This window comes from Yersinia massiliensis (genome assembly GCF_003048255.1).
GTDB lineage: Bacteria > Pseudomonadota > Gammaproteobacteria > Enterobacterales > Enterobacteriaceae > Yersinia > Yersinia massiliensis_A.
In genome coordinates this window covers 1,384,115-1,499,457 of the sequence record NZ_CP028487.1, presented here as the reverse complement: position 1 = coordinate 1,499,457, position 115,343 = coordinate 1,384,115, and the positions used below count along the sequence as shown (strand labels likewise).

Sequence of the window (115,343 nt, the reverse complement as noted above, 5' to 3'; positions counted from 1 at the left end):
CTCAATGCCTTGCTCGTCGGTACTGCTCCAGGCAATCTTCAGCGTGTTCAGTGGATTAACCCCCCACAAAACAACGACCTTTGAATGTTCCAGAATCATCGGGTAAGTGGTCTGTTGTTCATAAACTTCAACAGAACCCACCACGTGCGGCATAATCACTTGTGCAGCACCGGTCGAGTAATCGCCCAGATGACCTGAATATCCTCCCGCTAAGCTCATATAACGTTGAAGTAACGTTTGAGCCTTATGTAATACACCACTGGAGCGCCAACCATAGGAGCCAGCAAAGACCGATGCGGGGCCATTTTCTTGACGAATACGCATATGCTGCTCATGAATTAGCTTCATGGCATCATCCCAGGAAATTTTGACAAACTCGTCGCTGCCGCGTTTACCATCGGGTTTACCTGGTGCAGCAAGGAAGCTTTTGCGTACCATTGGGTATTTAATCTTGGCGTTGGTATTTATCTGATCAGGTGCGGTAGTCTGTAAGCTATTAGGTATTGTTTTTGCTAACGCGCCCTTCGATGAAACAACTTTGCCGTCTTTTACTTCAACATACATCGCGCCCCAGCGCCCTGCGGTCAGAATAGTCCCTGCGGGTGCGTCGGCCCATGCTGGCAGCGGAATGGCAGAAGAGATCACCATCGCCCCAGCTGTAACACCCGCACCTTTAATAAAACCTCTACGTGAAAGATCCATATGCCATCCTCGTTAGACTAGTGACTGTTGATGTCCTTGGCGTTGTACTGAAAATATTTGGTTAAAATGTCCAGATCTTGCGGAGTGATATCGGTTCTTGCCCCCATGCCTTTTGCTACTGCAGGCCAGGCATTAACGGTGTAATGTTTGGAGGATATTTTGGCGTGGCAGCCGGAACAGTAAACGTTATCCAGATTTTCTGCATAACCCCATAATGGCTGGCGATCCGATAAAACAGGTTCCGTAATGGTGACGGTGAGCGTGACCGGCCGCCATTGGTTGTCGTACTCGTCCTTAGTGAATTCACCATTAATTTTTAACGCTTTTTCACCTTGCTCGGTTAACGAAGCCAGAATCAGGCGCTGACCTTTTTCTATATAAATAACTTGTTCAGCGCCTTTCATCTGAACCCCACTCAACACAATTTCTCGCTGAGTGCCGTCAGTGTTGAGCACCTGTAGTGCAGTCGCCGGATAAGCCGTACCAAAATCCCCCAACTTAACGGGCTGAACCGGATAAACTTCTTTCGCTTCGGCTGATGTTTGTTTTGCCAAAGCCATTAACTCGTCAAGCGCCTTGTCATCCATTTTGATTTCAGGCGGGAAATGAGCGATGCCTTTATGGCAATCAATGCACGTCTGCTGTTCTTTTATGGCCAGATTATGCATTTTTTGTGCATCGGCACTTTGTGCTGCGAGATCCATCGCATCAAACTGATGACAGGAACGACAAGTGGCAGAATCATTTTCTTTGAGCTGCTGCCAAACGGTTTGGGCCATAGCCAGACGTTGTTCTTCGAATTTTTCAGGGGTGTCGATACTTCCGGTAATAAACTGGTGATAGACATCTTTGCCGGCTTTTATTTTTGCAATAATAAAATCGAGTGGTGCCTTAGGTATGTGGCAATCTGAACACTCAGCCCGGATACCTTTTTGATTTTTAAAATGTATTGAAGCTTGATACTCATCATAAGGTGCTTGCATGGTATGGCAAGAAAGGCAAAAACTGGTTTCAGACGTTTTATGCAATACATAGCTTCCACCACTGAAACCAATTATTCCTAATACAATTCCAATAAAAATCAATATGAAAATTTTAGTTTTTTTTATTGCCATGATTTTATAACCCTGTCATCAAAAAAAAATCAAATAAATACCAAAAATAGTAAAAACCATAGAAATAACTTTTGATAATATAGATTAATTATTATTAATACTTGAATAAGTCGGCAATGTCACAAAAATGAAAAATACAATATTTCAATATCAGAATGAAATGCAAAAAATAAAAATGAAAAACCTATCGATATAAATTTAATTATATAACGAAATATTAATAAAATTTAATATTTTAATAAAAATAATCATCAAACAATCAACAATAAGACATTGAAAATAAAAGAATAAAGTAATTATTGAATGACACTAAAAAATTGAATATTGAAAATACACTGAGGGATTATAAGATTGAATGTTTGATGAAAAATTCAATGCCTCCATTATTTTATGATTCTACACATCAATCTCATTCTTATATCAAAGTTAGAATAATCACCTAACTTTGATATTTATCAATAAATCTAGATTTTATTCATTGTCAATCTGAAGCACTGAACTATCGCATTAACAAAAGTTGCTATTAATGGACAAGTTCAGGTAACCAAGAAATAGATAGCCCACGATACGCTCAATGCAATAGCGAGCTATAACCCTTTATTTTGGACAACCCAAACGGCGGCTTCAACTCGTGACTTTAATTTCATTTTCTTTAGCAGATGTTTGACGTGAACCTTAACAGTACTGTCTGTAATCAATAACTTCTTAGCGATCAATTTGTTCGATAATCCTTTACCGATAAGTTTGAGAACATCGTGCTCACGCGAGGTGAGTGTATTGATATCGCGCTCAGCACCAGTGCTATTTTCACGTAAATGGCTTGCCAGTATCGACATCAAAGCATCACTGATAACCATCTGCCCAGCAGCAGCGTCATACAATGCCACTAATAAATCCTCAGGATCCATATCCTTTAATAAATAACCATCAGCGCCATGCTTTAGCGCACTAATGACATCATCTTGATGATTCGAAACAGTAAACACCACTATTCGGCCAGAGAGAGGCTGTTGGCGTAATTTATCCAACGTTTCCAGACCATTCATATGGGGCATATTTAAATCCAGCATAATGAGGTCTGGATCAAGATTGGTTGCCAGCACAATCCCGTCTGCTCCATTACAGGCTTCACCTACAACGGATAACCCCGGTGCCATGCTGATTAATTGCTTAATACCGTTTCTTAGCATCGGATGATCATCAATCAGCAGAATGGTCGCGGCGTCTTGTTCACTCATCAAAAACTCCTGTGGCTGAAGGAGGAAATACCCTTAATGGGATGACTGAGAGATATTCTTCATCATCCAGTGCTATAACCCCATAACCAATAGGGAGTACCCCTTAATAGCTTGCGGGTAAAATATTGCGTTGAGATAAAAAGCGAGCACTGGCAACTAAATGAAAACAGAGCATATTTTTCAGGAAATAGCACTACCCACAAATGATGTATGGTTATTGTTAACCAAAAGTTAACCTCACCTCCTCTTGATGTAAATCAACTTTGAAATGGCCTTTGGTGTCTAGGGTGACGCATGACTTCCTTTTGCGGTCCCCCTGATCGAGGTATTTATGTCGCACTCTTCGACCCCATTAGCCCATTCATCATCTTCAGACATTCCGGAAAAAATACCCGGAGGGCGGTCAATACAGCAATGGTATCCAGAAGACCCACGATTCTGGCAACAAGTCGGCCATCGTGTTGCTCGTAGAAATTTATGGATCTCAGTCCCAGCATTATTACTCAGCTTCTGTGTCTGGATGCTATTCAGTGCGGTAGCAGTGAATCTGAATAAAGTCGGTTTTAACTTTTCTACCGACCAGCTCTTTATGCTGACAGCGTTACCCTCGGTATCAGGTGCTCTGCTACGTATTCCTTACGCCTTTGTCATCCCAGTATTTGGCGGTCGCCGCTGGACCGCGTTCAGCACCCTGTTCCTCGTGGTTCCCTGCCTCTGGTTAGGTATCGCGGTACAGGACAGCACGACGTCTTACGGAACATTTATATTGATCTCATTGCTCTGCGGTTTTGCTGGAGCAAATTTTGCCTCCAGCATGGCCAATATCAGTTTCTTCTTTCCGAAAGTAAAACAAGGCGGAGCGCTGGGCATCAATGGGGGATTGGGCAATCTTGGCGTCAGTGTCATGCAGTTGCTCGCCCCTATTGCGATTTCAGTTGGGGTCTTCAGTACCTTTATGGGGAGTGGTTATCCGCAAGCCGATGGTAGCCAGCTGTGGTTGCAAAATGCCGCCTATATCTGGATCCCATTTTTGCTGATTTTCAGCGTAATGGCATGGTTTGGGATGAATGACCTCTCTGCCTCGAAAGCTTCGATTACCCAACAGTTACCGGTTTTGAAACGTGGGCATCTATGGATTTTGGCAGTGTTATATCTGGCGACATTTGGGTCATTTATTGGTTTCTCTGCCGGTTTTGCCATGTTAGCAAAAACACAATTCCCTGATGTCATCATTCTGCATTACGCCTTCTTCGGCCCATTACTGGGAGCGCTAGCTCGCCCGATAGGCGGTGCCCTGTCAGATCGTTTTGGCGGTATTCGCGTCACTTTGGTCAATTTTGTTCTGATGGCCCTATTTGCATCCTTACTCTTCCTTACTCTACCGAGCGCGGCCTCTCGCGGTTCGTTTTTTGCCTTCTTTAGCCTCTTTATGATGCTGTTCTTAACGGCGGGGTTAGGCAGTGGATCGACGTTTCAAATGATAGCGGTGATCTTCCGCAAACTGACTGTCGATCGAGTTATCAAGGCCGGTGGCAGTGACGAGCAGGCGCAGCACGATGCTGTCCGAGAGTCAGCTGCGGCTTTGGGCTTTATCTCTGCCATTGGTGCCATCGGCGGTTTCTTTATTCCGAAATCATTCGGTACTTCATTGGCATTAACAGGCTCACCGGCCGGTGCAATGAAACTCTTCGTCATTTTTTATGTGGTCTGCGTGCTGATCACCTGGTTTGTCTATGGACGGAAACTCAATAAGGGGATGGCGACAAAAAAGCAACGTTAATCAGCGTAATACCAACAGTAAGCAACCGTATTGAGCAATGTTAGTCCTCTTATAAAAATGAACAGGGCCGTTATGTCCCTCAATCAGGAGATATCCGGATGAGTAAATTTCTTGACCGATTTCGGTATTTTAAGCAACTTGCCGAGCCGTTCGCGCAGGGTCACGGCCAAACACTGGACACCAATCGTGATTGGGAAGACGGCTATCGTAGCCGCTGGCAGCATGACAAAATCGTACGTTCGACTCATGGCGTCAATTGCACCGGCTCATGTAGCTGGAAAATTTATGTCAAGAATGGTTTAGTCACTTGGGAGACCCAGCAAACCGATTACCCTCGTACCCGCCCCGATTTGCCGAATCATGAACCTCGAGGTTGCCCTCGGGGCGCCAGTTATTCTTGGTATTTATACAGTGCCAATCGGTTGAAATACCCGATGATGCGTAAAAACCTCTTGCAACTGTGGCGAGCAGCTAAAGTGCTACATAGCGACCCAGTAGAGGCATGGGCTTCGATTGTCGGTGACCGCGAACAAGCAAAGAGCTACAAACAAGCCCGTGGTCGCGGAGGTTTTGTCCGCTCCAGTTGGCAAGAAGTGAATGAATTGATTGCGGCGGCTAACGTCTTCACCGCCAAACACTATGGGCCAGACCGGATTATCGGCTTTTCACCCATTCCGGCGATGTCAATGGTTTCCTATGCAGCAGGTTCACGTTATCTCTCGCTAATCGGTGGCGTTTGTCTCAGCTTCTACGACTGGTATTGTGATTTGCCACCAGCATCGCCCATGACATGGGGCGAGCAAACCGATGTTCCAGAATCGGCCGATTGGTACAATTCCTCTTATATCATTGCATGGGGATCAAACGTCCCGCAGACTCGAACGCCTGATGCCCACTTCTTTACGGAAGTCCGTTACAAAGGCACCAAGACGGTGGCAGTGACGCCGGATTATGCCGAAGTCGCAAAACTGTGTGACCAATGGCTGAATCCGAAACAAGGCACTGACAGCGCCATGGCAATGGCGATGGGGCATGTGATCCTCAATGAGTTCCATCTACAACGACAAAGCAGCTATTTTGCTGAATACATCCGGCAATACACCGATATGCCAATGCTGGTGCTACTTGAACCTCGTGATGCGGGTTATTACGCCGCAGGACGTTTGCTGCGTGCTGCCGATTTGGTCGATAGCCTCGGCGAAGCCAATAACCCTGAATGGAAAACCATTGCTATCGACGGCAACAGCGGGCAATTGGTCGCGCCGCAAGGTTCTATCGGTTATCGCTGGGGGGAGAAAGGCAAATGGAATCTTGAGCAGCGCGACGGTAAAACACAGCAGGAAGTCTCACTACAACTGAGTTTACTGGGGCAGCACGATGATATCGCCAGTGTCGGTTTCCCCTATTTTGGCGGAGAAATAAGTGAAAACTTCCAAAGTGTTGCCTTGGAAGAAGTACTGCAACATAAGCTGCCGGTAAAACGGCTGCAATTAGCCGATGGTAGTGAAGCTCTGGTCACTAGTGTTTATGACCTGATGATGGCTAATTATGGCCTCGATCGTGGTTTGCACGATGAAAATACCGCCGATAATTATGACGATATCAAAGCCCATACCCCTGCTTGGGCTGAGAAGATTACTGGGGTCGGGCGTCAGGATATCATTCGTATTGCCCGTGAGTTTGCTGATAACGCCGAGAAGACACGCGGACGTTCAATGATCATTGTGGGTGCCGGTATCAACCATTGGTATCACATGGATATGACCTACCGTGCACTGATTAACATGCTGATATTCTGCGGTTGTGTTGGGCAAAGCGGAGGGGGCTGGGCGCACTATGTCGGGCAGGAGAAATTGCGTCCACAGACGGGCTGGCTACCCTTAGCATTTGGCCTTGATTGGCAACGCCCACCGCGCTATATGAATGGGACGTCATTTTTCTATAATCACTCCAGCCAGTGGCGTTATGAGACCGTCAGCACCACCCAACTGCTCTCCCCGCTGGCAGATAGCGCTCGTTTTAGCCCAAGCCTGATTGATCTCAATGTTCGCGCCGAGCGGATGGGTTGGCTACCCTCAGCCCCACAACTGAACTGTAACCCGCTGACCATTGCCACCCGCGCGCAACAAGCGGGTCAAACGCCAGTTGAATATACCGTCGAGAGTCTTAAAAACGGCTCATTGCGATTTGCCGCCGAACAGCCTGATGACCCACAAAATTTCCCAAGAAATCTTTTTGTCTGGCGGTCAAACCTGTTGGGTTCTTCCGGTAAAGGGCATGAGTACATGCTCAAATACCTACTGGGCACAGAGAATGGTATTCAGGGTAAAGACCTTGGCTTACAAGGGGGAGTAAAACCAGAAGAGGTGGAATGGCAGGATAATGGCGCTGAAGGTAAGTTGGATTTGGTGGTGACATTAGATTTCCGGATGTCCAGCACTTGCCTCTACTCAGATATCATTTTGCCTACCGCGACTTGGTATGAAAAAGACGACATGAATACCTCCGATATGCATCCGTTTATTCATCCGTTATCAGCAGCCGTGGACCCCGCATGGGAATCTAAAAGTGACTGGGATATCTACAAAGGGATTGCCGAAACTTTCTCACGGGTTTGTGTCGGACATTTAGGTCAGGAAACCGATGTGGTCACCTTACCTATTCAACATGATTCGGCAGCTGAACTGGCGCAACCTTATGGCGTTAAAGACTGGAAAAAAGGGGAATGCGAGCTCATCCCAGGAAAAACCGCACCTCACATTATGGTCGTCGAACGTCACTATCCGGAAACTTATGCTCGTTTTACTGCACTGGGGCCCTTGCTGGAAAAATTGGGCAATGGTGGCAAAGGAATCAGTTGGAATACTCAAACTGAAGTCGATTTCCTCAAACAACTGAATCATTCCCATACTGATGGCCCTACAGCCGGACGACCAAGAATAGACACGGCAATTGATGCCGCAGAAGTGATTTTATCACTGGCGCCAGAGACTAACGGGCAAGTCGCAGTCAAAGCCTGGCAAGCATTAGAACAACTGACGGGCCGTGAACATGCACATCTGGCCTTAAACAAAGAAGATGAAAAAATTCGTTTTCGTGATATCCAAGCTCAACCGCGCAAAATCATCTCCAGCCCAACTTGGTCCGGCCTGGAAGATGAACATGTTTCTTATAACGCCTGCTACACCAACGTTCATGAGTTGATCCCTTGGCGCACCCTTTCCGGCCGTCAGCAGCTTTATCAAGATCATGAATGGATGCGTGCCTTTGGCGAGAGTCTACTGTGTTATCGCCCACCGATTGATACCCGTGCGGCGCAACCTTTGCTGAATAAGAAACCAAACGGCAATCCTGAGAAAGCCCTTAACTTCTTGACGCCCCATCAGAAATGGGGAATTCACTCTACTTACAGTGACAACTTATTGATGCTGACCCTGTCGAGGGGCGGTCCCATCGTCTGGTTGAGTGAAGATGATGCTAAAGCGTTGATGATAGAAGATAACGACTGGATCGAGGCCTTTAACAGCAATGGGGCATTAACTGCTCGTGCAGTGGTCAGCCAGCGCATTCCATCCGGTATGACCATGATGTATCACGCACAAGAACGCATCATTAACATCCCAGGCTCTGAAATTACCGGCCAGCGCGGCGGTATCCATAATTCTGTCACCCGCATCAGCCCTAAACCAACCCATATGATTGGAGGGTATGCGCAATTAGCCTACGGCTTTAACTACTACGGCACGGTAGGTTCTAATCGTGACGAGTTCGTGGTGGTGCGAAAGATGAATAATGTCGATTGGCTGGATGATGAGCAGCAGGAAGTGAGCAAAACTGGGGGCAAACTATGAAAATCCGTTCACAAGTCGGTATGGTCCTGAATCTGGATAAGTGCATTGGCTGCCATACCTGCTCAGTCACCTGCAAAAATGTCTGGACCAGTCGTGAAGGTATGGAATATGCCTGGTTTAACAACGTCGAGAGTAAACCCGGTTTGGGTTATCCGCATGATTGGGAGAATCAGGACAAATGGAAAGGCGGCTGGATCCGTAAGATTAATGGCAAATTGTCACCGCGCATGGGAGGCAGGATCGGCGTCTTATCCAAGATCTTTGCCAACCCAGATGTACCGGCATTGGATGACTATTACGAACCTTTTGATTTTGATTACCAACACTTGCATAACGCGCCAGCCGGAAAACATCAGCCGGTTGCTCGTCCGCGGTCGCTCATTACCGGCCAACGGATGGAAAAAATAGAGAATGGCCCAAACTGGGAAGAAATCCTCGGTGGTGAGTTTTCAAAACGATCCAAAGACCAGAATTTCGCCCACATACAGAAGGAAATGTACGGGCAGTTTGAACATACGTTCATGATGTATTTGCCGCGTCTATGCGAGCACTGCCTCAATCCGGCCTGCGTGGCAACCTGCCCGAGTGGCGCGATTTATAAGCGGGCTGAAGATGGTATTGTTTTGATTGATCAGGATAAATGCCGAGGTTGGCGTATGTGTCTGACCGGCTGTCCTTATAAAAAAATCTATTTCAATTGGAAAAGCGGTAAATCTGAAAAATGTATTTTCTGTTATCCACGAATTGAATCCGGTGAACCCACGGTCTGTTCTGAAACCTGCGTTGGACGCATTCGTTATCTGGGCGTGTTGCTGTATGACGCCGATGCGATTGAACAGGCAGCATCAGCGGCAGATGAGAAAAACCTCTATCAACGACAACTGGATATCTTCCTCGACCCCCATGACCCAGCGGTCATTGCGCAAGCGGAAAAAGACGGTATCCCATCCAGTGTGATTGATGCAGCGCAGCGTTCACCCGTGTACAAAATGGCCGTGGAATGGAAATTGGCACTCCCTCTGCATCCTGAATATCGGACCCTACCAATGGTGTGGTATGTCCCGCCATTGTCACCGATTCAATCAGCGGCAGATTCAGGTGCAATGCCTCACAACGGCGTTCTACCCGATGTCGAAAGTCTGCGTATTCCAGTGCAGTATTTGGCCAATTTATTGACTGCGGGTGATACCCAGCCGGTATTAATGGCGCTCAAGCGAATGTTAGCCATGCGGCACTATAAGCGAGCAGAAACAGTTGACGGGAAGATTGATCTTAGTGCACTAGAGGCGGTTGGGCTGACAGAGGCGCAGGCGCGGGAAATGTACCGCTATTTGGCCATTGCCAATTATGAGGACCGCTTTGTTATCCCCTCCAGTCACCGCGAAATTGCCCGTGATGCCTTCCCAGAAAGTAAAGGTTGTGGTTTCAGTTTTGGTGATGGTTGCCATGGCAGTGACAGCCGCTTCAATTTATTTAATAGCCGCCGAATTGATGCCATTGATGTGACTAAGAAGACAGATCAAGGGGGCCAGTTATGATGAGTTTGCGGATCATTTCCCGCTTGCTGGAGTACCCAGATGCTGATCTGTGGCAACACTCGCATGAACTAATTGAAGCACTGACCCAGGCCGATGAACTCACTGCTGAACAGCGCGAAACACTCACGGAATTTGTCAGTACATTATGTCGTCGCGAACTGCTTGATTGCCAGGCTGCCTATTGCGGCCTGTTCGATCGTGGCCGCGCGACCTCACTTTTATTGTTTGAACATGTACATGGTGAATCACGAGATCGTGGTCAAGCCATGGTAGACCTCATGGCACAGTATCAGCGCGCAGGGTTGATACTCGACTGCAAAGAGTTACCGGATTTCCTACCACTTTACCTTGAGTATCTGGTTAGCCAGTCCGTGGCTGAGGCCACATTAGGTTTACAGGATATTGCGCCAATTCTGGCGCTCTTGGGTGCACGTCTTCACCAGCGTGATAGTGAATATGCTCAGTTGTTTGATCTGCTATTAGCCCTGTCAGGCAGTGATATTCGTAGTGAAAATCTTGACGAGAAAGTGGCGGGAGAAACCCGCGACGACACACCAAAGGCGCTGGATGCCGTATGGGAAGAGGAGCAAGTGAAATTTCTCGGCAGCGAGGGTTGCTCCTCAGCTCAACATGGGAGCCGCCAAAAGCACGTTTCCGATGCCGTACTGCCACAATATCTCAATATTCAGTCCGCATCTGAGGCTAAAAAAGTGGTTCAGTCCAATGCAGCAGCAGACGTTAAAGGAGTCAGGCTATGAATTTCCTGAATAAATTCTTTTTTGAGATTTATCCTTATCTGGCACTGACCATTTTCTTATTAGGAAGTTGGTTGCGCTACGATTATGGCCAATATAGCTGGCGCGCAGGCTCCAGCCAGATGTTGGATAAAAAAGGGGTCCGTCTGGCATCAAATTTATTCCACATTGGTATTTTGGGCATCTTCTTTGGTCATGTACTGGGGATGCTGACACCACATTGGATGTATGAATCCTTTCTACCCATAGAAACAAAACAAAAAATGGCAATGATCGCTGGCGGTGCTTGTGGTGTCATGATGCTAATGGGTGGCGCCATGCTGCTACACAGGAGGCTAACCAACCCACGAATCAGGGCAACCAGTACCACTGTGGATATCTTGATCTTGGTTCTGCTGGTGGTACAAGTCAGTTTAGGATTACTCAGTATTCCGTTTTCAGCTCAGCATATGGACGGTAGCGAGATGATGAAATTGGTAGGTTGGGCGCAATCAATTGCGACGTTCCGCACTGGTGCATCGGCCTATCTGACGGATGTTGCACTGATTTTCAAATTACATATTGTGTTGGGGCTAACGCTGTTTGTACTGTTCCCCTTCTCACGACTGGTGCATATTTGGAGTGTCCCAATCGAGTACCTGACTCGCCGATATCAGTTAGTGCGTAACCGTCATTAGTCATAATAGAAATCGGTCCGTAGGCATCGTCATTTACCTACGGACTGAAACCCAAGGTACCGCCACAAATCGAAAAATCAATAAGCAATAAGAAACAAGCAATGACATAAGATAATTATTATCTTTCTGCAAGAATATACTTAAAGGCGTAGGCACTTTCCGCATCGGATATGTCCAATTTATTGGAAGGTTGAGCAAGGATAATAATATCTACAGAGTACTACGAATTAAATTTTCGCCCACCGCATGTATATAAGTTACCCACCATCCCTCAATGAATTTTTATGCATAAAGCATATTCTACCAGTCAATACCCCCGAAATTTAACGCTTAAGAAAAGCTTTAACACCCTAAGAATTAAAAGGAAATTCAAATAAAATCAACACCTTTAATTTCATTGCTACTATACTGAATAACCGTAGGCAATAATAATATGAAATAAGGATACCCAGATGAGCGCTATCATTGTTGATGACCATCCGTTAGCTAGGATTGCTATCCGAAACTTACTGGAAAATGAAGGGATTGCCGTATCACTTGAAGCGTCTGATGGTGCTGAAGCGCTAGCGTTGATTGAAAGTCATCAACCAGAGATTGTTATCTTAGATGTTGATATCCCGACACTCACTGGTATCGAAGTTGTTGAAACACTAAGAAAAAAACAATATAACGGTATTATTATCGTTGTTTCAGCTAAAAATAATATCTTCTATGGCAAACGTAGTGCTGATGCAGGGGCAAATGCCTTCGTGAGTAAAAAAGAAGGTATGGCAAATATTACTGCTGCGATAAATGCGGCCCAGAATGGATATAGCTATTTCCCCTTTTCATTAAGTGGATTTGTCGGCAGCCTCAACTCTGAAGAAGAAAAGCTGCAATCGCTCTCATCGCAAGAAATCAAAGTTATGCGGCATATTTTAAATAGTATGGATACCGCACAGATTGCCTCTGAGATGAACATCAGCAGTAAAACAGTGAGTACTTATAAAAGTCGTTTAATGGAAAAACTGGAGTGTAGGTCATTAATGGAATTATTTTCATTTGCCAGTCGCAATAAGATTGGTTAATCATCATGTCACAAAAATTTATCAGTATTTTCTTCTCGCTCATGATGCTGATGCCCTTGGCTCATGCAGCCCCCGTCGCGCCTATCGCGTTGGAGCTGGCGGGTCACTCTGAAGCAGACCTCCCGACAATAAAACTCAGCAATGATGAGCTACTTTGGTTAGCGAAAAAAAGTAAGCTGACCGTGGCTGTCTATCCTCCCGAATTCCCCCCGCTGGCATTTAATAGTCTGACTGGGCGCTATCGGGGGATGAATGCAGATTATTTGGCGCTCTTACAAAGTTCCCTTAATACTGACATTGAAGTGAAGCGCTACCCTGACCAACAGCAAGCCTTGGCAGCGATAAAAGCGCGTAGCGTAGATCTTATCCTCACCAAACAGACCGACCATATTGCTATTAATAGCCCTTTTATTGTCTCTGAACCGATAGTCCGCTCTTATCCCATGCTGGTGACACGGCAAGATGAAACAATGCAGCCGCTGCATACAAATAAACGTGTCAACATTGCTATTACAGGGGGATTTCCGTCAGAAGAATTTATCAAGCAATCATTTCCTCATGCCAATATTGTTACTTTTGACAGTGAATACAGGGCGTTGGAATCGGTAGTTGAGCGGCAAAGCGACTATTTTATTGGCAACAATCTCACCGGCAATATCGTCATGGCGAGGGATTTTCCCTATACGCTTAGTGTGGTCAAATTCTGGGAAAAACCGCAGATCAGTAACCGCTTCATCGCGTTAGAAAGCGATAAGCTGCTAATTGATATAATCAATACATTCCTCAGTGTAGAAAGAGATCAAATTCATAATCATGAGACTCAATTTTGGGTTGATGGTGTTAGCCTCTCACATCTTGCTAAACCACTCCCCCTGACGCCAAAAGAAAAACTCTGGCTACAAAAAAATCCTAAGCTGCGTGTACTCATTAATCCTTACTATGCCCCTTTTACGATGGTGGATGAAAACTCGGAAATCCGAGGGCTTATTGGCGATATTCTTAATCTTATTCAACTAAAAACAGGCCTGGAATTCGAGCCCATTATCGTCAATTCTAACAGTGAAATGGCGAATATTATGCGCAAAGGTGATTGGGATATATTGCCGACGACAACCTACAGTTTAGAGCGTGAATATTATCTTTCTTTCACCCATCCTTTTATTGCGACGCCATTTGTTGCCGTAGTCAGAGATAAGCCTGATGGCATTACCAAACTATCTGCGGGTATGAAAGTCGCCATACCTGAATATCATACCCTGTATGAGCAGCTTAAAAATCGATATCCCAACATTCAATGGGTCAATGTCGATAATAGTAGTGTGGCACTCAACATGGTAAAAGATGGGCGTGTAGATGCTTCTATCTATAATCTACTTTCTGCTCGGTATATGATTGACCATTATTATCCCGGAGAATTAAAATATTTCCGTATTGCTGATGATACACCCGCATTAATAAGTTTTGCATTCCCTCGAGGGAATACAGAGTTACAACATATTCTTAATAAATCGCTCGACGATATTCCGCAAAAGGAAATATCACGACTGGCTGCCAAATGGGCGAAAATGCCCAATATTAAAATTGACACTTGGAATTTATATAACAAGCAATTTTACTTGGTCATCGCACTAGCTGCACTGTTGATTTTCAGTAGCTTGCTGTGGGGACTTTATCTTTCACGCGAAATTCGCATGAGAAAAAAAACACAAGCAGCACTCGAAACTCAACTCAGTTTTCGCCAAACACTCTCTAATTCGATTCCTATGCCGGTTTATATCATATCGCTGGAAGGTGAGTTGCAGAGCTATAATAGTGCGTTTACAGATTTCTTTTCACCGGAGCTGCGTGAGGAGATCCGCCCATCGTTATTTGATAGCCGCCACCCACTCGCTAATATCTTCTCCGTCATCCACCATGATATTGAAAAAGGCCTGATACCGGAATCTGTCCTTGCTCATCACTTGGTGCTCAATAACGGCCAAGAAGAGCGGCATATTGTGCATTGGCTGACCCTGTGCCTTATGCCCGCAAATGTTCCTGCAACCATTATTTGTGGCTGGCAAGATATCACCGAATCGAAGCAGTTAATGAAAGCGCTTCAGATAGAAAAAGACAAAGCGATACATGCCAATCAGGCAAAAAGCACTTTCTTAGCGAGCATGAGCCATGAAATTCGAACTCCGATTAGCACTATCATGGGCTTCTTAGAGCTGCTATCTACCCATAAACAATCTCCTGACGAAGATCAAGAATCGATTCAATTAGCCTATGCCACTGCGCAGCACTTACTAGGATTAATCGGCGATGTTTTGGACATGGAGAAAATTGAATCCGGCAATTTTGAGCTAGCGCCTGAATGGGTAGATGTTGAAGCGTTGATAACCAGTACGCTAAGAACCTTTGAAGGGCTGGCTAAACAAAAAAGTCTCCAGCTCATTTTTGTTAATCGATTAGTGAAAGGGGAATATCTGTGGCTTGACCCGCAAGCCCTGCGGCAGATATTAAGTAATTTTCTCAGCAATGCCATTAAATTTACTCAACAAGGCAGCATTGAAGTCTGTGTCGAAACACATGCCAAGAGTAAGACGCAAACTCAATTAATATTGACCGTGTCGGATACTGGCCTTGGTATAAGCCAACAAGATCAGCAAAAGTTGTTTGAACCCTTTAGCCAAACGCAAGTAGGCAAACAACAAATGGGGTCTGGTCTCGGTTTGGCAATATGTCGCGAACTGGTCTCGCGCATGGGCGGTGAAATTAAGATGCTCAGTGAATTGGGTCAGGGAACGACCTTAACGGCTACGTTTACGCCGGAGGTTTCGCGTGACGCGGTTATCGCAATACAGACGTCAAAATACGCAACTGAGCTCCCTAAAAATCTTAATATTCTCGTGACTGATGATCATCCTAACAATCGCCTGCTGTTAAGACGCCAGTTAGATAAGTTGGGATATCATATCGACGAAGCTATAGATGGGGTTCAGGCATTAGAATTAATTAAGCGAAATAGCTATGACCTGCTGATTACAGATATCAATATGCCGAATATGGACGGCATTACTCTCACCCGTCATATTCGAGGCTTCAATCAAGATATTGTTATTTGGGGATTAACTGCGAATGCGCAAGCAGAGGAGAAAGAGCGCTGCCTCGCCATTGGGATGAATTTATGTCTCTTTAAGCCGGTGAGTTTGCAACAGTTAGAATCTTCATTACGCTTGATCGATATACGCCAGCCAAGATCTCGATTAGGGGAGCTTATCGATCTCGAATTACTCAAGACACTAACACTGGGTGATGACAAATTAATGCAGCAAATGTTGACGACTTCTCAAGTGGAAAATGGCAAAGATCTGACATCAGCTAAAGAAGCTGCTCGTATAGGAGATTGGGCTGCACTGCAAAATCATTTGCATCGTATTAATGGCTCAGCACAAATTTTAGGGGCTGCTGCCTTACTTGCACTTTGTGAGCAGTTGGAAAGCCATGAACCAACTCAGGTCCCAGACCCTATTATCGAAGAAGGATTGCAACAATTGACGAAGCAACTAACTGAACTTAACGATGAGATAGACTTGATGTATCAGGCATAAATAGGCCGATTCGGATAAACAGTAAATATGTTGAATATTGAGATATAGGAAAAGTTGCATATGAATAAGAACCGGATATCAAAAATTCTGTTTGGTGTCATGGCCTTTGTTGGCACCATTACATTGATTCCTGCAGCACAAGCTTGTACCAGAGCTGTGTATCTAGGGCCGGAAGATTTAGTGATAACAGCAAGGTCGATGGATTGGAAAGAAGACCTGCATTCCGATCTGTGGATATTCCCACGAGGAATGGAACGTACAGGTAATGCTGGGCCAAACTCAGTAGTCTGGACATCAAAATATGGCAGTGTGATCACCGCAGCCTACAATATTGCCAGCACTGACGGTATGAATGAAAAAGGTTTAGTGGTGAACATGTTGTGGTTAGCTGAATCTCAATATCCAACGCCAACCCCAGATAAGCCTAACCTTTCACTGGCTGCATGGGGGCAATATGTTCTCGATAATTTTGCCACTGTCGATGAAGCCGTTAAGACATTAAAAAATGAACCTATTACGGTATTAACCAGTAAAGTACCTGGTCAAGAAAGGCTGGGGACCATTCATCTCACGCTTTCCGATCCCAGCGGAGATAGTGCTGTATTTGAATACATTGATGGAAAACTGACGATTCATCACAGCCGAGAGTACCAAGTTGTCACGAACTCGCCGACCTATGACAAACAATTAGCCATTGATTCATATTGGCAAAGAATTGGTGGCACTAACATGCTACCGGGCACCAATAGCTCCAGTGATCGTTTTGTTCGAGCACAGTTTTATATTAATGCGATTCCAAAATACACGGATAAGCAATTGGCTACTGCAAGTGTGCTGAGTGTTATTCGTTCTGTTTCCGTTCCTTATGGTATCAGTACGCCTGATGAGCCAAATATTTCTTCCACCCGCTGGAGAACACTCTCGGATCAGAAGAATAAGATTTACTATTTTGAATCCACTCTGATGCCAAATACATTTTGGGTCGACTTTAACAAGGTTGATTTTTCAAAATCTGCTGAAGTTAAAAAACTGAAGATTAGTACACCTCAAGCAATTCAGTATACCGGTGATGTTTCTGCACATTTTCAACCTGCGAAACCCTTCGTATTTGAACCTGTGACACCTTCAGTATAACGGATTTGAAGGGAGTTACTTTCCCTTCAAATTTTAATCTATCAATCATAAGTCTATTTTAACGCTAACGCATTGAATGTATCTCTACCATCACTAAATCTGTTAATCCCGTGACCAGCAATTGCAATGAAAGCGTCACCAAAATAATACCTGAAATACGCGCCAGCGTATCCATTGCCCCCGTAGAAAGCCGACCCTGTAATGGACCTGAGACTAAAAAGGTCAACGCAATTGTCGGCGCCATCATTAATATCACGGCTGACAGCGTCATCATGCCTTCTAACGTACTATTGTGCGCTGCGGATGATATCCCGACGGCAATCGTCCCTCCTCCCATCGATAACGGAAATAACAACGGCACCACAGCCAGATCACGAAATCGTTTAGGATTATCACTATCTAATGCGTGATTACTTTGCTCTACTTTGGTTCCACGCATCATCAATGGCCAACCTTGAAACAATAAAGCAGCCCCGCCAGTGACGGTTAAAGCGTGCGGGCTTAACCCTAATGCCATCAGCATGTAATTACCCAGCCAAATAACAAAGAGCATGATCACGACATATTCAAACGCCACACGCCAAGCTAATCGCTTTAGAATCGTGTTGGGGACACCATCTAAAATAATTGCCGCGGTAGCCATCGTGGCTGGAGGGCTAAACATTGACAAAAAAGTGATATACAACAATAAAAACTGAAGCAGCCACTGTTCCATGTTTTTTCCTATTATGACTTGCGGACTAACCGTGAATATAACGACACGCTTTAACTATATTAAATATATGAGAATATTCAGCGATTAAGCAATGTTTAAGTCACGACAGCGAGAATAATACGCTAGCGGTAAGGCGATCATAATCATTGTGGTTACCAATGCAATTGTTAAAATCAATTATTGATAATGATTATCGTTTACTTTTTGTTTAAATTCAATAGCGCATTATTGGATTGGACATTGCATTTATGACTTCGAAGGATCGACGATGAAAGTAATCAACCTCACCATACTTTTAATATTTGATAGGTTATGCCTATCTCCACAGGTAGAGAATGTAGACGATACCTCTACGCATCCTTGGGTAAATGAGTCGGTCACTGTTAATCAATCTTCTATTTCCTGAAATGCACAGCAATATTCAATCTGTATTATTCAAATTTAACCAAGGTTTTTTTTTATGAAAAAGCACTCATTAGCAATTTTTGCCACATTGGTATTATCTGGCTGCGCGACAAAATGGGAGCCATTAAATAATCCGACACTAACGCTTCAAGAAGCTAAGAAACTTTGTCATGAAAAAGCACAGGCTCAATACCCCGTCAGAAATGAGGTCGCGACAAGAAGTGTTCAACAACCGACCTATATAAAATGTAATAAAAAAGACGATGGATGCTCTAGCAGTGGTTACAAATCAGATAAAGTCTTAGGTTTTGAGAGCTACGCCATGGATGTAAATGAAGACAGTAGAAATAGTATGTTTTTAGCTTGCATGGAAACTAACGGGTGGAAAAAACCAAATTGGTTAGATGCGTATCTCTGAAATATCCACAATGATATTCACCATCCCATTTAAGCGATAGAAAACCTCATCACTAATTTAGGTAACATATTGATATGTTACCCACTTAGTTAAATAAGCGAACTGACAAACTCTCTTCTTGTATGGAAACAAAGCTCAATGATAAGAAAGTCAATATTTGTCACGGCATTGATACTCTCTGGTTGTACACCCAAACCAACACCTCCTGAAAATTTTAAGTCACTCAATAATCAACAACTATGCCAAGCTCTTGGATATAACTCAGACAAAGCAGTTGCGACACTCAGTATATTGAATGAAATATCATCTAGAGGAGAGTCAATCGATATGGATCAGTGTCATGCACTTGAAATGGCAACCAGAGAACATCCGGTAGATTTTCTTAAAACAGAACCGTGGGATGATTTTTCTCGTCAGGTAAACAAGAGAATCATGGAGGATATTCAAAAAATGCATCGAGAAGGAAGACTCTAAGCATCGTTTTCAAATCAAATGCATTGGATTACTTGAAGTAGCATGTGAATCAATATTGGCTATATCTAAGACAATATCATCGTAAATTAATTATCATCAACAAGACCATCAACAAATATAGCCAGACAAACTCGCCTGGCTATATTGTATGACGACACTAGTGATAAATGAGAGTTAATGTACTTTTTTACCATCCACCACGATATGATGCGGTGAACGCGCTCTTGGATGAATAAAGAAATGCCCTTTCGGCGCAGTATCGGCTGTAATGGGGACTAGCGTGACATTATTTGTTTTTCCTTTCTTATCATGTAGCGCATAAATAATGAAAGGAATCGCTAATACAACCAAGAAACTGACAGCCAGCAAACCAGCATAAATATCATTAGCCTCTTTACCTGGCAAGCCAGACGGCGGGAAGAACGACACGACAAACGCAGTGATTGACGTGATTAAGCCAATCGTTGCCACGGTTATCTTAACGGCATTTCCCCCTGGGATATTAAAGGTACGTTTGTTTTCTGGCTGTTTCCTAATCAACGTAATATAGCCGAGGAACAGCAAGAAATAACTGCACAGATAAATCACGACGGTCAGGGCTAGCGCAATCAAGAAGGACATGTTATTACCGCCCCCCGTATTCGTCAGCACAATCAGCGCAATAGACGTAATCACTAACTGAGAAATAACCAAGGTAACGGGCACACCGTTCTTGTTCATTTTGGCAAAACGAGCAGGCAAAATGCCTTGCTGCGCGGTGACTAACATTCCGCGAGAAGGCCCAACTATCCAAGCCGCAATTTCAGCCAGCACACCTAGCAATAGCAGTGCGGCAATAACACGAATAGCCCACTCAAATCCCGGACCAAAATGATTAATCAGTACGGTAAAGCTCTGCATCACCCCCGCAGAAAGATTTATCTGTTCGTGGGGAATCACCGCTGCAATAGAAAGCCCGCCAACTGAACTTAAGCAAATCGCAGCAAACATAAGCAGTAACATGGCAAGCGGATAATCGCGGCCAGGATTTTTCATTTCATTGACATGGGTTGCGGATGCCTCAACACCCATATAACTCAAGATGAAAGCAACAAATACCACTAACGTTCCCATACTGGTAAAGTCAGGGAAAAATGTTGCTGCACTGATTTCAATGGCAACGGGCGCACCTGCATGCAAATAGAAAATGACTAAAATAACTAATATGGCCGCGGGCAAAAGTATGCCGGCAAAGAAACCAATTTTCGCAATACGTGCGGTATTTTTAGTACCACCAAATTGGGTGAAAGCCAGTGCCCATAAAATAATCAGCGCGGCGATTGTTTTGACAACCGGCTCCTCATTCAACGCTGGCCATTTGAGGATATAAGAAAGTGCACCTAGTACAAAATAGAGCATGGGAATAAAACCAATGGCGATTTGCAAATAACCAAAGGAAATGGCTGCAAATCCCCAACGTTCCCCTAATGTCTTAGAAACCCAAGTAAATACCCCGCCTTCTTGCCAACCTTCAACTGTCGCCATTTCAGCGGCGCATAAACCAACGGGAATAAACCAAAGCAATCCACCTAAAAGTAAGAAGAAAATAAGCGCAAAACCGGAAGTTGCAAAAGTTGGATATTCATAAACCGCCATCACCATGGATGCCGTTATCGCAAAAAAGCCTAATAACGATAACTGTTTTGGCGTGGCGCTCGTTTGTATACTCGCCATAATCACTCTCCTGAAGAAAGATAAGCCGATACTCATTGAATATTGCATGAGTATTACGGGGCAGTATTTATTGCCACCCCGTAAATTAAGTTATCGAATCGTTTTATCCGTGGTTAAAACCACTCGCTTCTTCTTCAGTCAGAGGTTTCGTGACTGGGTGGTTTTTGAAATAGTCTAGCGCTCTTTTAATATCATCAATCAACAAGCTACCGAGGTCGTAGCTCACCCCATGACGCACCAGAATACGCTGGATAACCAAATCTTCTCGGTTCGCCGGCATGGAATAGGCTGGGACCTGCCAACCGCGAGAGCGTAACTTATCGGCCAAGTCATAGAGGTTATATCCACCTAACGCCGCATTATCTTTCAGCTTCCATGCCAATGCTGGGATCCCTTTACTGCTGTCACCATCAAACAGCATTTCAAATGGCCCGATATTACTAATTTCCTCAGCCAAATACTGGGCAGTGGCATAGCAAGCATTATGGATTTTTGCGTACCCTTCACGGCCCAGACGTAAGAAATTGTAGTACTGCGCAATGATCTGACCACCGGGACGCGAGAAGTTCAGCGCAAAGGTTGGCATGTTGCCGCCAAGGTAATTGACGTTGAAAATGAGATCTTCAGGTAAATCAGAGGCTTCACGCCATACAACCCAGCCAGCCCCGAGTGGCGCTAAACCAAATTTATGGCCGGAAGTATTGATAGATTTGACTCTCGGCAAACGGAAATCCCACTCCAGTTCTGGCGCACAGAATGGCGCAAGGAAGCCGCCGCTCGCGCCGTCAATATGCATAGGGATATCCAAGCCGGTATCTTTTTGTAGCTTATCAAGTGCATCACAAACTGCTTTTACCGGCTCGTACTGGCAAGTAAAGGTGACGCCGAGTGTCGGCACCACACCGATGGTGTTTTCATCAACACGCTTGAGCACCTCTTCTGGGCTCATGATCAAACGGTCACCTTCTAACGGAATTTCACGCAATTCAACATCAAAGTAACGGGCAAATTTATGCCAACAAATCTGAACTGGCCCACAAATCATATTCGGTTTATCGGTCGGTAGCCCTTTTGCAGTACGCTTATTTCGCCATTGCCATTTTAATGCTAGCCCTCCTAACATCGCGGCTTCAGAGGAGCCAATAGTGGAGCAACCCAAGGTCGTTTCTGGTGTTGGGGAGTTCCACAGATTAGCCAGCATTCGCACGCATCGTGCTTCAATTTCTGCTGTTTGCGGATATTCATCTTTATCGATCATGTTCTTATCGATAGACAAATCCATTAATTCACGAATTTCGTCGTCGACCCATGTTTGGCAAAAAGTGGCCAAGTTTTGACGAGAATTACCGTCTAACATGAGTTCATCACGAATAGCGCTAAACACATTACGCGCATTACGTTCTTTCGCTGGAAAAGTAGATTTAGGCATCGATTTTGCTAAATCAATAGAAGCGTACACATCATCGTTTTCATTGTAGTTAGTAAATACGTTATTTTTATCCATAACCTCACCCTTAAGGAGAATGTATTAAATATTAAAGTATTGACTGATACGATCCGAAAAATAATAATCTTTTCAGAACGATGTGGCAGGATTTCATTTTTAGCCTACACAATCATTGATGACTATTTATGCTAGCTAAAGAGTCATGTTCAACAATATTAAATGTATTACAAAAAACTCAGAATGCCAGAATTCTTACTCATTTTGAGGTATTTTAATTTAACCAACTGTTTTTAATCATTTATTTTATTGAATTTTATTATCCTTAACACGGATTAATTCTATTGGTGAAAATGTCATTTGTTACGTAATAGTAAAAGTTTGCAAATAAGTAAATTAATAAAAAATTCACCGAAAACGCTAAAAACAAATGATTTACAATCGTCAGCATCAGAAAAATCATCATATTTGTTATGTTTTTTATTGATACCAAGTACAGGGAATATGTTAGTGTGCTTCTCTATCCAATATTTTTTATCGTTTATCAATAATCAGAAGAAACCATGGATAATTCACTACAAAAAGTTGCTGCACAATTACGTTGCCCAGATGGGGAGGACGGAAAAGCATTAGGCCATATCATGAACATGCGTAATCTCCCTGTGATCATGAGCGGTATTAATCAGCTTTGTCTGAGTGAGGGTGATCGCCTGCTTGAGTTGGGATATGGCAATGGCGGGTTGTTAGGTTATATTCTTTCTTTGGCCAATAACCTCCACTATACCGGTCTGGAATTTTCACCATTAATGCATCAAGAAGCTTTGGCCTTCAATCACCCGTATATTCAAGCGGGCTGGGCAGATTACCGTTTGTATGATGGCGTCACTCTTCCGCTAGCCGATGCCAGTGTCGATAAAGTGTTAACCGTCAATACGATATATTTTTGGCAGCAACCCGATGCATTACTCAAAGAGATCTGCCGAGTATTGACCGTTGGTGGGCTTTTCTGTGTGACGTTTTGCGATAAAGCCTTCATGGCGAAACTGCCTTTTGTCGAGCATGGGTTTCAATTGTATAGCGAGTCAGAGGTGCGAGCCTTAATGGCGAATTCACCGTTAAAACTGCACACGCAAGAGCATAAAAAAGATAAAAGTATCAGTAAAACAGGCGAGATCGTTGACCGTGAGTTCATCAGTTTGGTATTCGAACGAACAGCTTAATCAGACACATCCCTAGATTTAGGCTAATTCCACACCAAAAGAGACGATTAGCCATCAAACTTAAATATTGTAATTTATTGAAAAATAAAAACATTAAGTAAAAACTCAATATATCATTCAAAGCAAAATCATCAGCTACGGCAAGCTTTATACCCTAGTTCGCTTTCCAATAACCTGATAAAAAGTGTAAAATAGGCCCCCATCAAAGCACCAATCAATTTTTTATCACTTTTTTATATTTATTGAATTTAATTTCAAGGGGTTATAGAGATGAGTTTACCAAACTGTCCAAAGTGCAATTCTGAGTTTACATGGCAGGACGGGGAAAAACTAAATTGCCCAGAGTGCGGAAATGAGTGGTCAGAAAACAATGCTTCATCCGCTGATGAAGAGGGTCTGGTAGTACGTGATGCCAACGGTAACCTGCTAGCTGACGGCGACTCAGTCACTGTAGTGAAAGATCTGAAAGTAAAAGGCAGCTCTTCAACGCTGAAAATTGGCACTAAAGTGAAAAGCATTCGCTTGGTTGAAGGTGACCACAATATCGATTGTAAAATTGATGGTTTTGGTCCGATGAAGCTCAAATCTGAGTTTGTTAAAAAGAGCTAATGGCCTAAGTCTGCCTCTTGCCCCCTGTAGAGTGACAATATTCTCTGTAGCTTAGGAGATTCACTTGCATTGGGGGCCGTTCGTTTCCCTAGCCTTCCCCCATTAATTTCCCCTTATACCCAATTCAGTACTGTTGATAGACACAAGCACGCCACTCCTCCCCCATCCATTTTTTGACTGTACGATCGTCAGCATCGATAATTTAGATATATCTTTTTTGATTTCCCCTCTTGCAAACTTCGATATATCGATCTAGATTAGATATATCGAAATTGTTTCGATATATCTAAAGGAGATAAATTATGTTTGGATTTTCAAAACGTGGTCACGGCCACTGTGGCGAACATCGGGAAGAACACCACCGCGGCGGTGAAAGAATGCATCGTGCTGGTCGTCACCCAATGGCCGGTAAAGGCCCAGAAGCAGGCAGAGGTGGGCGGCATGGTCGTGGTGAGAAGATGCAACGCCTGTTTGAGCACGGTGACTTACGTGTTGTCTTATTGGCATTGCTTGATAAAAAACCTAGCCACGGTTATGAGCTCATTAAGGCAATCGAAGAGGCTTCTTCAGGGCTGTACGTGCCAAGCCCAGGCGTTATCTACCCGACGCTGACACTGCTTGAAGAGCAAGATTTTGTCACCCCTGTTGCCACCGGTAATGGCCGTAAGAGCTACCAAATTACTGATGCTGGTAAGGTTGAGTTACAACAAAATCAAGCCATGGTTGATGTCATCTTTTCTCGACTGGCGCAGGTCAATCGCCGTCCTGAAGGGAATCTGGCGGAAGGCATTTCTGATGTGATGCACCGTTTACGTCATATTTTGCGTAGTAACATGGTGCGCTCAGACGTGACACCAGAGCAGGTAGTCCGCATTAATGCCGCGTTAATGACCGCAGTAGAAGCCATTGAGAAAGAGTTAACACCACGATCGGCAGATACCACGACGGATGAACAGGAGAAAAACTGATGCCCGGCTATCGTTATCGAATCACCATTGAGCCTATGACTGACCGTAAAGGTGAGCCGATTGATAAAGCCCCTGTCACATTTGAAGCCGAGAATCATGATGAGATCCTCGGCATCATCGAGCGGTTACAGGCGCGCGAAGATCTGGATTTTGGCAAAGATAAAACAGCGGCCTTCGCTTTAGGGCTGAAGTTATTCTCAGAAACCATGATGGAGAACCGCAAACATCCCTTATTCGCGCCGCTTCGTACTGCGTTTACTGAATTTATGATGCTGTTGAAAAAAGGGCCATCTCACGATCGTCACGAGCCCTAAAATCGAAAAGGCCACTGTTATGCGTGATGAGGTGGGAATATCACTTATCGAGGATATTCCCAGCATTTTTAACTCAAATCAGCACCGTTACTGGCAATGACTTTTTTATACCAATAGAAGGATTTCTTTTTCTTACGGGCTAAAGAACCCTTCCCTTGGTCATCACGATCAACATAGATAAAGCCGTAACGTTTGCTCATTTCGCCGGTCGAGGCAGAAACCAAATCGATGCAGCCCCATGAGGTGTATCCCATCACGGGGATACCATCGTCAATCGCCTCGCCCATGGCCTTAATATGCTCGCGCAAATAGCTGATGCGATAATCGTCTTCAATTTCACCCTGCTGGTTAATCTCATCTTTTGCACCCAAACCATTTTCAACCAGAAACAGTGGTTTCTGATAGCGGTCATACATCATGTTCATGGTGATGCGTAACCCCAATGGATCAATGCCCCACCCCCACTCACTGGCCTCGATATGCGGGTTTTTCAGGGATTTAACGATATTCGCTGCGCTGCTGTTATGTTCGTTCATCTCAGCTGATGCACAACGGGAGGCGTAATAGCTGAAGGAAACGAAATCTACCGTGTCTTTCAGAATATCGTCATCACCTGCTTCTGTGATGATTGAAATGCCCTTCTCTCTGAACAGGCGTTTGGTGTAGGCCGGATAAGCACCGCGCGCTTGCACATCAATGAAAAACAGATTCTCTCGGTCCTTTTCCAATGCCGCCCAGACATCTTCCGGTTTGCAGGTCCGCGGGTAGAAATTCCCCCCTGCAAGCATGCATCCGACCTGATTATTCGCATTGACCTCATGGGCAATCTTGGTTGCCAGTGCGCTGGCAAGCAGTTCGTGGTGAGCGGCCTGATATTTGACCTGTTCCTGATTTTCATTAGGTTCAAAGACTAATCCAGCACCTGAGAACGGGCTATGAAGCAGGATATTAATTTCGTTAAAGGTCAGCCAATACTTCACTAACCCATCAAAGGCTTCAAAACAGGTCCGCGCGTAGCGGGTGAAAAACGCCACCATTTTGCGGTTACGCCACGAACCGTATTCCGTCACGAGGTGCATCGGCACATCAAAATGGCACAGCGTCACTAACGGCTCAATATTGTGCTTTTTGCATTCGCTAAACAGGTCACGGTAAAAGGCTATTCCCTCCGCGTTTGGCGTCATCTCATCGCCATTCGGGTAGATCCGGCTCCATGCAATGGAGGTACGGAATACGGTGAATCCCATTTCAGCCATCAATGCGATATCGTCTTTGTAGCGATGATAAAAATCTATCGCCTGATGGCTCGGGTAAAACTCATCGTCTCTTAAGGTAAAACGCTTTTCCTGCCCCAATTTCACCGCTAAACGGTGTGGTCCATGGGGGATCATGTCAACCGTCGTCAGACCTTTACCACCTTCGAAACAAGCACCTTCGGCCTGGTTTGCAGCTAATGCGCCACCCCATAAAAAACCGTCGGGAAATGTTGATACAGCCATGAAACACCTCGTTTTTCAGTTAATCTTTACTGCGCTCTGCGCCGCAACGGCATCGGTCGGATGGGCGATATCACCTTCATTATCCTCGACCGGAATATCCTCAAAACCCAGTAGCAGTGTGGTGACGAATGAAATCACAATTGCCAGCACCATGACGCCAAACACCCATACGATACTCATTGGATTCGCAGGGTCGAAGAACTGGACACTGGTAAACAGCCCAGGTGAGGCCATGGAATGACTGGCTAGCCCACCAATACCCGCTACCGCACCACAAATAAACCCACTGATTAGGCTGGCGATTAATGGGCGTTTGAGTCGTAACGCGACGCCATAAAGTGCGGGTTCAGAAATACCGGCCACGATTGCCGATGCCGCCGCAGCCAGTGCTGTCTGGCGCAATTCTGGGTTTTTGGTTCGCCATGCAACAGCCAATGAAGAGCCGCCGAGCGAAAGGTTCGCACCAATTTCCGATGGCATGACCATGCCCTCTTTGCCCGTTTCGGCAATGGTTTGAATGATGGTCGGGGTGAATACACGGTGCATGCCCGTCATCACCAGCAATGGCCAGAGTGCGCCCATAATCGCCACAGAGAGCCAGCCCAGATAATCATGTACGCTGTACACCAGAGATGAAATGCCACTACCAATCCAGATCCCCAGCGGTCCGATGAAAATGATCGCGATAGGCGCAGAAATCAGCACAATCAGCATGGGCTTGAGGAAGTTTTTCGTTACCGCAGGGGTGATGCGATCAACCCAACGTTCGATATACGAGAGCAACCAAGTCATGCACAATGCAGGGATCACGGTATAAGTGTATTTCACCGCTGTGACCGAAACACCCATAAATTCAACATGCTGGCCTTGGGCGGCTTTCGCCATCAAATCAATAAAGGCGGGATGGACCAACACACCCGCAATGGCGATAGCCAGCGACATATTGGTTTTGAATTTGATGGCAGCAGAGGCCGCCACCATCACTGGCAGGAAGAAGAAAGCACCGTCACCAATCACATTAAGAATAATCAGTGTCGATGAGCCTTTCTCAAAGATACCGGTCATATCCAGTATCATTGCCAGCAATTTCACCATCGAACCGCCAATGATGGCCGGGATCAGCGGTGACATGGTGCCAATCAGTGCATCTAAAATGCCAGCCCCGATACGTCTTAAGGTAATTTTGTTTTTCTGTGGCTGAGCATTTTCAGGCAATGTACCTTCTGGTAAGAGTTTCAGCACTTCTGCATAGGCATACGCTACATTATTGCCAATGATGACCTGACATTGGTTTTCATTTCGTACCACGCCCAGCACACCACTGATCGATTTTAACTTTGCCAGATCAACCGCACTGTCATCATTGAGCACGAAACGTAAGCGTGTCATACAGTGAGTCACTGCCCCGACATTGTTGGCTCCGCCAATAGCCTCGACAATTTGCTGAGATACTGCGGCATAATTCTTTGACATGAGTAACAACTCCCCGTAACGACGCACGCTGAGCTAAGCGAACTATTTGCGGTCAAAGGGTCACTGCCCTTACCAGCATAATGGTACAATTAGCCATTGTATTCATATAGTTATGATTAAAACATTTACCGAGCAACCATCTAACTGTATTCTTTTTAGACAAATAGGTAACCGGTTCCACATGAGAATCGTTAATTGTTGATTGAATTTCAATAGCTATAGAAACAGTATTTCAATTTTGTGATGGTGATCGGCATGAATGTGGCAATTGCCCCCATTCAGCGGGCAACTTCTTATTCGCAGTAGCATGTCCGCAGCCATGAGCCATAGTCACGTATCCGTAGTCACGTGTAGAATGAACGTCAATATTTATAAGCCAGGAAGAATCTATGTCGACGATGCAGGAAGTGGCAAAAAAAGCCGGTGTCTCAAAAGCCACTGTTTCTCGGGTTCTATCAGGCAAAGGCTATGTCAGCGAAGCGACCAAAGAACAGGTCTATAAAGCGATTGAAGAAGCGGGATATCGGCCAAATTTATTGGCGCGAAATTTGGCGACAAACAAATCTGAATGTATCGGTTTCGTGGTCACCAATACACTTTACAATGGGAATTACTTTAGTGAAATTCTCTCCCAAGCCGCGAAAAAATTAGAAAATAATGGCCGGCAGTTAGTGTTAGTCGACGGAAAACACAGCGCCGAAGAAGAACGAGAGGCTATTCAATTCCTGCTAGATCTGCGTTGTGATGCCATTATTATCTATCCTCGATTTTTGACTGTCGATGATATGGATTTGATCATCGATAAATACAAACAGCCAATTATGGTGGTCAACCGAAAATTAAGAAAAAATGGTAGCCACTGTATTTTCAGCGATCATGCAGGTGCGAGTTACAACGCCACACAATATCTTATCGAACGCGGGCACCGTGATATCGCTTTTATTACCGGTTCGCTGGACTCCCCGACTGCGATTGAGCGCCTTTCCGGCTATAAGAGTGCGCTAACCGCCAGCTCTCTACCGATACAAGATACGCTGATTGTGCAGGGAAAATGGACGCCAGCATGTGGCTTCGCGGCCGTAGAGTCATTACTCACAGGTCAAGTACCGTTTAGCGCCATTATTGCTAGCAATGATGATATGGCCATTGGTGCGATGAAAAAATTAAATGAAGCAAAGATTAAAATACCGGATGAAATATCTATCATTGGATTCGATAATATTCCATTGGGGCCATTTCTTAGCCCGTCGTTATCCAGTATTAAAGACCCCGTCAGCAGCATGATCAATGAAGTCATCAACCGGTTAATATCAATGCTGGACGGGGGCTACTTATCAAACGACAATCTTTTTCAGTCTGATCTGATTGTCAGAGACTCCGTTTGTTATGGCCCTTTCTGGAGCCACAATTCATTGAGTCAAAAGCGTTAGCAAGAATTATTTAACCTGTACGCCTTCGACAGACAATATCAGCTCGACCTCTTGTGAGGCTGGGCCTAAATCGGTGGTGATATTAAAGTCTTTCAACTTAATATTACCATTCGCTTCAAAACCAGCGCGGTATCCGCCCCATGGATCACTGCCTTGACCTGTCAATTTGCTTTCCAGTGTCACAGGCTTAGTGACGCCATTTAAGGTCAGATTCCCGACCACGGTATATCCTTCGCCGTTCTTCTTCACTTCAGTAGACTCAAATGTCGCCTGTGGGAATTTACTGACGTTCAGGAATTCCTTGCTGCGCAGGTGTTTATCACGCTCTGCATGATTGGTATCAACGCTATTGGTGTTGATCACCACATTCACTTTATCGGCAGCCGGATTTTTCTCATCAAAGGTAAACGTTCCGTCGAAATCATTAAAGCTACCGTATAACCAGCTATAGCCTAAATGTTTAATCCGAAACTCGATAAAGGCATGTTGCCCTTCTTTATCGATTTTATAATCGGCGGCTACGGCGCTGCCGGCAGTCAACATCAGTGCGCCTACAGTCAGGCCCAATAGGGTCTTATTAAACATAGTTAATTCTCCATAATACAGTTGGTTAATCGGTGCTACGTCCCAGCATCCGTTTAAGGGTAATATCACCATCAATAAAGTGGTGCTTGATTGCAGCCAACCCATGCAATAGTGAAAGTACGACTACAGCCCAAGCCAGATAAAGGTGCACAGTTCCGGCGGTATCTGCCTGTTCAGGTAAGCCCGTTAATGTCGCAGGCACAGAAAACCAACCAAATACATTGATAGGTTGCCCATCAGCCGTCGAGATTAAATAACCGCTGAACATAATACAAAATAGAATAATATATAAAGCCAAATGAGCGAATATCGCGCTGGCACGTGTAAAACGACTATAGCTTGATAAGGGTTTCGGTGGCGGTGAAATAAAACGCCAAATAACCCGAAATAGCATTACAGCAAATAATAAGCACCCAATACTTTTATGTATTTCGGGTGCTTGATGATACCAGCCATCATAGTAGCCCAGCGTCACCATCCATAATCCTAAAGCAAACAATGCATAAACGGTTAATGCTACCAGCCAGTGGATGCCAATAGTGATGCGCCCAAACTGTTCCTTGGTATTTTTCCAAAGCATAATGAGTCCCTTATTGCTCAATTCACCGAACAATAGTCAAACATTATGAAACATAAAATCAACACTTATTTGATATAAGATATATTTCCATGCTGGCTTTCAGTTATTTTGCGCGAGTCGATCATCACTCGGTCAGTTTAATTGGCCGACTTTACTTAACTTGACACAGCTCAAACAAATATAGAGAAATAAAAATGACGCTATATTAGTCAATGCCTCATCGCCAGCATAAATTCAATTAAGATAATGTCTATTTGTTATGCATAAATCGTGTCATTCACGCATCGTAATAATGCTAAGTAATAGGGGGGAATACGGTGAAGTCGTCGACATAAATCCCCCAAGCTGATAGTGATATCGGCTTGGGGGAAATCGGGTCTGAATTACTGAAGAGACTGCTGTAACATCCAGTTCAATACTTGCGCAGATAGCTTATCACTCGCCAAACCAAACGCTTCAACCACCTCATTCATATCTGTGCCTTTTATTGGCTGACGGATTTCAAAATGACGAGTGGCGATAATTCTACGGTCCGAAATTCGTACCAGTCGAGCATCGAAACTGATCAGAACTTCACTGCGATCCGTCAGGTATACGCCCTGAAATGCAGAGAGATCGCCGCTTAACTCAATATCGGCTTGTAGACTATCGTCGTCACTACTGACAGCCCGAATACGACCATCCGCACGGAATTCCTGAATCAAGCGGTTACGCAGTAAAATCGGCGCAGGATCACTCCAGCGAGAGTTTTGGTAGACCGCAATTTCCTGCCCTTGCGGTTGCACGGCAATACGCGAACTGTTCAAGAATTGACTGGTCATCGGTTGAGACACTCGCAATGACCAATCCACCGTTTGCGCACGCGGCGTATTGGTTGCCGGCGGCACTGGCAATAGATAGACCTGTGAAATCGGCGCGGTAGGAAGGATAGTACAAGCAGATAGCAACATCGCCAGCATGGAGAGCATCAGTAACCCAGTGCGGCGTCCTGCGTTGCGCATTACCTTAAGAGATATCATCGAGGCGTAAACTCCTGTGTTCTTTCACGGCCACGCAGCAAGGCTGCTGGGTTTTCTTCCAAACGGGAAACGGCGGCGCGCAATGTGGCTAATGTTCTGCGCAGCTCATCCACCGCTGGCCCCAGTTCATTCATCCCTTGCATGCCGTTATTGAGCGAGGTTTTATTTTCGCTGACCAATTTATTGAGGATCGTGCTGGTATTTTGCAATGACGCCATGGTCTTAGCTGCATCGCCGAGCAGTTGTTTCCCCTGCCCCTCCATCAATCCATTAGCATTACGCAGTAAGCGATTGGTCTGTGCTAACGTATCATTGGCCTGTTTACTGGCCTGCGCCAACTGCTGCAACATGGTGCGGATATCTGAACGCTGATCCGCCACGGTCTGGGTGACCAACGCAAGATTATCCAGCGTTTTGATCAGTCGTTGTTGGTTATCCGGTTCCAAAAGCTGATTCAAACGCACCAAGACTTCATTGGCGTTACTCATGAAACTCTCACCATTAGCTAATAGCTGGCTCATCGGTGATGGGGTGGCCACAATAATCGGGATCTCACCATCTTCCCCTTCGAGCAACGGGCTTGATTGGTTGCCACTGCTGAACTGAATATTTGAAGTGCCCGTGATCCCGGCTACCGTCAAGCGCGCTTGAGTATCTTGGCGGATTGGCGTTGACGCCGATACGCGTACCCGCGCCCAAACTTTATTGGGGTTATCTCTGTCTAAACGTAGTTGTGTCACTTCACCGACACGAATGCCACTGTATTGCACTGTACTGCCTTGAGACAGGCCACTGACCGGTTCATTGAAGACGATATCGTACAGATTGAATTGGCGGTTTGAGCCAGCGTTGGTCAGCCATAGGCAAAATAACAGCGCGGCAGTGACCACAATGAGAGTGAACAAACCAATGACAACATGGTGCGCACGGGTTTCCATATTACAACCTCTCTCCACTATTCGTTGCTGCCTGATACGCAGCTCGGCCACGCGGGCCATGAAAATACGCCTGAATCCAGTCATCAGGGTATGCCGCGACGTTATCTAAAGTATCCACTACCAGCACTTTCTTCTGCGAAAGCACCGCCACTCGATCACAAAGTGTATAGAGTGTATCCAGATCGTGAGTCACTAAGAACACCGTCAAATTTAAAGCATCACGCAATGTCCGAATCAAACTGTCAAATGCTGCCGCCCCAATGGGGTCAAGGCCCGCCGTCGGCTCATCAAGAAACAAAATATCGGGATCCAATGCCAGCGCACGGGCTAAGGCGACGCGTTTAACCATGCCGCCCGAAAGTGATGCTGGATATTTACTGCCCGCACCTGGCGGCAAGCCTGCTAATGCCAGTTTAACTTGCGCCAAACGTTCTGCTTCATCCCGTGGCAATCCCGCATTTTCAATTAATGGCAGCGCCACGTTTTCAGTCACTGTGAGCGAGCTGAACAGCGCACCGCGTTGAAATAGAACACCAAATCGGCGTTCAACCATCGAGCGGGCCTGCCCCGACAGCGCCATTAAGTCCTGACCAAAAACATGGATCTGCCCACCCGTGGGGCGGCGCAATCCAACAATGCTGCGTAACAGGACGGATTTTCCTGTTCCTGATCCCCCCACTACGCCAAGGATCTCGCCACGCTGAACATCGAGATTCAGGTCTTGGTGAACCGTCTGTTTGCCAAAGCTGTTGACCAAACCGCGGATTTGAATAATTGCTTCTTGCGACATTTGGCTCACCATCCCATTTCCATGAAAAATAGCGCCGCGACGGCATCAAGCAAAATAACGACAAAGATAGAATGCACGACACTCGTGGTGGTATGAACCCCCACAGACTCGGCGCTACCGGTGACTTTAAAGCCTTCCAAACAACCAATAATAGCGATGAGGAAAGCGAAAACCGGCGCTTTACTGATCCCCACCAGAAAATGCTGCAATCCATTACTGCTTTGCATAATCGATAAAAACATCGTCGGCGAAATGTTTAGCGCTAAAGCACACACCACCATGCCGCCGAAAATACCGCAGATCATGCCGATAAAGGTGAGCATCGGGAGTGAAATTAATAGCGCCAAGACTCTGGGCAACACCAGCAACTCGACCGGATTCAGCCCCAGCGTTTGGATGGCATCAATCTCTTCATTCGCTTTCATCAGCCCGATTTCAGCCGTAAAGGCGCTGGCTGTCCGTCCTGCCATCAAAATGGCGGTGAGCAAAACCGCAAACTCACGCAAGAAAGAAAACACCACCAGATCAACTGTAAAGATACCCGCACCGAAGGTGGTTAACACGGTTGCACCGAGGAAAGCGATGACGGCCCCAACCAAAAAGGTCAGCAGCATAATGATGGGGACGGCATTCAAGCCAATTTGTTGAATATTGGCGATAAGCGACGTCATTCGCCAACGAGAGGGACGAAACATCGTGCTGAATAAAGCTTCGAGTGTTAGACCGACAAAGCCCAGTAATGACTTGAAGTCTTGCCATAAATTGTCCATCGAACGGCCAATGTTGGACAATAACTCCAGCCAAAATGGTGAGGGCTTTTTGGGCGGTTCTACCGCTAAATCAGGTAAAACACGGCTCACCGTTTCCAGCAAGACTCGGCGCTCTTCAGGCAATGTAGGGGCGAGTTCACGCAGTTGATTAACGCGTTCCTCGCCCAGTAATAAGGCCAGTAAAGTCGCCCCAGCCGTGTCCATCGCACCCAATTGGCTAAGATCAAAGACCACCGTCGCCGGGAGATTGGCGCGTAATTGCGTGACTTCAGGCTCAAGGGTGCGGTAATGCGCTAATACCCAATCCCCCTTTGCGGCAACTCGGGCAGGTTGAGCCGAGCTATCGATATCGAGTTGTGCTGTAAACTGCCGCTCGGTCATAGAGAAAGCCTTACTCTTTATTAAGATACGGTGATGATATCGTCAATATACCAAAAACCAATTCATAGCCTTAAATAGATATATCACACACTTTAGTAAGAGTAATGACTAATCAGAGTATTGCCAGACAGATTATTAGGCGACAATTTAAGTCTTCATCCGCCGAGATATCACATTAGGCGTTCGCCCATTGTGGCGATTGTTTCCTCGGCATCGTGAACCAGACAACGGCGGCCAATAGGATCAGCAACGCACTGGCGGTGCCTAATACCAAACTATGTGACGCCGAGAACGCAAGTTTGGCGCTCACCAGTAGCTGTTCATGCCCCCCCAGACGATTAACCACTTGGATAGTTTCGCTAATGGATGCACTCGCCTGCCTCACTAGATCCGCAGGTAAATCGGCCGGTAGCACAATAGAGGCGGTATAAGCGCGCGAGAGCATCAAGCCAAATATGGCAACGCCTAATCCAGCCCCCAGCTCATAAGCCATTCCCTCAACGGCACCCGCAGCCCCTGCTTTTTCAGGCGGTGCTGCGCTCATGATGGCCGCCGTCGAGGCTAATAAAGAGGCTTCGATGCTGAACCCGAGCAATATCATCCATCCCCACGCCAGATAGGCTTGAGTGGCAAAATCGGTCCATGCCAGCCCCAGAAAACTCAGCGAACTCAGTGCAATACCTGCGCTGGCGACGGCGCGCAGCCCCAGTTTAGCCACCAGCCAACCAGAAAGCGGCCCACTTACGCCACTGGCAATCATGAGCGGTAGTAAGAACATGCCAGCATCAAGTGGGCTTTTGCCCAAGACAAACTGCAATTCTTGCGTCAGAAGCAGCTCAAAACCGACCAATGTGATCATGGCGGTCATCGCCATTACCATCCCCACCGCAATCACCCGCTGGCTGATCAACCGAAAATCGATCATCGGGGTTGGGGTTGAGAGCTGATGGCGCACAAATGCATATAGCATGATCCCACCGAACAACGCTGTCAGGGAGGTCACCACCATATCGCCACCACCACGCAGCCCCGTTTTCGCCGCATAGACCAGCATTAAAATAGCGGTAATCAAGACTAATGCGGGAGCCAGTTTCCATGTTTGCTCTTTGCGAACAGGTTGGCTGGGGATCACCACCAGCGTGGCAATAACCACAATGATAATTATGGGAATATTAATCAGAAATACCGAGCCCCAATAGAAGTACTCCATCAAGACGCCGCCCACCAGCGGCCCCATCGCGGCCCCCATGGTACCAATCGCGACCCATATCCCAAGTGCCATCGCACGTTCCCGCTCATCAGTAAAGATATGGCGCACAGCGGATAAAGTGGCAGGCAAGATCATCGCGGCACCGATAGCCAGAAAGGCACGAGCAACAATAAGCGCGGCAACCGAAGGTGCCAGCGCTGCCGCCAAAGAAGCCAATCCAAACAGAACCGAGCCGATTAAGGCCAGTCGCTTAAAGCCTATGCGATCCCCCAACGCCCCCATTGGGAGTAATAAACACGCCATGACCAGTGAGTAGATATCAATGATCCACAGCAATTCGCTGCCCGTTGCGGACAGGGCAATGCCTAACCGAGGCGCAGCGACATGTAACACGGTTGCATCAATCGATACAGGTAAATACATCAAGATAATAACGTAGAAAACGATCCACTTTTTAGACATAAAAACGCTCAAATAGGGCAATAAAATAATGTTGAACACACGTTCAAGATGCGAATAATAGCGGAAAGTTGAACTAACGTCCAATTCATCACATAATGGCGTGCACATTGATGTTCCAAATGATTGATGTTCCAACTGACTGATGTGCCAACTAATTGATGTTTCAGATTAAGGAATTCTTTTGGCCTATTTGAACCGCGAAGAACGCCACGACACTATTTTGCAGGCTGCGATGCGTGTTGCCATTTCCGAGGGGATGGCCGCCACCACCGTGCGCCGTGTTGCCAGTGAAGCAGGTGTCGCTGTTGGGCAAGTCCATCACCACTTCTCGTCCGTTTCACGTCTACGCGCGGATGCTTTTTTGTGCCTAGTGAAACAATCGCTCGCCGCGTTTATGGTCAGTAGCCAAGAGTTACCCGCCACTGAACGGGTGCTAAAGGTACTGGGTTATCCGCAAGATGAAGTGGGACAAAGAGAAACTCGGTTGTGGAATGAAGTCTCGATTTTGGCTGAGCGAGACGAATTGATTAAAGCTGCCTATGCCGTCTCGATGTCTGATTGGCATCAGGCCACACTGGATGCTATCCATGCCGGAGTGGCCAGTGGCGCCTTTCGCACTGAGGTGAATGCCAGTGATATCGCTTGGCGTTTGATCGGGCTGATTTGCGGTTTAGATGGCCTGATCCAATTTACGGAACTCGGCTTTTCCGAAGCAGAAATTATGCGCCACCTATCGGCCATCATGACAACCGAATTGCTCAAATAAGCTAATTAACCTTTGGTTTCAGCCGGTTTAACACACTGGCGGTTTTTGCCGTCAATAATTGGCTATAATCGCTATTTAATGATTATTATCCCCAGTCGAAGGGGATTATTGAGAAGATAAAATGACTCAACAATCTACTGTCGCCGATGTTATCTATTACAACGGCACAATTTATACGGCTGATACGGATAACACAGTTTGCAGCGCCATCGCGATAGGCCAAGGCTATATTCTGGCTACTGGTGGTGAGGAAATTAAGCAAAAATTCAGCGGCCCTGATACCCAACTTATCGATTTGGCTGGCAAATTTATGATGCCGGGTCTGATTGATAGCCATATGCACCCTTTCTGGGGTGGGAAACAACTGATCGGTTGTAACCTCAATTATGCCGCGCTGAGTGTTGAGCAAACACTGGATATTATCCAGAAGCACCTCGATAGTGACCCGTTTAAAGGCGAGAATGACTGGCTGACCGTACGTGCTTGGCAGCGGCAAGCAATGACGCCAGTAGGCGCGGATATGAGCCGCGCGGCATTGGATTCGCTCGACACTCGCCGCCCTGTCGCGCTGTTCTCAAATGACTGCCATACCTTAGCGGCCAATAGTCGTGCTCTTGCCCTGCTGGGTATCGATGAAAATACCCCTGTGCCACCCGATGGTAAAATTGCCCGCGATACCCACGGGAAGTTAACCGGTATTTTGGAAGATGCACCGGCCATGCGTGCCTTTGATAGCATCCCATCCGCGACACCAGAGAAGAACGTGCAAATTGCCGCCCATGTGCAGCAAGTACTCAACGCTCAGGGTGTCACTACCGTGATGGATACTCGTGTTTTTGCCGAGCAATTGCTGGCTTTCCGTCGGTTACATGAACGCGATGAATTGACCTTACGTGTGCTCGGCGCAAAAGAAGTGACCCCTGATAGCCTGCAAGGGCCAGAAGATGCCGCGCGCGTGGTGCAAGAAGTGGTGGACTTTGGTCGTGAATGGGGCAGCCAAACATGGACTCCGGCACCGGGTTTTGCCGTCGATCACCTAAAACTCTTTATTGATGGCGTATTACAGCCCCCGACCATGACAGCGGCTTTATTGGAGCCCTATCGTGCAAACCGAGGTACCGCGCAGCAACCGGACTGGCAAGATACCGATCACTATGGCGATCTCTACTTTACCGCGCCGGTGGTCAATGCCGTGATTCTAGAGTGTGCACGTGCCGGTCTGCATCCCCATACCCATACCGTGGGCGATGGCGCTATCGAGATGGTGCTCGATGCCGTGGAGCAGATGCGCGCGGCATTGCCGGGCAAAGATATCCGCCCAGGATTGGCGCACAACGAGTTGGTCGCCGCCCATCAATATGACCGTTTCGCCAAGCTTGGTGCAACGGCAGTGCTTTCATTCCAGTGGGGTGGCTTGCCGGGTGTGTTGATTGATGAAGAGCGCGAGATGCTGGGCGAAGAGCGTTTTCAACATATGGAGCCTGCTGCGCGTTTTCTGGATGCCGGTGCGCGTCTCGCTTATGGCAGTGACTGGCCGATTGACCGCTTAGATGAGTGGTACAACCTGCAAGTGGGTATGACCCGCCGTGCGTGGGATCTTGAGGGTAATCCAGCCGGTCCACGGTTAGATAATGATCGGGATTTGACGCTGATTGAAACGTTACGCTCCGCCACGATTGACGCTGCCTATATGATTGCCAAGGAGCACTATATTGGCTCACTGGAAGCGGGCAAGTTCGCTGATATCATTATTTTGAAGCAGAACTTGTTTGAACAGTCGCCGCAGACAATTTATCAAACTGAAATTGAGTGCACGATCATCGGCGGTAAATCCGTCTATCCACTGCGGACTTAATATGCAATAAAGGTCGCTACTTTGACTCACCTGAATCACGGGTTCACGCCAGTGATTCAGGTAAATCGTCGCGGTAAACATCACCCTCATTTAACCCGCATCGCGATGGGCTTTTAAAGCAGCCCCCCTTGTGTCAGAATCCGCTTCTTTATGTTTTATAGCTGCATAAAAATGCAGCATAACGGTGCTCGTTTACACCAGGAGATGATACGGTAATGCCACAAAATATTCAGTTGCGCAGAGTGCTTAAAACCCCCGCGCTGGTCGCTTTCGGCCTTGCCTACATGGTGCCATTAGGCGTATTTACCACCTACGGACAGGTGACCGTATTAAGTCAGGGCCATCTGCCCATTGCCTATCTGGTGACTGTTGCCACCATTTTGTTTACTGCCCTCAGTTATTGCCGGATGACGAGCGCCATGCCGCTATCAGGTTCCGCCTACTCTTATGTCCAGCGCAGTTTTGGCGGGAAAACCGGTTTTCTGGTGGGTTGGGCACAAATTCTGGATTATCTGTTCCTGCCGATCCTGAACTATTTAGTTTTAGGCATTTTCTTGCATGAGGCATTCCCAGCGATCCCTGCCCCTATATTCATTATTGCGTCTATCGTCAGTGTCAGCCTGCTGAATATTCTCGGTGTACGGCTACTCACTTCAGTGAATTTCTCGCTGATCGCCGCGCAGATGATCTTTATCGTATTATTTATTGCCCTGTCCTTCAGTCAGGCCGATTTAAGCCCCGCCGCGTTGATGAAGCCGCTACTGGTGAACGCCGGTGATCTTTCAGGGTTGTTATCCGGCGCAGCAGTGCTCTGTTTAGCCTTCCTTGGCTTTGATGCCATTGCCACCATGGCAGAAGAGGCGCACGACGCGAAACGCACGCTACCGCGCGCTATTTTGTTTACCGTGATTAGCGCGGGTGCCATCTTTATTGCCGTCTCTTATGCCGCGCATTTGGCCTATCCAGATTGGCAGTCACTGATCCCCTATCAGGACACGGCGAGTTTGATTATCTCAGAGCACGTCGGCGGTAAGTGGATGTATAACTTCTTTATGGCGACTTACCTGACGGGTGTGTATGCCTCGGCCATGACCGCACAGACCAGCGTGTCGCGGATCTTCTATGCCATGGGCCGTGAAGGTGTGCTGCCACGTCGAGTGTTCTTCCATTTGCATCGTAAGTTCCACACGCCATGGCGGGCCATTTTGTTCGTCGCCACTATTTCATTATTAGCCTTGTTCCTTGATCTGAACTTAGTGGTATCGATGATTAGCTTTGGCGCGCTAGGTGCATTTACCTTCGTTAATTTGAGCGTGATAAAGCATTTTCTGATCAATGAGAAGCGCCGTGGCGCATCTGCCCTGTTTAAATACGGGCTATTACCGCTGATGGGATTTGTGATGTCAGTTTGGTTGTGGCTGCATTTGGAACAGCGCGCATTAGAGGTGGGCTTGTTATGGCTGCTAGCAGGCTTTATTTATCTGTTGTGGTTAACTCGCGGTTGGCGTAATTCCCCACCGTCAGTGAATCCGGATGATATTTCACATCTACTGTAATGCATTGAAATAATAGTAAAAGGGGCCACGGATAAACCGTATCGGTACGGATAAAGTGGCCATTGCGGAGAGAACTGGCAGATCGTAAAGACGCCGTAAATACCTCCCTGTAGGCTCGAGCCGCGCCATCCTTGGCGCGGACGCTTTACTCTTCTGCCAGCCCTCACCGTTTCCGATCGAGTCGTCACAATTCATCAACAGTCTGAGGTCCACTAATGTGGCCCTCAATTATCGTCAATAACCTCTGCGCGCCCTGCCGACCGCTTCCCCCAGTTGCCATACTGCCATCGCATAGTGAGTACTGTGGTTGTAACGGGTAATGGTGTAGAAATTCGGTAAACCGTACCAATACTGATAGCCCGTGCCGACATCAAGGCGCAATAAGCTGGCTTCCTGATAATCACCCAGTGGAGTCGTCGGGCTTAGCCCTGCCGCTGATAAAGTCGAGACTGGGAACTTGGTTTTAAAGCCATTATCAAGAGAAGGTGCTTGGCCGTTCGCAAGAATGGCAACAGGGGCCCCTTTCGTCCAACCATGTGCTTTGAAGTAATTGGCAACGCTGCCAATCGCATCCTCTGGGTCCCATAAGTTGATATGCCCATTACCGTTAAAATCAACCGCATAGCTTTTAAATGATGATGGCATAAATTGGCCATAACCCATCGCACCTGCGTATGAGCCTTTCAAGCTGAGTGGGTCATTACCCTCAGCCCGCGCCATCAATAAGAAGGTTTCTAGCTCACCGGTGAAGTATTCAGCCCGACGCGGATAAGCAAAAGAGAGTGTCGCCAAGGCATCAATAATGCGCGTCTTACCCATCACTCGGCCCCAACGCGTTTCAACGCCGATGATACCGACGATAATCTCAGGCGGTACGCCGTAAATCTCGTAAGCACGCTGAAGCGCCTCTTCATATTGATTCCAGAAGATCACCCCCTTTTGCACATTATCAGGGGTAATAAATTGGTTACGATAGCGGTTCCAAGCCCCATTTGGCCCAGAAGGACGGCCTGATGTCGGTGCTTGCTTATCCATCAAACGGATAACCCAGTCCAGTTTTTGCGTTTGAGCCAATACATCATGCAATTGTTCACGTTCAAAACCGTGCTCACGCACCATTTTGTCAACAAAACGCGCGGTGTCTGGGTTATAAGCGAAATCACCGTTTTGCAGATGCCCTTGATGTTCCGGTTCAAGTAAAAAGCCGCTCTGAAGCAAAGCTCCCGTAGGTTCAGCCGCTACAGGTGCCGCAGGCTTGCTACTACAGGCCGAGAGCAAAGCAAATAAGGGGAGAAGAACAACCAAGTAGCGCATTGAATACCCATGAAACATGCAAAAAAGTGATAGCTATGTTAAGCCATTGTTTGATCCGAACAAACAGGAAAATGTAGAGATAGTGCTTTAGCAAAAGGGGATAAGCACTTATGCACACATCGCTTGGTATTTAGTAGGGCGTTGGATCAGAATAAACCGGCTCGAGGCGCTTAGCCCGCAGGTTTCGTCCCATGTCGCAACTGCCGGTATTCGAGTATGGTCAACACAATCACCACCACATCCAAGAGCGTTATCAGAATCAACATCGGTGAGTGGGTGAAAGTATAACGATAGAGTTGATAAGCAATAAATAAGCTAAAAATAACAATGGCCATAGGATAATAGCCTAACTTTTTGCGCCACAGCCCGACAATGATCCACAATTTAATCGCACCGTGAGCGACCAAATAAAAAGCCGCAAAATGCAAACTGCTGATGGAAAGACTCTGTGCAGCATGCAGCAAATAATTCGCCACGACATCACCACGGTCTTCGATAAATTCAACCTGCGTAATGCGATGTAACAGATGAAGCAAAAATTGCGGAGTAATAAAGTAGGTTAAAATCCCAGCGATAATTTCCATCACGGCCAAAATGGCTTTTAACAACAGGCTAACTTCAAAAACCGCGTGGATATTCTGTTCTCCGAAGAGATTTTTTCGATCAAAACGATGAGTGACTTTCGCCATCGCGCTAATTCCTTGCGTAGTCAAACCTAAACAATCGCAACCCAAGATAGAATAATAGCCGAATCCTGCACTCGCCTCTACGAAGCGATATTTTAATCCGGCAAGTTAAAACATTCTCGGCGAACACGCTCAATATGGATGGTCAAAAACATCAACTCTTCTTTACTGAGATCCTGCTGATAATACATTTTAATATGCCGCTGAATTTTAACGGCGCAGCGATAAGCCTCAACATAATTCTCTTTTATTGAATCATGTAACGACTCATCATCACTAGTGACGCCATTACGGCCCAACATACGTTGGGAGAAAAACTTCAAATGAGTGACAAAACGGTGGTAACTCAAGCCATCTTCGTCGTATTCCAACTTAAATTGGTACTTAACGATGTGCAGAATTTCCTGCATGACTTTCGTCACTTGCATCACTTCAGGCATATCGCCATTCAGTTGAGCATTGACTAAATGTAGCGCGATAAATCCCGCTTCATCTTCACGTAATTGAACGCCGAGCCGTTGCTGAATGATTTGCAAGGCTTCACGGCCTAAGGAGAACTCTTTGGGATAGAGCCTACGAATCTCCCACAGCAATCCATTGGCGATATCTAAACCTTGCTGATGGCGCTGAATAGCGTAAAAACAGTGGTCAGTTAGTGAGATATAGATATTGTCATGTAACTTACCCAGCTTTGCTGTCGCCATAGTGATAATACAATCGCAGGTGATCATCACTTCTAATGGAATGGAGCTCAGCAACTCACTGAGCCGCGATACCCATTCATTGTCCTTCAGGGCGAACACTTTCTCGATCAGCGCATTGTCCAACGGCTCGCCAAGGCGTTTTTGGAAGCCAAGACCGCGCCCCATAATCACCTGTTCTTGCCCGTACTGATCGAGCACAATAACCACATTATTATTTAGTATTTTCGTGATGCGCATTTCTTAGCCCTGAAAACAAAAAAACCTGACTTAGTAGCATTCATCAAGCCACTCAATCAGGTTTTGCCCGCCATTGACGGTGACAATCCAACTCTAGCTAAATTACCATGTTACTCCCCGACAACAAGCCGCTAATAATGAAAAACGTGATGGGGATCTATCCATTATTTGGAGAATAAGGAATCTCGATACCCTTTAAGTCAACCAGTGAGGCAATAAACCCAACAAACGATAAAATAAACTGTCCGAAACTGCACAGTAAATACAAGAATAGTCTCATCCTATTCTCCAGGCACGCAGCAGGAAATTAAGACTTTTCTTGAGAAAGATAAAATAAATTAAATTTAAAACACCCATTAGCTTAAATGAAATATTCCAGTTTCATTTGAGAGTGATTCTTTATTACAGCTAGCTCATTTTTTAATTGTATTAATAATATGTATAGAGAACCGTTAATATCTCTATAAAAATTATTAATAACTCTCGCTACGCTCACATTACTTTCCTTGGAAATATCGTTACCTCGCCTTAATTGATTTACATCATATGAAAGTAACAATTTATTTCATAAGGTGGAGGATAACCGCTTTATTCTGATTTTTTTATTTTCGCCAGATAATGTCTTTAGCAAAGGTAATGTCGATGAATAACAATAAAAAACCACCCCAGGGTTCACTGAGTCGCCGTGAATTTATTCAAACATCTGCCGCAGTGACCGGTGCTGCGGCTATTGCGGGTTCAATCACTCTTCCTTTCGCTGCTCAGGCTACATCAGCCCAAACACCAGCAACAAGCGAAGAAACCATTAAATACAGCGCTTGTTTGGTCAACTGTGGTAGTCGTTGCCCACTGAAAGTTCACGTTAAGAATGGCGAAATTATTAAAATTGCTAATGAAGCTATTTATGACGATTCGACTTTTGGCGAGCATCAGATTCGCCCGTGTCTACGTGGCCGATCTGTTCGCTGGAAAACATATCACCCCGATCGGGTGAAATACCCCATGCTACGTGTTGGTAAGCGCGGTGAAGGTAAATTTAAACGTATTAGTTGGGATGAAGCGACCACCATCGTGGCGGACAACCTGAAAAAGACCATCGCACAATACGGTAACGAAGCCATTTATTATCAATACGGTTCCGGTTCGACCGGCGCTAATTTACAAGGCCGTAATGCCTGTAAAAGAATGCTGAGCTTACTGGGTGGTTTTCTCGATCAACACGGTACTTATTCTACCGCTCAAATAAATACCGTGATGCCTTATATTTATGGTAATGCTGATGAAACCTTGCTGGATGAAATTAAAAACTCAGATTTAGTGGTGATGTTTGGTCATAATCTGGCAGAAACACGTATGTCAGGCGGTGGTCAATATATTGAGACGATCCATGCTCTAGGAAAAAGCAAAGCCAAGGTCATTATTATTGATCCCCGAATGACCGACAGTGTCACCACCTTAAATGCAGAATGGATACCGATATTCCCTGGCACAGATGCCGCACTCGTCGCGGCATTAGGGTATGTCCTAATCAAGGAAAATCTCACCGATGAGGATTTCCTGCAAGAATATTGTGTCGGCTGGGATGCCACAACCCTACCCGATTCAGCCCCTGCCAATGGCTCGTATAAGGATTATATTTTAGGCAATGGCAATGACGGAGTAGAGAAAACCCCGCAATGGGCGAGCGAAATAACCGGTATCGACCCAGTGCGTATTACTCAATTGGCCCGAGAATTAGGCAATGCCCGCGCGGCTTGGATTTCGCAAGGTTGGGGCATTCAACGCAGCGCCAATGGTGAGCAAGCCGCTCGCTCAATTATGATGTTACCGCTCATGACGGGGAATATTGGACGAGCAGGAACCAATACTGGCGCATGGGGTGGAAACGTAAAATACCCTGTTCCGGGATTCAGTATTCCTAACCCAGTGAAAACAGCCATTCCTTGCTTTATGTGGACGGATGCTATTTTCCGTGGCACCGAGATGACCGCGCAAAATGCCCATGTGAAGAATAAAGACAAACTTGATACTAATATTAAGTTTATGTGGAATTACGCCAGTAACGTTATTGGAAATCAGCATTCTGATCTGAATAAAACCCACAACATTTTACAAGATGAATCGCTGTGCGAGTTTATTTTGGTGTGGGAAAACCACATGACTAACTCTGCCAAATATGCAGATTTACTCTTACCTGATGTCACCTCGGTGGAATCCAACGATCTGATTGATAACTCCTACGCCAGTGGCGCTTATCACTACGTCACGCGGCTGCAAAATGCTATCGATCCGCTGTGGGAATGTCGCCCGTCGTATGATGTTCTCGCTGAAATCGCCACGAAGCTCGGGATTGGCGATGCCTTTACTGAAGGCCATACGCAGCAAGAATGGATTGAAATCAGCTATAACAAGATGCGTGATAAGAATCCCGCATTGCCGCCTTTTGAGCAAACCGATGACCAAGGCATTATCGACCGTATTTATGCTGATAGTAGCGAATATATTGCCTTAAAAGCCTTCCGTGATGACCCACTCAATCACCCACTCAAAACACCGTCCGGCAAAATTGAGATCTACTCCGAAGCACTGGCCACGCTGGAAAAAGAGTGGCAACTGGCACCGGGTGATCGCATTACCGCTGTCGCAGAATATTGCCCGACGTTTGAAGGCGTCAGTGATATCGAAACCATGAAAACCTACCCGTTACAGATGACCGGTTTCCATATCAAAGGCCATACCCATTCTTCTTATTACAATGTCGCGATGTTGCGCGAAGCCGTTCCTCATCAGTTCTGGATGAACCCCATTGATGCGCAGGCTCGGGGCATTCAGCAAGGTGACATGGTTGAGATTTTCAATGACCGTGGCCGTATTCGCATTGCTGTCAAAATCACCGAAAGGGTCTTACCGGGCGTGATCACCGTGCCACAAGGGGCATGGCGTAATCTCAATAAAGAGGGCGTCGACGTCGGCGGGTGTATCAATACCTTAACCACGCTGCGACCTTCTCCGCTAGCGAAAGGTAACCCGCAACATACCAATCTCGTTGAAGTAAAACGTGCATAAGGATCTGAAAAATGAAGCAATATGGTTTTTTTGTCGATTCAACCAAGTGCACGGGCTGTAAAACCTGCCAGATCAGCTGCAAGGATGAAAAGAATCTGGATCTTGGGCCAAAGCTGCGCCGCGTGTATGAATATGGTGGTGGAAGTTGGACCCAGCAAGGCAATCTCTGGGTACAAAATGTGTTCAATTACTATTTATCGATTGCCTGCAATCACTGCTCATCCCCCACTTGCGTGACAGGCTGCCCAACCGGTGCCATGCATAAACGTGAGGAAGACGGTTTGGTGGTGGTTAATCAAGACCTCTGCGTCGGCTGCCGCTATTGTGAAATGCGCTGTCCGTATGGCGCACCACAATTTGATGCCACGAAAAAACTGATGACCAAATGTGATGGCTGCTATCAGCGGGTTGCTGAAGGGCATAAACCCGTTTGCGTCGAATCTTGCCCACAACGTGCGCTCGATTTCGATGACATCACCCTATTAAGAGATAAGTACGGTGAAACCAATGCCATTGCGCCGTTACCGCACGCACATCTGACACAGCCTAATTTGGTCATTAGAAGTCATCGTGATGCCAAACCATCCGGCGACACATCAGGCCGCATCCAAAATCCGGCGGAGGTATAAAATGCATGAATTACCCTTAGTATTTTTCACGGTGCTGGGGCAAACCGCCGTCGGGTTGTTTGCATTGGCGCTAGTGAGCCACAAACTCGGCATGACGACGGCATTACAGCTTAAACACGCCAATATTATTGGACTGATATTGATGATAGCGGGCCTGATCGTCGGCACATTACACGTCGGGCAACCGCTGCGCGCCGCCACCATGTTGATGGGGGTAGGCCGCTCGCCAATGAGTAACGAAATTCTGCTCAGTGGCCTGTTTGTTGCCATGGCCTGTGGCACCGTATTTTTCTCGGTTATCGTCAAAAATACCGTACTGGCGGGCCTGTTCAATGTGGCTACGGTGATATTTGGGCTCGCCTTTGCTTGGTCAATTACCGAGGTTTACCAACTGACAACCGTGCCTAATTGGGATACGTCCTATACTTCGCTGCAATTGTGGATGACGGTGCTGGTCGGCGGCGGTGCGTTTGCCATGGTGGCGGGTGCTCGCCAGTTAGGTGCGACAGCCCTGCTCATCGGTGCGATTGTCACATTGGTGAATAAGCCCGGTTATCTCAGTTTCCTCGGGCAAAGTGCCGTGGACCTCAGTAGTCAGCAAGCCTGGCTTTGGGGAGCCCAAATTTTGCTACTGACATTGGGTATTTTTGTGGCTTCCGCTGCACTGCTAAAAGATAGGATCCCACGCGCTACTCTGGCGGTCAGTGCTTCAGTGTTGGTTATTGGCGAACTGGCTGGGCGTATTGCTTTTTATAATCTTTGGCAAGTGCCAATGTAACCTAATTTTTTGATTTTATTCGCTTATAGTTCAACCTTGGATGGGCCACCTGCGGCTCATCCAATTTAAGCTAATAGAGCCTAAAGAGAGATCATTTTGACGTTATTAGTGACAACGCTGCCACGTATTTTAGGCGCACTTTTTTACTCTCCTCCGCAATCCGAAACCGCGCGGCAGCTTTGGCCGTTATTGCCACAAATCACCGAGTATTTTCCTTGGCCGGATCGGGTTGAAATTGCACAATATTGCCAGCAACTGCACGATATTAACCCCGAAGCACTGGAATATGATTTTTCGATTCTGTTTGAAGGACAAGGCGAGATGCCGGCCCCGCCTTGGGGATCGGTTTATTTAGACAAAGAAAATTGCTTGATGGGGGCCAGTACCCTGCGATATCGCGAGTTTTTAACTGGATTAGGATTGGTAAGCCAAAGCGCTATCCGTGAGCCGGAAGATCAGTTTGGCTTGATGCTCTTGGCTTGGGTGTATTTGCTGGAACAAGATTCAACAAAACAACATCCATCGAAACAATACTCAGCGAAACAACATTCATCGAAACAACCACCGAGCGAAGCCGCGACTGTGCTGCTCACCGAGCATTTACTGCCGTGGGCTTATCGCTACCTTGAGTTTGTCAAAAATGCCCAGACCGAACATCAGGTCTATCCGATATTGGCTGTTATCTGTGAGAGTTACCTGAAAACCCTGCAAACCGAATTGAACTTACAGCCTCAGTCTTACCCAGTATTTCGCTGAACATAGTTTCGGTGAACATAGTTTCGATGAATGTAGTTTCAATGAACATGGTTTCGCTAAACATAAAATAGCGGCAATAGAGAACAATGATAAAAGACGAGCGCTACTATAAAGCTTACATGGAAAGCCGCACTATCAGCCGACGAGGGTTGTTCCGTGGGTTGTTAAAAGGCGCTCAGCCTCTTGACGCTTACTCATCAACGCTCCCCGCGACGACAGCTATTCGGCCACCTGGCGCCGTGGCAGAAAATCTTTTCCTACAGCGTTGTACCGGCTGTCACGCATGTGCCGATGCCTGTGGCGAAAGCCTGATCGTGATGGTGAACCAACGGCCAGAGTTAGATTTTTCCACACAATATTGTGGCCGCTGTCATGCCTGCAACACGGCCTGCCAAACGGGTGCATTATCCCACTCCTCATACGCTATCGCAGCACGACCCGTGGTGAAAAACACCTGCCAAAACAGTTATCTCTATTGTGACAGCTGTGCTGATTATTGTGAGCGACAAGCCTTACAGTGGCAAACTCAACAGCCACCAAGACTCATTGATGACCTTTGTGATGGTTGTGGCGAATGCACCTTTAGATGCCCTGCCGTGGCGCTAGAGATGCAGCTAATTGAACAAAAATGAAGGATTGATTTGGGCGAAGGATTGATTTAGGAGAAGGATTGAAATAAATGCCCCCTACTCGTTTAGGGGGCAAATGTACTCAAGAGGCTTAGTGAGCTTCTTTACCGTATTGTGGTGAACGCGGACCATACAAAATACCGTTAGGTGTTCCCGCAGTCAGCATACGAGCGCTCGTAACACCGGCAATATCGTGGCTACGATCGGTCAGGGTATTGCTTATTTGGGTTACCGCGGCTTGAACCAGCATACCAATGATGCCACCCGATGAATTATCACCCTCGTTGCTCGATGCCGTCGCACTGCCGCTCCACAGCAATTGACCATTTCTCAAATCGACCAATTTAGCATTCGCTGTTACGCGAGTATCACTGGTGATGATTTGATAAGAAGTGCCATATTGCACCACGGTAATGTAGAGCACCGCATCTGCACCAAAGATTTTATGCAATTTAGCTGGACTAGCCGCACTGATGTCACCTGCGTTTGTCATGCCATTTTGCTTAAATGTCTCTTCAACCACGGCGACCGGCAACACGTAATAACCCGCTTCAGATAATGGAAGTGTGACCTGAGATAACATGCCATGGCTAGCAGCCACTTCGGGTGATTGGTTTTGCGGCAACAGTACCAAAATACTTTTGGGTTTGCTTTGCTTAAAGGCTGAATAGTCATGCTGTACTGGCTTAGCACACCCCGTCAGTAGCAATGCCATCATGACCGCGCATATTGCGAAAATCGATTTCATTTAAATGCCCCTTTATCCTTGCTCATCAAGAAATCCATAAATGGCGCAGACTCTGGGAATGCTGCCTTCTCGGTATTGAACTCAGCCATGGCTAAATCGGTATGCCCAGTGTTGCCATACAGCATGCCTAAATGGGCATGCAGACCCGGCGGGACCGGCATATTTTTCGCGCGAGATTTTTCAATATTTTCTTTTAAAGCCGTAATTTGCTCTTCAGGGCTGCTATCTGATTTATAGTAATCATAAATCGTTGCTTGGTAGTTATCCCAGTTGTAAATAGGTTTTGGTGCTGTGGCGCAGCCTGCCAATACAGCAGTTGCCAGTAGCAAAGATATTTTTTGCACTAATTTCATATTGCGGTATCCATACTCGTGATTAGGAATTTAAAGGCATTTAACCTTTACTTCGTTGGCTGCCATGCACCTGATTCAATGCCGGCCACCAAATTGTTGACGGCTTCGCGGATAGCTAAATCCAACACTTTGCCGTTCAAGGTAGAGTCGTAACTTGCTGTCCCACCAAAACCAATCACTTCGCGGTTGGACAATTCATACTCGCCTGCACCCTGTGAAGAGAACACCACTTCAGAAGTCTTCACATTGACGATATTCAAGTTCACTTTGGCATAAGCTACTTGAGACTTACCCCGACCCAGAATGCCAAATAGCTGACGATCACCCGTCTCTTTGCGGCCAAATTCGGTCACATCGCCGGTCACGACATAGGTAGCGCCTTTCAATTGCTGGTTTTGCCCTGCGATAGCCGCTTCTGTTTTCAGCTCTTCCATGTTGGTGCGCTCTAATACGTTAAAGCGACCAGTTTGTTGCAAGTGCGTCACCAAAATGGTTTTTGACTGGTTCCCTAAGCGGTCTACGCCATCGGAGAATATCCCGCTCATGTAGCTAGAACGATTGTCGAATTTACCGACCGAAATAGGGCTACGTGGGCCGTTATATTGCGTGCCATAGGAAGCCACCTTTGCGACGTCTAATGACCTTGAGGACTCAGTGGCACATCCACTTAATAAAAAAACGGTTATTAAGGTGGAAGCCATCATTATTTTCTTCATCATAAAAGCAATATTCTCAATAAAAGATTGAACACCATAACTGGACGAAATAAATAGTGATAATTTAACTTAAGTTAATATGATTACCATTTTAAAACATAGGGGGATAACAATAACCAATGGTTACCATTAACAAATACACGTAATTTTTGTCTTTGATTTAAAAGGGTTATAGCGGAGGGGATATTAACAGATGTCAAAATGAATTTGAAATGAGAAATCCGAACTATTTATTGAAATTTAACTTAAGATTAAAAAATAATTATTGCGTGATAGGTTTTGAGTGATATCAGTTACAGGTTAATGTGATGTTGAATATTCGTTGATGCAATGAGTTTCCGTAAAGATGAATACCGATATCATTAAAAGCATCCCCCAAATGTCAGGTTGCTATCCAACATTTGGGGGCAGTTCAACATAATAGAGAGGGTTATTTATGTTTTCTCAGTACTTAATTAGCGTTTTGCGCCTTTTTCTACATAGCTCATGTCACCGATCTTACCCACAGTGAATTCACCGTTCTTATAAGTAATCATCGTCACGCTGGCATTAGAGAGTGGTGCCGTAATAGGTGTTGCACTCATGTCCGATATCATGGCTAGAATAGCCGCGCCATGTGAAACCAACAGCACGTTACCCCCACCTTGAGCGGCCGCTTCCTCAGCAATAGTTTTTAACTCCGACTGCATACGCGCTTTGACGGTATCAAAGGTTTCGGCCTCACCACTGCTATCGACTAACGCCACACCACTAAACATTTTGCTAAACGGCAGTTTCCCATTGGCGAAATCACCAAATAGCGCTTTTTCGGATTCATAACCTAACTTGGTGGCAATGGCTCCCCACATATTGGCATCAAGATCACCTTCGTAAATACCGAAACAGAATTCACGCAGTTTTTCACTTTCAACCACATCCATTGGCTGCCCTTTTGCCGTCAATATGATACGTGCAGTCTGACGCGCTCGCCCAAGGTCGCTGGCATATGCCTTTTTGAATTCAACCTCTTTTAGCCCTTTGCCAAGTTGTTCTGCTACCGTCACGCCAGCGGCCGTTAATGGGGTATCAGCCCAGCCCTGAACCCGATGAACCGTATTGAACATGGTTTTTCCATGGCGGGTGACGTAAATGGTGACCGTATTATCATCCACTGTTTTGGCTTGAATGGTGAGAGGGCTAAAAATAAGCGAAGATAACAACGCGATTAATAATGAAAACTTTTTCATGATGATTTCCTAAAGAGTTTTAGTTTGTGTCATTTTTCGCAGGGTAAAACACAGCTTAAAAATATTGTTTACTCATCAAATGAATCTATTTTTTAAGCATCAGAAAATAGAGAATTTATAATCAATAACCAATTCAGCAGCGAGTGATTTTGCCCGTTGGACCTCACCATCACTGCCACGAATTGGGCGATAATTTTGTTGTTGATAGGTCCAGCCAGGGCCGGCCATAACAAAGACAGACAGCCCTTTCAGCTGTGTCTGGGAGGGTACCCAGCGTGCATAAAGATTAACCTCACTTTCATGGATACTTTGGTCTTCAAAGTTAAAGAATGCATAGTTGGCGTAAATACCGGTGGTTAATTCCGGCGTTAAGTTATACCCCGTTGCCAGTGAAAACGTTGTTTCACCATCGCGCATATAATCCAGCCCAGCCGTGGCCATAGAATTAAAGGTGCCACGTGAGTTCTTGCTGATATGGCGGGGGAACTGGCCGATCCCGTTGGTTTTATTGGCATCGGTGTAAGCAACGCCCACTTTGGTGAACCAGTCTTTTTCCTTCCAACGTGCATCAACAGCATAGTGCCAAGCGCTATCATCAAAACTCTGTTTGCTTGCCGCCATGGACTTCCATTTTTCTTGCCCTTCAGTACCGTAAATCTGAGTACCAATTTGCAATTTTTTCAGCGCATTCCACTCGGTTTCCAAACCATGCCGTTGCAAGTAATCTTTACTTTCACCATAAAAATACTGAGCGGTGAGATTTTCGGATTTATAACGCACATCCCCGGTGAAAATATAAGTAAGCGATTGGCCATCGTTAGTGGCAAACGAGACTTTATCCGGTGAGTCACGGTTATAAGAGCTGGTGACATAAGCCAAACGTAGCCGATAGGTATCAAAATTAATATCACCACTCCATCCCAAATAACTGTTGGGCGCAGCGCGATTGGAGGTCGTTAGCGCCCCGAACTTATTCAGCGTTTTCCAGCCACCATATAAATTGGCACCCAATGCGTCATCACCGGCTTTCATTTTCCCATACAGTTGGCCGACTTTATTAAATCCACTGGCATTATCTTTATTGGCACCTGGATATCTGCCGTCGTTAAATAAAATGCCACGAGAAGCGAAGTAATCACTTGCGCCAAGTTTAATAACGCCATAGTAAGAGGCATCCATGCCAATCATGTCAGCCAGGTAACCGGATTTATAATCGAGCGTAATGCCTTGTCCCCAAGCTGAATGGATGTTCTTTTTACCCGTTTCTTCTTCATTTAAATATTTCCACATATTACGTGTGGAGAAGTCCAGCGAACTGTCGGTGAACAGTTGATTGCTAAACATTGAGTTTTCCTGTGCTGCCAGTGGTAATGATATTACGCCGGCGAGCAGCAACAACGAATGTTTGGTACAGCGTTTTTTTATCATAATAATTCCCAGTGCGATAATTAATATAAAAATGCAAAGTCGTTATTCACTCGATTATTATTAACGTCTATATCAAGTGCTGTTTTCTGCCATATAAAAAACGACAGATGTGTTTATTTAATTCCGAGAGGTCGGATTATTTAAGGTATAAAGAAAGGAAGTTCCTTTCTGTTACTTAAAAAGAGTATCCCCGTAATTTGTTATTGCTTTAAATAAGATTCATGCGTTATTTCATCCCTGAATTTTACGCCACAATAAACATTGCGGCGTAATATACGCGATTATTTCAATGTGCCTCCTTGGCTATTGATAACCGACTGATACCAGAAGAAGCTTTTTTTACGATAACGCTCAAGCGAACCTTGACCACTATCATCGCGATCAACATAAATAAAGCCGTAGCGTTTAGCCATTTCTGCCTTCGAGGCACTGACCAAATCAATCGGTCCCCAACTGGTGTACCCCATCACATCAACGCCGTCTTCCATTGCTTCATGGATTTGGACCAAATGATCATTCATATAGTTGATGCGGTAGTCGTCATTGATACTGCCGTCAGCTTCCAAACGGTCTTTGGCACCGAGGCCGTTTTCGACAATAAATAACGGTTTTTGATAGCGGTCGGAGAGGAAATTCAGCAGATAACGCATACCGAGTGGATCAATTTGCCAACCCCATTCTGATGCCTGTAAATGAGGATTAGGCACCATATCCAAAATATTACCTTTCAGTTTCTGCGAGTCATCATCGGTGGCACAGCAACTCATATAGTAACTAAATGAGATAAAATCGACGGTTGATTTCAGCGCCTGACGATCCTCCTCAGTGATGTTCAGGGTAATCCCCGACTCGCGGAAGTAACGATGCATGTAGGGAGGATAATACCCGCGTACTTGAACATCGCCGAAGAACAACCAATGATTATTTTCCTGATGCGCGGCAAACACATCCTCGGGTCGGCTGGTCAGTGGATAAGCAATCGCGCCCAGTAGCATATTCCCTATTTTGGCTTCAGGATTAATGTCATGGCAGGCTTTGACTGCCAGCGCGCTGGCAACCAGTTGGTGGTGGATCGCCTGATAAATGTCTTGCTTTGAACTGCCCTCTGCCAACCCAACCCCAGTGAACGGCGCGTGCAGTGACATGTTGATCTCGTTAAACGTGAGCCAGTGTTTCACTTTATGCTGGTAGCGGGTAAAGACCGTGCGCGCATAACGTTCGAAGAAACCGATCACTTTCCGATTCCCCCAACCCCCATAGTTTTTGACCAGCGCATAGGGCATTTCATAGTGCGAAAGCGTAATCAGCGGCTCAATGCCGTATTTCTTCATTTCGTCGAACAAGCGATCGTAAAATGCCAACCCTGCCTCATTCGGTGTTTCTTCATCGCCATTGGGGAAGATACGCGTCCAAGCAATAGACGTTCGCAGGCATTTGAACCCCATTTCGGCAAACAGGGCGATATCCTGTGGATAGCGATGGTAAAAATCGATAGCAACATCTTTGATGCCTTCACGGTCGCCCGGTGTCCGTTCAACGATAGGGCCAAAAATCCCTTGCTGTTGCAGATCTGAGGTCGATAGCCCTTTGCCATCCGCTAAATAGGCCCCTTCAACCTGATTGGCTGCCACTGCTCCACCCCATAAAAAGTCTGCTGGAAATAGATGTGCCATGGTCGCTCCTATATTTTTCTGGGTTAAATTCAATTCACTAATGTGATCAGTGACGTTCGTGCGGTGACGGTTTGTGCCTGCACTGGCACTACCGCACTGTAATCTTCGCTGTTAGTAATAATGATTGGGGTCGTCAGGTCATATCCCGCAGCGCTAATTTTCTCGCAGTCAAAGGTCAGCAGTAGGTCACCTTGCTGGACTCGGCTGTCTTTTTGCACATGTGCGGTGAAGTACTGGCCATCGAGTTTGACGGTATCAATACCCACGTGAATCAAAATCTCGGCCCTCTCATCACTTTTGATACCGATGGCGTGATGGGTTTTAAACAATGACTCCACAACACCATTAGCCGGCGAGAAGACTTGCCCTTCACTGGGAAACAGGGCGATGCCTTGCCCCATCAACTCACTCGCAAAAGTAGGGTCTTTAACGTCACTGAGCGCAACCACTTGACCACTCATTGGGCTAGCGAGAGTGATATTGCGGTTCTCTTGATGCTGTGGTTCGACGGTCATGTCAGTCTGTACGGGGTCGGGTTGCTTAAGGCCGAAGAGATAGCTCATGACGGCGGCAAATGTGAAGGAGAGCAAGGTACCGATGATCACCCCCGTGACGGTCGCATCGAAGCCAGTGGGCGGGATAATCTGTGCAAAACTGAAGATGCTGACCAAACCAAAGGAGTAAATTGTACTTTGATAGTAGCCAATAATGGCCCCGCCAATAGCCCCACCGATACAGCCGAAAATAAACGGTTTTCTATTGGGTAACGTCACGCCATAAACCGCAGGCTCGGTGATACCAAAGATCCCTGCCAGTACGGCAGACCCTGATAAGGTTTTTAAGCGGGCATCGCGGGTACGTAACATGACGCCCAGTGATGCGCCGACTTGGCCAAACACCGCAGGCAGTAACAGGGGCATTAAGGTGTCATATTTGACGGTGCTTAAATTGTTCAACGCGATAGGGATCAGGCCCCAATGCAAGCCGAAGATAACTAATATCTGCCAGACTGCCCCCATAAACGCGCCAGCAATAATAGGGTTAGCGTGATAGAGGAACAGGTAACCATCAGCAAGCAGCATCGCCGCTTTGGTGGTCACGGGGCCAATCAATAAAAACGTCAGCGTACCGGTGATCACCAAGGCAAACAGCGGTGTGAACATATTTTTGATCGCGCTGTGAAAAAGACTATTCAGTCTATTTTCTAACTTGCCACTGACCCAAGCGGCAAAAATAATCGGCATCACCGAACTGCTGTAATTAATAAAGGTAATGGGTATCCCTAAGAAATATTCCGTCACACCGCTATTAAAAGCTTCAATAATTGAGGGATGAATTAAAGCCCCGCCAATGGCCATGGCGATAAACGGATTACTGCCAAATTTTTTACTGGCGGTGTATCCCAACATTATCGGTAAAAAGAAGAATAAAGAATCCGCACAAGCAAACAGTATTAAATAAGTCCCGCTATCATCAGTGGTCCAATGTAACGCTAATGCCAGTGAGAGCAACCCTTTTAAAATCCCTGTTGCCGCCATCACGCCAAGGATCGGCGTAAAAATACCAGAAACAATATCGATAAATTGGTTCAGCAGGTTCCCTTTCGCCGCTTTGGTTGTTGACGCATTATCTCCCGGTTGTAAATTTGCAAGTTGGTTAATGGCGTTAAACACATCAGATACATGGCTACCCACCACCACTTGAAACTGCCCGCCACTCTCAACCACCATGATAATATCGGGTGAACGTTTTAACTTCTCAGCTTGTGCCAGGCTATGATCCCTGAGTTTGAAACGCAGACGGGTAGCGCAATGCACCAAGCTAACCACATTCTCTCGGCCACCCACATTTTCAATAATCTCTTTCGCCAGTTGTTCATATTTCATCACATCATTCTCTGTCACGTTACCGAGGATGCGAGCTGCTGCCAGCTTGTTGCATCGGCTGATTTGAAAGCAAAAAAAAACCTAAATCTCTGGCGACGTGATGACTGAGAGCCAACATCGCCAGAGATTTAGGTTTTGCCTGTTAGACAGTAACAATCCTAACTTACTTGTTCACAACCCTAACAGGTTAGAAAATGAATACAAGCAGCCAAAGAGATTAAAATAGAAACTGTGATTTAATTAACAATTATTGCGTTATTTGGGTCATCTCATGATAAGAAAAAACTTAAATAATGCACTTTCCACAATATCATTAATGGTCAATAACCCTACCTATTCGTTTATTCATTCACACAGAGAAATGAATATTATTAGTATGAGTTTCTAAAATAAGCATCACTTAAAAATTAATAAATCGTCCGTTAAGTTAATCTTATCATTTAATGAAAATGACCATAATATTGGCGTAATTTTATGACGAATATTGTTCACTATTGGTACCGCTCACCGGCGTTAGGATAAAAGCATCAAATAAGTCCCCAGATCTCGCTGATACCAGTACAATGCCACTACTTTGCGTTCCGCGTTTACCACAGGAGTGACACCATGTTCCATTACCCCGCCAGTTATACTTTTGATGAAGCCAGCGGTGAATACCACATTCTGTATCGCGACTTCCCTGAGATGGCCTCTGTGACTTACTCCTTGGAAGATATTGAGCTGGAAGCGCAGGAGGGAATTAAGAATGGCATTGCCGCAGAGATGGAGGAACGCCGCCCTGTTCCGGCACCTTCAGCGCTGCAATCTGATGACATTGCGGTTCACGTTCCCATTTTAGTGCGCTTGAAAGCGGAATTGCACAATGCGATGCTCGCGACCCAAACCCGTAAAGCCGATCTGGCTCGGAAGCTCGGTTTGAATGCAGCACAAATGGATCGCCTGCTGGATGTGTATTACGCCTCTAAAGTGGAAGCATTGGAGCAGGCGCTTTATCTGCTCGGTTTTGAAGCGGACGTGGCAGTGCGGAAAATCAAGACATAGGCTTTTCCACCTGATGTGCTTTAAATTTAGCATTGAAAGTAACAATTTGTTATTTGGCGAGAATTAAAAAAAACGTTAATCGCTTCACACTTCAATACATTGACTAACGGACTTTGCTGTCGGTATGCAAAATTGTGATCTAATGCATAAAATTACAGTATTGTCAGTTCCCCCTGTTGGGCTTACATTAGCGCGATCCTATTCATTTACTTTTGATACTCAGCGCAGCAATTGGGATCGTGACTGGCGAGGTAGCTCCAAGGGGAGTTGTTCAGTGAAATATTTCTTTATGGGTATCTCAATCATGCTGGTGGTTTGGATTGGCACCTTTATGATGATGGTTGAGTAAGTTTGGCTCAAACCATCCACTAGCTGACATCGTATAAAGGGCGCATTAGCGCCCTTTATCATTTCCGCCGCTCCAGATTATTTACCTGGCATCATTCTGCGCAGCGTATTATCACGGCGAATATAGTGATGATAAAGCGCCGCCAACACATGTACTCCGATGACAAAATAGCCTAAATTCGCGATTAGCTCATGGGTCTGCTTGAGATAGACGCGTGCGTCATCATTAGGGGTGACCCATTGCGGCACTTGCCAGCCCAGAAAAAACCACGTTTTCCCGCCGTAAGCTTGTGCCAACACGCCTAATATCGGCAAAGATAAGAACATCAGATACAGCCCCCAATGCAAAATATGCGCACCTAAAAGTTGCCAATCCGGTAATTTCGGAGTGATAGCGGGGATAACATTTCGATGGCGTAGCCAAAGCCGTATCAGCATCAGTAACCACACGGAAATGCCAAAATTGAAATGCAGGTTTTTAACTAATGTTCGATCCTCATCCGGCACACTGTCACTGAGCAACATGGCGGCATAGGTCAAAATCAACATCACTAACGTGAGCCAATGCAGGGCGATTTGGGGTAACGAATAGCGATCTCTCATAGCCACACACTCCGAAATATCACAATAAATAACGTCGTTAATGATGAGTATGGTGTATTACTGCTGAAGAGAACATGAAGGCGAGACAGATAACATGTTGAAGAGCGTGATTTTATGCTGGCCAGCCACCTCAAGTCACCAACCAGCATAGTGATGAAACCTAGAAAGAGATTTTAAGCTGTTTCGTCCGGTACCGATTTATTGGGTTTCAGCAAACCATCGGCGCGGAACATACTTTTAATTCCGCGCACAGCCTGACGAATTCGATCTTGGTTCTCAATCAAAGCAAAGCGAACATGGGTATCACCGTAATCACCAAATCCAATCCCCGGCGAGACACACACTTTCGCTTCAGATAGCAGACGTTTGGCAAATTCAAGTGACCCTAAATGTGCGTAAGGTTCAGGGATTTTAGCCCAAACATACATTGAGGCTTTTGGGTTATCGACCATCCAACCTGCTTCGTGCAATCCGCGCACCAAGGCGTTACGGCGCTGGCGGTAATGCTCGGCGATATCTCGCACACACTGTTGATCCCCTTCCAACGCCGCAATGGCTGCAACTTGTAACGGGGTAAAAGTGCCATAGTCGTGATAACTCTTAATCCGCGCCAGTGCACTGACCAATTCCGGATTCCCGACCATAAAACCGATACGCCAACCGGCCATATTGTAGCTTTTGGAGAGGGTGAAAAACTCAACAGCAATGTCTTTCGCACCCGGAACCTGCATGATTGACGGCGCTTTCCAGCCATCGTACACAATATCGGCGTAAGCCAAATCATGTACCACTAGCACGTCATATTGCTTCGCGAGCGCCACGACCCGCTCAAAAAAGTCTAACTCAACACACTGCGCCGTCGGGTTAGAAGGGAAGCCAAGGATCATCATTTTTGGCTTAGGGATGGTTTCGCGGATCGCGCGCTCCAACTCGCCGAAGAAATCGACGCCCTCAGCCAGGGGTACCGAACGGACTTGTGCCCCAGCAATTACCGCCCCATAAATATGGATCGGGTAGCTCGGGTTGGGTACTAGCACGGTATCACCGTGATCGAGCGTCGCCAGCATCAGGTGCGCTAGCCCCTCTTTCGAACCAATCGTGACAATCGCTTCGCTGTCGGGATCAATATCCACTTGGTAGCGATCGGCGTACCAGCGGGAAATAGCTCTGCGCAAGCGAGGGATCCCGCGGGAAGTTGAATAGCCATGGGTGTCTTCACGTTGCGCGACACTGCACATTTTCTCAACAATATGGGGTGGTGTCGGGCCATCAGGATTACCCATACTGAAATCAATAATATCTTCACCACGACGGCGCGCCGCCATTTTTAACTCAGAAGTAATATTGAAAACATAAGGGGGAAGACGTTCGATTCGGGTAAAACGACGTTTGGAAGGGTATTCAGCCATAAATTCCTCGGGATACGTTAGCGCCCGGACCATCCGAGCGACGCTGACCATAAAATGGTCTGTTGATGAACATATCCCAGCGCCGTAATACTGTCGAGTAGCCGATGATAAAAATCTCACTCATCGGATAAGTTGATGTAAATGGATCGTTGATAAGGTCGGATAAAAGATATTGGCCAGAAATGACTGTTATCGCAGAAGTGACGATGGTCTCCAATAAAACGATGACCTTCAAAGCGACGATGGTCTTCAAACTGCCGAAGGCTGAAATTCTGCCGCCAATAGCCCTAAGACCCAGTCATCGCACCATTGACCGCCCAGCAAATAGTTATCACGCAACGTGCCTTCCAACTGAAAACCGCAGCGTTCAAGCAACCCACGCGAAGCATCATTACCGACTGTCACCGTCGCCTTCATTTTATGGAATAAACATTGCTGGAAACCAAACGCCAACACTGCCATCAGTGATTCTTTGGCAAAACCTTGGCCCTGAAAAGAGGGCAACATGGCATACCCCACCTCAGCTTGCTGAAGTGGCGACCATTCGGGAAGAAAACCCGTTAGCCCCACTGATTGACCACTTTCTCTGTCGCGGATAACCAGACATAACCAATGGCTGGCCGTCTTTTCCCATGGCATGACGCGTGATTCAAACCGAGCACGAATGTCAGCTAAATCCATCGGATCAGAAATAAAACGTTGTACTTCGGGGTCTTGATATAAGCGCAAAAACAGCGGCCAATCCTGCTCATTCAGGCTATCGAGCGTCAGCCGTGGCGTTTTCAGTGATATTGCAGTACGACCAAACATAGGAATAACAGGCGCCATTTTTCTCTCAAATTTCAGGTTTCAGCCGTAAGTAGAACAACGAAAATTAAAGGGGAAATTTTGTTATAACCTCATCCCTTTATTCTTCTCCATTTTACTTGAATAATGTTTACTTGAAGATAACAAAAAATACACAAATGGCCAGTCACACCGAATCTCAGTCACCTACCTAACCCTACCGCTATCGGAGAATCAACATTATGGCTTCATTACAAATAGACGACATTCCCGCAGCAATCAAAACGGTGAAACAACAATTACGCCAGGCATTACCCAATTACCAGCAGGTATTCCGCGCGGTAGAAGAGAATATTCGCCAACAAGTGACCGAGATCCGTCGTAGTTTAGCGCAGGGGGAGAACCCCGTTCCACGTATTCATGCCGATGACATTATCAACGGTAAAGTCACTGATGAACAAAAAGCGCAGATAAAACAACGCGGATGCTGTGCCATCCTCGGTGTTTTCCCCCAAGAAAAAGCCGCCGGCTGGAACCGTGAAATTGGTGACTATTTAGCGCGAAATAATTTTGTTGAGCGCCTGAAAAATGCGGCCGAAGATAATTACTTCGGTACTCTTGCGGCCAGTAAGCCACAGATTTACGGTATTTACTGGTCAACACCGCAAGTTGAAGCCCGTCAGGACAAACGCATGAATGCGGTACAAGTGTTCTTGAATAATTTGTGGCAAACCGAGAGTCACGGCAAGCAACATTTTGATGCTAATCGCGTCGTCACCTACGCCGATCGGACACGCCGTCGCCCACCTAAATCCTCCTCACTCGGCTTATCACCCCATGTCGATGGCGGTTCGATTGAGCGCTGGCTGGATGAGAACTTCCGCCATGTCTACCGCCATGTGTTCTCAGGTGAATGGCAAAAATATGATCCTTTCGCCGCAGAAGGCCGCCCAGAAGTACGTGAATTCCCCTCACCGGCGGTGTGTTCGATGTTCCGTACGTTCCAAGGTTGGACCGCCTTGACACCCCAACGAACTCACGCGGGGACGTTAAACGTTATCCCTATCGCCAATGCAATGGCCTATATGTTGCTGCGCGCCATTCAAGATGATGTGGCTGACGATGATCTCTGTGGGGCTGCACCAGGACGCGCATTATCGGCAAGCGAAGAGTGGCATCCTCTTTTAATGGAAGCCATTTCCCCTATTCCTGATTTGGAAGCCGGTGATACCGTATTTTGGCATTGCGACGTGATTCATTCGGTAGAGAATGAGCATAATGGCGAATTTGATAGCAACGTGATGTACATCGCCGCCGCACCATGGTGCGAAAAAAACGCCGCCTATTTGCCGCGCCAGTTAGCCAGTTTTATCGATGGGCGTTCACCACCGGACTTTGCCGCCGATGATTTTGAAGTCGATTTCACCGGCAGAGCCACCGCCGATAATTTGACAGCAATCGGAAAGCAGCAATTGGGCATGACGGAATAATTCCCCTCTAGCTTCTCCTGCTGGCGGTCATTCCGCTGGCAGGTATCGCTTTGCGACACCAATAGCACGGATAAAGTAGCAGTCACCTACCCTTTTGCTTATAGTTAGCCGCTTATTTTCCTCAAGATCGGATTGTTTCCGAGCTCATATCCTAGGCTGTAGCCAAGAGAAAATAGCGTGCACCAGATATTTGAAATGCTACTGGCGGTGTTTGATCGCGCCGCATTGATGCTCATTTGCCTGTTCTTCCTGACCCGCACCCGCCTGTTTCGTCAGTTGCTGCAAAAAGAGAAGCATACGCCACTGGAATTAGCTGCCGTGACAGCGATTTTCTCGTCATTTGCAATTTTTGGCACTTACTCCGGTATTAATGTCGAAGGTTCGTTGGTCAACGTTCGTGTTATTGCCGTGATGTCTGGCGGTATTCTGTTTGGCCCTTGGGTCGGGATCATCACCGGACTGATTGCGGGTTCTCATCGTTATTTAATTGATATTGATGGCATAACGTCGGTTCCCTGTTTGATTACCAGCATTATTGCTGGCCTGCTGTCTGGCTATATCAACCTGAAGGTGAAGAAAGAGCGCCAATGGAGTATCGGTATTTTGGCGGGCATGATTTGTGAATCACTGACGATGCTGTTAGTGGTGATTTGGGCCAAGCCGACCGCATTAGGTCTTGATATCGTGTCAAAAATCGCTATCCCGATGATTTTAGGGGCCGTGTGTATCGGGTTGATTGTGCTGCTGGTGCAAAGTGTTGAGGATGAAAAAGAGGTTATCGCCGCGCGACAAGCCAAACTCGCCTTGGACATCGCCAATAAAACCTTGCCCTATTTTCGCAATATTAATGGCGAGTCCTTACGCAGCGTCTGTGAAATCATTCGTACCGATATTAAGGCTGATGCGGTGGCTATCACTGATACTCAGCATATTTTGGCTTACGTTGGAACAGGAGTCGAAACGTATAATATCGGCCATGAAATCATCAGTGATATCACCAAAGAAAGTATTCAACGCGGTAAAATCACCATTCGTAATAACGATGAAGTGCACCGTACACCGCAGATTCACTCGCTGATTATTATTCCATTATGGGAAAAAGGCGAAGTGACGGGCTCACTGAAAATCTATTATTGCCACGCACATAAAATCACCTATTCCTTAAAAGTGATGGCTGTGGGCTTATCGCAAATAATCTCAACGCAAATTGAAGTTTCACGTATCGAGCAACTACGTGAAATGGCTAATAAAGCGGAAATGCGCGCACTGCAAAGCAAAATTAACCCGCACTTTTTGTTTAATGCTTTGAATGCCATTTCGTCGTCCATTCGTATCAATCCAGATACCGCGCGCCAATTGATCATCAATTTGTCTCGTTATCTGCGTTATAACCTTGAACTGAACGATGAACAGATTGATATCCGTAAGGAGCTACATCAAATTCAGGATTATATCGCCATTGAACAGGCTCGTTTCGGCAGTAAGCTCACGGTTATTTATGATATTGACGATGATATTTCGCTAAAAATCCCGAGTTTGCTGATCCAGCCCTTGGTTGAAAATGCCATTGTGCATGGCATTCAACCCTACAGAGGCAAAGGCGTGGTGGTTATCGCGGTTAAAGATCATGGCGATCAAATCAAAATCTCGGTAAAAGATACCGGTAATGGTATTAATCCCGAAACTATTGAACGTGTCGCCAATAACGAAATGCCAGGCAATAAAATTGGTTTACTGAATGTGCATCATCGGGTGAAATTACTTTATGGCGAAGGTTTGCAAATACGCCGGATGGAACCAGGCACCGAGATTTCATTTTTTATCAGCAAAAATGGTGGCAAGGTCCATGCAGAACCCCGTATTACGGCCGGAGTTTAACCGGTGAAAGCAATCATTGTGGAAGATGAATTTCTGGCTCAAGAAGAGTTGAGTTACCTTATCCACCAGCACAGTAATATCAGCATTGAAGCGACCTTCGATGATGGGTTAGATGTACTGAAATACCTGCAAAATCATCAGGTCGATGCCATCTTTCTTGATATTAATATTCCGTCGCTAGATGGCGTATTACTGGCCCAAAACATCAGTAAATTTAGCCATAAACCTTATATTATCTTTATCACCGCCTATAAAGAGCATGCGGTTGAGGCTTTTGAGATTGAAGCATTCGACTATATTTTGAAGCCTTATCACGAGTCACGCATTGTCACCATGCTGCAAAAGCTGGAGGCACTGTATAAGCGCGATCGTCAAAATAAAGAGCACATCAGTAGCCCTAACCCCCGTGCTGCGGCGCACACTATCAATCTGATGAAAGATGAGCGCATCATCGTCACTGACATCAATGATATCTACTATGCAGCGGCGCAAGAAAAGGTCACGCTGGTCTATACCCGCCGCGAAGAGTTCATCATGCCGATGAATATCACCGAGTTTTGTAGCCGCTTGCCGGAGGAGTATTTTTTCCGCTGCCATCGCTCCTATTGCGTGAACTTAGCCAAAATCCGTGAAATTGTGCCTTGGTTTAATAACACTTACATTCTGCGGCTCAGCGATTTGGATTTCGAAGTCCCCGTCAGCCGTAGCAAGATAAAAGAATTCAGGCAACTGATGCGTCTTTAAATGCATTTCATTCCACGTGGAGTGCAGCTCATTCCCCTTTCGATCTCTTGCGATTAGCCCGCCAGTATACTGGTTTCATTCGGCGGGCTGATAGCACCTCTACCCAAGATTTTCGGTGCCCCATCAGCGCGTAATTTTTAGGCTTCCGACGCAATTGATTTCTCTCAATCGCCATATTCGGGCCTCATTGCATTGATGTTTAAGGAGTCCGGCATGCGCAGTAAACCGGTAAATCGTTGGCTAATTGTTGTAGGAACCATCATCGTTCAGATGGGGTTAGGCACTATCTATACTTGGAGCTTGTTTAATCAGCCATTAGGGGAAAAATTCAGTTGGTCACTGGGCGCAGTGGCGACCACATTTTCTATTACCAGTTTCTCGCTTGCTATCGCGACGCTTTTTGCCGGCCGCCTACAAGAACGTATTGGTATTCGCAAACTGACGCTGATTTCCGGCGTTATCCTCGGTTTGGGGCTGATTGCCAGTTCCTTTGCGACCTCTCTGGGCATGATTTATCTACTGGCGGGGATGGTGGTCGGCTTTGCTGATGGCACTGCCTACATCACCACACTGTCCAATCTGATTAAGTGGTTCCCTGAACGTAAGGGGCTGATTTCAGGTATTTCTGTTGGGGCATTTGGCACCGGTAGTTTACTGTTCAAATATGTAAATGCCAGCCTGATTGCCAACCAAGGTGTCTCATTAGCGTTCTTCTATTGGGGCATTATTGTGATGGTTTTGGTCGGAGCCGGTTCTTTCCTGTTGCGGGAAAAAGTGGCTGCGCCGCAAGTCGCCAATCATCAACCTGCCGTGAATGCAGGACGTGATTTTAGCGTGGGCGAGATGTTAGCGGTCAAAGAGTCATATTTCCTGTTTATTATCTTCTTCACCGCATGTATGAGTGGCCTATACCTGATTGGCATCGTGAAAGATTTAGGTGTGCAGTTGGCAGGAATGGACTTGGCTACCGCAGCAAATACCGTGTCAGCCATCGCCATATTTAACACTGCCGGACGCATCATCTTAGGGGCGCTCTCCGATAAAGTGGGCCGTCTGCGCGTGATTAGCTTCACTTTACTGGTGACGACCCTAGCCGTTTGCGTCCTGACTTTTGCGCCACTCACTCACGCACTGTTCTTCTTGTGTGTGGGGGCAATTGCTTTTTGCTTCGGCGGCAATATCACCGTGTTCCCTGCTATCGTCGGCGATTTCTTTGGTCTGAAAAATCACAGTAAAAACTACGGTGTTATCTATCAGGGCTTTGGATTGGGTGCACTGGCAGGTTCATTTATTGCCGCGCGTTTGGGGGGATATCACGCCACCTTTATCGTTATCGCGGTGTTATCTGTGGTTTCCTTGCTGTTAACGCTCATTATCAAGCCACCGAAAGGTGCCGTTGCTGACGCAGATAACACGGTATCCACGCCTACCGGTGCAACTGCCAGTAGCCATGCGTGATAGTTAACGTATAAACGATGCCCCATCATTCGTACAGTTCAGCGAGCGTATGCAGTGTATGGGGATCTTTTTGTACCATTTTAATCAGTAAGATAGCCTGCTTATTGGGTTTGGCTCGGCCTTGCTCCCAATTCTGGTAAGTTGCAATACCCGCCTGCAAGTAATGCGCAAATAGCGCCTGCGAAATATTCAGTGTTTCACGGATGTGCCGTAATTCTTCTGACGTCAGGGTCACGGTATTCTCAGTCGAGACTTTGTGGGTTTTCAGTGTCTTCTTTCCCGTATTTGCCTCTCCCCACGCTTCCATTCCCTCAACCAATTCTGAAAATAAATCTCTTTTTTTCATCAGTTACCTCGATATATATCATTCAGATTTACGGGACTTAAGAAGATTACTCAGTATTTTCCGCTGCGAATGGGTTAAGTCAGACATCTCACCTTTGCTATAAATGGTGAAGAGCAAAAATTGAAAACGCTCGACCCACCAATAATAAATGACTCTGACACCACTACGCTTGCCCTTCCCTGTTTTCGCCTCACTGAATCGCATTTTGCGCAAACCGCCAGTTTGTTGAATAACATCTCCAACCGTTGGGTTATTCATTAATGCAGTCTGCAAGGTTCGATAATCATCGTCTGATAAGTAATCTAATCTAACGCGTTCAAATGGTGGCAATTCAATAAATACAGCATCCATCCTTTTCCCTCGTCTATCCATGACGTTTTATTAAACTATGCGCAAGTTGAGTATAGTTTAAGTTAGGGGCAGAGAAAAGCAGAGCTTAGGCTCTGCTTGAGATAGCTGACAAAGTGCCCATTGCGGAGAGAGCGCGCAGCTAACAACCCTGTGGCTTCAAGGACGAAGGGTATGGCCTAAAGTTTGACGCAAAAACGCCCCCGCCCCCAACAACCCCGGCTGCTGATGGGTAATCATGTATACCGGAATATCGTGCAAAAAGTCCTTGAAACGGCCTTTGTCTTCAAATGCACCACGAAAACCGGAGGCTTTGAAGAACTCCATAAAGCGCGGCACAATGCCGCCTGCAATATAAACACCGCCAAAAGTACTGAGATTTAACGCTAGATTGCCACCGAACCGCCCCATGATGACGCAAAACAGCGATAATGCGCGGCGACAGTCAGTACAGCTATCAGCAAGTGCTCTTTCAGTGACATCTTTCGGGGCTAGATTTTCCGGCAGGCGCGCATCTGAAATCACGATAGCACGGTATAAGTTGACTAACCCTGGCCCAGACAGTACACGTTCGGCCGAAACGTGGCCTAATTCTTGGCGCAATACCGCCAGAATACGGTCTTCTTCTTCGCTATTTGGCGCAAAATCAACATGCCCCCCCTCACTCGGCAAGCTAATCCAGCGGCCATCAACATTGATTAAATGCGCGACACCCAAGCCAGTCCCTGCGCCGTAGACCGCAACCGGTTTACCTTCTTGTGGTACTGAGCCGCCAAATTGCAGCACATCTTGTTCGGATAACACGGGGATCGCCATCGACACCGCCGTAAAATCATTGATCACTTCGAGATGATTCAGGCCCAAGCTTTGCTTCATCGCGGCAATCGAAAATGCCCATGTATGATTGGTCATCGCGACCCAATCGCCCGTAATTGGGCAGGCGATAGCAATACAAGCATCCGTTATCGTCACAGAATGCTCTGACAAATATTGCCTAATAACATCTTCTAAACTGCCGTATTCCAGCCCTGAATATGTTTTTGCTTGTGATATTTCACCCGTCGCCACAGCGCAAAGCGCCAAACGGGCATTAGTGCCGCCAACGTCACCCACTAGGGCATAGCTCGTCATCAGAAACTTCTCCGTTACAGGGATGCTTAACTTCGTCTACGCTCACTGTAAAATCAGGTTGGAGAAACAACAATCTCAATGCTGTAAACCATTTCGCTTTGCGATGAAGATCACATAAAAACGTTTCAGCAACGGCAAAATACCGCTGCTGAAGGGAAAAAATGACGATTATTGCTCGCGTGAATCCAGCCCTTTTTCTGACGCCGGTGCCAACATTACAGATTGGCGAGAACGGATAATTCTCATCCGTAAACTGTCATAGGCCCAGTTGTAACAAATGGTATAGGGCAGGAAGAACAGGAAGAATCCAATCTCCAACAGAAATGCTTGTAACAGCGAAACACCGAGTACATAAGCAGCTATCGGTAAACCAATCAGGATAAAACCGCCTTCAAAGCCCAACGCGTGGAATATCCGCACGCGCAGGGTCTTCGCCACCCGACTGACCGGCCACAAAGCGTCAAACAGACTGTTGTAGATAATGTTCCACAGCATTGCCACGGAAGACAGAATGATCGTTAACGTCCCCATTTGCAGTATTGAACGATCGAGTAACCATGCTCCCACTGGCGCACAAATCGCGACAGCAATGACTTCAAAGCCTACTGCGTGAATGACACGCTCAAAAAGAGATTTGCGATGTACTTGCATAAAACACCTATTTAATTAACCCATACTTGATTGTTGGACGTGATTATCATCGTTTATTGGGATAGATTAAAAATAGGAACCATCGATAAAGTAGATAGTTTATGCATTATTCTCCCGAAGCATTGGTGGCATTTGTCGAAGCGGCTGCACTGGGTTCGTTCTCGGCTGCGGCACGAAAGCTACGTAAAAGCCAATCGACCATCAGCACGGCTATCGCCAATCTGGAAGCGGATTTGGGATTAACCTTATTTGACCGGCAGGCACGTCAACCCGTGTTGACTGACCATGGCCGCCGTGTATTGTCTCACGTGCAAGAAATTCTGGCCGCAAGCGAACGCTTGGATTCACTGTCAATACGCTTAGCGGGTCAGGTTGAAACACGGCTGACCTTTGTGCTTTCTGACACTTATCAACCCACATACCATGAAGATTTGCTGCGCCGCTTTGAACAGCGCTACCCTGATATCGAATTTGAGTGCCTGATTGCCGAAGAGGCTGATGTCATTGACCTCATTCAACTCCGGCGCGCGCACATTGGTGTCGTGGAGGTGCAAAGCAGCTATCCACCGGATATTGCCGCTCGCCGCTTATTCGCACAAACAGAAATGGCCATATTTGTTCAGGCCGATCATCCGCTGGCAAAACTGCCCCACGTTTACCCTGAGCAGTTGGCGACGACTCGCCAGCTCTGTCTCAACACCTACAACCGAACTGAACGTAACCAGCCACAAGGATTGATGTGGTCTGCGCCGAGCTATTTGATGTTGCTAGAGATGGCTGAGCAAGGTTTCGGTTGGGCGATTTTGCCGCGCTGGCTGGTGGATCAATACAGTCACCGCAAATTGGTCGCATTACCGACAATGGGGTGGCCAAAAATGGTGTCTATTGACGCTGTTTGGTCGAAAAAAAGCCCACCAGGGCCGGCAGGCTATTGGTTACTGGATCAATTGGCCGATGAGATCAGGCCACATTCCGTCTCTGAATAGATTTAGTCACATGCATTAATAATTCAGGTATATCCATGGGGGGCAGTACCACCTCAATAAACGTCAGCTTTTGCGGTTTTTCAATCTGAGCGAGCACTTGCTGCAATTGCTGAACCTTAGTCACTCTGTGTGTAAAGGATTCTTTACCCAATCCCAATGCGAGCGGTAATTGTGTCCAATTCCAAGTCGCAATATCGTTATAACGTTGTTGTGGCCCATGAATGGCCCTCTCTACCGTGTAGCCTTGGTTGTTCAGTAGAAATATAATGGGGTTCAACCCATCACGTAACATTGATCCCAGCTCTTGAATCGTGAGCTGAGCAGCACCATCACCCACCAGCAAAATTAACCGCCGTTGAGGTTGCGCCAACTGCGCGCCATAGGCAGCCGGTAAACTAAATCCGATCGACTCCCATAATGCCTGAGACATATATGTGCAGCCTGAAGGCAAGTTCAGCGTGCCTGCACCAAAGCAGGAGGTGCCTAAATCGGTCAAGACAAGATCATTTGGTCGTAAGAACTGCTGGATGTGATACCAAAATGCTTGTTGGTCCAAAACATCAGATTTGGGTTCCGCCCGCTCAGGTCGCGTAATGACGGGTTGTTGCCATTCGTCCTGCAACGTTTTGCACAATTCGTGCAAAGCTTCAATGGCGGCTCGCATCGGAATCTGGCTAAAACATGTTCGTCCAATGCGGGCCTGCTCTGGTTGGATACTAATACAATTATCCTGATTGATATTTTGGCTGAATCCAGCAGTGATAATGTCGGCAAAACACACCCCGACAGTGATGAGCACGTCGGCATTTTCAATGCATTCTTTAACATGGGGCTCACTGGCCGCACCGGCATAAGTCCCGATAAACAGGGGATGCGTTTCATCCAGTACCCCTTTACCCAGCAGCAACGTCGAATGCGGCAAGTTGACCTCTGCTAGCCATCGATTCAGGGATAGCTGCATATCAAATCTGTCAGCAAGAAAATCTGCCAGCAGTGCCACCCGATGTGCTGATTGCAATTTTTCACGTGCCGCATTAATAAATGCCTGTAACGCTGTCGGTGATAAGACGGGTTGAGGTAAGGCCAATGTACCTTGATAGATTGCGATGTCCGTCTGCGCAACATCACTGGGAAGCGAGAGGTAAACGGGCCGCCGTTGCGATAAGGCCGCCCCTAACACACGATCTATTTCATAGGCCGCATTATCAGCAGTCAGGTTGGCTTGCGCACAAGTCACCTCTTTCGCCATATGGGAAAAATGGCTGAAGTTACCATCACCTAAAGAGTGATGCAGTAATTCACCGTTTTTTTGCGACCGCAGCGTGGGGGTGCCAACAATATGAATCACCGGAAGGTATTCAGTGAAACTGCCTGCAATACCATTGATAGCGCTCAGTTCACCGACCCCCGAGGTTGTCAACAACGCTGCCGCAGGCATGACTCGGGCATAGCCATCGGCGGCATATGCCGCATTCAATTCATTAGCACACCCAACCCACTTAATCACCGGGTGGCTGATCACATGATCTAAAAAATGAAGGTTAAAATCGCCAGGAACACCAAAGAGATGCCGAATGCCAATCTCTGCTAAACGATCCAGTAAATAATCCGCCACTGTGTAGTGACTCGTCATAATGACTCCTATCGAACAGTGATTTACCTGTGCTAATTATTAAGCTAATCATAAATAAATCTAATATTTCATAATATTTAAATAACTAATGCTGTCATTATTAATTGACATGGCATGGCTTGATTCAGGCTATCACTGCCTAACTCTGTGATCCTGCCAACGTCCTCCTTGAGTGAAACCGCATACACTAACCTGTCATTTACTCTCTTCAATAAGGGGCATCATGGTCTATCCAGCAGCGTCCTCCCGCTATCAGGAAATGAAATATCATCGGTGTGGCCGTAGTGGGCTAATGCTCCCCGCCATTTCACTGGGTCTGTGGCACAACTTTGGTGACAGCACGCTGTACGAAAATAGCCGTAATCTGATTCATCGTGCGTTTGATAGCGGCATCACCCATTTCGATTTAGCCAATAATTACGGCCCGCCCCCTGGATCAGCTGAGCTGAACTTTGGCCGGATCCTCCAGCAAGACTTACGCCCGTATCGCGATGAGTTAATTATTTCGTCCAAAGCGGGCTACACCATGTGGCCTGGCCCTTATGGTGACTGGGGTTCGAAGAAATATTTGGTCGCCAGTATCAACCAGAGCTTGCAGCGTATGGGGCTGGATTATGTTGATATCTTCTACCACCACCGTCCTGATCCAAACACACCTTTGGAAGAAACCATGGCGGCTCTGGATCTGTTGGTACGCCAAGGTAAAGCGCTGTATATCGGTCTGTCGAACTACCCTGCCGAGCAAGCTCGGCAAGCCTTCGCCATTCTTACCCAGTTGGGAACGCCTTGCCTGATTCATCAACCCAAATATTCTCTGTTTGAACGCTGGATTGAGGCCAACCTGCAAGACACTTTGGATGAGTTCGGCGTGGGGTCTATTGCTTTCTCCCCACTGGCAGGGGGATTACTAACGGATCGCTATTTGGCGGGTATTCCGCAAGATTCGCGAGCAGCAAGTAACAGTAAATTCCTTAATCCTGAGCAGCTTACTGCTAAGAAACTGGCTAAAATACGTCGCCTAAATGAGTTAGCGTTGGCACGTGGGCAGAAATTGTCGCAAATGGCCTTAGCTTGGGTATTACGTGGTGGCCGTGTGACATCGGCATTGATTGGTGCCAGTAAAACAAGCCAGATAGATGATGCTGTCGGTATGTTGGCCAATACTGAATTTAGTGATGAAGAGATAAAATTAATCGACAATATCTTGGTGTAAACGTTCTCTTTTAGCGTATCAAGCAGGGGCACTTAGCTGCCCCTAATTCATTGCTGGCCGTTCCCTGCGCAGATAAATCCTAAATCGCTATTTTACAGTTTTATCCGAATCCCTCCCCTAGATGAACGCTTTAAGATAGCGCCATAAGCAATAAGGCATGTTAAGGATTGATAATGTTAAAAGTGACCTCTTTTAAATCGGCACTATTTTTTAAATCAACGCCGTTAAAACTCAGTGTGGTTAGGCCAAGAAGAATAAAACCGCTATTGTTGGTCACGATCCTCGCTTGGTTACCGCTGATTCCTATGGCCAATGCCGAAAGTATTGAGTTACTGCCCAATGTCTCTTTGAATATTGGCGAACAAGATCGCAGTGGTAATTACTGGGATGGCTATGATTGGCGTGACCGCCAGTGGTGGCAGGACCATCAAGGACGTGATTTAGGTGAGCGTAACCGGCATGGTCATTACTGGGATGGTCACCGTTGGCAAGATAGGGATTGGTGGAAGAAAAACTACTATTACCGTGATGGCCGCTACTGGAAATACGATAAGCACAATAATAAGCATGGGAAAAAACATCATCATGGCAAAGGCCATGGCCACGATCATCACCATGATGACTGAGTAAAGGGATGATGAGCCTTTGATGGATAGCTATTGAAGAATGACAAAACACTCGCGGGTGATTTGGTCTAACCCGCTAAAATAAATAAGTTAAAGTAAACTAATCAGTAAGTAAGCATTTAACCCAATGACGATGGCAACGACAATTTTACCCAAAATCTGGGTCAATTTTGTATCAACCAGTTCCCCCATTAACGCTTTGTTACGCGTAAAAATCAGTAGGGGCACCAGCGCCAGCGCGATACCAAAACTCAGTAAAACTTGGCTCATGACCAATATTTTCGTCGCGTCTATCCCCATTAAGATGACAATGAAGGACGGCAACATGGTCACTGAGCGGCGCAACCACATCGGAATATAAAACCGCACAAATCCTTGCATGACCACTTGCCCCGCCATCGTCCCGACGACAGTCGACGAAAGCCCCGCGGCGACTAAACTTAAGCCAAATACGGTGGCGGCGGCGTTACCCAGCAACGGTTGTAAGGTTAAATAGGCTTCTTCGATTTCGGCAATATGTTCATAGCCGTTGAAATGAAAGGCGGCAGCGGCCGTTGCCATCATGGCCAAATTGACGAAACCCGCAATTGTCATCGCAATCGCCACATCAAATCGAGTTGAAGCATAACGCTGTACCTTGGACTCTTTGCCTTCTGTTTGTGTCAATGCGGAATGCAGATAAATCACGTGCGGCATGATAGTCGCCCCCAACACCCCAGCGGCGAGGAAGACAGCGTTACTATTGGGTAAATTGGGAATGATCATTCCTCGCCCCAGAGCCGCCATATTAGGTTGCGAGAAAATGAGTTCGACGATATAAGCCGCCGCAACGAACATTAGTAAACCGCCGACCACTAATTCGATAGGCTTTTGCCCTCGGTTTTGCAGCATAAGAATGAGGAATGTTGCAATGCCGGTAAGTACCGCACCTTCCAAAAGTGTCACGCCCAGCAGCAATTTGAAACCGATGGCAGCCCCGATAAACTCGGCCAAATCAGTTGCCATAACAATAATTTCAGCCTGAACCCAGTAAGCCCAGACCACAGGGCGAGGGAAGCGATCACGAATATGTTCTGCCAAGTTCTTACCGGTCGCAATACCCAGTTTGGCGGAGAGCAGTTGGACTAACATTGCCATGACGTTGGCCCATACAACCACCCACAGCAAGGTATAACCGAAGGAGGCACCAGCCTGAATGTTAGTCGCGAAGTTACCTGGATCGATATAAGCAATGGCGGCGATAAAAGCAGGCCCCATCAAGGAAAGTTTTATTCTCCTTGATGTGCGGGGGGATGTATCGACAGCACGGCTATTCAGCATTCAGTATTACCCTTCGAAGATTGCGTCTTTATACTTACCACCAATAATAGTTAAATGATAATAATTATCAAGCGCATTTAGATCAGCAAAACTAATCTCTCTGATAGCCAAAACCTGCTGATCTGACTTACCGTTATCCTGTACCTTTAGTTTCTGAATAGTTGAGCCAAATGTAACATCGCTATTTTTGATGCATATCACTACAATTATTGACGCCACCAAAGCTAACCTACTGCTGCGGCGAAATTTTAGCATCCCTTTTATTGTGATCAACCCCGCTAATTTGTTTGCATTTATGAAATCGAATTTCTATATTTGCAATACACATCTCGTTTTTAATGTAGCCGTTACATAAAATGTTCACCAAAATCTAGCCTGCCTCATATTTGGAGCACACATGTCCCACATTCTGCAGTTTGCGTTGGCCTTAGTCGTGGTGGCCATATTAGCGCTGGCGATCTGTAAAGATCGTAAGAGCATCCGCATTCGGTTTATTATTCAATTGCTGGTTATTGAAGTGCTATTGGCGTATTTCTTCCTTCATTCGGAAGTTGGATTAGGTTTTGTGAAAGGATTCGCCGGCTTATTCGACAAATTGCTCGGGTTTGCTGCGACCGGTACTGATTTCGTCTTTGGCAATATGGGCGATAAAGGTCTCGCATTCTTCTTCTTAAGAGTGTTGTGCCCTATCGTCTTTATCTCTGCGCTGATTGGTATTTTGCAATACATCAAAGTATTGCCGATCGTGATTCGGATAATTGGTACGTTATTATCCAAAGTTAACGGCATGGGCAAGCTGGAATCATTCAACGCCGTTAGCTCACTGATTTTGGGCCAATCTGAAAACTTCATCGCGTATAAAGATATTTTGGGCAAAATGTCTGAAAAACGCATGTACACCATGGCAGCTACAGCGATGTCGACTGTTTCGATGTCGATTGTTGGGGCTTACATGTCAATGCTAGACGCGAAATTTGTGGTCGCAGCATTGGTACTTAACATGTTCAGTACCTTTATCGTGTTGTCGTTGATTAATCCGTATAAAGCAGAAGATGAAGAAGAATTGCAGCTCAGTAATTTGCATGAAGGGCAAAGCTTCTTTGAAATGTTAGGTGAGTACATTCTGGCAGGGTTCAAAGTCGCCATTATCGTTGCAGCTATGCTGATTGGTTTTATCGCCTTGATTGCTGCAATGAATGCGTTATTCAGCCTGCTGTTTGGCATTAGCTTCCAAGGTATTTTGGGTTATGTGTTCTTCCCGTTCGCTTGGGTGATGGGTGTACCGACTCATGAAGCATTGCAAGTTGGTGGTATCATGGCGACCAAGCTGGTTTCTAATGAATTCGTGGCAATGATGGACTTGCAGAAAGTTGCCTCTGAGTTGTCACCGCGCAGCGTGGGTATTTTGTCTGTATTCTTAGTTTCATTCGCTAACTTCTCTTCTATTGGTATCGTCGCTGGTGCCATTAAAGGGCTGAATGAGCATCAAGGTAACGTGGTTTCTCGCTTTGGCCTGAAGCTGCTGTACGGCTCTACGTTGGTCAGTGTGCTGTCTGCTTCTATCGCAGGTCTAGTACTCTAAGTTTTAGCAAACAAAGTTCTAAAGAGGCGCTACGGCGCCTTTTTTTATGTCTGAGATTCAGTGAAGGGATTCACGCGGATGATGGTTAGCATGGAAGCTGGATTGTTGAGGTATGTTTGCGAGATTGGGTAATTTGGCTGGGGTGTTGAAGTGTTTTATATAATGGTGGGTCGTGCGGGATGACTCGTCCTACGGATTCGCCCTTCGGGTCAACGCTCGCGCGTTGCTGTCTCGCTTCGCTCGGCTCGAACCTGAACGCAGGATCTCACCCACACGATTTTGTGTAGTTTGCGATTTCTGAGTTTGGGGGAGGTGCTGAGGGACTTGATATAATGGTGGGTCGTGCGGGATTCGAACCTGCGACCAATTGATTAAAAGTCAACTGCTCTACCAACTGAGCTAACGACCCATTATATAAGTTTACTTGACGTTTTAGTGCTCATCGTGCGGGATTACTCATCCTACGGATTCGCCCTTCGGGTCAACGCTTGCGCGTTGCTGTCTCGCTTTGCTCGGCTCGAACCTTCAACCAATTGATTAAAAGTCAACTATTCGCCAACTGAGCTAACGACCCATTACATGGATATTGCGAGTAAAAGAAGTGGTGGGCGATACCAGATTCGAACTGATGACCCCCTCCGTGTAAAGGAGATGCTCTACCAACTGAGCTAATCGCCCACTTCTACTACTTGAATCTATGTGCTTTAACGCTATGAGTGATGAGTGGTGGGCGATACCAGATTCGAACTGATGACCCCCTCCGTGTAAAGGAGATGCTCTACCAACTGAGCTAATCGCCCTCATCTATCTCATTTATTGCTTACTGCATAACACGTCGAGTTTGGTGGGCGATACCAGATTCGAACTGATGACCCCCTCCGTGTAAAGGAGATGCTCTACCAACTGAGCTAATCGCCCCGCCGTGTTGTTGGAGTCGCATTATAGGGATAGTTCCAAGTGAGTCAACGGTTTTTAAAACGAAAACAATCGTTCGCCGCAAATTTAAACAGGATGCGATATTTATCGCCGGTATAGACCTTTGTTTGGCGATATCTGTCAGTAATCATTCATTGCAGGCCGGTAACATCGTTGAGGAATTACCACAGGGTGATAGAATAGCGCCTACTTTTTCGAATTTCGAGCAACAGCCAGCGTCTGCTGGCCGGCGTAGCGTAATAAGGCATCGACCCAATGAAAATCAAAACCCGTTTTGCACCCAGTCCTACCGGCTATCTTCACGTCGGCGGCGCACGTACCGCACTGTATTCCTGGCTTTTCACCCGTCACTTAGGCGGTGAATTTGTTTTGCGTATCGAAGATACCGATCTTGAACGCTCAACTCAGGAAGCCATCGACGCGATTATGGACGGGATGAATTGGCTGAATCTGGATTGGGATGAAGGCCCGTATTTCCAGACCAAGCGTTTTGATCGCTACAATGCCGTGATTGATCAAATGTTGGAAAAGGGCACCGCTTATCGTTGCTATTGTTCTAAAGAACGTCTGGATGAGCTTCGCGAAACCCAAATGGCTAACGGCGAGAAACCTCGTTACGATGGCCGTTGCCGTGATAGCCAGTGTACCCATGGTGCTGATGAACCTTCGGTTGTGCGTTTTCGTAACCCACAGGAAGGGTCAGTTATTTTCGACGATAAAATCCGTGGGCCGATCGAATTTAGCAACCAAGAACTGGATGATTTAATTATCCGCCGTACTGATGGCTCACCGACCTATAACTTCTGTGTCGTGGTGGATGACTGGGATATGGAGATCACCCATGTTATTCGTGGTGAAGACCATATCAACAATACCCCGCGTCAAATTAATATTTTGAAAGCCTTGGGTGCTCCGGTACCTGAATACGCGCACGTATCAATGATTCTAGGTGATGACGGCAAAAAACTGTCTAAACGCCACGGTGCTGTCGGCGTAATGCAATATCGTGATGATGGTTACTTGCCAGAAGCCTTGCTGAACTATTTAGTGCGGTTAGGTTGGTCCCATGGCGATCAGGAAATTTTCTCTGTTGCCGAAATGACTGAACTGTTCACGCTTGATGCGGTGAGCAAATCAGCCAGCGCTTTCAACACTGAAAAACTTCAGTGGCTGAACCACCACTATATCAATAGCCTTCCACCAGAGCGTGTTGCCATGCAGTTGTCATGGCATGTCGAACAACTGGGTATTGATACCCGTACCGGCCCTGAATTGGTTGAGATTGTTAAACTGCTGGGTGAGCGCTGTAAGACGTTGAAAGAGATGGCTGAGTCATGTCGTTATTTCTACGAAGAATTTGATGAATTCGACGTAGATGCTGCTAAAAAACATTTGCGCCCTGTCGCTCGCCAGCCGCTTGAGGTTGTCAAAGCTAAACTTGCCGCTATCACTGACTGGACCACGGAAAACGTGCACAACGCCATTCAGGGTAGCGCAGATGAGTTAGGCGTCGGTATGGGCAAGGTCGGCATGCCGCTGCGTGTTGCGGTCACAGGCGCAGGCCAATCACCGGGAATGGATGTCACCGTCCATGCTATCGGTCAAGCTCGCTCACTGGCACGCATTGATAAAGCATTAGCGTTTATCAGTGAGCGCGAAGCGCAACAGTAAAAACTGAGTATTTTCGGTATGATCAGGCGGCTCTTTAGTCGCCTGTTTTATTTCTAATGGCATCATTAATTGTGAGCAAGATTCCATTTATTATGCTGCTGGCACGCTGATTTGGCGGCTTTTTCAGCGCTTAACGCGAGAAATGGAATTAGCCGTTGACACTGTTTCAGTGGTTTCATATTATGCGCCCCGTTCACACGATTTATTATGTGCGCATTGGGGCTATAGCTCAGCTGGGAGAGCGCTTGCATGGCATGCAAGAGGTCGACGGTTCGATCCCGTCTAGCTCCACCAAACTTTTCCTGCTTCATGAGTGATGTTTCATCATTTACAAGGCAAGCTAAGTAGGTGGCACAGAGATAAATCAGCACGAACAACCACATTTGTGGGGCTATAGCTCAGCTGGGAGAGCGCTTGCATGGCATGCAAGAGGTCGACGGTTCGATCCCGTCTAGCTCCACCACCATTTAAAAAACCGGCTCAGGCCGGTTTTTTGCTTTCTACTATTACCCTTCGTTTTTCTGCTTTCTGGCATTTACCTTCACGTTTACTCCGTTCTTAAATGCGCCATAAATCAATGAGTTTGTCATTGAATAGCGATATTGTGCATACTCCCTAAATGCTTTAGTGACGTTGGAGATAGCAAATGAGTCAACATCAGCATCAACAAATCGTTCAGTGGCTCAATGCTGACCCTTATCGTATGCAGGCTTTGTCCCTTGCATGTCAACTCGGGTTACACCAATGGTGCCTCGCAGCAGGATTTGTGCGTAATTTAGTGTGGGATAAATTGCACGGCTACCAGAACCCGACACCACTCAATGATATCGATTTAGTCTATTTCGATGGTCAAAGCGTCGAGGAAGAGCATGACTTTCAATTAGAAAGGCAACTGCTACAAGATACCTCTTTTCTGCATTTCCCGTTTCCATGGTCAGTCAAAAACCAAGCCAGAATGCATCTGCGTAGCCACCGCCGACCTTACAGCAGCACTGAAGATGCCATCAGTTATTGGGTTGAAGTAGAAACCGCTATTGGGGCGAGACTAAAAGAGAATGGCGATATTGAATTAGTGGCACCTTTGGGGTTAGAGGCTTTGTTTGCAAAAACCATTACCCTTAATCCCAAAAACGGCGAAATCGACACCTTCTACCAGCGGGTAGAAAGCAAAGGTTGGCAACAACATTGGCCAAATTTGCGGGTGGTGGTTTAGCCTTTTTAAGTGGATAAAATCACCAAGTGATAAGCAAGTGATAAGATTGTGTAAAACAGCCCTAGAACGTTAAAGGTTAATAGGCTGCCGTCGATAAGCATTACTCCACCCACGCATTACTAAGGAGTAATGATGTCGAACACGATCTCCGCATCATCAACGTCAGTCAGCAGCAGTAGCTCTTCTGACAGTAGTTCTGCCGCACAGATTAAATCGCTTAATCAGCAAATCCAAAAACTGACAGAAAAATTAAGCACGTTAAAAGATTCTGGTCTGACGGCAGATGAGCTACAAAAACAGCAACAGCAAATCCAGAGCCAAATTGCTGCGCTGCAAGCTCAAGTTGCCCGTATCGAAGCGCAAGCCGCAGAGAAAGCTAAAGAAGGTGAAAGCGATTCTGTTAGCGCGAGTACACCAACGGGTGATGGAGTAAACCGCCCTTCTGCTCAAAACCAGATTGACGTTTATATCTAACGCAGTTTTGTGTCCTACAAAACCGCGTTAGGGCGATGGACGGATAACGCCCATCGCCCTGTTTTAGCCTCGCTTAAGAGGTTTGACTAAGCCGTCTAAACCCTCGACTTTAATGGCCAATGTCAGCTCCATAAGCATACCCAACTTACCTTGCGGAAATTCACCTTTTCGGGCAAACCACAGCAGATATTCTTCGGGTAAATCGATCAACACCCGCCCTTGATATTTGCCGAAAGGCATCCGAGTATTGGCGATCTCAATCAGATTCTCTTTTTCCATACAGCCTCACGGGTTAGGACGACTCACCTAGCAAACGGATCATTTCTGCTTCATCGATGACGGTAATGCCAAGTTCCTGCGCTTTGACCAGTTTCGAACCTGCAGCTTCACCCGCGATGACCAAATCGGTTTTCTTGGAAACACTACCACTCACTTTAGCCCCTAAAGCCGTCAGGCGATCTTTCGCTTCATCACGGGAGAGGATCGTCAACGAACCGGTCAAGACCACGGTTTTACCGGCGAATGGGCTATCTATCTCTTCGGCGACAATCTGTTGCGGTTCTGGCCAACTAATCACCTTTTCCAACGCTTCAATCACTTTCTGATTGTGCTCTTCGCTGAGGAAATTCAGCACATGCTTCGCGACCACTTCACCCACGTCTGGCACGCTTTTTAATGCGTCGATATCAGCGGCACGTAGATTCTCTAGATTACGGAAATGTGCGGCCAAATTCGCGGCTGTCGCCTCGCCTACCTCACGAATACCGAGGGCATACAGGAAACGCGCAAACGTCGTCTGTTTTGCCTTCTCTAGCGAGACAATCAAATTTTGCGCAGATTTTGGCCCCATCCGATCCAGACCGGTGAGTTTACCTGCCGTCAGCTCGAATAAGTCAGCGGGATTCTCAACGTACTGTTTCTCAACCAATTGCTCGATAATCTTATCGCCCATGCCATCGACATCCAGCGCCCTGCGGGAAACAAAATGCTTTAACGCTTCTTTGCGCTGTGCGGCGCAGAACAAACCGCCGGTACAGCGAGCGACCGCCTCGCCTTCAACACGTTCAATCTCTGAACCACACACAGGGCACTGCTCAGGGAAAGTGATCTCTTTGGCATCTTGTGGGCGTTGTTCCAATACGACGCCTACCACTTGCGGGATCACATCACCCGCGCGGCGCACAATGACTGTATCGCCAATACGCAAGCCAAGGCGCTCAATCTCATCGGCGTTATGCAGCGTCGCATTACTCACCATCACACCGGCCACTTGTACTGGCTCAAGGCGTGCTACGGGGGTAATCGCCCCCGTGCGCCCGACCTGAAACTCCACTTCGCGAACTTGGGTTATCTGCTCCTGGGCGGGGAACTTAAAGGCGGTCGCCCAACGCGGAGCACGAGCCACAAAACCGAGTTGCTCCTGCAGATCAAGATCGTCAACTTTGATGACGACACCGTCAATATCAAAGCCTAAGCTCGCACGGTCTTGTTCTACCTGACGATAGAAGGCAATCACCTGCTCACTGCCAGTACACAGTTTTACGCGGTCACTGACGGGCAAGCCCCAAGCTTTAAACTGCATTAAGCGCTGAATATGGCTGCGAGGAAGTTCGCCACCTTCCAACAAACCCACGCCATAACAGAAGAACGTTAACCGGCGCTTGGCAGTAATACGGGGATCAAGCTGACGCAAGGAGCCCGCAGCGGCATTACGTGGATTGGCAAACACTTTGCCGCCTTTGCGACGCGCATCTTCATTAAGTTGTTCAAAGCCCGCTTGCGGCATAAAAACTTCACCGCGCACTTCAACTCGCTGCGGGATATTGTCACCTTGCAAGCGCAGCGGAATGGCTCGAATAGTGCGTACGTTGGCGGTAATGTTTTCACCCGTCGTCCCATCACCACGGGTTGCGGCTCTAACCAACTCACCATTTTCATACAGTAAACTGACCGCCAGACCATCTAACTTCAATTCACAGCAAAACGTCAGTGGTTCTGCGCGTTTCAGGCGATCATGGACTCGCTTATCAAAGGCGAGATAGCTCTCTTCATCAAACACATTATCGAGAGAAAGCATCGGGACTTCGTGCTTAACCTGCTCAAACGCATCAAGAGGTGCCGCCCCTACACGCTGCGTCGGTGAATCAAGGGTAATCAACTCAGGGTGCTGAGTTTCCAAATCACGCAATTGCTGCATGAGACGGTCATATTCAGCATCAGGGATCTCGGGGGCATCCAACACATGGTATTGGTGTTCGTGATGGCGCAATGAAGTTCTTAGTTGATTAATTTGCTGAATGATTGATTCCATAGCTCACCATCAATGATAAAAAACCCCCGGCATGCGGGGGTTCGGGTTAATTCGATTCATTGCTAGGCAACGTGATTAGGCTTTTGCGTTGGCATCCAACACTTCGCGGATACGGGCCTTATACGTTTCCAATTTTTGCGGGGTCATCATGCGGCGCTCATCATCTAACACCACACCACCGACATCATCGGCAATACGTTGAGCTGATTGCAGCATAAGCTTAAAGTTCTGATGCGCATCGCCATAAGACGGCACCATCATAAACATTGAGACGCCCGGTGTTGAGAAGTCAGCCATGGTATCAGGGTCAAAGGAGCCCGGTTTAACCATATTTGCCAGACTGAATAATACTGGGCCGCTACCAGCAGGGCTAAGATGGCGATGGAAAATGCCCATTTCACCAAACTGGAAACCGGACTGAAGAACACTTTGTAGCAGCAACTCGCCACCAAGAGCACCACCATGGTGCGCGGCAACATGCAGCACTAATACCGTTTCTTTCAGTTTCTGTTGCTTCACCTCAGGGGCCGGAGCGACAGGTTCTGGTTCAGGCTGCGCAGCAGGACGAGGTGCTGGTTCAGCCGCATGCTGTGGCTCTACATGTCGCGGTTGGGAATAGGATTCTTCAACCGATCCAAGTAAAGGATCACGCTGTGACACATGCGGTGGTTGCTCAGCAGATAGCCCACCCAAAAGAGGGTCGTCGTATTCTGTTTGCACTGAAGCGAATGGTTGTTGACGAGATTCCGCCTTAACCTGAGCCGGTTTCGCATCAGCATGCTGAATAACCGGCATTTCTTCGTCATCGTCATCAATATGACTAAACGAAGGCTTCTCCTGTAGATGAGCAGTGCGCACGCGCACTTCTCCTACCCCTTCATCGAGACTCTCGATCGGGGTTTCAACACGTTCTTGTTTCAGACGTTTAACTGGGCGATCGCGAAAAAGTGACGAGCGTTCTTTACGGCTGGTCCATAAACCATGCAATAACAACGCTATTATGGCGATCGCGCCAACAACGATTAATATCAGACGCAAATCCTGCATCATTACTATCTCTGTTGTTCCAATACATTGCCACCGCGGCAAACATTCACCCTTTAACTCTATTTCCCAACGAACACAAGTGCAAGTCCGTGCTCAATTTTCTTCGAAGAAAGATGATTATGCTAGATGTTTCGCTTATTTTTTGAACGATATGTGACTATGCAGTGGGAAATCATACCGATATGATACGTGGGTTGATGAGCTTATAGAGAATTGAATGGCATGGCGTATACGCAAAAAGCGGTAAAAAAGGTGAGTGGTGTTCATTATTTTGCTCAAGGATGGCAGTTAATCTCTCGTCCGGGCATCCGAAGATTCGTTATTTTGCCGTTGTTGGTGAATATTCTGCTGATGGGGGGCGCTTTTTGGTGGTTATTCAACCGGATAGGTGATTGGGTTCCTCAATTGATGAGCCATGTTCCTGACTGGTTGCAATGGCTGAGTTATTTGTTGTGGCCCGTCATGGTTATTTCGGTGCTACTGGTGTTCAGTTACCTATTCAGTACCCTTGCTAATTTCATTGCAGCCCCGTTTAACGGTTTGTTGGCTGAGCAATTAGAAGCGAGCCTGACCGGCAAACCTTTGCCCGATACCGGTATTATGGGCATCATGAAAGATTTGCCGCGCATAATGGCACGTGAATGGCGCAAATTAGCTTATTACCTGCCACGGGCCGTGGTGCTACTGCTACTGTATTTGATTCCGGGTATTGGCCAAACGCTCGCGCCGGTCCTCTGGTTCTTGTTCAGCGCTTGGATGTTATCAATCCAATATTGCGACTATCCTTTTGATAACCATAAAGTGAGTTTCCAGCAAATGCGCGGTGCATTGCGCCAAGATAAAGTGGATAACTTACAATTTGGTGCACTGGTGAGCTTATTCACTATGATTCCATTCCTCAATTTAGTGATTATGCCAGTGGCGGTGTGTGGTGCCACCGCGATGTGGGTTGATCGCTATCGCGACCAGTTTATTCAACTACCACGATAATGCTCAACGGGCGTGCTCGCCACGCCCTTCTTATTGGGATTAAAACTTATTTCCTAATAACATATCGATATACCAATTACTTACTTCCATAGCCATACTGTTAGCGTATGCTTTGAACGTTTCCTACATTTTCATAGAGTTAAAGGACGGGCTATGAGCAAGATATATGAAGACAACTCTTTAACAATCGGCCATACGCCGCTGGTTCGTTTGAACCGTATCGGTAACGGACGGATTTTGGCAAAGGTTGAGTCACGTAATCCAAGTTTCAGCGTTAAATGCCGTATCGGCGCGAATATGATTTGGGATGCTGAAAAACGCGGCATCCTGACTGCAGGTAAAGAACTGGTTGAACCAACGAGTGGGAATACCGGTGTTGCACTGGCATTTGTCGCGGCCGCCCGCGGTTATAAATTAACCCTGACCATGCCTGAAACCATGAGTATTGAGCGCCGTAAACTGCTCAAAGCACTCGGGGCTAATTTAGTGCTGACTGAAGGCGCTAAAGGGATGAAAGGGGCCATTGCCAAAGCAGAAGAAATTCAAGCGACCGATCCAGACCGCTACCTGATTTTGCAGCAATTTAGCAACCCAGCGAACCCTGAGATTCATGAGAAAACCACCGGCCCTGAAATTTGGGAAGATACCGATGGTGACGTCGATGTGTTTATCGCCGGTGTAGGCACAGGCGGTACGCTTACAGGTGTTAGCCGTTACATCAAAAAAACCAAAGGCAAGGCGATTACCACTGTTGCCGTAGAACCCACCGATTCACCGGTGATTACTCAGGCATTGGCAGGCCAAGAAATCAAACCTGGCCCTCATAAAATTCAGGGGATCGGTGCTGGTTTCATTCCAGGTAACCTCGACCTGACACTGGTTGATCGTGTTGCCCTCGTCACTAATGATGAAGCCATTTCAATGGCTCGCCGTTTGATGGATGAGGAAGGTATTTTGGCCGGTATTTCTTCCGGTGCGGCAGTTGCGGCAGCAGTCAAGCTTTCTGAAGAAGATGGCTTTACTGACAAAACAATTGTGGTTATTCTTCCGTCCTCGGGTGAGCGCTATTTAAGCACGGCGTTGTTCGCAGATCTGTTCACTGAACAAGAATTGCAACAGTAGTTTTGCCGTCGCACAAAATGCTAAAAAAGCACCCACAAGGGTGCTTTTTTTGTGGCGCACTTCAAAGTTTTCACTACATAAAGATTGATTTTACCCTCTGGGTTTAGTATTTAACCGGTCAATTATTTTGATACGCGAAATTAATCGTATCTTTAATGCATCTCTAGCTGAATCGATTTACCCATTATGCAATGCGACAAAAAATGTCATCAACTGATGCTGATTGAAGACATAACGCAAAGAGAGCATTATTCTTAGATATGACAGTGCTGGTTTTGGGCCTGAATTCAGGTTGTGCCACAAACTGTCTTTGTGACTTGCCAGCGGTTGAGGCATAGTCATGCGCGAGTCAAATAGTCTCGTTTTACGCGAACCAATACAGGCTAAAGTTTAGAATTTACACTAAACTTTAGCTCCACAACATAAATCCAATAAGTTGGGGAAATACAATGTTCCAGCAAGAAGTTACTATTACTGCACCAAACGGTCTGCATACCCGCCCTGCTGCCCAGTTCGTAAAAGAAGCAAAAGGCTTTGCGTCTGACATTACCGTTATCTCTAACGGTAAAAGTGCTAGCGCTAAAAGCCTGTTCAAACTGCAAACTCTGGGCCTGACCCAAGGTACTGTTGTTACGATCTCTGCTGAAGGCGAAGATGAGAAGAAAGCTGTTGAGCATCTGGTAAAACTGATGGCTGAGCTTGAGTAATCACGCACGCTTTTTTAGTTAACACCAGTCAAGAGTAAGGTAGGGTTATGATTTCAGGCATTTTAGTATCACCGGGTATCGCTTTTGGTAAAGCACTTTTGCTGAAAGAAGATGAGATTGTCATCAACCGGAAAAAGATCTCTGCTGACCAAGTGGAGCAGGAAGTCGAGCGTTTCAAAACTGGCCGAGCGAAAGCTGCAGAACAGTTGGAAGCGATTAAGACCAAAGCTGAAGCCAGCCTCGGAGAAGAGAAAGCTGCTATCTTCGAAGGGCATATCATGCTGTTGGAAGACGAAGAGCTTGAGCAGGAAATCATAGCCCTCATTAAAGATGAGCTTGCCTCTGCTGATGCAGCCGCTTATTCAGTGATTGAAGGCCAGGCTAAGGCCTTGGAAGAGCTGGATGACGAATACCTGAAAGAACGTGCCGCTGACGTACGTGATATCGGTAAACGCCTGCTGAAGAACATTCTCGGTCTGAATATTGTCGATTTAAGTGCGATTCAGGATGAAGTCATTCTAGTCGCAACTGATCTGACACCATCAGAGACCGCACAGCTGAATCTGGATAAAGTGTTAGGGTTCATCACCGACCTTGGTGGTCGTACCTCTCACACCTCTATTATGGCTCGTTCACTGGAATTACCGGCTATCGTCGGGACAACTGATGTGACCAAGCAAGTCCAGAATGGCGACTATTTGATCCTTGATGCGGTCAACAACAAAGTCTATTTGAATCCAACTGCAGACATCATCGAGCAGTTGAAAGAAGTGAATAATCAGTACATCACTGAAAAAAATGATCTGGCCAAACTGAAAGATTTGCCAGCTATCACACTTGATGGTCATCAAGTCGAAGTGGTAGCCAACATTGGTACTGTGCGTGATATCGCCGGTGCTGAGCGTAATGGCGCTGAAGGTGTAGGTCTGTATCGTACCGAATTCCTGTTCATGGACCGCGACTCTCTGCCAACTGAAGAAGAACAGTTCCAGGCCTATAAAGCGGTCGCGGAAGCCATGGGCTCTCAGGCAGTGATTGTTCGTACCATGGACATCGGCGGTGACAAAGACCTGCCGTACATGAACTTACCGAAAGAAGAAAACCCATTCTTGGGTTGGCGCGCCATCCGTATTGCTATGGATCGCAGAGAAATCCTGCATGCACAGTTGCGGGCTATTTTGCGAGCTTCAGCATTCGGTAAATTGCGTATCATGTTCCCGATGATTATTTCGGTGGAAGAAGTTCGCGAACTGAAAGCAGAACTTGAGCTGCTGAAGAGCCAATTACGCGAAGAAAACAAGGCTTTCGATGAATCTATCGAAGTCGGTGTAATGGTTGAAACACCGGCTGCGGCGGTCATCGCTCGCCATTTAGCTAAAGAAGTTGACTTCTTTAGTATTGGGACAAACGATCTAACTCAGTATACTCTGGCAGTAGATCGTGGCAATGAGCTGATTTCCCATCTCTATAATCCAATGTCGCCATCGGTATTGGGCCTGATCAAACAGGTTATTGATGCATCTCATGCGGAAGGTAAGTGGACCGGAATGTGCGGTGAACTTGCTGGCGATGAACGTGCTACACTGTTGCTATTGGGCATGGGGCTGGATGAGTTCAGCATGAGTGCGATTTCAATCCCGCGCATCAAGAAAATTATCCGTAATACAAATTTCGAAGATGTGAAGGTGTTGGCAGAGCAGGCATTAGCTCAACCAACAGCGAAGGAATTGATGGATTTGGTGACCACATTCATCGAAGAAAAAACGCTCTGCTAATTCCACGATACTGGAACGCTGCCCAATATTAATACTTAGGAGAAGATCATGGGTTTGTTCGATAAACTGAAATCACTGGTTTCAGATGATAAAAAAGACAGTGGTACAATTGAAATCGTTGCACCTTTGTCCGGTGAAATCGTCAACATCGAAGATGTTCCGGATGTTGTATTTGCAGAGAAAATCGTGGGTGATGGTATTGCGATTAAGCCATCAGGCAACAAAATGGTTGCTCCTGTTGACGGCACCATTGGTAAAATTTTCGAAACTAACCATGCTTTTTCTATCGAATCAGACAGCGGCATTGAGCTGTTCGTCCACTTCGGTATTGATACTGTCGAACTGAAAGGCGAAGGCTTCAAACGCATCGCTGAAGAAGGTCAACGCGTCAAGAAAGGTGATGTGGTCATTGAGTTCAATCTTGCCCTGCTGGAAGAGAAAGCCAAGTCTACATTGACGCCGGTTGTTATCTCCAACATGGATGAGATCAAAGAGCTGATCAAATTGTCCGGCAGCGTCACCGTGGGTGAGACACCTATTATTCGTATTAAGAAGTAATCTCTTACGAATGAATAAAAAACGGCACCTATCATGGTGCCGTTTTTGTTACCAGAAAAGCATCTTGGCCAATGGCACCTTTTGTGAACGGATTAATCAGTCCGTCACACGCCAACGAGGCACTCGCAACGTGATTACCAATCCACCCTGCTCGCCGTTTCTGGCTTCTACCTGCCCCCTATGGGCTAGAATAACTTTACGTGTGATGGCTAACCCCAACCCGTAGCCTTTGCCGGACATTGCGGATTTTACTCGCACGAAGGGATCAAAAATGCAGGATAGCTTACTTTCCTCAACCCCAGGCCCCTGATCCGCCACTTGAATCTGGTAAAGCTTCTCAACTGGAGAAAGCGTGACGGTGACCTGCTGACCATGAGCGGAGAAGCGCAAAGCATTCCTGACGATGTTATCAATGGCACGGCGCATCAGCTCCGCGTTACCTTTCACCGTGTATTCAACTTGCTGTGGCGCAACCTGTAGCAAAATATCCACTCCTGGTACCTGCGCTTCGTAGCGGGCATCGTTCACCACCACTTTCACTAATTCGTGCAGATCGAAATATTCGTCGTCAGCAGACAAGTCGTGGTTTTCGGCACGTGATAATGCCAACAATTCACCAATCATTTTGTCCAATCGCCCAGACTCATGCTCAATACGTTGTAAGGCATTTTCTACATTATTGGGATTCTGACGTGCCAGCCCGATCGCCAATTGCAAACGAGCCAGCGGTGAGCGTAACTCATGGGAAACATCATGTAGCAGCTGTTCGCGCGCACTGACCAGCGCTTCAAGACGCTCAGCCATGGTATCGAAGTCTCGTGCTACGTCGGTCAACTCATCATGACGACGGCGCATGACGGGTAACAGTCGCACTGATAAATCCCCTTGTGCGACGCGATCAAAGCCAGCGCTGAGTTGGCGCATTGGCCGTGTCAAATTCCAAGCGAGTAACGCGCTAAAAAACAGCCCACCCAATAGGCCCATCCAGATCATTGGGATCGGAATATTGAGTATTTCATGGCGCTTCTCACCCAAGGGTTCGCCACGTTCATTTCTGGCACCGATGCTGTAGCTAATACGATAACGTTGTCCATCGGGGCTTTGGGCCCAACTCATCACTTGTGAACGATAAGTCGCAGGGTCATTACCTTTGGCTGGCTCTTCAGTCGGTACAGTATCTGCCATTGGCGAGTCTGTCGCTGTCGGTATGACAGCTAATTGTTTTTTCTCTGCCTCCGGCCATTGAGCAATCATGGCATTTAGCGCGGGCAACCCACCGGAATGCAATACCGAGGCAGCAGATGCAACCTGCAGTTGAGCCATCTGCCGTACCATTTCGCGCTCGGGGGGTTCATGACGGTTGCCGTAGAATGAAAATACGACCCACAGCATTTGCGTCATTAAAATAAAAGTCAGCCAAAATCCAAGCAGGATTTTCCAGAATAATCGTCCACGCATACTGTTGTTATCTCACTTGATTCAAAACAATTATCTGATGCGATAGCCAATACTGCGTACCGTTTCAATATTCAGGGTATTATCTGGCAACGCAGCCAGCTTTTGACGGATATTGCTGATATGCACATCGACACTGCGATCATAGGCTTCTCGTGGCCGCCCTAACCCTTTATCCGATAACTCATCTTTGGTGACCACACGATCTGGCGAGCGCAACAGCAATTCCAGCAGATTGAATTCCGAAGCCGTCAGGTCGAACACTTTGCCTTGCCACTCACTGCTGCGAGTTGATGGATTAAGCGTTAAACCTCCTTGGGAAATCTCACTGTTATCCGAAAGAGTTAAATCCGGATGTTCGTCAAAACGACGTAAGACGGCACGTAGCCGAGCCACTAATTCTCGGGGATAACATGGCTTAGGCATATAATCATCCGCGCCCATCTCAAGGCCAATCACCCGATCAATGTTATCGCCTTTGGCTGTCAACATAATGACCGGTATACGGCTCTTTTTACGTACTTGTCGCAATACATCGATTCCACTCATATCAGGCAACATGATGTCAAGAATCAAGGCGGTATAGTCGCCGGACAAAGCACCCTCAATACCCTCTTTGCCCGTTAATACCAGCTCAGCATTAAAGCCTTCGCCGCTCAGGTATTCCCTTAACATAGTGCCCAATTCAACATCATCATCGACTAACAAAATCTTCATTTTTACTCTCCTGCCTGATTTCCGCTATTTTCATGCCTATTTGATGCGCGTGCAGCCAGTTTTACTCAATCCTTACATATTCTTGAATCCCACTTAACTCACACTCAGCGGCCACGGCGGTAAATTACCTTCCTGATTTTGGTTTCACCTTTTTCTTCATCGTGGTTCAAGGATTTTTGATTAATTATGTTACAGGTCACTCAGTCAAAACGACGTTATATTGGCTTAGCACTTCTCCTACTGATTGCAGGTAGTGTGCTGCTCTTCAAACTCATGTCACCTGCGGAAAAGCCCAGATATATCACTGCCGCGGCTGAAACTCGCACGCTGGAACAAACCGTATTAGCCGATGGCAGCATCAAGGCAAAAAAACAGGTCACGGTCGGCGCACAAGTTTCAGGGCAAATCAAAGCCCTCCATGTCACCCTAGGACAGCAAGTTGAAAAAGGCCAATTAGTGGCTGAAATTGATGATCTTACGCAACAAAATGCGTTGAAAGATGCACAAGAAGCGCTGAAAAATGTGGTCGCCCAGCGCGCAGCTAAAGTGGCGACCCAGCAGAACAATCAACTCACTTACCAACGGCAACAACAGATCCTCGCCAAGGGGCTGGGGGTTCGCGCCGATTTTGATAGCGCCAAAGCCACGCTGGAGAGTACTCAAGCAGAGATCAATGCGCTAGATGCCCAGATTGCGCAGGCTGAAATTGCCGTCAATACCGCCAAACTCAATCTTGGGTACACCAAAATCAGCTCGCCGATTGCCGGTACTGTCGTGGCTATTCCTGTGGAAGAAGGGCAAACCGTCAATGCCGTGCAAAGCGCCCCGACGATCATTAAAGTTGCGCAACTGGACACCATGACGGTTGAAGCGCAGATATCTGAAGCCGATGTCGTCAAAGTCAAAGCAGGAATGCCCGTTTACTTCACGATTTTAGGCGAACAGGATGAACGCTTTAGTGCCACATTACTCGCCATTGAACCTGCCCCAGACTCGATCAACGATGAAACCACCACCACATCGTCATCAAGCTCTAGCAGCAGTAGTAGCTCCACCACCACCGCCATTTACTATAACGGTCTGTTCGATGTCGCCAACCCGAATGGTGCCCTACGGATCTCAATGACTGCTCAGGTCTATATCGTGCTCAATAAAGTTGAAGACGCTGTCGTGATCCCGGCGACCGCGCTGGAAAATGTGCAAGGCAAGTATCGGGTTCAGGTAGTGAGCGATAACGGTAACATCAGCACACGCGAGGTCACCGTCGGGGTAAACAACAATGTCGACGCCCAGATTCTCTCCGGATTACAGACGGGAGAACAAGTGATTGTCAGCCAGGCAGATACCACGTCCTCCAATACTAAGGCCCAACGTATGGGTCCACCGATGGGGATGTAATCGATGACTGACTTAAACCAAAGAAAGATATTACTACAGCTTGATAACGTCAGCCGCTGGTTTGTGACCGGTGAAGCCAATGTGCAGGTGTTGAAAAACATCAATATGACGATTCATCGCGGTGAAATGGTCGCGATTGTCGGCGCATCAGGTTCAGGTAAATCCACATTAATGAATATCCTTGGTTGCCTAGATAAACCCAGTTCAGGTGAATATCTGGTGGCAGGGCGTATTCCACAACATCTCGACGGCGACACTCTTGCCGAGCTACGTCGTGAGCATTTCGGCTTTATTTTCCAGCGCTATCATTTATTGAATGATTTAAGCGCTCGAGAGAATGTAGAAATCCCCGCTATTTATGCCGGTGTTGATCGTGAAGTCCGTCGTCAACGCGCCAGCGCCCTGCTATCACGCCTCGGATTAGTTGACCGGCTGGGATATCGCCCAAGTCAGCTTTCCGGCGGGCAACAACAACGAGTCAGTATTGCCAGAGCACTGATGAACGGTGGCGAGGTGATTCTTGCCGACGAACCCACGGGTGCACTCGACACACATAGCGGCAATGAGGTGTTAAGTATCCTGAAAGACCTGCATCGTCAAGGCCATACCGTGGTTATTGTCACCCACGACATGGCCATTGCAGAACATGCTCAACGGATTATCGAACTGAGAGATGGTGAGGTGATTGCTGACCGAACAGTGCCACAAGCAGTGACGCTAACGCAATCAGTGCCAGCGGTTCCAGATGAGATAGCACCAGAGATTGAAACGAAGCCGCCACTTTCCCCTTGGAAAGCTCAACGTGACCGCCTGCGCGAAGCCTTCAAAATGGCAACCTTGGCGATGGCTGCGCAACGTTTACGCACGCTGTTAACGATGTTAGGGATCATTATCGGCATTGCCTCAGTGGTGTCTGTCGTGGCGTTAGGGAAAGGTTCACAGCAACAGGTATTAGCCAATATCAATGCCATGGGCACCAGCACATTGGAGATCTTCCCCGGTAAAGACTTCGGTGATATGCGATCTGCCGCCATTCAGACTCTGCGCGCCACCGATGCTGATGCACTCGCGAAGCAAGGCTATATTCACAGTGTGACGCCCACCGTCTCGACCAGTACCACGCTGCGTTATGGCAACAAATCCGTCAGTGGCACAGTGAATGGCGTGGGTGAGCAATACTTTATGGTACGTGGCTACACGCTCGATCAAGGGATGGCATTTACCCGTGTAAGTGTTGATGGATTGAGGCAAGAAGCCGTCATTGATGAAAATACACGCGATAAATTGTTTCCCAATGGGGAGAATCCCCTCGGGAAAGTGATCTTACTGGGTTCCCTGCCCTGCCGAGTGATCGGGGTTGCGGCCAAAAAACAGAGTGGGTTTGGCAGTGACGAAAATCTTAACGTTTGGATACCTTACACCACCGCGATGAAACGTATGCTTGGGCAATCCTATTTGCGCAGCATCACTGTGCGGGTTAACGATGACATTGATTTGGTCAATGCCGAACAGGGTGTCACAAAGCTGCTCACCCAACGCCATGGTACGCAGGATTTTTTCGTGATGAACACCGATAGCATCCGTCAAACCATTGAGAAAACTACGTCTACCATGACATTGCTTGTCTCAATGATTGCCGTTATTTCATTGGTGGTCGGGGGGATTGGGGTGATGAATATCATGTTGGTGTCAGTTACTGAACGCACCAAAGAAATTGGTGTTCGAATGGCCGTTGGCGCGAGAGCCAGCGATATCATGCAACAATTCTTGATTGAGGCCGTTCTGGTATGTCTGCTGGGAGGGGGCATTGGTGTTATGTTGTCATTAGGTATCGGCCTATTGTTCAGCCAGTTCAGTAGCACTTTCTCGATGGTTTATTCGGCAACATCAATCATCACCGCATTCGTTTGCTCAAGCCTGATCGGGGTTATTTTTGGTTTTTTCCCCGCCAAGAGAGCGGCGAAGATGGATCCCATAAGAGCCTTAGAACGAGAATAACCCATCTTATTCTTAGTTTTTTTATCATCTATATCCTTTAGTACGGAACAGTGACAAATCAGTAAGCCATACGGACAAATACGATATAAATTATCGTATTTGTCCCAATATAAACAATAAAATAAAAAACAAGTTCAGATAACTATAATAGCCTTATAAGAAAAGTATTATGAATAAAAAATCCAGATAATAATATTGAAATATAAAGCCAATTAAATCAGTCAAATAACAATATATTAATAATCATTAACATCAATATAAAAATTAAGAATTTTCGTAAATTCCTAAAATAAAAATGTGAGCGCTAATTTCGAGATGCCCAATAACCTTTACATGATTAATTCACTGCGATAGTGTTCGTATATAGGGAATTAAAAATCATCTATACATTAAAACTAATCTTTCATTTTATAGCATAAAGCTCAATACCCATCCTTTAACATAGATTGTATTTTGCACATCGCTATCTTATTGATAATTTGATTTTTCTGCTACTGGTCATCATCAATCAGGGGCGGTAGCGTGGAAAAAGAACAGACTAATATTTTTGGAAAATTTACAGATGGCCCGCAGTGGTTTTGAAGTACAAAAATCAGCCGTTAACGCTTTGTTTCTTAGAGAAATAAAGACTAGATTTGGTAAGTATCGCCTTGGTTATCTTTGGGCGGCATTAGAACCGATGGCACATATGCTCATTCTAGTGGGTATTTTCGGTTATATTATGCAGCGTTCTATGCCAGATATATCCTTCCCTGTATTCTTGATTAACGGTATCGTCCCCTATTTTGTTTTCATTAATATCAGCAATCGCTCGATTGGTGCCATAGAAGCCAATCAAGGATTATTTAACTATCGCCCCGTTAGACCCATCGATACAATAATCTCCCGCGCCCTGTTAGAGACGCTTATCTATGCAATCGTTTATGTCTTACTCATGACGATTGTCGGCCTGCTTGGCGAAGAGTTTGAAATCATCAATTTGATTTCATTAGTCCTCGTTTGGATCTTGTTAGTCATCTTCTCCTGCGGCGTCGGTTTGACTTTTATGGTAATAGGTAAGACGTTCCCCGAAACAGAGAAATTCCTGCCCATCCTGTTAAAGCCACTATATTTTATATCCTGCATCATGTTCCCACTGCATGCTATCCCAAAAGAGTACTGGCCGTACTTGCTATGGAATCCATTAGTTCATGTGGTCGAATTGTGCCGTGAAGCTGTGGTTCCGGGTTATATCAGCGAAGGAGCTAATATCCACTATCTCGCTTTATGTGCTTTGGTCAGTCTATTTATCGGGTTAGTCCTATACCGAAACGGTGAAGAGGCGATGCTAACCTCGTGATCAGAATTGAGAATCTCACTAAATCTTATCGTACACCTACCGGCCGACATTATGTTTTTAAGAATCTGCAGGTTGAGTTTCCCGCCGATAAAAGCGTGGCACTGATAGGTCGCAATGGATCCGGTAAATCAACGTTATTACGTGTTATTGGCGGCATTGATCGGCCCGATAGCGGTAAAGTCATTACCGATAAAACCATCTCATGGCCCGTTGGATTAGCCGGTGGATTCCAAGGTAGCCTAACAGGACGCGAAAACGTTAAGTTTGTCGCTCGCCTCTACGCAACAAACAGCGAGCTACGTGAGAAAGTGGCTTTTGTCGAAGACTTTGCGGAGCTCGGAAAATACTTCGATATGCCAATTAAAACTTATTCTTCAGGCATGAGATCCCGCCTTGGCTTTGGCCTGAGTATGGCATTTAAATTTGATTATTATCTGGTGGACGAAGTCACCGCCGTCGGCGATGCACGCTTTAAGCAAAAATGTGCGGATCTGTTCAAATCCCGCCATCAAGAATCGAGTTTTCTGATGGTTTCTCACAGCCTTGGTTCACTAAAAGAATTCTGCGACGCGGCGCTATTTATTGGTCGGAATAATCAGGTGAAATATTTCGAATCTGTAGAAGAGGCGATCGCAGTTTATAAAGTGGATGAAGGAATGTAGTTTTTTTTGAAATTGTAGACTGTAAATGAAAAAATTAAAAAAATTCCTTAAAAGCCCTGGGATATTTTTTCGGGATTACTTTAATAAAAAACACCCTATTATTAGAAATGAAATAAAGTGTCCCGAATTGGAAGAAAACATTCTCATTCGGCATGATTTATTGTTGGAAAATTTAATGACCATCAATTTTCCAATAGATGTTGTTTTTACTTGGGTTGATGACTCAGATATAGAATGGCAACAGCGTTATCAGCAACATAAGAACATGGCTGACTCAAACACCCTTGGGCAATATGCTACAGATAAGGCAAGATTCAGCAATCATGATGAATTACGCCATTCTGTTAAAAGTGTTGAGCTTTTTCTACCCTGGGTCAGATATATATATATTGTTACCGATAACCAACGCCCTTCATGGTTAGAGAATAACGACCGCATCAAAATCATTGACCACAGTGAGATTATTGAAAATCAATATTTACCTACATTTAACTCTCATGTCATAGAAGCGCACATACATAAGATACCGAATTTAGCAGAGCATTTTATTTATTTCAATGATGATGTTTTTGTTGCAAGACCATTATCTGCCGGACATTTTTTTAAAGGCAATGGTATTGCCTCATTATTCCTTTCTCAAAAAAGCTTGGCCAGCATGCAAGCTAAAGGAACGAATACACCAACACTGAGTGCTTCGATAAATGCTATAAAAATATTCGCACAAGATTTCCAAACCGTCATAGATACGCCACTAATCCATTCTTACATTCCACTTAGAAAGAGTGTTTTTGACAGGAGTTATGAACATTATGAAACTGAGATAAGAAAATTTTTGCCAAACAAATTCAGAACAAATCATGATATGAATCTAGCGACTTTCTTTGTTCCTTGGATGTCATACATTCAAGGCGTAGCAGTTCCTTCTCGTGATGTTTGCTATTACTTCAACATCAGATCTACCGCAGCCAGAAGTGTCTTTGAAGCATTGAAGGTTGCTAAAGAAGAGGGATGCTTACCTCATTCATTTTGCGCTAATGATTTCCATACACAGAAAGCCCAGCTTGATGACTATCAGCAATTATTAGATACAGCACTTAACCATCATTTTAAATGAAAAATTAGAGATGATAAAATACAGCACAATTTTATTGTTAGTCATTATAAGTTCAATTGGTATATTTAGTGTTAAGAGTGAAATACTAGTTAAAGAAAACAATCATTTTGATAATGAAATCAACACTAAAAAAAGTGTAAAGTGTTATCCATCACCAGAAAACAGAATAATGCAGTCATTTTATGTAGACTTTCATCGGAAAATAACATGGCTAACATATGACAATAATAAAAGAGACCATCAGTTAATAGAGAAATACGATAACAAAAAAAACATAATTGAAAAACAAGAGTATTATAAAAAATTTAGCATTGGCCACTTAGATGGTATCTATGTAGAAAGTGATACTATATTCACTACAGATAAGTGGACTAACCCATCAATTATAAAAATTAAAAACAAAAATTTAATCGGTAGGTTGCAGTATCCAATTGAAATAATTGGAAATCAAGTATTAGCAGTCGATAGGCAAAACACAGAAAAATTCATTGTTTGGGCTACAGAAAAAGAAAGTGGAAATAAGAAAATTTTTACTGGTAAATTTGATTCAAAAAAAGAAAAAATATTAAGCTTTAAAAAGTCGAAAATAATTTTCCCGAAAGATGAAGTCTTGCAGGGAATAGCATTAAACAATAATAAAGTGTATGTATTGACAGGTTTATCTCCCCCATATTCTTTTTTATATATTTGGAATATGGAAAATGGGATTTTAATTAAAAGAATACCATTGGAAAGTAAAATAAAAAAATATAAAGACATCTACAAATATGAGCCTGAAGGCTTGAACATTATCTCAGATGATAACGGTGAAAAAATAATTCTAATTGGCATCGCCGTTATAACCAAGACCAAAAAACACTTCAATTGCATTATACCTTTTAGCAGTTAATTATGCCTAGGAAAAAACATGAAATTAGCTTATAGGAAAGCGATAGTTACTGTAATAATTCCAGTTTATAAAACAGAGAAATACATCAGAGAATGCTTAGACTCTGTACTGAAACAATCCATCAGTAAAAAATACAAAAATAATTATATTGAAATAATATGTATTGATGATGGTTCACCAGATAATTCAAAATCCATAATAAGCGAATACATTGAAAAACATAACAATATTATTCTCCTAGAGCAAGTGAACTCAGGGCAATCAATAGCAAGAAATAATGCTATTACCATAGCTAAAGGTAAGTATATTATCTTTTTAGACTCAGATGATCTATTGCCAGAGGATGCTATTTCCTCATTATTAGATGTCGCTGATGAGACACAATCTGAAGTCATCGTATCGCATAGTAAAGCATTCAACATCCGTCGTTCTTGGTATATAGCAGAACATGCAGAAGTGGCATGCGCATCTTTACGAAAAGTAAAATTCTTCCATAGATCCATATTAGTCAACACCCCCCCTCCATGGGGTAAATTATATAGTCGAGACTTAATAATTCGTAATGGAATAAAATTTCCAGTAGGTATAAAACTTGCTGAAGACTGGATCTTTGTGATGAATGCAATGTATAAAGCTAATCATATATCGAGCACGCCAGCAGTTACCTACCTGTATAGAGGTAGGGACGATGAGGATAATCCTTCATGTACTCAGATTGTAAATGAAAAAGTATTCCTTGATTTAATCGCTGTTTATAACTTAACCCTTCAATTTAATCTTCCACCAAGACAAACATGGCTAGCTAAGTTATTTATCTTAAGAGGAATACTCTATCGACTAGATAAATTCTCAAAAGATAATGATTTTAATAGTTGCAAGTCAACATACAAAACATTACATCAATTTTTGAAAAATGATATTGGTGTAGAAGCATTAGAAGTTTTCACGCCCAAAAGAAGACTTCCTTTACTACTTCTATTTAATGGCTTTTACTCAGAAACTCATCGTGTTTTAAATGGAAAATTTAGGCGAAAATTTTTTAAGCGTGAAGATATAAAACATAGCGAATTAATTAAAGATGATTTTGATTTTTTGAAACAAAAGAGAAATATACTCACTCAAGCTTTAGTTAAAGTAAAAAAATACAAGAGGAAAATTAAGAAATCAAGGTGGGGATTTCAATATTACTCAGCAGCTTTAATTGCAAAATACTTTTATCGACATAGAAATATAAGCTTAATTGGCGAGAGACTAGGAAATACCGCTAACGATTCTAGCTATCATCTTTTTCGTTACGCCAATAGCATATCTTGTCATTCCAAAAAAGTTAGCGATGCTGAATATTACTACGTAATAAAGAAAGAATCGATGACCCGTTCAAATTTATCTAATTACAAGAATGTTGTTTCTTATGGAAGCTTAAAACATTTTATAATATTCCATGCTTCTCAGAGATATATTTTCAGTGATTGTATGAGGGATGTGTTCTTCAGATGGAAAGAAATAGCTCACCACCATGAACATAAGCCACTCTATTTTCTGCAGCATGGTATTTTTGCTCTAAATAGAGCTGCGGGATATTATGATCGTAACTCTATGGACAAACGAAAGGAATTACCTAATAAATTCATAGTCAGTTCTGAACATGAACGTAATTTAGTTTGTAAAAACTTTGGCTTTTTTAAAGATGAAGTGGCCGTAACAGGACTATCTCGATTTGATCATCTACCAAAAAAAATGCGGTCCCCCAGTAAGAAGATACTTATCATGTTTACCTGGCGTGATAGTTTAAATAATGTTCCAGTAGAGCAATTCAAAGAATCTCAATATTATAAGAGATTAGTACAGGTATTAACGGATAAGAATATAAGTGAATTATTACATAAGTATGGATACACTATTGAAGCCTGTTTGCATCATAAACTGCATCAATATACAGATGATATTAGAGATTCGAATTCATGCAATATACACAGTATGAATGAAGTTGATGTACAATCTTTAATCATTGAATCTGACTTTATGATCACTGATTATTCTTCTGCATCGTTTGATATGCTCTATCAAAGAAAACCCGTTCTCTTTTATTGGTTTGATGAAGCTCAATTCTTCGCACAACGTGGTGGGCCTCTGATTAACCCTTTAAAAGATGTTCCTGGGATGGTTTCACGAGATATAGAATCATTGACAAGAAATATTGAGCTCATGATCAAGAATAAATGTACACTTGATACAATGTCAGATAAAAAATCTAAAATATTTTTCAAATATAGAGATAATTCTAATTGCAGACGAATTCTTTCTTTGATAGAAAGTTGAAGTGCATAATAATACAGCTTTAGCAATATTTATCTTCGGTAAGAAATAGGCACTATCAAGGTGCCTATTAAAATAATTTCATATTTTTGGCCCTGATAGGTAAATTCAGAATAAGATGAATCGAATAGTATCAATCACGAGCAGATAGAAATTTCTCTAGCCATGTTATCTATATTATTGTCAATAACCCCTCCCCCGATTAAGCCGGATCCTTCACATACTCAGTCATATAGACCTTTTTGGCTGTCGGTATCGGCTCAACTTGATTATCGCCATAATAAACCGCATTAATCTGCGTGTTCCTCAATATGTATAGCCGGAATTTTTTAAATAGTTTCATGTCCGGCTTAAAATCAGACTGCCAGAATTGATTAAGATGCCCTTGGAACGTCAACCCTTTCATGTCGTACATGGCTTTGCCCATCACTATTAGCGGCTTGTTGTGAATAAGCGCGGATAGACCGGCCGTACTGTTAATGGTGATCACGGCTTTTGCATGAGTCAGTAATTCAGGCATCGGCAGGTCATGAACATATTTTACGCGATCTTGAATGTTGTATTGCTTACCCAATTGACGAATTAGCGGCCCGTAAAGACGGTGACCTCGATCCATGGGGTGATGTTTGATGACGAGCCATTGGTCGCCGCTTGCCTTTTTCGAAAATGAATACATGACATCATTAATGTAATCACGCACATCTTGATAAGGGCTGTGATTACGAATCTGGCTATCGTTGTAAACCTGCAAAATAGCCAAATGGTAGCGCTGATCCAACTCACCTTTTAGTTGACTCAATACATTTCGTTCTAGGAATCGATACCCTTGTTTACGAACGGCGGCACGTATCCAGCAGCGTGCTTCATACAGTGGCGAGAAGGATTTATGGTGACGATACTGCGGGAACTCGTGGCGATAATACCAACCAGCGAGGTAATAACCCATTGCATGACGTACACGTAAACTAAAGCATGATGCGAGTTTTTTGGCGACCGGCGGTTTCACGTCCGGTAATTTGCGGTAGAAATCAGGATTACGCGGCAACGAGGAGAATGCATTCACCCCGCCCTCTTCGAGAGTGATGAAGTGTGGCCGTAAATACCCTTCTTCGAACGCCAAAATACGCACCCCTTTGGCTTGCGCCCACATCTTCGCTGCTTGATGCAATGGGCGACAATCGCCGAAACACAAAATAGTGTCGAATTGATACGTTTGCCAGGTCTTTTTCAGCCAGACCGGGAATTCTTTCGGTGTTTGCTTGTAAAGCAAATAGTCACGCTTACGGCAGTAAAATTTGTCGCCGCCGTTGAATACCACATTCACCGCTTCACAGCCCCTTGACTCGAGCCATTGTGCGGTATCACTGAAAAAAGGACCCATCGGGCCTTGTAACAGCAGGTATTTCTTCCCAGAGAGAAGTTTTGTTAGTGCGTGACTACTTGTAAGCATAAACAGATCACCGTCATAGTTTAATAGACTGATTTACAAACTCATTGTGACTTTGGCGAGCATAATCAACTTTCTATAATGGCGGATAATCCTACCCGCTCTTTTTTGGCTAAATTGCATATTGGCCCGTGGCTGATTGGCTAATATGTCTAACGCGCGTTCAGCAGTAATCGCCTTGCGTCGCGATGGGTCGATATAAGTCGGGTATGCGATCAATGCCTGATAAACCAAGTCATCCAACATTAATGTTCGGTTGCGGCGAGGCGAACGATGCTCATCCTGTGTCAGCCCCCAGCCCGCATAAAATGGGATGCCATAACAAAACACTTTTTTACCGTGTAACAGTGCTTCAAATCCTGATAGCGACGTCAATGTATGCAATTCGTCTGCCGCCTGAATGCACTGAATAATATCGGCGTCTAATGCCTGAAAATCGGCCCACTGTGCAACATCCGCAGCAGGAATATGCCCTTGTCGATTCCCCACCAGCACATCTGGGTGTGGCTTATAAATGATGAAAGCATTGGGATAACGTTGCCGTACTGTTCTGAGCAGTTCACTGTTGGTACGAATACTGACAGTGCCGCTCAGTATCGAAGCGTCGTCTTCTACTTGCCCCGGTACCAGCAGAATGCGTTTACCCTGTGCTTCTTGCGGTAGGCTAAAAGCGGCACCAATGTTGTATTTACTGACTTTGGTGCTCACCAACCGGTGACGTAATGTGGTTGCCCGTTCGATTTGACTGGCCGTTAAATGGCTGTGATTAAGTAACGTCTCAAGGTCACTGGGGCGAGTGGCATCGTAATAAATACCTGTTTTATCGAGTACTAACGACAAGGGGGGATGCAAATCAGACCCCAGCCCCGATGAACGCAAAAAACCATCCTCCATGCGCCACACCGGCAGTTTTTGTGCCAACGCTTTTTGTTGCCAACGCTGCTCACCTTTATTCCCCCACACTACACAAGCCGTATTCGCCGTCTTACGTTCACTAAACGAGACGCTGTTAAATGTGGTTTTCAAAAATGGGAGAAAAATACTGCGTTTCCAAAGCGTTAACCCTGGAGCCCATAACTGACCTTGGCGCTGTTCTTGGTGATTTTTTTGCATTAGTAGGTGGTTAATCACCTCAAACAAGGTGCTAGGTTGCCCACTGCTAGGGTTGATATAACGGCTGTAGCGGAAATAGGCTGCGCTGAAAAGATCCGGCAAACTTGCCCGACCTCTTCGCGCCGATAATCGGCTAGCCTGAGCATGGCGATCATCAGTCAGCCCCCAACCGGCATACCATGGTTGACCAAATACCTTGACTGGTTTACCCGCCAGTAGAGCTTCAAAACCATATTGTGATGTGACAACGTAGACACCGCTAACATGGCGCAATAACGATTGTGGGCTGACATTTTCTGCGAGCAATTTGATGCGAGGATTTATGGGGATAGCCGCGAAGTAACCTGATTTTTTGCCCTGTAAAACGTCGGGATGTATTTTCAGCCAAATTTCAGACTGCGGATTTTCATCCAGTGCGGCCTTTAGCATGGTCTCAAAATCAGTCGCATCGGCATTACCGTATTTAACCGCCATATCCCCGAACGTCTGATCCACCACCAGTACGGCCTCACCGTTCGGAGGCTGCCCACGATAGGCGGGCGCAAGGTTATATTTAGAAAGGTCGGACGCCACAATCAGTTGCATGGCACGCTGTGCATCAACATAAAACGGTTGATTACCGACTCGATCGCGAATCAAGGTTTCCAATGAACTGGTCTTGCGAGCGTCGTAATAAATTCCCTGCGTATCCACCACCATCGACAGCGGCGGGCACCCCGTCACACCCAATCCTAGCGAGCGGATAAAACCATCTTCGAGGCGAACAACAGGCCGATGGGATGCGTTCGCCAATGCAACAGCCTTATAACCGGTTGGACGATTCCCCCACACGGCCACTGAAGTGACCTCTGGGGGGATAGTGCGCAGCGATGAAAGCTTGCAGCAGGGTTCAGCCAGAAAACTGGCGAGATGTTCGATACGATAGATGCCTGCCGAGAAGATACCGATCATTAGAGTGTTAGCACCACTTTTGCGGCCACCGCTAGCTGGTAAAGAATGGTCGAGATCCCGCGAGAAACTTCGATATTCTTCGATTCAAATTTCGGTAACACCATCAATTCATCGCCCGGCTGCAACGTTTTAACGTCTTCAGCATTAAGTGCTTCACCATTCTGCTTAATCAAGATGACTTTCGTGTTGCTGGCCTTTTGCGTATAGCCCCCCACCTTCGTGATGTAGTCATTCGGGCTAAGCCCTTTTTGCCAGCTCACCGCATTCGGGAACATGACCTCGCCATGAATCATCACCAGCGACGTCTTCTCTGGGATCTTAATCACGTCACCGTCTTCCAAAATCACCTGATTGAGGTTGCTTTCATTCAGTACCACTTCCCCTTTAGGCACCACGGTGCGGGCTTTGGACACGAAACGGCTGATAAGCTGTGCTTCCTGCATTCTCAGGCGAGCTTCTTCTGATGTAGACGACTGGGCAGACAAAGAGGCTTCTTCGAGTTTTTGCAGCGACAGGTCAAGCATCTCTTTCTGGCGCAGTGCAACTGAGCGGCGGTAGAGTTGGATAGCATCCAATTGTGACATGCTGTTCGGGCGGATTTTAGTCAGGACTTGGCTCATCGTCGCCCCATAGGGCAACACTATTGCATGCTCACCAGAATGTGCGCCTTCGACTCGGACCTGAATGGTTCCCGAATAGCGATCAGCACTGATAATAAGTTTATCGCCATCCTGCAATGAACGCCCAGGAGCGGAACTGAGTGGATAATATTCACTGCGCTTGACGGTACCTTGCTTACGAATAATCGTCATATGTGTCGCACCCGGTTTAGGGCGCGCCCAGCTCAGCGCTTCAGTAACAGGGATCGTGCTATCACGGAACTCAAAGTCATAACTGTTGAACACTTCGCCTTCCACACTGAATGTATGCTGACGTGGGCCAACCACGATAGTGTCGCCGTCAGAAAACTGTGATAACCCCAGATTGCCATTGAGTAAAAAGTCATACAGATTAACTTTCGACCGTACACTCTTGCCGCGTTTGATGCTGATATCCACATAGCTACCACTCTGGGTATCAACACCACCGGCCTTACTGAGATAGGAAAGCAATGAGTCCGACGCTACGCCACCATACAAACCAGGGTTGTTGACGTAACCGGTGACAAATACTTTGACTGGCTGTGCCTGCAACAGCGATGCATAAACGTTCACGTTAGACTGATAGACCTGCTTAACTTTGTTCGTTACCACGCTATTAATCTGGCTATTCGGAATACCAACTACTTTCAACGGGCCAACATTCGGCAGGAAAATATTCCCCTTCGGATCCACACTCAGCGCACCTTCAAAATTGAATGCACCCCACAACCGCACTTGAATCTGATCCCCCAAACTGACGACATAGTTCGGATTAAAGCCAATGCTAGAACCACTGTCAGCAGCAGATACCGAGTTAAATAACTGGGCACCAAACATGCGGCTCATGACCGCGGGTATAACCGGAGGTGGAAGATCGTAAAACCCGCCATCGTTATTGGTATTTTGGCTTTGACCAGAAATCATCGACGGTAACGGTGCCGCCCCCGTCATATTCGGGTCGGCATTAAGATCGACGGCCTGAGCGGGCAAGGCCTGTAGGGCAATAATCAGGAAAATAGATTTCAATAATTTCATAACATACTCTGAGTCACTGCCTGCGGTGTCATCCCGACAAGCGAGAAATAGCGTTAAAACGGCGTCAGTCTTTGTGATCGTCAATCACTGCTAACAACAATTTGACGGTGCCAAAAAGTAAACCACACACCAATAACCAACTGATTAGCAGATACAGGCGATTGGGGAATTTGGCTTCCTGTGGTAACTGCGGCGAGCTGATGACCGACAATACTTTCAGCTTTCTAGCCGCATCAACACGGGTCTTTTCAATGGATGTCAGGGTTAATTTGTAGATATCCGTGTCGAACAACACTCTGGCTTTTATCTCTTCAAAATCTACCGCCATGCGATTCAGCTTGTGGCCATCTGGTGCGGTGATTTTGCTTTTTTCATTATCAATCTGTGTGGAAAGCGATTTGAGCGCATTTTTTGCACTGACAACCTGAGGGGCATCCTCACGAAGGTATGTCATCAAATTACGCAGGTCCGCTTCCATCTGAATACGCTGGCTTACCAAGGTATTGACTAAATTAGTCGCAGCTAAAGCTTGGGCCTCAGGATCCAGTACGTTATTGCTGTTTTGATAGCTAAGGAGGTCAGCTTTACTGCTGTTCAACTTTACGCGCGCGGCTTGCATTTCGTTTTCGGCGAACTGCAATTGTTCACGCGCAATGTGATGCGATATCTCATTTATAAAGCGTTCAGACTCTTTCAAAATGGCCTGATTGAACTGTTGGGCAAACTCCGCTGAAAACCCTTGCGTCCCAATCGTCAGCAGACCCGTTTTGTCGTCATATGCCACAGAAATACGGTCACGATAATAATTAAGAAATTGCTCTCGGGTCGCATTACGAGGCAAATGGTAGAAAAAATCCCAACCGCTCTGACCAAAGGCCTGACGAAAATTAAGTTGTTTATCGAGAACACCCAATATATCAGGTGAGTTAATGTATTCTTTTAAATATAAGGCATCTTCCGCGGAACTTGGGTTACCAGCACCGAGCAGCAAGCCCACATTCAAATTACTGCCACTGACATCGTTAGACTGTTTGATAGCGATTTTAGATTCACTCAGGTAACGTGGTTGGCTAAAAATAAGCAGATAGAGCGTTAGCAGCGTCATCGGTGCCAAGATCATAATCTTGCCTAAATGGCACTGTACGCTGGACAGATTTAAATATGATGCCCGCACATGTTTCAGCGTATTCTCTGTGACTGACCAAATTAATTTTACTTTTTCAAAAAGCATGGGTTTCATCATTTTTATTTGTTCGGCATTTCTCTATCGCGTTTAATGCACTAACCAGCATAAAAAACTGAGAATATATTTATCACGACTTATCTCACGTGAGTTATTTTTTAAGACATGTATACCAAGTTAATTTGCCTATAGATTTCTACAGCGAATCTTTTAATAGTCATTGAGATTAGTTATTTTATTCCAGCAATTACAAGCAGATGCGTGAAATAAAAAACACATATATTTCCAATGGATAGGCATGAACCGAGAGCTAGCCAGTATAGAAAGAATGCATATGCAACACCAATTAAATAAATGTTACCAAATGTAAAATTAACTTATTTAATAAAAAATTAACAGAGTAGTATTATGAGAAATATCTTATCCGACAATGGTATTATTCTTTAAAATCATACCAATAAATAAAGCTTTGTTAGTTAAATATAGAAGTTCCGTATTTCAATGTATGAATATTCCTACAACTAATAATTTATAATATTGTTATGTGAATAAATATTCTAGGAATAGAGAAGAAATAATTATAGTAAAACACCTATAACTTAAATATAGCTTATGAATAACGGACTTTATTAAGTTACTTATTTTATTAAAAAGATAAAATCGTGCAAATTAACATCATTAATGGGGGCTAATTAGCCGTACATCAAGGAGAGGTATTGTCATTGTGGGAAGTGGACATGAATATAATGCCACCCAACCTGATAAGCGTATCAAGTTGGATTATTCGGCATGATGGCTAGAAAATTTTTACTCAAATACCCCAGTCGATAAGTATCTATCACCACGGTCACAAATGATCGCCACTATCACCGCCCCTGGATTTAACGCAGCCACTTGCAGCGCACCGGCCACCGCTCCACCGGAACTGACGCCACAGAAGATGCCCTCTTCAGTCGCCAATCGCCGCATCGTCTGCTCCGCTGAAATCTGAGTGATATCCAATACCTGATCGACTAATTCAGGGCGGAATATGCCCGGCATATATTCAGGCGACCAACGTCGGATCCCTGGAATACTGCTGCCTTCTGCCGGCTGTAAGCCGATAATGCTGACGTTCGGGTTTTGGCTTTTCAGATATTGGCTCACACCGGTAATGGTGCCCGTCGTCCCCATACTCGAGACAAAATGGCTCACCTTCCCCGCGCTCTGCTGCCAGATCTCTGGCCCCGTGCCGGTAAAATGGGCGTAAGGGTTATCCACGTTATTAAATTGATCCAGAACCTTACCCTGCCCATTGGCCTGCATCATTAATGCCTGATCGCGTGCACCTTCCATGCCTTGCTCGCGGCTCACCAATATCAGCTCCGCACCATAGGCGCGCATCGCCGCCTGACGTTCTTGGCTCATGTTCTCTGGCATCAGTAACTTCAGTTGATACCCTTTTAGGGCCGCGATCATCGCCAGTGCAATGCCGGTATTCCCGCTGGTCGCCTCGATTAATACATCACCCGGTGCAATTTCACCGCGCAATTCAGCCTGTTGGATCATCGCGAGCGCCGCACGGTCTTTAACCGAGCCCGCCGGATTGTTGCCTTCCAGTTTGACCCATATCTCGGCATCCAGTCCTTGGCTTAGGCGTTGCAGTTTTATCAGTGGTGTATTGCCGATGCAGTGTTCGAGGGTTGTCACGTTAATTTACCTATTACGCCCCAGCGCGCTTGCGTCGCGGCGTTGTTTGCCGCGCCGAGAACTGGGACCGGATTCTATATTCACAAATAAAAAGGTGGCCATTAGGCCACCTCTATTTGCCACTTGCAGAAAAATTTATCAGGCGCTTTGTGCTAACGCAATGGGTTGCAATAATTGATCGCCAGAATATAAGCGGGCGTTCAATCCCCCGACGTAGTAGCGATTACCGCGTACAGGTGCATCGATATTGCCTTCAGGCAAGACGACACTGATCGGATCTTGATGCCAACCAATAGGTTGTACGGTTAACTGCCAGAAGTGGCCCCGAGGGCTGACTTCAAGCACTTGAACCGGCAATGGGCAACGATCGCTCGATTGCGTGCTGACTTCCATCTCCCATGGTCGCAGGAATAAATCCACGCTGCCTTGGTGCATCGGCGCTAAATCCAATGGCCAGTGGTGTGCGCCGATAAACAACTGTGAGCCACGGATTTCACCGCTCAGGCGATTCACTTCACCAAGGAATTCCAAGACAAACCGCGTCGCTGGGTCACGCCATACTTCATCAGGTGTCCCGACTTGCTCAATATTCCCCTGACTCATCACCACCACGCGATCAGCCACTTCCATCGCTTCTTCCTGATCGTGGGTCACGAATACGCTAGTGAATTTCAATTCATCGTGCAGTTGGCGTAACCAGCGGCGTAGCTCTTTACGCACCTGTGCATCCAACGCGCCGAAAGGCTCGTCTAGCAACAGAATTTGAGGTTCAACCGCCAACGCACGCGCTAACGCGACGCGCTGTTTCTGGCCGCCAGAAAGCTGTGAGGGATAACGATTAGCCAGATGGCCTAGTTGGACCATCTCCAGCAATTGCGCCACTTTCTGCTTAATCGCGGCGGCATTCGGACGCTCACGGCGCGGTAACACCGTCAGGCCAAAAGCAATATTATCGAACACCGTCATATGGCGGAATAATGCGTAATGCTGGAACACAAAACCCACACGCCGATCACGAGCATGCAAGCGGCTAACATCCGTACCATGGAAACTTAAGCGCCCCGCGTTTTGGTTTTCCAGCCCTGCGATAATACGCAGTAAAGTGGTTTTCCCCGAACCGGACGGGCCGAGCAGCGCCACCATCTGGCCAGAAGGAATATCAAGCTGGATGTTGTTCAGTACCTTGGTACGACCAAAATACTTGCTGATATTATCAATCTCAATGCTCATGCTTTTGCTCCTGTTCGAGACGAACAACCTGACGCGCTAAACGCCATTGCAGGCCGCTTTTCAGAAAAAGGGTCACTATTGCCATCAGCGTTAATAGTGCAGCGGCCGTAAAGGCCCCCGCCGTGTTGTAATCCTGATGCAACAACTCAACTTGCAGCGGCAAGGTGTAAGTCTCGCCACGAATAGAACCGGATACCACAGAGACCGCGCCAAACTCACCAATTGCGCGGGCGTTGGTCAACACCACGCCATACAGCAGCGCCCAGCGAATATTCGGTAACGTCACGCGGCGGAACATTTGCCAGCCAGAGGCACCGAGCAAGACGGCGGCTTCATCTTCTTGGCTACCCTGACTCATCATCACGGGCACCAATTCACGCACCACAAACGGACAGGTGACAAAGATGGTCACCAGCACCATACCGGGCCAAGAGAACATCAGCTGAATATCGTGCGAGTCCAACCAACCACCAACCACGCCATTCGAACCGTAAAACAGCAGATACATCAAACCGGCTACCACCGGCGAAACCGCAAACGGAATATCAATCAGCGTCATCAACAACTGACGCCCAGGAAAGACAAAGCGTGTCACTAGCCAAGCCAGTACCACCCCAAACACCAAATTTACCGGAACCGTAATCAGCGCCACCAAGACCGTGAGCCAAATGGCATGCAGCATATCGGGATCAGATAAGTTCTGCCCCACCACCTCAATCCCTTTCGAGAATGCCGTGATAAAGATCCACACCATCGGGATCACCAGCAGTAAAAACGAGAATATTGCGCCGATAGCAATCAGGGTCCATTTCCCCCAGTTGATCGGTGGGCGGGCTACGCCGTTGAACTCGGTGATATCCGCCATCAGTGACCACCTATCCGCCGACCAAAGCGGCTTTGTAACGTGTTAATACCAAACAGCAGCACCAGTGAAACGGCTAAAATCACCGAGGCAATGGCGCTGGCCGCGGGGTAATCAAATTCCTGCAAACGGATGAAAATCATCAGCGAGGTCACTTCGGTTTTCCACGCGATATTACCGGCGATGAAAATGACAGCACCGAACTCACCCAAGCTGCGCGTGAAGGACAACGCAGTACCGGCAAGCAGTGCCGGAGCCAGTTCTGGCATCACCACTAGACGGAAACTCTGCCAACGGCTCGCGCCTAAGGTTTCAGCCGCCTCTTCATATTCTGGTCCCAGCTCTTCTAACACTGGCTGCACGGTACGAACCACAAACGGCAGGCTAGTAAATGCCATCGCCACCGCTATCCCTAACCACGTGAACGAAACTTTGATACCGAATTCGTTTAGCCACGCACCGTACCAGCCGGTGGTGGAAAACAAGGTCGCCAGCGTTAAACCTGCGACGGCTGTCGGTAAGGCGAAAGGAAGATCCATCAGGCCATCAAGCACACTGCGGCCTGGGAATTGATAGCGGGTCAAAATCCACGCCATCAACATGCCAAAGACGGCATTAAAGACACTCGCCACGCCCGCAGCCAACAAGGTCACTTTATAAGCGGCGACGACCTGAGGATTAGTTATCACCTCCCAGTACTGCGCCCAACTCATCTGTGCGACCTGCATCACTAACGCGCTAAGCGGCAGTAACAAAATCAGGCAGGTGTAAAGCAGGCTGCTCCCGAGACTGAGGGTAAAACCGGGCAGAACCCGTTTACTGGATGCCGACAACATTACTGATGCCCTTCCGCTAACAATTTATCCAGCACACCGCCTGTAGCGAAATGAGTCGTCATCACTTCTGGCCAGCTACCGAACTGCTCTTCAACTCGGAATAATTTCGTTTCAGGGAATTGGGATTTGGCCGCGTCCATCGCCGCTTTATCATTAACGCGGTAGTTGAAGCTGGTGATCACCTGCTGTGCCTCTGGGCTGTAGAGATAGTTGAGGTAAGCTTTGGCCGCTTTTTCAGTGCCATTCTTCTCCACATTTTTGTCTACCCACGCCACAGGGAACTCCGCCAGAATATCGACCGGCGGGACAATGACTTCGTATTTGTCGCTGCCATATTCTTTACGGATATTATTCACTTCAGATTCGAAACTGATCAGCACATCACCTAAGCCGCGCTCAACGAACGTGGTGGTTGCACCACGACCGCCAGTATCAAAAACCTCGACGTTACCCAAGAAGCGTTTCATCCAGTCACGGGTTTTCGCCTCATCCTTACCATTAGCCTGCTGCGTCGCACCCCAAGCCGCCAAATAGGTATAACGGCCATTGCCTGAGGTTTTAGGATTCGGGAACACCAGTTTCACGTCTTCACGCACTAAGTCATCCCAACTGTGGATATTCTTTGGATTGCCTTTGCGCACCAAGAAAGCCATGGTGGAGTAGAACGGTGAGCTGTTATTCGGCAGACGAGCTTGCCAGTCAGCGGGGATAAGATTGCCGCGATCGTGCAGAATTTGCACATCGGTCACTTGGTTATACGTCACCACGTCAGCTTTCAAGCCTTGCAAGATAGCTAATGCCTGCTTAGAAGAGCCAGCATGGGATTGTTTGATAGTCAGTTTGTCGCCAGGATTTTGTTGTTCCCACTGTTTCTCAAAACCCGGATTCAGTGCAGTGAACAACTCACGAGAAACATCGTAAGAACTGTTGAGCAACTCAGTCGCAGAAGCCGTTGCGCTACCGAAGATTAACGCGCTTAATAAGGCAACACGGGTCCATCCATTCGTCTTCACTGAAGTTTGTTTCATTCTGCACCTTATTCACTGAGTTCATCTGGCAGGCATGTCATTCTTGGTTAACCGTGCCCTTAATATCTTCAGTGTATTTATAACTAGGTGCATACCTATAACGCTTTTATATACCGTTTAGTGATGTGCAAGTATCAAATGCTCTAAGCCAGTCACAACGCAGTTTGCCAGCGAATCGTTTTACCTTTCTGTAATAATGAAAAAGCCCAGCCGACCTGCGCTGGGCGATAAAAAACGGCCTTAATTTACTTTTGCGTGACGACACCAGTGTTGCTCGGTGCGATTGCGCCACTGAATGGCTTGCCATCGATAGCATCGACCATGCGTAAACCAGATGGGCGTACCCAGCGCTGTACGCGGGATGGCATGTCAAAACCAATCAATAGAATCACGACAAATGTGAGGCTGAACGAGAGCGATCCCAGTGCCGTACCGAGGCTAAGATGCTGAGCAATCGATGCCCCAAGAATCGGTGCTAGCGCACCACCCAAGGCACCCACGTTGTAGGTAAAGCCCAAACCTGCCGCTCGCTGCTCAGTATCGAAGTAACCGCCCAATAGTTTTGGCAACAACCCAGCAATCCCCTGCCCTAGCATCTGTTGCAGGAACAGCAAACCGCCGAGGAACAAGATACTGCTACCTTGAATCGCAAACAGAGGAATGATCAGTAATTGCGAAATCAGCAAGCTGGTTACGTAGGCTTTACGGGTGCCTAACCAGTCACCGAGGAAGCCCCCAACGCAGCAACCCACCGCAGCACCAAATCCGCTGAAGAACAACACATTGCCGACCGTGTGCGGGTCATAACCCAGATCCATTTTCAGATAAGTGGGCAGCAGTGCCTGAATCGGCCATGAGTAGAGGAAGGCGCAAAACACCACCACCATCAGCATCACACCGGTCGGCCAACGATCACCGCTGGTTTGAATCATAAAGTAGACAAAAATGGCGGCACAAAGAACCCCGAGGATCACAATCACGGGAGCCGATACCATACCGGTGAAGCAGGCGTAAAGCGCCGCCGCAGCAAAGATAGTGAGGCCAATATTCAGGTAACTGAGTTGGCTGCGGTACAGGATATCCACCATGTTAAGGCTTTTGGTTTGCTTAGACTGCTGCTGCTGACTTTGGGCTTTTTCCCAATCTTCCGCTTCTGGCAGATTTTTACGC

At 46.2% G+C, this 115,343-nt stretch carries 97 protein-coding genes, 6 tRNA genes, 2 other RNA genes and 1 pseudogene (2 of these 106 running past the window's edge); 50 read left to right on the top strand and 56 right to left on the bottom strand.

The window, feature by feature from the left end; genetic code table 11:
- From DA391_RS06865 to narL, 3 genes are all read right to left on the bottom strand, one after another.
- Nucleotides 1-702: the 5' portion of a trimethylamine-N-oxide reductase 2 gene (locus DA391_RS06865; RefSeq protein ID WP_050080051.1), read on the bottom strand. It extends 1,746 nt beyond the left edge of the window; 702 of the gene's 2,448 nt are visible here — the first part of the coding sequence; the start codon lies at nucleotides 700-702; its stop codon lies off the left edge, out of view.
- 17 nt (nucleotides 703-719) lie between these two features.
- A complete protein-coding gene (locus DA391_RS06860; RefSeq protein ID WP_050286190.1) occupies nucleotides 720-1,817 on the bottom strand; it encodes a NapC/NirT family cytochrome c in 1,098 nt (365 codons plus the stop codon).
- Nucleotides 1,818-2,404: 587 nt separating this feature from the next.
- Nucleotides 2,405-3,055 carry a two-component system response regulator NarL gene (gene narL / locus DA391_RS06855; RefSeq protein WP_050080054.1) on the bottom strand — a complete coding sequence of 217 codons (651 nt, stop codon included), beginning with the start codon at nucleotides 3,053-3,055 and terminating at the stop codon, nucleotides 2,405-2,407.
- Between the two features lie 331 nt (nucleotides 3,056-3,386).
- Between narL and DA391_RS06850 the strand changes: the two genes are divergently transcribed.
- The 8 genes from DA391_RS06850 (at nucleotide 3,387) to DA391_RS06815 (ending at nucleotide 17,450) form a co-directional block, all read left to right on the top strand.
- The gene (locus DA391_RS06850; RefSeq protein ID WP_050286191.1) at nucleotides 3,387-4,835 is read left to right on the top strand and encodes a NarK family nitrate/nitrite MFS transporter; all 1,449 of its coding nucleotides are present in this window, start codon (nucleotides 3,387-3,389) and stop codon (nucleotides 4,833-4,835) included.
- 98 nt (nucleotides 4,836-4,933) lie between these two features.
- Nucleotides 4,934-8,686, top strand: a complete 3,753-nt coding sequence (locus tag DA391_RS06845) for a nitrate reductase subunit alpha (RefSeq protein WP_108087483.1) — start codon at nucleotides 4,934-4,936, stop codon at nucleotides 8,684-8,686.
- On the top strand, nucleotides 8,683-10,224 hold the full coding sequence (narH, locus tag DA391_RS06840) for a nitrate reductase subunit beta (protein ID WP_050080057.1): 1,542 nt from the start codon (nucleotides 8,683-8,685) through the stop codon (nucleotides 10,222-10,224). Before DA391_RS06845 ends, narH begins: the two co-directional genes overlap by 4 nt.
- Nucleotides 10,221-10,982, top strand: coding sequence for a nitrate reductase molybdenum cofactor assembly chaperone (narJ, locus tag DA391_RS06835; protein ID WP_108087482.1), 762 nt, complete (start codon nucleotides 10,221-10,223; stop codon nucleotides 10,980-10,982). Before narH ends, narJ begins: the two co-directional genes overlap by 4 nt.
- Entirely contained in the window at nucleotides 10,979-11,656 is a 678-nt protein-coding gene (gene narI, locus DA391_RS06830; protein WP_050080059.1) for a respiratory nitrate reductase subunit gamma, read from the top strand. Before narJ ends, narI begins: the two co-directional genes overlap by 4 nt.
- A gap of 452 nt (nucleotides 11,657-12,108) precedes the next feature.
- On the top strand, nucleotides 12,109-12,723 hold the full coding sequence (evgA, locus tag DA391_RS06825; protein ID WP_057644791.1) for an acid-sensing system DNA-binding response regulator EvgA: 615 nt from the start codon (nucleotides 12,109-12,111) through the stop codon (nucleotides 12,721-12,723).
- A gap of 5 nt (nucleotides 12,724-12,728) precedes the next feature.
- Entirely contained in the window at nucleotides 12,729-16,316 is a 3,588-nt protein-coding gene (locus DA391_RS06820) for a response regulator (protein WP_108087481.1), read from the top strand.
- A gap of 198 nt (nucleotides 16,317-16,514) precedes the next feature.
- The gene (locus DA391_RS06815) at nucleotides 16,515-17,450 is read left to right on the top strand and encodes a linear amide C-N hydrolase (RefSeq protein ID WP_413470601.1); all 936 of its coding nucleotides are present in this window, start codon (nucleotides 16,515-16,517) and stop codon (nucleotides 17,448-17,450) included.
- 64 nt (nucleotides 17,451-17,514) lie between these two features.
- On the opposite strand, the gene DA391_RS06810 is transcribed toward DA391_RS06815, so the two are convergent.
- Nucleotides 17,515-18,165: a MarC family protein gene (locus tag DA391_RS06810; RefSeq protein WP_050080063.1), complete on the bottom strand. Its 651-nt coding sequence runs from the start codon at nucleotides 18,163-18,165 to the stop codon at nucleotides 17,515-17,517.
- Between the two features lie 460 nt (nucleotides 18,166-18,625).
- Here DA391_RS06810 and DA391_RS06805 point away from each other — a divergent pair, with 460 nt between their 5' ends.
- On the top strand, nucleotides 18,626-18,988 hold the full coding sequence (locus tag DA391_RS06805) for a hypothetical protein (RefSeq protein ID WP_050080064.1): 363 nt from the start codon (nucleotides 18,626-18,628) through the stop codon (nucleotides 18,986-18,988).
- Between the two features lie 138 nt (nucleotides 18,989-19,126).
- A complete protein-coding gene (locus DA391_RS06800; protein WP_049606773.1) occupies nucleotides 19,127-19,462 on the top strand; it encodes a hypothetical protein in 336 nt (111 codons plus the stop codon).
- 174 nt (nucleotides 19,463-19,636) lie between these two features.
- Here DA391_RS06800 and gadC read toward each other — a convergent pair whose 3' ends face one another.
- On the bottom strand, nucleotides 19,637-21,175 hold the full coding sequence (gene gadC, locus DA391_RS06795; RefSeq protein ID WP_050286197.1) for a glutamate:gamma-aminobutyrate antiporter: 1,539 nt from the start codon (nucleotides 21,173-21,175) through the stop codon (nucleotides 19,637-19,639).
- Nucleotides 21,176-21,278: 103 nt separating this feature from the next.
- Complete coding sequence (locus DA391_RS06790; RefSeq protein ID WP_072187322.1) at nucleotides 21,279-22,679, bottom strand: glutamate decarboxylase; 1,401 nt, start codon at nucleotides 22,677-22,679, stop codon at nucleotides 21,279-21,281.
- Nucleotides 22,680-23,182: 503 nt separating this feature from the next.
- Between DA391_RS06790 and DA391_RS06785 the strand changes: the two genes are divergently transcribed.
- From DA391_RS06785 to DA391_RS06770, 4 genes are all read left to right on the top strand, one after another.
- Entirely contained in the window at nucleotides 23,183-23,839 is a 657-nt protein-coding gene (locus DA391_RS06785) for a class I SAM-dependent methyltransferase (protein ID WP_108087480.1), read from the top strand.
- A 270-nt stretch (nucleotides 23,840-24,109) separates the two neighbouring features.
- The gene (locus DA391_RS06780; RefSeq protein WP_050080067.1) at nucleotides 24,110-24,448 is read left to right on the top strand and encodes a zinc ribbon domain-containing protein YjdM; all 339 of its coding nucleotides are present in this window, start codon (nucleotides 24,110-24,112) and stop codon (nucleotides 24,446-24,448) included.
- A 302-nt stretch (nucleotides 24,449-24,750) separates the two neighbouring features.
- The gene (locus DA391_RS06775) at nucleotides 24,751-25,416 is read left to right on the top strand and encodes a PadR family transcriptional regulator (protein WP_108087479.1); all 666 of its coding nucleotides are present in this window, start codon (nucleotides 24,751-24,753) and stop codon (nucleotides 25,414-25,416) included.
- Nucleotides 25,416-25,730 (top strand): DUF3861 domain-containing protein, encoded by a 315-nt coding sequence (locus DA391_RS06770; RefSeq protein ID WP_050080069.1) that lies wholly within the window; start codon nucleotides 25,416-25,418, stop codon nucleotides 25,728-25,730. The genes DA391_RS06775 and DA391_RS06770 overlap by 1 nt, the downstream gene beginning before the upstream one ends.
- Before the next feature lie 68 nt (nucleotides 25,731-25,798).
- Here the strand turns inward: DA391_RS06770 and DA391_RS06765 are convergent, their stop codons facing one another.
- A complete protein-coding gene (locus DA391_RS06765; RefSeq protein ID WP_050080070.1) occupies nucleotides 25,799-27,229 on the bottom strand; it encodes a 6-phospho-beta-glucosidase in 1,431 nt (476 codons plus the stop codon).
- 15 nt (nucleotides 27,230-27,244) lie between these two features.
- Nucleotides 27,245-28,702: a PTS cellobiose/arbutin/salicin transporter subunit IIBC gene (ascF, locus tag DA391_RS06760; protein WP_050872841.1), complete on the bottom strand. Its 1,458-nt coding sequence runs from the start codon at nucleotides 28,700-28,702 to the stop codon at nucleotides 27,245-27,247.
- Nucleotides 28,703-29,091: 389 nt separating this feature from the next.
- Between ascF and DA391_RS06755 the strand changes: the two genes are divergently transcribed.
- On the top strand, nucleotides 29,092-30,132 hold the full coding sequence (locus DA391_RS06755) for a LacI family DNA-binding transcriptional regulator (RefSeq protein ID WP_050872843.1): 1,041 nt from the start codon (nucleotides 29,092-29,094) through the stop codon (nucleotides 30,130-30,132).
- Between the two features lie 6 nt (nucleotides 30,133-30,138).
- On the opposite strand, the gene DA391_RS06750 is transcribed toward DA391_RS06755, so the two are convergent.
- From DA391_RS06750 to DA391_RS06720, 7 genes are all read right to left on the bottom strand, one after another.
- A complete protein-coding gene (locus tag DA391_RS06750; RefSeq protein WP_019211980.1) occupies nucleotides 30,139-30,717 on the bottom strand; it encodes a YceI family protein in 579 nt (192 codons plus the stop codon).
- 25 nt (nucleotides 30,718-30,742) lie between these two features.
- Nucleotides 30,743-31,297, bottom strand: a complete 555-nt coding sequence (locus tag DA391_RS06745; RefSeq protein WP_050080073.1) for a cytochrome b — start codon at nucleotides 31,295-31,297, stop codon at nucleotides 30,743-30,745.
- 383 nt (nucleotides 31,298-31,680) lie between these two features.
- On the bottom strand, nucleotides 31,681-32,316 hold the full coding sequence (locus tag DA391_RS06740) for an ABC-type transport auxiliary lipoprotein family protein (RefSeq protein ID WP_050080074.1): 636 nt from the start codon (nucleotides 32,314-32,316) through the stop codon (nucleotides 31,681-31,683).
- Nucleotides 32,313-33,254 (bottom strand): MlaD family protein, encoded by a 942-nt coding sequence (locus DA391_RS06735; RefSeq protein WP_050080075.1) that lies wholly within the window; start codon nucleotides 33,252-33,254, stop codon nucleotides 32,313-32,315. Before DA391_RS06735 ends, DA391_RS06740 begins: the two co-directional genes overlap by 4 nt.
- A 1-nt stretch (nucleotide 33,255) precedes the next feature.
- Complete coding sequence (locus DA391_RS06730; protein ID WP_019211984.1) at nucleotides 33,256-34,056, bottom strand: ABC transporter ATP-binding protein; 801 nt, start codon at nucleotides 34,054-34,056, stop codon at nucleotides 33,256-33,258.
- Nucleotides 34,050-35,195: an MlaE family ABC transporter permease gene (locus DA391_RS06725; protein WP_057644800.1), complete on the bottom strand. Its 1,146-nt coding sequence runs from the start codon at nucleotides 35,193-35,195 to the stop codon at nucleotides 34,050-34,052. Before DA391_RS06725 ends, DA391_RS06730 begins: the two co-directional genes overlap by 7 nt.
- Before the next feature lie 175 nt (nucleotides 35,196-35,370).
- Nucleotides 35,371-36,867 carry a SmvA family efflux MFS transporter gene (locus DA391_RS06720; protein ID WP_072187325.1) on the bottom strand — a complete coding sequence of 499 codons (1,497 nt, stop codon included), beginning with the start codon at nucleotides 36,865-36,867 and terminating at the stop codon, nucleotides 35,371-35,373.
- 181 nt (nucleotides 36,868-37,048) lie between these two features.
- Here DA391_RS06720 and DA391_RS06715 point away from each other — a divergent pair, with 181 nt between their 5' ends.
- The 3 genes from DA391_RS06715 to DA391_RS06705 all read left to right on the top strand — a co-directional run bounded on the left by DA391_RS06715 (nucleotide 37,049) and on the right by DA391_RS06705 (nucleotide 41,044).
- Nucleotides 37,049-37,633 (top strand): TetR family transcriptional regulator, encoded by a 585-nt coding sequence (locus DA391_RS06715; RefSeq protein ID WP_050080077.1) that lies wholly within the window; start codon nucleotides 37,049-37,051, stop codon nucleotides 37,631-37,633.
- A 121-nt stretch (nucleotides 37,634-37,754) separates the two neighbouring features.
- Nucleotides 37,755-39,488: an amidohydrolase gene (locus DA391_RS06710; protein ID WP_050080078.1), complete on the top strand. Its 1,734-nt coding sequence runs from the start codon at nucleotides 37,755-37,757 to the stop codon at nucleotides 39,486-39,488.
- Between the two features lie 215 nt (nucleotides 39,489-39,703).
- The gene (locus DA391_RS06705; RefSeq protein ID WP_057644803.1) at nucleotides 39,704-41,044 is read left to right on the top strand and encodes an APC family permease; all 1,341 of its coding nucleotides are present in this window, start codon (nucleotides 39,704-39,706) and stop codon (nucleotides 41,042-41,044) included.
- Nucleotides 41,045-41,278: 234 nt separating this feature from the next.
- On the opposite strand, the gene mltB is transcribed toward DA391_RS06705, so the two are convergent.
- The 3 genes from mltB to licT all read right to left on the bottom strand — a co-directional run bounded on the left by mltB (nucleotide 41,279) and on the right by licT (nucleotide 43,985).
- Complete coding sequence (mltB, locus tag DA391_RS06700; protein WP_019211989.1) at nucleotides 41,279-42,358, bottom strand: lytic murein transglycosylase B; 1,080 nt, start codon at nucleotides 42,356-42,358, stop codon at nucleotides 41,279-41,281.
- A 170-nt stretch (nucleotides 42,359-42,528) separates the two neighbouring features.
- Nucleotides 42,529-43,047 (bottom strand): DUF2127 domain-containing protein, encoded by a 519-nt coding sequence (locus DA391_RS06695; RefSeq protein ID WP_019211990.1) that lies wholly within the window; start codon nucleotides 43,045-43,047, stop codon nucleotides 42,529-42,531.
- A 92-nt stretch (nucleotides 43,048-43,139) separates the two neighbouring features.
- Nucleotides 43,140-43,985, bottom strand: coding sequence for a BglG family transcription antiterminator LicT (gene licT / locus DA391_RS06690; protein WP_050080079.1), 846 nt, complete (start codon nucleotides 43,983-43,985; stop codon nucleotides 43,140-43,142).
- Nucleotides 43,986-44,627: 642 nt separating this feature from the next.
- Here licT and DA391_RS06685 point away from each other — a divergent pair.
- The 5 genes from DA391_RS06685 to DA391_RS06665 all read left to right on the top strand — a co-directional run bounded on the left by DA391_RS06685 (nucleotide 44,628) and on the right by DA391_RS06665 (nucleotide 49,846).
- Nucleotides 44,628-47,051 (top strand): DmsA/YnfE/YnfF family dimethyl sulfoxide reductase, encoded by a 2,424-nt coding sequence (locus tag DA391_RS06685; protein WP_057644806.1) that lies wholly within the window; start codon nucleotides 44,628-44,630, stop codon nucleotides 47,049-47,051.
- An 11-nt stretch (nucleotides 47,052-47,062) separates the two neighbouring features.
- Nucleotides 47,063-47,680 carry a DMSO/selenate family reductase complex B subunit gene (locus tag DA391_RS06680; RefSeq protein ID WP_050287350.1) on the top strand — a complete coding sequence of 206 codons (618 nt, stop codon included), beginning with the start codon at nucleotides 47,063-47,065 and terminating at the stop codon, nucleotides 47,678-47,680.
- Between the two features lies 1 nt (nucleotide 47,681).
- Nucleotides 47,682-48,458, top strand: a complete 777-nt coding sequence (locus tag DA391_RS06675; RefSeq protein WP_108087478.1) for a dimethyl sulfoxide reductase anchor subunit family protein — start codon at nucleotides 47,682-47,684, stop codon at nucleotides 48,456-48,458.
- A 96-nt stretch (nucleotides 48,459-48,554) separates the two neighbouring features.
- Entirely contained in the window at nucleotides 48,555-49,214 is a 660-nt protein-coding gene (locus DA391_RS06670) for a TorD/DmsD family molecular chaperone (RefSeq protein ID WP_057644811.1), read from the top strand.
- 86 nt (nucleotides 49,215-49,300) lie between these two features.
- On the top strand, nucleotides 49,301-49,846 hold the full coding sequence (locus DA391_RS06665) for a 4Fe-4S dicluster domain-containing protein (protein ID WP_057644815.1): 546 nt from the start codon (nucleotides 49,301-49,303) through the stop codon (nucleotides 49,844-49,846).
- Nucleotides 49,847-49,934: 88 nt separating this feature from the next.
- Here the strand turns inward: DA391_RS06665 and DA391_RS06660 are convergent, their stop codons facing one another.
- From DA391_RS06660 to bglF, 7 genes are all read right to left on the bottom strand, one after another.
- Complete coding sequence (locus DA391_RS06660; protein ID WP_050080085.1) at nucleotides 49,935-50,591, bottom strand: DUF799 domain-containing protein; 657 nt, start codon at nucleotides 50,589-50,591, stop codon at nucleotides 49,935-49,937.
- On the bottom strand, nucleotides 50,588-50,944 hold the full coding sequence (locus tag DA391_RS06655) for a DUF4810 domain-containing protein (protein WP_050872895.1): 357 nt from the start codon (nucleotides 50,942-50,944) through the stop codon (nucleotides 50,588-50,590). The genes DA391_RS06660 and DA391_RS06655 overlap by 4 nt, the downstream gene beginning before the upstream one ends.
- Before the next feature lie 47 nt (nucleotides 50,945-50,991).
- Complete coding sequence (locus DA391_RS06650; RefSeq protein WP_050287346.1) at nucleotides 50,992-51,663, bottom strand: CsgG/HfaB family protein; 672 nt, start codon at nucleotides 51,661-51,663, stop codon at nucleotides 50,992-50,994.
- Between the two features lie 452 nt (nucleotides 51,664-52,115).
- Entirely contained in the window at nucleotides 52,116-52,886 is a 771-nt protein-coding gene (locus tag DA391_RS06645; RefSeq protein WP_050080087.1) for a histidine phosphatase family protein, read from the bottom strand.
- A gap of 99 nt (nucleotides 52,887-52,985) precedes the next feature.
- On the bottom strand, nucleotides 52,986-54,314 hold the full coding sequence (locus tag DA391_RS06640; RefSeq protein WP_108087477.1) for an OprD family outer membrane porin: 1,329 nt from the start codon (nucleotides 54,312-54,314) through the stop codon (nucleotides 52,986-52,988).
- A 281-nt stretch (nucleotides 54,315-54,595) separates the two neighbouring features.
- On the bottom strand, nucleotides 54,596-55,987 hold the full coding sequence (locus DA391_RS06635) for a glycoside hydrolase family 1 protein (RefSeq protein ID WP_050080089.1): 1,392 nt from the start codon (nucleotides 55,985-55,987) through the stop codon (nucleotides 54,596-54,598).
- 29 nt (nucleotides 55,988-56,016) lie between these two features.
- Nucleotides 56,017-57,873 (bottom strand): PTS beta-glucoside transporter subunit IIABC, encoded by a 1,857-nt coding sequence (gene bglF / locus DA391_RS06630; RefSeq protein ID WP_108087476.1) that lies wholly within the window; start codon nucleotides 57,871-57,873, stop codon nucleotides 56,017-56,019.
- A gap of 606 nt (nucleotides 57,874-58,479) precedes the next feature.
- On the opposite strand from bglF, the gene DA391_RS06625 reads away from it, so the two are divergent.
- A complete protein-coding gene (locus tag DA391_RS06625; protein WP_050080091.1) occupies nucleotides 58,480-58,914 on the top strand; it encodes a hypothetical protein in 435 nt (144 codons plus the stop codon).
- Between the two features lie 274 nt (nucleotides 58,915-59,188).
- Complete coding sequence (ypdK, locus tag DA391_RS06620) at nucleotides 59,189-59,263, top strand: membrane protein YpdK (protein ID WP_099460453.1); 75 nt, start codon at nucleotides 59,189-59,191, stop codon at nucleotides 59,261-59,263.
- A gap of 77 nt (nucleotides 59,264-59,340) precedes the next feature.
- Here ypdK and DA391_RS06615 read toward each other — a convergent pair whose 3' ends face one another.
- From DA391_RS06615 to DA391_RS06605, 3 genes are all read right to left on the bottom strand, one after another.
- Nucleotides 59,341-59,865, bottom strand: coding sequence for a cytochrome b (locus DA391_RS06615; protein ID WP_050080093.1), 525 nt, complete (start codon nucleotides 59,863-59,865; stop codon nucleotides 59,341-59,343).
- A 173-nt stretch (nucleotides 59,866-60,038) separates the two neighbouring features.
- The gene (gene alaC / locus DA391_RS06610) at nucleotides 60,039-61,274 is read right to left on the bottom strand and encodes an alanine transaminase (protein WP_050287341.1); all 1,236 of its coding nucleotides are present in this window, start codon (nucleotides 61,272-61,274) and stop codon (nucleotides 60,039-60,041) included.
- Between the two features lie 249 nt (nucleotides 61,275-61,523).
- Nucleotides 61,524-62,084, bottom strand: coding sequence for a GNAT family N-acetyltransferase (locus DA391_RS06605; protein WP_050080139.1), 561 nt, complete (start codon nucleotides 62,082-62,084; stop codon nucleotides 61,524-61,526).
- A gap of 218 nt (nucleotides 62,085-62,302) precedes the next feature.
- On the opposite strand from DA391_RS06605, the gene DA391_RS06600 reads away from it, so the two are divergent.
- The 4 genes from DA391_RS06600 to DA391_RS06585 all read left to right on the top strand — a co-directional run bounded on the left by DA391_RS06600 (nucleotide 62,303) and on the right by DA391_RS06585 (nucleotide 67,630).
- Nucleotides 62,303-63,550 (top strand): DUF1479 domain-containing protein, encoded by a 1,248-nt coding sequence (locus tag DA391_RS06600; protein WP_057644823.1) that lies wholly within the window; start codon nucleotides 62,303-62,305, stop codon nucleotides 63,548-63,550.
- Between the two features lie 177 nt (nucleotides 63,551-63,727).
- Nucleotides 63,728-65,428 (top strand): sensor histidine kinase, encoded by a 1,701-nt coding sequence (locus tag DA391_RS06595; RefSeq protein ID WP_050080096.1) that lies wholly within the window; start codon nucleotides 63,728-63,730, stop codon nucleotides 65,426-65,428.
- Between the two features lie 3 nt (nucleotides 65,429-65,431).
- Entirely contained in the window at nucleotides 65,432-66,172 is a 741-nt protein-coding gene (locus DA391_RS06590; protein WP_050080097.1) for a LytR/AlgR family response regulator transcription factor, read from the top strand.
- A 213-nt stretch (nucleotides 66,173-66,385) separates the two neighbouring features.
- Nucleotides 66,386-67,630, top strand: coding sequence for an L-lactate MFS transporter (locus tag DA391_RS06585; RefSeq protein ID WP_057649765.1), 1,245 nt, complete (start codon nucleotides 66,386-66,388; stop codon nucleotides 67,628-67,630).
- Nucleotides 67,631-67,655: 25 nt separating this feature from the next.
- On the opposite strand, the gene DA391_RS06580 is transcribed toward DA391_RS06585, so the two are convergent.
- The 4 genes from DA391_RS06580 to DA391_RS06565 all read right to left on the bottom strand — a co-directional run bounded on the left by DA391_RS06580 (nucleotide 67,656) and on the right by DA391_RS06565 (nucleotide 70,106).
- Nucleotides 67,656-67,976, bottom strand: coding sequence for a helix-turn-helix domain-containing protein (locus tag DA391_RS06580; protein ID WP_050080099.1), 321 nt, complete (start codon nucleotides 67,974-67,976; stop codon nucleotides 67,656-67,658).
- An 18-nt stretch (nucleotides 67,977-67,994) separates the two neighbouring features.
- A complete protein-coding gene (locus DA391_RS06575) occupies nucleotides 67,995-68,327 on the bottom strand; it encodes a toxin (RefSeq protein WP_050080100.1) in 333 nt (110 codons plus the stop codon).
- A 156-nt stretch (nucleotides 68,328-68,483) separates the two neighbouring features.
- Entirely contained in the window at nucleotides 68,484-69,455 is a 972-nt protein-coding gene (gene glk / locus DA391_RS06570; RefSeq protein WP_050287338.1) for a glucokinase, read from the bottom strand.
- 168 nt (nucleotides 69,456-69,623) lie between these two features.
- Nucleotides 69,624-70,106, bottom strand: coding sequence for a multidrug/biocide efflux PACE transporter (locus DA391_RS06565; RefSeq protein ID WP_050080102.1), 483 nt, complete (start codon nucleotides 70,104-70,106; stop codon nucleotides 69,624-69,626).
- A gap of 101 nt (nucleotides 70,107-70,207) precedes the next feature.
- Here DA391_RS06565 and DA391_RS06560 point away from each other — a divergent pair, with 101 nt between their 5' ends.
- Nucleotides 70,208-71,092 carry a LysR family transcriptional regulator gene (locus DA391_RS06560; RefSeq protein ID WP_050080103.1) on the top strand — a complete coding sequence of 295 codons (885 nt, stop codon included), beginning with the start codon at nucleotides 70,208-70,210 and terminating at the stop codon, nucleotides 71,090-71,092.
- Here DA391_RS06560 and DA391_RS06555 read toward each other — a convergent pair.
- Nucleotides 71,067-72,725 (bottom strand): alpha-keto acid decarboxylase family protein, encoded by a 1,659-nt coding sequence (locus DA391_RS06555; protein ID WP_050080104.1) that lies wholly within the window; start codon nucleotides 72,723-72,725, stop codon nucleotides 71,067-71,069. The two genes, DA391_RS06560 and DA391_RS06555, sit on opposite strands and share 26 nt — an antisense overlap.
- 223 nt (nucleotides 72,726-72,948) lie before the next feature.
- On the opposite strand from DA391_RS06555, the gene DA391_RS06550 reads away from it, so the two are divergent.
- Nucleotides 72,949-73,938, top strand: a complete 990-nt coding sequence (locus tag DA391_RS06550) for an aldo/keto reductase (protein WP_108087475.1) — start codon at nucleotides 72,949-72,951, stop codon at nucleotides 73,936-73,938.
- 305 nt (nucleotides 73,939-74,243) lie between these two features.
- Nucleotides 74,244-74,564 carry a DUF2502 domain-containing protein gene (locus DA391_RS06545; RefSeq protein WP_050080140.1) on the top strand — a complete coding sequence of 107 codons (321 nt, stop codon included), beginning with the start codon at nucleotides 74,244-74,246 and terminating at the stop codon, nucleotides 74,562-74,564.
- Between the two features lie 90 nt (nucleotides 74,565-74,654).
- Here the strand turns inward: DA391_RS06545 and DA391_RS06540 are convergent, their stop codons facing one another.
- A complete protein-coding gene (locus tag DA391_RS06540; protein WP_050080106.1) occupies nucleotides 74,655-75,884 on the bottom strand; it encodes an Nramp family divalent metal transporter in 1,230 nt (409 codons plus the stop codon).
- A 6-nt stretch (nucleotides 75,885-75,890) separates the two neighbouring features.
- Entirely contained in the window at nucleotides 75,891-76,103 is a 213-nt protein-coding gene (locus DA391_RS06535; RefSeq protein WP_129111450.1) for a hypothetical protein, read from the bottom strand.
- A gap of 178 nt (nucleotides 76,104-76,281) precedes the next feature.
- Here DA391_RS06535 and DA391_RS06530 point away from each other — a divergent pair, with 178 nt between their 5' ends.
- Nucleotides 76,282-77,466 (top strand): NupC/NupG family nucleoside CNT transporter, encoded by a 1,185-nt coding sequence (locus DA391_RS06530; protein WP_050080108.1) that lies wholly within the window; start codon nucleotides 76,282-76,284, stop codon nucleotides 77,464-77,466.
- A 163-nt stretch (nucleotides 77,467-77,629) separates the two neighbouring features.
- On the opposite strand, the gene DA391_RS06525 is transcribed toward DA391_RS06530, so the two are convergent.
- The 6 genes from DA391_RS06525 to DA391_RS06500 form a co-directional block, all read right to left on the bottom strand.
- Nucleotides 77,630-77,755: non-coding RNA, RtT sRNA (locus DA391_RS06525), on the bottom strand.
- A 44-nt stretch (nucleotides 77,756-77,799) separates the two neighbouring features.
- Nucleotides 77,800-77,875: transfer RNA gene (locus DA391_RS06520), tRNA-Lys, on the bottom strand.
- Nucleotides 77,876-77,905: 30 nt separating this feature from the next.
- Nucleotides 77,906-78,029: non-coding RNA, RtT sRNA (locus tag DA391_RS06515), on the bottom strand.
- A 39-nt stretch (nucleotides 78,030-78,068) separates the two neighbouring features.
- Nucleotides 78,069-78,144 (bottom strand) — tRNA-Val (locus DA391_RS06510).
- Between the two features lie 46 nt (nucleotides 78,145-78,190).
- A tRNA-Val gene (locus tag DA391_RS06505) sits at nucleotides 78,191-78,266 on the bottom strand.
- Between the two features lie 42 nt (nucleotides 78,267-78,308).
- Nucleotides 78,309-78,384: transfer RNA gene (locus tag DA391_RS06500), tRNA-Val, on the bottom strand.
- A 273-nt stretch (nucleotides 78,385-78,657) separates the two neighbouring features.
- Here DA391_RS06500 and gltX point away from each other — a divergent pair.
- From gltX to DA391_RS06470, 5 genes are all read left to right on the top strand, one after another.
- Entirely contained in the window at nucleotides 78,658-80,073 is a 1,416-nt protein-coding gene (gltX, locus tag DA391_RS06495) for a glutamate--tRNA ligase (RefSeq protein ID WP_108087474.1), read from the top strand.
- 218 nt (nucleotides 80,074-80,291) lie between these two features.
- A tRNA-Ala gene (locus DA391_RS06485) sits at nucleotides 80,292-80,367 on the top strand.
- Nucleotides 80,368-80,460: 93 nt separating this feature from the next.
- Nucleotides 80,461-80,536 (top strand) — tRNA-Ala (locus DA391_RS06480).
- A 183-nt stretch (nucleotides 80,537-80,719) separates the two neighbouring features.
- Entirely contained in the window at nucleotides 80,720-81,286 is a 567-nt protein-coding gene (locus DA391_RS06475) for a nucleotidyltransferase family protein (RefSeq protein WP_108087473.1), read from the top strand.
- Between the two features lie 132 nt (nucleotides 81,287-81,418).
- Entirely contained in the window at nucleotides 81,419-81,760 is a 342-nt protein-coding gene (locus DA391_RS06470; protein WP_019212024.1) for a FlxA-like family protein, read from the top strand.
- A gap of 63 nt (nucleotides 81,761-81,823) precedes the next feature.
- On the opposite strand, the gene DA391_RS06465 is transcribed toward DA391_RS06470, so the two are convergent.
- The 3 genes from DA391_RS06465 to zipA all read right to left on the bottom strand — a co-directional run bounded on the left by DA391_RS06465 (nucleotide 81,824) and on the right by zipA (nucleotide 85,121).
- A complete protein-coding gene (locus DA391_RS06465) occupies nucleotides 81,824-82,039 on the bottom strand; it encodes a DUF3820 family protein (RefSeq protein WP_050083435.1) in 216 nt (71 codons plus the stop codon).
- Between the two features lie 13 nt (nucleotides 82,040-82,052).
- On the bottom strand, nucleotides 82,053-84,071 hold the full coding sequence (gene ligA, locus DA391_RS06460) for an NAD-dependent DNA ligase LigA (protein ID WP_050083436.1): 2,019 nt from the start codon (nucleotides 84,069-84,071) through the stop codon (nucleotides 82,053-82,055).
- A gap of 75 nt (nucleotides 84,072-84,146) precedes the next feature.
- Nucleotides 84,147-85,121 (bottom strand): cell division protein ZipA, encoded by a 975-nt coding sequence (gene zipA / locus DA391_RS06455; RefSeq protein WP_108087472.1) that lies wholly within the window; start codon nucleotides 85,119-85,121, stop codon nucleotides 84,147-84,149.
- 219 nt (nucleotides 85,122-85,340) lie between these two features.
- On the opposite strand from zipA, the gene cysZ reads away from it, so the two are divergent.
- From cysZ to crr, 5 genes and pseudogenes are all read left to right on the top strand, one after another.
- Nucleotides 85,341-86,108 carry a sulfate transporter CysZ gene (cysZ, locus tag DA391_RS06450; protein WP_050287122.1) on the top strand — a complete coding sequence of 256 codons (768 nt, stop codon included), beginning with the start codon at nucleotides 85,341-85,343 and terminating at the stop codon, nucleotides 86,106-86,108.
- Nucleotides 86,109-86,261: 153 nt separating this feature from the next.
- Complete coding sequence (gene cysK / locus DA391_RS06445; RefSeq protein ID WP_050287123.1) at nucleotides 86,262-87,230, top strand: cysteine synthase A; 969 nt, start codon at nucleotides 86,262-86,264, stop codon at nucleotides 87,228-87,230.
- Nucleotides 87,231-87,679: 449 nt separating this feature from the next.
- Complete coding sequence (ptsH, locus tag DA391_RS06440; protein WP_049607435.1) at nucleotides 87,680-87,937, top strand: phosphocarrier protein Hpr; 258 nt, start codon at nucleotides 87,680-87,682, stop codon at nucleotides 87,935-87,937.
- A 47-nt stretch (nucleotides 87,938-87,984) separates the two neighbouring features.
- Nucleotides 87,985-89,782, top strand: a pseudogene (ptsI, locus tag DA391_RS06435) (phosphoenolpyruvate-protein phosphotransferase PtsI).
- Complete coding sequence (gene crr / locus DA391_RS06430) at nucleotides 89,761-90,270, top strand: PTS glucose transporter subunit IIA (RefSeq protein ID WP_004392561.1); 510 nt, start codon at nucleotides 89,761-89,763, stop codon at nucleotides 90,268-90,270. Before ptsI ends, crr begins: the two are co-directional and overlap by 22 nt.
- 96 nt (nucleotides 90,271-90,366) lie before the next feature.
- Here crr and DA391_RS06425 read toward each other — a convergent pair whose 3' ends face one another.
- Nucleotides 90,367-91,728 (bottom strand): ATP-binding protein, encoded by a 1,362-nt coding sequence (locus tag DA391_RS06425; protein ID WP_050287124.1) that lies wholly within the window; start codon nucleotides 91,726-91,728, stop codon nucleotides 90,367-90,369.
- A gap of 30 nt (nucleotides 91,729-91,758) precedes the next feature.
- Nucleotides 91,759-92,442, bottom strand: coding sequence for a response regulator transcription factor (locus tag DA391_RS06420; protein WP_108087471.1), 684 nt, complete (start codon nucleotides 92,440-92,442; stop codon nucleotides 91,759-91,761).
- 186 nt (nucleotides 92,443-92,628) lie between these two features.
- Between DA391_RS06420 and DA391_RS06415 the strand changes: the two genes are divergently transcribed.
- The 7 genes from DA391_RS06415 to DA391_RS06385 all read left to right on the top strand — a co-directional run bounded on the left by DA391_RS06415 (nucleotide 92,629) and on the right by DA391_RS06385 (nucleotide 102,161).
- The gene (locus tag DA391_RS06415) at nucleotides 92,629-93,840 is read left to right on the top strand and encodes an efflux RND transporter periplasmic adaptor subunit (RefSeq protein WP_108087470.1); all 1,212 of its coding nucleotides are present in this window, start codon (nucleotides 92,629-92,631) and stop codon (nucleotides 93,838-93,840) included.
- 3 nt (nucleotides 93,841-93,843) lie between these two features.
- Nucleotides 93,844-95,838 (top strand): MacB family efflux pump subunit, encoded by a 1,995-nt coding sequence (locus DA391_RS06410; protein WP_108087469.1) that lies wholly within the window; start codon nucleotides 93,844-93,846, stop codon nucleotides 95,836-95,838.
- A 562-nt stretch (nucleotides 95,839-96,400) separates the two neighbouring features.
- The gene (locus tag DA391_RS06405) at nucleotides 96,401-97,177 is read left to right on the top strand and encodes an ABC transporter permease (RefSeq protein WP_050083445.1); all 777 of its coding nucleotides are present in this window, start codon (nucleotides 96,401-96,403) and stop codon (nucleotides 97,175-97,177) included.
- Nucleotides 97,174-97,839: an ABC transporter ATP-binding protein gene (locus DA391_RS06400; RefSeq protein ID WP_050287128.1), complete on the top strand. Its 666-nt coding sequence runs from the start codon at nucleotides 97,174-97,176 to the stop codon at nucleotides 97,837-97,839. The genes DA391_RS06405 and DA391_RS06400 overlap by 4 nt, the downstream gene beginning before the upstream one ends.
- A gap of 25 nt (nucleotides 97,840-97,864) precedes the next feature.
- Nucleotides 97,865-98,953 (top strand): stealth family protein, encoded by a 1,089-nt coding sequence (locus DA391_RS06395; RefSeq protein ID WP_050287129.1) that lies wholly within the window; start codon nucleotides 97,865-97,867, stop codon nucleotides 98,951-98,953.
- A 10-nt stretch (nucleotides 98,954-98,963) separates the two neighbouring features.
- On the top strand, nucleotides 98,964-99,842 hold the full coding sequence (locus tag DA391_RS06390; RefSeq protein WP_050873833.1) for a hypothetical protein: 879 nt from the start codon (nucleotides 98,964-98,966) through the stop codon (nucleotides 99,840-99,842).
- An 18-nt stretch (nucleotides 99,843-99,860) separates the two neighbouring features.
- Entirely contained in the window at nucleotides 99,861-102,161 is a 2,301-nt protein-coding gene (locus DA391_RS06385) for a bifunctional glycosyltransferase/CDP-glycerol:glycerophosphate glycerophosphotransferase (protein WP_050287131.1), read from the top strand.
- A 199-nt stretch (nucleotides 102,162-102,360) separates the two neighbouring features.
- Here DA391_RS06385 and DA391_RS06380 read toward each other — a convergent pair whose 3' ends face one another.
- The 10 genes from DA391_RS06380 to DA391_RS06335 all read right to left on the bottom strand — a co-directional run.
- On the bottom strand, nucleotides 102,361-103,608 hold the full coding sequence (locus DA391_RS06380; protein ID WP_050287132.1) for a capsule biosynthesis protein: 1,248 nt from the start codon (nucleotides 103,606-103,608) through the stop codon (nucleotides 102,361-102,363).
- 33 nt (nucleotides 103,609-103,641) lie between these two features.
- Nucleotides 103,642-105,669, bottom strand: a complete 2,028-nt coding sequence (locus tag DA391_RS06375; protein ID WP_098904840.1) for a capsular polysaccharide biosynthesis protein — start codon at nucleotides 105,667-105,669, stop codon at nucleotides 103,642-103,644.
- Complete coding sequence (locus DA391_RS06370; protein WP_050083452.1) at nucleotides 105,669-107,345, bottom strand: polysaccharide biosynthesis/export family protein; 1,677 nt, start codon at nucleotides 107,343-107,345, stop codon at nucleotides 105,669-105,671. Before DA391_RS06370 ends, DA391_RS06375 begins: the two co-directional genes overlap by 1 nt.
- A 64-nt stretch (nucleotides 107,346-107,409) precedes the next feature.
- Nucleotides 107,410-108,465: a capsule biosynthesis protein gene (locus tag DA391_RS06365; protein WP_409928920.1), complete on the bottom strand. Its 1,056-nt coding sequence runs from the start codon at nucleotides 108,463-108,465 to the stop codon at nucleotides 107,410-107,412.
- Between the two features lie 870 nt (nucleotides 108,466-109,335).
- The gene (gene cysM / locus DA391_RS06360; protein WP_019212044.1) at nucleotides 109,336-110,217 is read right to left on the bottom strand and encodes a cysteine synthase CysM; all 882 of its coding nucleotides are present in this window, start codon (nucleotides 110,215-110,217) and stop codon (nucleotides 109,336-109,338) included.
- A gap of 138 nt (nucleotides 110,218-110,355) precedes the next feature.
- The gene (cysA, locus tag DA391_RS06355) at nucleotides 110,356-111,447 is read right to left on the bottom strand and encodes a sulfate/thiosulfate ABC transporter ATP-binding protein CysA (RefSeq protein ID WP_019212045.1); all 1,092 of its coding nucleotides are present in this window, start codon (nucleotides 111,445-111,447) and stop codon (nucleotides 110,356-110,358) included.
- A complete protein-coding gene (cysW, locus tag DA391_RS06350) occupies nucleotides 111,437-112,312 on the bottom strand; it encodes a sulfate/thiosulfate ABC transporter permease CysW (protein WP_050083454.1) in 876 nt (291 codons plus the stop codon). Before cysW ends, cysA begins: the two co-directional genes overlap by 11 nt.
- A complete protein-coding gene (gene cysT / locus DA391_RS06345; RefSeq protein ID WP_050083455.1) occupies nucleotides 112,312-113,145 on the bottom strand; it encodes a sulfate/thiosulfate ABC transporter permease CysT in 834 nt (277 codons plus the stop codon). The genes cysW and cysT overlap by 1 nt, the downstream gene beginning before the upstream one ends.
- Nucleotides 113,145-114,173 carry a sulfate ABC transporter substrate-binding protein gene (locus DA391_RS06340; RefSeq protein ID WP_050083456.1) on the bottom strand — a complete coding sequence of 343 codons (1,029 nt, stop codon included), beginning with the start codon at nucleotides 114,171-114,173 and terminating at the stop codon, nucleotides 113,145-113,147. Before DA391_RS06340 ends, cysT begins: the two co-directional genes overlap by 1 nt.
- Nucleotides 114,174-114,418: 245 nt before the next feature.
- On the bottom strand, nucleotides 114,419-115,343 hold the 3' portion of the coding sequence (locus tag DA391_RS06335; RefSeq protein WP_108087468.1) for an MFS transporter. It continues 584 nt past the right edge of the window; the window shows 925 of its 1,509 coding nt (coding positions 585-1,509); its start codon lies off the right edge, out of view — the gene reads right to left on this strand; it ends in the stop codon at nucleotides 114,419-114,421.

Excerpts from the sequence above, each read along its gene's own strand:
- DA391_RS06860 (WP_050286190.1), bottom strand. The coding sequence starts at position 1,817 with ATGGCAATAAAAAAAACTAAAATTTTCATATTGATTTTTATTGGAATT.
- narL (WP_050080054.1), bottom strand. The coding sequence starts at position 3,055 with ATGAGTGAACAAGACGCCGCGACCATTCTGCTGATTGATGATCATCCG.
- DA391_RS06850 (WP_050286191.1), top strand. The coding sequence starts at position 3,387 with ATGTCGCACTCTTCGACCCCATTAGCCCATTCATCATCTTCAGACATT.
- DA391_RS06845 (WP_108087483.1), top strand. The coding sequence starts at position 4,934 with ATGAGTAAATTTCTTGACCGATTTCGGTATTTTAAGCAACTTGCCGAG.
- narH (WP_050080057.1), top strand. The coding sequence starts at position 8,683 with ATGAAAATCCGTTCACAAGTCGGTATGGTCCTGAATCTGGATAAGTGC.
- narJ (WP_108087482.1), top strand. The coding sequence starts at position 10,221 with ATGATGAGTTTGCGGATCATTTCCCGCTTGCTGGAGTACCCAGATGCT.
- narI (WP_050080059.1), top strand. The coding sequence starts at position 10,979 with ATGAATTTCCTGAATAAATTCTTTTTTGAGATTTATCCTTATCTGGCA.
- evgA (WP_057644791.1), top strand. The coding sequence starts at position 12,109 with ATGAGCGCTATCATTGTTGATGACCATCCGTTAGCTAGGATTGCTATC.
- DA391_RS06820 (WP_108087481.1), top strand. The coding sequence starts at position 12,729 with ATGTCACAAAAATTTATCAGTATTTTCTTCTCGCTCATGATGCTGATG.
- DA391_RS06815 (WP_413470601.1), top strand. The coding sequence starts at position 16,515 with ATGGATTGGAAAGAAGACCTGCATTCCGATCTGTGGATATTCCCACGA.
- DA391_RS06810 (WP_050080063.1), bottom strand. The coding sequence starts at position 18,165 with ATGGAACAGTGGCTGCTTCAGTTTTTATTGTTGTATATCACTTTTTTG.
- DA391_RS06805 (WP_050080064.1), top strand. The coding sequence starts at position 18,626 with ATGAAAAAGCACTCATTAGCAATTTTTGCCACATTGGTATTATCTGGC.
- DA391_RS06800 (WP_049606773.1), top strand. The coding sequence starts at position 19,127 with ATGATAAGAAAGTCAATATTTGTCACGGCATTGATACTCTCTGGTTGT.
- gadC (WP_050286197.1), bottom strand. The coding sequence starts at position 21,175 with ATGGCGAGTATACAAACGAGCGCCACGCCAAAACAGTTATCGTTATTA.
- DA391_RS06790 (WP_072187322.1), bottom strand. The coding sequence starts at position 22,679 with ATGGATAAAAATAACGTATTTACTAACTACAATGAAAACGATGATGTG.
- DA391_RS06785 (WP_108087480.1), top strand. The coding sequence starts at position 23,183 with ATGGATAATTCACTACAAAAAGTTGCTGCACAATTACGTTGCCCAGAT.
- DA391_RS06780 (WP_050080067.1), top strand. The coding sequence starts at position 24,110 with ATGAGTTTACCAAACTGTCCAAAGTGCAATTCTGAGTTTACATGGCAG.
- DA391_RS06775 (WP_108087479.1), top strand. The coding sequence starts at position 24,751 with ATGTTTGGATTTTCAAAACGTGGTCACGGCCACTGTGGCGAACATCGG.
- DA391_RS06770 (WP_050080069.1), top strand. The coding sequence starts at position 25,416 with ATGCCCGGCTATCGTTATCGAATCACCATTGAGCCTATGACTGACCGT.
- DA391_RS06765 (WP_050080070.1), bottom strand. The coding sequence starts at position 27,229 with ATGGCTGTATCAACATTTCCCGACGGTTTTTTATGGGGTGGCGCATTA.
- ascF (WP_050872841.1), bottom strand. The coding sequence starts at position 28,702 with ATGTCAAAGAATTATGCCGCAGTATCTCAGCAAATTGTCGAGGCTATT.
- DA391_RS06755 (WP_050872843.1), top strand. The coding sequence starts at position 29,092 with ATGTCGACGATGCAGGAAGTGGCAAAAAAAGCCGGTGTCTCAAAAGCC.
- DA391_RS06750 (WP_019211980.1), bottom strand. The coding sequence starts at position 30,717 with ATGTTTAATAAGACCCTATTGGGCCTGACTGTAGGCGCACTGATGTTG.
- DA391_RS06745 (WP_050080073.1), bottom strand. The coding sequence starts at position 31,297 with ATGCTTTGGAAAAATACCAAGGAACAGTTTGGGCGCATCACTATTGGC.
- DA391_RS06740 (WP_050080074.1), bottom strand. The coding sequence starts at position 32,316 with ATGATATCTCTTAAGGTAATGCGCAACGCAGGACGCCGCACTGGGTTA.
- DA391_RS06735 (WP_050080075.1), bottom strand. The coding sequence starts at position 33,254 with ATGGAAACCCGTGCGCACCATGTTGTCATTGGTTTGTTCACTCTCATT.
- DA391_RS06730 (WP_019211984.1), bottom strand. The coding sequence starts at position 34,056 with ATGGTGAGCCAAATGTCGCAAGAAGCAATTATTCAAATCCGCGGTTTG.
- DA391_RS06725 (WP_057644800.1), bottom strand. The coding sequence starts at position 35,195 with ATGACCGAGCGGCAGTTTACAGCACAACTCGATATCGATAGCTCGGCT.
- DA391_RS06720 (WP_072187325.1), bottom strand. The coding sequence starts at position 36,867 with ATGTCTAAAAAGTGGATCGTTTTCTACGTTATTATCTTGATGTATTTA.
- DA391_RS06710 (WP_050080078.1), top strand. The coding sequence starts at position 37,755 with ATGACTCAACAATCTACTGTCGCCGATGTTATCTATTACAACGGCACA.
- DA391_RS06705 (WP_057644803.1), top strand. The coding sequence starts at position 39,704 with ATGCCACAAAATATTCAGTTGCGCAGAGTGCTTAAAACCCCCGCGCTG.
- mltB (WP_019211989.1), bottom strand. The coding sequence starts at position 42,358 with ATGCGCTACTTGGTTGTTCTTCTCCCCTTATTTGCTTTGCTCTCGGCC.
- DA391_RS06695 (WP_019211990.1), bottom strand. The coding sequence starts at position 43,047 with ATGGCGAAAGTCACTCATCGTTTTGATCGAAAAAATCTCTTCGGAGAA.
- licT (WP_050080079.1), bottom strand. The coding sequence starts at position 43,985 with ATGCGCATCACGAAAATACTAAATAATAATGTGGTTATTGTGCTCGAT.
- DA391_RS06685 (WP_057644806.1), top strand. The coding sequence starts at position 44,628 with ATGAATAACAATAAAAAACCACCCCAGGGTTCACTGAGTCGCCGTGAA.
- DA391_RS06680 (WP_050287350.1), top strand. The coding sequence starts at position 47,063 with ATGAAGCAATATGGTTTTTTTGTCGATTCAACCAAGTGCACGGGCTGT.
- DA391_RS06675 (WP_108087478.1), top strand. The coding sequence starts at position 47,682 with ATGCATGAATTACCCTTAGTATTTTTCACGGTGCTGGGGCAAACCGCC.
- DA391_RS06665 (WP_057644815.1), top strand. The coding sequence starts at position 49,301 with ATGATAAAAGACGAGCGCTACTATAAAGCTTACATGGAAAGCCGCACT.
- DA391_RS06660 (WP_050080085.1), bottom strand. The coding sequence starts at position 50,591 with ATGAAATCGATTTTCGCAATATGCGCGGTCATGATGGCATTGCTACTG.
- DA391_RS06655 (WP_050872895.1), bottom strand. The coding sequence starts at position 50,944 with ATGAAATTAGTGCAAAAAATATCTTTGCTACTGGCAACTGCTGTATTG.
- DA391_RS06650 (WP_050287346.1), bottom strand. The coding sequence starts at position 51,663 with ATGATGAAGAAAATAATGATGGCTTCCACCTTAATAACCGTTTTTTTA.
- DA391_RS06645 (WP_050080087.1), bottom strand. The coding sequence starts at position 52,886 with ATGAAAAAGTTTTCATTATTAATCGCGTTGTTATCTTCGCTTATTTTT.
- DA391_RS06640 (WP_108087477.1), bottom strand. The coding sequence starts at position 54,314 with ATGATAAAAAAACGCTGTACCAAACATTCGTTGTTGCTGCTCGCCGGC.
- DA391_RS06635 (WP_050080089.1), bottom strand. The coding sequence starts at position 55,987 with ATGGCACATCTATTTCCAGCAGACTTTTTATGGGGTGGAGCAGTGGCA.
- bglF (WP_108087476.1), bottom strand. The coding sequence starts at position 57,873 with ATGAAATATGAACAACTGGCGAAAGAGATTATTGAAAATGTGGGTGGC.
- DA391_RS06625 (WP_050080091.1), top strand. The coding sequence starts at position 58,480 with ATGTTCCATTACCCCGCCAGTTATACTTTTGATGAAGCCAGCGGTGAA.
- DA391_RS06615 (WP_050080093.1), bottom strand. The coding sequence starts at position 59,865 with ATGAGAGATCGCTATTCGTTACCCCAAATCGCCCTGCATTGGCTCACG.
- alaC (WP_050287341.1), bottom strand. The coding sequence starts at position 61,274 with ATGGCTGAATACCCTTCCAAACGTCGTTTTACCCGAATCGAACGTCTT.
- DA391_RS06605 (WP_050080139.1), bottom strand. The coding sequence starts at position 62,084 with ATGTTTGGTCGTACTGCAATATCACTGAAAACGCCACGGCTGACGCTC.
- DA391_RS06600 (WP_057644823.1), top strand. The coding sequence starts at position 62,303 with ATGGCTTCATTACAAATAGACGACATTCCCGCAGCAATCAAAACGGTG.
- DA391_RS06585 (WP_057649765.1), top strand. The coding sequence starts at position 66,386 with ATGCGCAGTAAACCGGTAAATCGTTGGCTAATTGTTGTAGGAACCATC.
- DA391_RS06580 (WP_050080099.1), bottom strand. The coding sequence starts at position 67,976 with ATGAAAAAAAGAGATTTATTTTCAGAATTGGTTGAGGGAATGGAAGCG.
- DA391_RS06575 (WP_050080100.1), bottom strand. The coding sequence starts at position 68,327 with ATGGATGCTGTATTTATTGAATTGCCACCATTTGAACGCGTTAGATTA.
- glk (WP_050287338.1), bottom strand. The coding sequence starts at position 69,455 with ATGACGAGCTATGCCCTAGTGGGTGACGTTGGCGGCACTAATGCCCGT.
- DA391_RS06565 (WP_050080102.1), bottom strand. The coding sequence starts at position 70,106 with ATGCAAGTACATCGCAAATCTCTTTTTGAGCGTGTCATTCACGCAGTA.
- DA391_RS06560 (WP_050080103.1), top strand. The coding sequence starts at position 70,208 with ATGCATTATTCTCCCGAAGCATTGGTGGCATTTGTCGAAGCGGCTGCA.
- DA391_RS06555 (WP_050080104.1), bottom strand. The coding sequence starts at position 72,725 with ATGACGAGTCACTACACAGTGGCGGATTATTTACTGGATCGTTTAGCA.
- DA391_RS06550 (WP_108087475.1), top strand. The coding sequence starts at position 72,949 with ATGGTCTATCCAGCAGCGTCCTCCCGCTATCAGGAAATGAAATATCAT.
- DA391_RS06545 (WP_050080140.1), top strand. The coding sequence starts at position 74,244 with ATGGCCAATGCCGAAAGTATTGAGTTACTGCCCAATGTCTCTTTGAAT.
- DA391_RS06540 (WP_050080106.1), bottom strand. The coding sequence starts at position 75,884 with ATGCTGAATAGCCGTGCTGTCGATACATCCCCCCGCACATCAAGGAGA.
- DA391_RS06530 (WP_050080108.1), top strand. The coding sequence starts at position 76,282 with ATGTCCCACATTCTGCAGTTTGCGTTGGCCTTAGTCGTGGTGGCCATA.
- gltX (WP_108087474.1), top strand. The coding sequence starts at position 78,658 with ATGAAAATCAAAACCCGTTTTGCACCCAGTCCTACCGGCTATCTTCAC.
- DA391_RS06475 (WP_108087473.1), top strand. The coding sequence starts at position 80,720 with ATGAGTCAACATCAGCATCAACAAATCGTTCAGTGGCTCAATGCTGAC.
- DA391_RS06470 (WP_019212024.1), top strand. The coding sequence starts at position 81,419 with ATGTCGAACACGATCTCCGCATCATCAACGTCAGTCAGCAGCAGTAGC.
- DA391_RS06465 (WP_050083435.1), bottom strand. The coding sequence starts at position 82,039 with ATGGAAAAAGAGAATCTGATTGAGATCGCCAATACTCGGATGCCTTTC.
- ligA (WP_050083436.1), bottom strand. The coding sequence starts at position 84,071 with ATGGAATCAATCATTCAGCAAATTAATCAACTAAGAACTTCATTGCGC.
- zipA (WP_108087472.1), bottom strand. The coding sequence starts at position 85,121 with ATGATGCAGGATTTGCGTCTGATATTAATCGTTGTTGGCGCGATCGCC.
- cysZ (WP_050287122.1), top strand. The coding sequence starts at position 85,341 with ATGGCGTATACGCAAAAAGCGGTAAAAAAGGTGAGTGGTGTTCATTAT.
- cysK (WP_050287123.1), top strand. The coding sequence starts at position 86,262 with ATGAGCAAGATATATGAAGACAACTCTTTAACAATCGGCCATACGCCG.
- ptsH (WP_049607435.1), top strand. The coding sequence starts at position 87,680 with ATGTTCCAGCAAGAAGTTACTATTACTGCACCAAACGGTCTGCATACC.
- crr (WP_004392561.1), top strand. The coding sequence starts at position 89,761 with ATGGGTTTGTTCGATAAACTGAAATCACTGGTTTCAGATGATAAAAAA.
- DA391_RS06425 (WP_050287124.1), bottom strand. The coding sequence starts at position 91,728 with ATGCGTGGACGATTATTCTGGAAAATCCTGCTTGGATTTTGGCTGACT.
- DA391_RS06420 (WP_108087471.1), bottom strand. The coding sequence starts at position 92,442 with ATGAAGATTTTGTTAGTCGATGATGATGTTGAATTGGGCACTATGTTA.
- DA391_RS06415 (WP_108087470.1), top strand. The coding sequence starts at position 92,629 with ATGTTACAGGTCACTCAGTCAAAACGACGTTATATTGGCTTAGCACTT.
- DA391_RS06410 (WP_108087469.1), top strand. The coding sequence starts at position 93,844 with ATGACTGACTTAAACCAAAGAAAGATATTACTACAGCTTGATAACGTC.
- DA391_RS06405 (WP_050083445.1), top strand. The coding sequence starts at position 96,401 with ATGGCCCGCAGTGGTTTTGAAGTACAAAAATCAGCCGTTAACGCTTTG.
- DA391_RS06395 (WP_050287129.1), top strand. The coding sequence starts at position 97,865 with ATGAAAAAATTAAAAAAATTCCTTAAAAGCCCTGGGATATTTTTTCGG.
- DA391_RS06390 (WP_050873833.1), top strand. The coding sequence starts at position 98,964 with ATGATAAAATACAGCACAATTTTATTGTTAGTCATTATAAGTTCAATT.
- DA391_RS06385 (WP_050287131.1), top strand. The coding sequence starts at position 99,861 with ATGAAATTAGCTTATAGGAAAGCGATAGTTACTGTAATAATTCCAGTT.
- DA391_RS06380 (WP_050287132.1), bottom strand. The coding sequence starts at position 103,608 with ATGCTTACAAGTAGTCACGCACTAACAAAACTTCTCTCTGGGAAGAAA.
- DA391_RS06375 (WP_098904840.1), bottom strand. The coding sequence starts at position 105,669 with ATGATCGGTATCTTCTCGGCAGGCATCTATCGTATCGAACATCTCGCC.
- DA391_RS06370 (WP_050083452.1), bottom strand. The coding sequence starts at position 107,345 with ATGAAATTATTGAAATCTATTTTCCTGATTATTGCCCTACAGGCCTTG.
- DA391_RS06365 (WP_409928920.1), bottom strand. The coding sequence starts at position 108,465 with ATGATCTTGGCACCGATGACGCTGCTAACGCTCTATCTGCTTATTTTT.
- cysA (WP_019212045.1), bottom strand. The coding sequence starts at position 111,447 with ATGAGCATTGAGATTGATAATATCAGCAAGTATTTTGGTCGTACCAAG.
- cysW (WP_050083454.1), bottom strand. The coding sequence starts at position 112,312 with ATGGCGGATATCACCGAGTTCAACGGCGTAGCCCGCCCACCGATCAAC.
- cysT (WP_050083455.1), bottom strand. The coding sequence starts at position 113,145 with ATGTTGTCGGCATCCAGTAAACGGGTTCTGCCCGGTTTTACCCTCAGT.
- DA391_RS06340 (WP_050083456.1), bottom strand. The coding sequence starts at position 114,173 with ATGAAACAAACTTCAGTGAAGACGAATGGATGGACCCGTGTTGCCTTA.